Annotated in this window: 110 protein-coding genes and 1 tRNA gene (2 of these 111 only partly in view); 73 read left to right on the top strand and 38 right to left on the bottom strand. The window is 60.1% G+C overall.

The window, feature by feature from the left end; all coding sequences use genetic code 11:
- A protein-coding gene (locus AC07NR_RS18755; protein ID WP_495079137.1) for a tyrosine-type recombinase/integrase crosses the window boundary here: on the top strand, window positions 1–847 show its 3' portion. The gene continues 152 nt to the left of window position 1, outside the view; 847 of the gene's 999 nt are visible here — the last part of the coding sequence; its start codon lies off the left edge, out of view; its stop codon occupies window positions 845–847.
- 32 nt (window positions 848–879) lie between these two features.
- Here the strand turns inward: AC07NR_RS18755 and AC07NR_RS18750 are convergent, their stop codons facing one another.
- The 9 genes from AC07NR_RS18750 to AC07NR_RS18710 form a co-directional block, all read right to left on the bottom strand.
- A complete protein-coding gene (locus AC07NR_RS18750; RefSeq protein WP_495079210.1) occupies window positions 880–1,176 on the bottom strand; it encodes a hypothetical protein in 297 nt (98 codons plus the stop codon).
- Window positions 1,177–1,394: 218 nt separating this feature from the next.
- Window positions 1,395–1,700 (bottom strand): hypothetical protein, encoded by a 306-nt coding sequence (locus AC07NR_RS18745; protein ID WP_495079136.1) that lies wholly within the window; start codon window positions 1,698–1,700, stop codon window positions 1,395–1,397.
- 39 nt (window positions 1,701–1,739) lie between these two features.
- Window positions 1,740–2,150, bottom strand: a complete 411-nt coding sequence (locus tag AC07NR_RS18740) for a hypothetical protein (protein WP_495079135.1) — start codon at window positions 2,148–2,150, stop codon at window positions 1,740–1,742.
- A gap of 49 nt (window positions 2,151–2,199) precedes the next feature.
- Window positions 2,200–2,484 carry a hypothetical protein gene (locus AC07NR_RS18735; protein ID WP_495079134.1) on the bottom strand — a complete coding sequence of 95 codons (285 nt, stop codon included), beginning with the start codon at window positions 2,482–2,484 and terminating at the stop codon, window positions 2,200–2,202.
- 10 nt (window positions 2,485–2,494) lie between these two features.
- Window positions 2,495–5,197 carry a toprim domain-containing protein gene (locus tag AC07NR_RS18730; protein ID WP_495079209.1) on the bottom strand — a complete coding sequence of 901 codons (2,703 nt, stop codon included), beginning with the start codon at window positions 5,195–5,197 and terminating at the stop codon, window positions 2,495–2,497.
- Window positions 5,197–5,451: a hypothetical protein gene (locus AC07NR_RS18725; RefSeq protein ID WP_495079133.1), complete on the bottom strand. Its 255-nt coding sequence runs from the start codon at window positions 5,449–5,451 to the stop codon at window positions 5,197–5,199. The genes AC07NR_RS18730 and AC07NR_RS18725 overlap by 1 nt, the downstream gene beginning before the upstream one ends.
- A 74-nt stretch (window positions 5,452–5,525) precedes the next feature.
- Window positions 5,526–5,891, bottom strand: a complete 366-nt coding sequence (locus AC07NR_RS18720; protein WP_495079132.1) for a hypothetical protein — start codon at window positions 5,889–5,891, stop codon at window positions 5,526–5,528.
- Window positions 5,888–6,361 (bottom strand): YmfL family putative regulatory protein, encoded by a 474-nt coding sequence (locus AC07NR_RS18715; RefSeq protein WP_495079131.1) that lies wholly within the window; start codon window positions 6,359–6,361, stop codon window positions 5,888–5,890. The genes AC07NR_RS18720 and AC07NR_RS18715 overlap by 4 nt, the downstream gene beginning before the upstream one ends.
- A 29-nt stretch (window positions 6,362–6,390) precedes the next feature.
- On the bottom strand, window positions 6,391–6,591 hold the full coding sequence (locus AC07NR_RS18710) for a DNA-binding protein (protein ID WP_495079130.1): 201 nt from the start codon (window positions 6,589–6,591) through the stop codon (window positions 6,391–6,393).
- Between the two features lie 87 nt (window positions 6,592–6,678).
- Between AC07NR_RS18710 and AC07NR_RS18705 the strand changes: the two genes are divergently transcribed.
- Together AC07NR_RS18705 and AC07NR_RS18700 are read left to right on the top strand one after the other, a co-directional pair.
- Window positions 6,679–7,044 (top strand): helix-turn-helix domain-containing protein, encoded by a 366-nt coding sequence (locus AC07NR_RS18705; RefSeq protein ID WP_495079129.1) that lies wholly within the window; start codon window positions 6,679–6,681, stop codon window positions 7,042–7,044.
- A gap of 102 nt (window positions 7,045–7,146) precedes the next feature.
- Window positions 7,147–7,332, top strand: coding sequence for a hypothetical protein (locus AC07NR_RS18700; RefSeq protein ID WP_495079128.1), 186 nt, complete (start codon window positions 7,147–7,149; stop codon window positions 7,330–7,332).
- Window positions 7,333–7,391: 59 nt separating this feature from the next.
- Here AC07NR_RS18700 and AC07NR_RS18695 read toward each other — a convergent pair whose 3' ends face one another.
- From AC07NR_RS18695 to AC07NR_RS18685, 3 genes are all read right to left on the bottom strand, one after another.
- Window positions 7,392–7,649 carry an ogr/Delta-like zinc finger family protein gene (locus tag AC07NR_RS18695; protein WP_495079127.1) on the bottom strand — a complete coding sequence of 86 codons (258 nt, stop codon included), beginning with the start codon at window positions 7,647–7,649 and terminating at the stop codon, window positions 7,392–7,394.
- A gap of 75 nt (window positions 7,650–7,724) precedes the next feature.
- Window positions 7,725–8,594 carry a phage portal protein gene (locus AC07NR_RS18690; RefSeq protein WP_495079208.1) on the bottom strand — a complete coding sequence of 290 codons (870 nt, stop codon included), beginning with the start codon at window positions 8,592–8,594 and terminating at the stop codon, window positions 7,725–7,727.
- Window positions 8,506–10,548: a terminase large subunit domain-containing protein gene (locus AC07NR_RS18685; protein WP_495079126.1), complete on the bottom strand. Its 2,043-nt coding sequence runs from the start codon at window positions 10,546–10,548 to the stop codon at window positions 8,506–8,508. The genes AC07NR_RS18690 and AC07NR_RS18685 overlap by 89 nt, the downstream gene beginning before the upstream one ends.
- Before the next feature lie 162 nt (window positions 10,549–10,710).
- Here AC07NR_RS18685 and AC07NR_RS18680 point away from each other — a divergent pair, with 162 nt between their 5' ends.
- The 25 genes from AC07NR_RS18680 (at window position 10,711) to AC07NR_RS18560 (ending at window position 29,181) form a co-directional block, all read left to right on the top strand.
- Window positions 10,711–11,634 carry a GPO family capsid scaffolding protein gene (locus AC07NR_RS18680; RefSeq protein WP_495079125.1) on the top strand — a complete coding sequence of 308 codons (924 nt, stop codon included), beginning with the start codon at window positions 10,711–10,713 and terminating at the stop codon, window positions 11,632–11,634.
- Between the two features lies 1 nt (window position 11,635).
- Window positions 11,636–12,655 (top strand): phage major capsid protein, P2 family, encoded by a 1,020-nt coding sequence (locus AC07NR_RS18675; RefSeq protein WP_495079124.1) that lies wholly within the window; start codon window positions 11,636–11,638, stop codon window positions 12,653–12,655.
- The gene (gene gpM, locus AC07NR_RS18670; protein WP_495079123.1) at window positions 12,652–13,371 is read left to right on the top strand and encodes a phage terminase small subunit; all 720 of its coding nucleotides are present in this window, start codon (window positions 12,652–12,654) and stop codon (window positions 13,369–13,371) included. Before AC07NR_RS18675 ends, gpM begins: the two co-directional genes overlap by 4 nt.
- Window positions 13,372–13,469: 98 nt before the next feature.
- On the top strand, window positions 13,470–13,940 hold the full coding sequence (locus AC07NR_RS18665; RefSeq protein WP_401277162.1) for a head completion/stabilization protein: 471 nt from the start codon (window positions 13,470–13,472) through the stop codon (window positions 13,938–13,940).
- Window positions 13,937–14,389, top strand: coding sequence for a phage tail protein (locus tag AC07NR_RS18660; protein ID WP_495079122.1), 453 nt, complete (start codon window positions 13,937–13,939; stop codon window positions 14,387–14,389). Before AC07NR_RS18665 ends, AC07NR_RS18660 begins: the two co-directional genes overlap by 4 nt.
- Complete coding sequence (locus tag AC07NR_RS18655; protein ID WP_239777746.1) at window positions 14,376–15,059, top strand: phage virion morphogenesis protein; 684 nt, start codon at window positions 14,376–14,378, stop codon at window positions 15,057–15,059. The genes AC07NR_RS18660 and AC07NR_RS18655 overlap by 14 nt, the downstream gene beginning before the upstream one ends.
- 11 nt (window positions 15,060–15,070) lie before the next feature.
- Window positions 15,071–16,186 carry a DUF2586 domain-containing protein gene (locus AC07NR_RS18650; protein WP_495079121.1) on the top strand — a complete coding sequence of 372 codons (1,116 nt, stop codon included), beginning with the start codon at window positions 15,071–15,073 and terminating at the stop codon, window positions 16,184–16,186.
- A gap of 6 nt (window positions 16,187–16,192) precedes the next feature.
- Complete coding sequence (locus AC07NR_RS18645) at window positions 16,193–16,645, top strand: phage protein (protein WP_025111123.1); 453 nt, start codon at window positions 16,193–16,195, stop codon at window positions 16,643–16,645.
- Complete coding sequence (locus tag AC07NR_RS18640) at window positions 16,645–16,857, top strand: TraR/DksA C4-type zinc finger protein (RefSeq protein ID WP_463390435.1); 213 nt, start codon at window positions 16,645–16,647, stop codon at window positions 16,855–16,857. Before AC07NR_RS18645 ends, AC07NR_RS18640 begins: the two co-directional genes overlap by 1 nt.
- The gene (locus AC07NR_RS18635; protein ID WP_305838098.1) at window positions 16,854–17,150 is read left to right on the top strand and encodes a hypothetical protein; all 297 of its coding nucleotides are present in this window, start codon (window positions 16,854–16,856) and stop codon (window positions 17,148–17,150) included. The genes AC07NR_RS18640 and AC07NR_RS18635 overlap by 4 nt, the downstream gene beginning before the upstream one ends.
- Complete coding sequence (locus tag AC07NR_RS18630; RefSeq protein WP_463390433.1) at window positions 17,147–17,680, top strand: lysozyme; 534 nt, start codon at window positions 17,147–17,149, stop codon at window positions 17,678–17,680. The genes AC07NR_RS18635 and AC07NR_RS18630 overlap by 4 nt, the downstream gene beginning before the upstream one ends.
- Window positions 17,680–18,183 (top strand): lysis system i-spanin subunit Rz, encoded by a 504-nt coding sequence (locus tag AC07NR_RS18625; protein ID WP_463390432.1) that lies wholly within the window; start codon window positions 17,680–17,682, stop codon window positions 18,181–18,183. Before AC07NR_RS18630 ends, AC07NR_RS18625 begins: the two co-directional genes overlap by 1 nt.
- An 8-nt stretch (window positions 18,184–18,191) precedes the next feature.
- Complete coding sequence (locus tag AC07NR_RS18620) at window positions 18,192–18,482, top strand: putative phage tail assembly chaperone (protein ID WP_121186323.1); 291 nt, start codon at window positions 18,192–18,194, stop codon at window positions 18,480–18,482.
- Between the two features lie 23 nt (window positions 18,483–18,505).
- Entirely contained in the window at window positions 18,506–18,646 is a 141-nt protein-coding gene (locus AC07NR_RS18615) for a DUF6890 family protein (protein ID WP_039013052.1), read from the top strand.
- A 5-nt stretch (window positions 18,647–18,651) separates the two neighbouring features.
- The gene (locus AC07NR_RS18610; protein WP_495079120.1) at window positions 18,652–20,637 is read left to right on the top strand and encodes a phage tail tape measure protein; all 1,986 of its coding nucleotides are present in this window, start codon (window positions 18,652–18,654) and stop codon (window positions 20,635–20,637) included.
- On the top strand, window positions 20,634–20,951 hold the full coding sequence (locus tag AC07NR_RS18605) for a DUF2590 family protein (RefSeq protein ID WP_463390430.1): 318 nt from the start codon (window positions 20,634–20,636) through the stop codon (window positions 20,949–20,951). Before AC07NR_RS18610 ends, AC07NR_RS18605 begins: the two co-directional genes overlap by 4 nt.
- Entirely contained in the window at window positions 20,948–22,120 is a 1,173-nt protein-coding gene (locus AC07NR_RS18600) for a baseplate J/gp47 family protein (protein WP_247840826.1), read from the top strand. Before AC07NR_RS18605 ends, AC07NR_RS18600 begins: the two co-directional genes overlap by 4 nt.
- A complete protein-coding gene (locus AC07NR_RS18595; protein WP_226500337.1) occupies window positions 22,117–22,641 on the top strand; it encodes a phage tail protein in 525 nt (174 codons plus the stop codon). Before AC07NR_RS18600 ends, AC07NR_RS18595 begins: the two co-directional genes overlap by 4 nt.
- A 9-nt stretch (window positions 22,642–22,650) precedes the next feature.
- The gene (locus AC07NR_RS18590; protein ID WP_495079119.1) at window positions 22,651–24,309 is read left to right on the top strand and encodes a phage tail-collar fiber domain-containing protein; all 1,659 of its coding nucleotides are present in this window, start codon (window positions 22,651–22,653) and stop codon (window positions 24,307–24,309) included.
- Window positions 24,310–24,317: 8 nt separating this feature from the next.
- Window positions 24,318–25,025, top strand: a complete 708-nt coding sequence (locus AC07NR_RS18585) for a DUF4376 domain-containing protein (protein WP_495079118.1) — start codon at window positions 24,318–24,320, stop codon at window positions 25,023–25,025.
- Entirely contained in the window at window positions 25,022–25,945 is a 924-nt protein-coding gene (locus tag AC07NR_RS18580) for a hypothetical protein (protein WP_495079117.1), read from the top strand. The genes AC07NR_RS18585 and AC07NR_RS18580 overlap by 4 nt, the downstream gene beginning before the upstream one ends.
- Window positions 25,942–26,490: a baseplate complex protein gene (locus AC07NR_RS18575; RefSeq protein ID WP_495079116.1), complete on the top strand. Its 549-nt coding sequence runs from the start codon at window positions 25,942–25,944 to the stop codon at window positions 26,488–26,490. Before AC07NR_RS18580 ends, AC07NR_RS18575 begins: the two co-directional genes overlap by 4 nt.
- Entirely contained in the window at window positions 26,487–27,191 is a 705-nt protein-coding gene (locus AC07NR_RS18570; RefSeq protein ID WP_495079115.1) for a hypothetical protein, read from the top strand. Before AC07NR_RS18575 ends, AC07NR_RS18570 begins: the two co-directional genes overlap by 4 nt.
- The gene (locus AC07NR_RS18565) at window positions 27,164–28,141 is read left to right on the top strand and encodes a hypothetical protein (protein WP_495079114.1); all 978 of its coding nucleotides are present in this window, start codon (window positions 27,164–27,166) and stop codon (window positions 28,139–28,141) included. Before AC07NR_RS18570 ends, AC07NR_RS18565 begins: the two co-directional genes overlap by 28 nt.
- 56 nt (window positions 28,142–28,197) lie before the next feature.
- Complete coding sequence (locus tag AC07NR_RS18560; RefSeq protein ID WP_495079113.1) at window positions 28,198–29,181, top strand: DUF4238 domain-containing protein; 984 nt, start codon at window positions 28,198–28,200, stop codon at window positions 29,179–29,181.
- Window positions 29,182–29,539: 358 nt separating this feature from the next.
- Here AC07NR_RS18560 and AC07NR_RS18555 read toward each other — a convergent pair whose 3' ends face one another.
- From AC07NR_RS18555 to AC07NR_RS18545, 3 genes are all read right to left on the bottom strand, one after another.
- Entirely contained in the window at window positions 29,540–29,791 is a 252-nt protein-coding gene (locus tag AC07NR_RS18555) for a hypothetical protein (RefSeq protein ID WP_495079112.1), read from the bottom strand.
- 1,038 nt (window positions 29,792–30,829) lie between these two features.
- The gene (locus tag AC07NR_RS18550; protein ID WP_495079111.1) at window positions 30,830–31,357 is read right to left on the bottom strand and encodes a DUF2059 domain-containing protein; all 528 of its coding nucleotides are present in this window, start codon (window positions 31,355–31,357) and stop codon (window positions 30,830–30,832) included.
- Between the two features lie 137 nt (window positions 31,358–31,494).
- Window positions 31,495–31,579, bottom strand: a tRNA-Leu gene (locus AC07NR_RS18545).
- A 108-nt stretch (window positions 31,580–31,687) separates the two neighbouring features.
- Between AC07NR_RS18545 and queA the strand changes: the two genes are divergently transcribed.
- The 6 genes from queA to AC07NR_RS18515 all read left to right on the top strand — a co-directional run bounded on the left by queA (window position 31,688) and on the right by AC07NR_RS18515 (window position 37,787).
- Window positions 31,688–32,752, top strand: a complete 1,065-nt coding sequence (gene queA / locus AC07NR_RS18540; RefSeq protein WP_495079110.1) for a tRNA preQ1(34) S-adenosylmethionine ribosyltransferase-isomerase QueA — start codon at window positions 31,688–31,690, stop codon at window positions 32,750–32,752.
- Window positions 32,753–32,766: 14 nt separating this feature from the next.
- Window positions 32,767–33,882 (top strand): tRNA guanosine(34) transglycosylase Tgt, encoded by a 1,116-nt coding sequence (gene tgt / locus AC07NR_RS18535; RefSeq protein ID WP_162803510.1) that lies wholly within the window; start codon window positions 32,767–32,769, stop codon window positions 33,880–33,882.
- 43 nt (window positions 33,883–33,925) lie between these two features.
- Window positions 33,926–34,261 carry a preprotein translocase subunit YajC gene (gene yajC / locus AC07NR_RS18530; protein ID WP_065257675.1) on the top strand — a complete coding sequence of 112 codons (336 nt, stop codon included), beginning with the start codon at window positions 33,926–33,928 and terminating at the stop codon, window positions 34,259–34,261.
- 64 nt (window positions 34,262–34,325) lie between these two features.
- A complete protein-coding gene (secD, locus tag AC07NR_RS18525) occupies window positions 34,326–36,194 on the top strand; it encodes a protein translocase subunit SecD (RefSeq protein WP_305833558.1) in 1,869 nt (622 codons plus the stop codon).
- Window positions 36,195–36,203: 9 nt separating this feature from the next.
- Window positions 36,204–37,118, top strand: coding sequence for a protein translocase subunit SecF (secF, locus tag AC07NR_RS18520; protein WP_085709391.1), 915 nt, complete (start codon window positions 36,204–36,206; stop codon window positions 37,116–37,118).
- Window positions 37,119–37,238: 120 nt separating this feature from the next.
- On the top strand, window positions 37,239–37,787 hold the full coding sequence (locus tag AC07NR_RS18515) for a glycine zipper 2TM domain-containing protein (protein ID WP_085709392.1): 549 nt from the start codon (window positions 37,239–37,241) through the stop codon (window positions 37,785–37,787).
- Window positions 37,788–37,902: 115 nt separating this feature from the next.
- On the opposite strand, the gene suhB is transcribed toward AC07NR_RS18515, so the two are convergent.
- Window positions 37,903–38,721: a type III secretion system regulator SuhB gene (gene suhB, locus AC07NR_RS18510; protein WP_085709393.1), complete on the bottom strand. Its 819-nt coding sequence runs from the start codon at window positions 38,719–38,721 to the stop codon at window positions 37,903–37,905.
- Between the two features lie 145 nt (window positions 38,722–38,866).
- Here suhB and trmJ point away from each other — a divergent pair, with 145 nt between their 5' ends.
- From trmJ to AC07NR_RS18405, 21 genes are all read left to right on the top strand, one after another.
- A complete protein-coding gene (gene trmJ / locus AC07NR_RS18505) occupies window positions 38,867–39,637 on the top strand; it encodes a tRNA (cytosine(32)/uridine(32)-2'-O)-methyltransferase TrmJ (protein WP_007956692.1) in 771 nt (256 codons plus the stop codon).
- A 2-nt stretch (window positions 39,638–39,639) separates the two neighbouring features.
- The gene (cysE, locus tag AC07NR_RS18500) at window positions 39,640–40,416 is read left to right on the top strand and encodes a serine O-acetyltransferase (RefSeq protein WP_495079109.1); all 777 of its coding nucleotides are present in this window, start codon (window positions 39,640–39,642) and stop codon (window positions 40,414–40,416) included.
- Between the two features lie 168 nt (window positions 40,417–40,584).
- Entirely contained in the window at window positions 40,585–41,076 is a 492-nt protein-coding gene (gene iscR, locus AC07NR_RS18495; protein WP_007956690.1) for a Fe-S cluster assembly transcriptional regulator IscR, read from the top strand.
- A 50-nt stretch (window positions 41,077–41,126) separates the two neighbouring features.
- The gene (locus AC07NR_RS18490; RefSeq protein WP_305833556.1) at window positions 41,127–42,341 is read left to right on the top strand and encodes an IscS subfamily cysteine desulfurase; all 1,215 of its coding nucleotides are present in this window, start codon (window positions 41,127–41,129) and stop codon (window positions 42,339–42,341) included.
- A 101-nt stretch (window positions 42,342–42,442) separates the two neighbouring features.
- Window positions 42,443–42,829: a Fe-S cluster assembly scaffold IscU gene (gene iscU, locus AC07NR_RS18485; RefSeq protein WP_003227907.1), complete on the top strand. Its 387-nt coding sequence runs from the start codon at window positions 42,443–42,445 to the stop codon at window positions 42,827–42,829.
- Window positions 42,830–42,857: 28 nt separating this feature from the next.
- Entirely contained in the window at window positions 42,858–43,181 is a 324-nt protein-coding gene (gene iscA, locus AC07NR_RS18480) for an iron-sulfur cluster assembly protein IscA (RefSeq protein WP_003227904.1), read from the top strand.
- An 8-nt stretch (window positions 43,182–43,189) separates the two neighbouring features.
- Window positions 43,190–43,711, top strand: a complete 522-nt coding sequence (gene hscB, locus AC07NR_RS18475; RefSeq protein ID WP_085709397.1) for a co-chaperone HscB — start codon at window positions 43,190–43,192, stop codon at window positions 43,709–43,711.
- A 51-nt stretch (window positions 43,712–43,762) separates the two neighbouring features.
- A complete protein-coding gene (hscA, locus tag AC07NR_RS18470) occupies window positions 43,763–45,628 on the top strand; it encodes a Fe-S protein assembly chaperone HscA (RefSeq protein ID WP_495079108.1) in 1,866 nt (621 codons plus the stop codon).
- Complete coding sequence (fdx, locus tag AC07NR_RS18465; protein WP_041071821.1) at window positions 45,628–45,969, top strand: ISC system 2Fe-2S type ferredoxin; 342 nt, start codon at window positions 45,628–45,630, stop codon at window positions 45,967–45,969. Before hscA ends, fdx begins: the two co-directional genes overlap by 1 nt.
- A 14-nt stretch (window positions 45,970–45,983) precedes the next feature.
- Window positions 45,984–46,184, top strand: a complete 201-nt coding sequence (gene iscX, locus AC07NR_RS18460) for a Fe-S cluster assembly protein IscX (protein ID WP_085709399.1) — start codon at window positions 45,984–45,986, stop codon at window positions 46,182–46,184.
- A gap of 88 nt (window positions 46,185–46,272) precedes the next feature.
- Window positions 46,273–46,698: a nucleoside-diphosphate kinase gene (ndk, locus tag AC07NR_RS18455; protein ID WP_003227894.1), complete on the top strand. Its 426-nt coding sequence runs from the start codon at window positions 46,273–46,275 to the stop codon at window positions 46,696–46,698.
- A 28-nt stretch (window positions 46,699–46,726) separates the two neighbouring features.
- A complete protein-coding gene (rlmN, locus tag AC07NR_RS18450; protein ID WP_119427715.1) occupies window positions 46,727–47,875 on the top strand; it encodes a dual-specificity RNA methyltransferase RlmN in 1,149 nt (382 codons plus the stop codon).
- A 12-nt stretch (window positions 47,876–47,887) separates the two neighbouring features.
- The gene (gene pilW / locus AC07NR_RS18445; protein WP_432217652.1) at window positions 47,888–48,646 is read left to right on the top strand and encodes a type IV pilus biogenesis/stability protein PilW; all 759 of its coding nucleotides are present in this window, start codon (window positions 47,888–47,890) and stop codon (window positions 48,644–48,646) included.
- Window positions 48,646–49,689, top strand: a complete 1,044-nt coding sequence (locus AC07NR_RS18440) for a helix-turn-helix domain-containing protein (protein WP_305833553.1) — start codon at window positions 48,646–48,648, stop codon at window positions 49,687–49,689. The genes pilW and AC07NR_RS18440 overlap by 1 nt, the downstream gene beginning before the upstream one ends.
- Before the next feature lie 3 nt (window positions 49,690–49,692).
- Window positions 49,693–50,802: a flavodoxin-dependent (E)-4-hydroxy-3-methylbut-2-enyl-diphosphate synthase gene (gene ispG / locus AC07NR_RS18435; protein ID WP_007956680.1), complete on the top strand. Its 1,110-nt coding sequence runs from the start codon at window positions 49,693–49,695 to the stop codon at window positions 50,800–50,802.
- A gap of 22 nt (window positions 50,803–50,824) precedes the next feature.
- Window positions 50,825–52,114, top strand: coding sequence for a histidine--tRNA ligase (hisS, locus tag AC07NR_RS18430; RefSeq protein WP_305833552.1), 1,290 nt, complete (start codon window positions 50,825–50,827; stop codon window positions 52,112–52,114).
- A gap of 41 nt (window positions 52,115–52,155) precedes the next feature.
- Window positions 52,156–52,797 (top strand): tetratricopeptide repeat protein, encoded by a 642-nt coding sequence (locus tag AC07NR_RS18425; protein WP_085734102.1) that lies wholly within the window; start codon window positions 52,156–52,158, stop codon window positions 52,795–52,797.
- A complete protein-coding gene (bamB, locus tag AC07NR_RS18420) occupies window positions 52,790–53,941 on the top strand; it encodes an outer membrane protein assembly factor BamB (RefSeq protein ID WP_248739311.1) in 1,152 nt (383 codons plus the stop codon). The genes AC07NR_RS18425 and bamB overlap by 8 nt, the downstream gene beginning before the upstream one ends.
- Before the next feature lie 140 nt (window positions 53,942–54,081).
- Window positions 54,082–55,554 (top strand): ribosome biogenesis GTPase Der, encoded by a 1,473-nt coding sequence (gene der, locus AC07NR_RS18415; protein WP_085699823.1) that lies wholly within the window; start codon window positions 54,082–54,084, stop codon window positions 55,552–55,554.
- A gap of 117 nt (window positions 55,555–55,671) precedes the next feature.
- Window positions 55,672–56,820 (top strand): pyridoxal phosphate-dependent aminotransferase, encoded by a 1,149-nt coding sequence (locus AC07NR_RS18410; protein WP_423204239.1) that lies wholly within the window; start codon window positions 55,672–55,674, stop codon window positions 56,818–56,820.
- Complete coding sequence (locus tag AC07NR_RS18405) at window positions 56,808–57,599, top strand: amidohydrolase (RefSeq protein WP_495079107.1); 792 nt, start codon at window positions 56,808–56,810, stop codon at window positions 57,597–57,599. Before AC07NR_RS18410 ends, AC07NR_RS18405 begins: the two co-directional genes overlap by 13 nt.
- A gap of 133 nt (window positions 57,600–57,732) precedes the next feature.
- Here AC07NR_RS18405 and leuA read toward each other — a convergent pair whose 3' ends face one another.
- The 4 genes from leuA to AC07NR_RS18385 form a co-directional block, all read right to left on the bottom strand.
- Window positions 57,733–59,412 carry a 2-isopropylmalate synthase gene (gene leuA, locus AC07NR_RS18400; RefSeq protein ID WP_085709408.1) on the bottom strand — a complete coding sequence of 560 codons (1,680 nt, stop codon included), beginning with the start codon at window positions 59,410–59,412 and terminating at the stop codon, window positions 57,733–57,735.
- Between the two features lie 365 nt (window positions 59,413–59,777).
- Window positions 59,778–60,599 carry a peptidoglycan DD-metalloendopeptidase family protein gene (locus AC07NR_RS18395; RefSeq protein WP_495079106.1) on the bottom strand — a complete coding sequence of 274 codons (822 nt, stop codon included), beginning with the start codon at window positions 60,597–60,599 and terminating at the stop codon, window positions 59,778–59,780.
- A gap of 3 nt (window positions 60,600–60,602) precedes the next feature.
- Complete coding sequence (gene xseA, locus AC07NR_RS18390) at window positions 60,603–61,982, bottom strand: exodeoxyribonuclease VII large subunit (protein WP_248739306.1); 1,380 nt, start codon at window positions 61,980–61,982, stop codon at window positions 60,603–60,605.
- Window positions 61,983–61,992: 10 nt separating this feature from the next.
- The gene (locus AC07NR_RS18385; RefSeq protein ID WP_495079105.1) at window positions 61,993–62,880 is read right to left on the bottom strand and encodes a LysR family transcriptional regulator; all 888 of its coding nucleotides are present in this window, start codon (window positions 62,878–62,880) and stop codon (window positions 61,993–61,995) included.
- A gap of 101 nt (window positions 62,881–62,981) precedes the next feature.
- On the opposite strand from AC07NR_RS18385, the gene AC07NR_RS18380 reads away from it, so the two are divergent.
- The 4 genes from AC07NR_RS18380 (at window position 62,982) to guaA (ending at window position 67,723) form a co-directional block, all read left to right on the top strand.
- On the top strand, window positions 62,982–63,749 hold the full coding sequence (locus tag AC07NR_RS18380; RefSeq protein ID WP_495079104.1) for a sulfite exporter TauE/SafE family protein: 768 nt from the start codon (window positions 62,982–62,984) through the stop codon (window positions 63,747–63,749).
- 163 nt (window positions 63,750–63,912) lie between these two features.
- Window positions 63,913–64,461, top strand: a complete 549-nt coding sequence (locus AC07NR_RS18375) for a sugar ABC transporter ATPase (protein ID WP_192558923.1) — start codon at window positions 63,913–63,915, stop codon at window positions 64,459–64,461.
- Window positions 64,462–64,576: 115 nt separating this feature from the next.
- Window positions 64,577–66,046 (top strand): IMP dehydrogenase, encoded by a 1,470-nt coding sequence (gene guaB, locus AC07NR_RS18370; protein WP_085709413.1) that lies wholly within the window; start codon window positions 64,577–64,579, stop codon window positions 66,044–66,046.
- Between the two features lie 99 nt (window positions 66,047–66,145).
- Complete coding sequence (gene guaA / locus AC07NR_RS18365) at window positions 66,146–67,723, top strand: glutamine-hydrolyzing GMP synthase (protein WP_085709414.1); 1,578 nt, start codon at window positions 66,146–66,148, stop codon at window positions 67,721–67,723.
- Window positions 67,724–67,804: 81 nt separating this feature from the next.
- On the opposite strand, the gene AC07NR_RS18360 is transcribed toward guaA, so the two are convergent.
- Window positions 67,805–72,133, bottom strand: a complete 4,329-nt coding sequence (locus AC07NR_RS18360; RefSeq protein ID WP_495079103.1) for a membrane-targeted effector domain-containing toxin — start codon at window positions 72,131–72,133, stop codon at window positions 67,805–67,807.
- Window positions 72,134–72,397: 264 nt separating this feature from the next.
- On the opposite strand from AC07NR_RS18360, the gene AC07NR_RS18355 reads away from it, so the two are divergent.
- The gene (locus AC07NR_RS18355; RefSeq protein WP_305833546.1) at window positions 72,398–73,774 is read left to right on the top strand and encodes a multicopper oxidase family protein; all 1,377 of its coding nucleotides are present in this window, start codon (window positions 72,398–72,400) and stop codon (window positions 73,772–73,774) included.
- Window positions 73,774–74,271 (top strand): tRNA adenosine(34) deaminase TadA, encoded by a 498-nt coding sequence (gene tadA / locus AC07NR_RS18350; protein ID WP_495079102.1) that lies wholly within the window; start codon window positions 73,774–73,776, stop codon window positions 74,269–74,271. Before AC07NR_RS18355 ends, tadA begins: the two co-directional genes overlap by 1 nt.
- A 122-nt stretch (window positions 74,272–74,393) precedes the next feature.
- Here tadA and cmoB read toward each other — a convergent pair whose 3' ends face one another.
- From cmoB to AC07NR_RS18295, 11 genes are all read right to left on the bottom strand, one after another.
- Window positions 74,394–75,350, bottom strand: coding sequence for a tRNA 5-methoxyuridine(34)/uridine 5-oxyacetic acid(34) synthase CmoB (cmoB, locus tag AC07NR_RS18345; protein WP_248739299.1), 957 nt, complete (start codon window positions 75,348–75,350; stop codon window positions 74,394–74,396).
- Window positions 75,347–76,054: a carboxy-S-adenosyl-L-methionine synthase CmoA gene (gene cmoA, locus AC07NR_RS18340; protein WP_219737186.1), complete on the bottom strand. Its 708-nt coding sequence runs from the start codon at window positions 76,052–76,054 to the stop codon at window positions 75,347–75,349. The genes cmoB and cmoA overlap by 4 nt, the downstream gene beginning before the upstream one ends.
- Window positions 76,055–76,175: 121 nt before the next feature.
- Window positions 76,176–76,820: a lysoplasmalogenase gene (locus tag AC07NR_RS18335; RefSeq protein ID WP_248739298.1), complete on the bottom strand. Its 645-nt coding sequence runs from the start codon at window positions 76,818–76,820 to the stop codon at window positions 76,176–76,178.
- Window positions 76,821–76,822: 2 nt separating this feature from the next.
- The gene (locus AC07NR_RS18330; protein WP_085709420.1) at window positions 76,823–77,215 is read right to left on the bottom strand and encodes a protease inhibitor I42 family protein; all 393 of its coding nucleotides are present in this window, start codon (window positions 77,213–77,215) and stop codon (window positions 76,823–76,825) included.
- Window positions 77,216–77,344: 129 nt separating this feature from the next.
- Complete coding sequence (gene lon, locus AC07NR_RS18325; protein ID WP_114885325.1) at window positions 77,345–79,768, bottom strand: endopeptidase La; 2,424 nt, start codon at window positions 79,766–79,768, stop codon at window positions 77,345–77,347.
- A gap of 628 nt (window positions 79,769–80,396) precedes the next feature.
- Complete coding sequence (locus AC07NR_RS18320; protein WP_065258705.1) at window positions 80,397–80,771, bottom strand: DUF6124 family protein; 375 nt, start codon at window positions 80,769–80,771, stop codon at window positions 80,397–80,399.
- Window positions 80,772–81,085: 314 nt separating this feature from the next.
- Window positions 81,086–82,087, bottom strand: a complete 1,002-nt coding sequence (gene mvaD / locus AC07NR_RS18315; protein ID WP_495079101.1) for a diphosphomevalonate decarboxylase — start codon at window positions 82,085–82,087, stop codon at window positions 81,086–81,088.
- A complete protein-coding gene (locus AC07NR_RS18310) occupies window positions 82,084–83,139 on the bottom strand; it encodes a mevalonate kinase family protein (protein ID WP_305833540.1) in 1,056 nt (351 codons plus the stop codon). The genes mvaD and AC07NR_RS18310 overlap by 4 nt, the downstream gene beginning before the upstream one ends.
- 4 nt (window positions 83,140–83,143) lie before the next feature.
- Window positions 83,144–84,370, bottom strand: coding sequence for a hydroxymethylglutaryl-CoA reductase (locus tag AC07NR_RS18305; protein ID WP_495079100.1), 1,227 nt, complete (start codon window positions 84,368–84,370; stop codon window positions 83,144–83,146).
- Window positions 84,371–84,536: 166 nt separating this feature from the next.
- Window positions 84,537–86,948: a glucose/quinate/shikimate family membrane-bound PQQ-dependent dehydrogenase gene (locus tag AC07NR_RS18300; protein WP_495079099.1), complete on the bottom strand. Its 2,412-nt coding sequence runs from the start codon at window positions 86,946–86,948 to the stop codon at window positions 84,537–84,539.
- Between the two features lie 135 nt (window positions 86,949–87,083).
- Entirely contained in the window at window positions 87,084–88,445 is a 1,362-nt protein-coding gene (locus AC07NR_RS18295) for a carbohydrate porin (RefSeq protein WP_305833537.1), read from the bottom strand.
- A 300-nt stretch (window positions 88,446–88,745) separates the two neighbouring features.
- Here AC07NR_RS18295 and AC07NR_RS18290 point away from each other — a divergent pair, with 300 nt between their 5' ends.
- Together AC07NR_RS18290 and AC07NR_RS18285 are read left to right on the top strand one after the other, a co-directional pair.
- On the top strand, window positions 88,746–88,976 hold the full coding sequence (locus AC07NR_RS18290; RefSeq protein WP_007956650.1) for a VF530 family protein: 231 nt from the start codon (window positions 88,746–88,748) through the stop codon (window positions 88,974–88,976).
- Window position 88,977: 1 nt separating this feature from the next.
- Window positions 88,978–89,616, top strand: a complete 639-nt coding sequence (locus tag AC07NR_RS18285) for a Pr6Pr family membrane protein (RefSeq protein ID WP_495079098.1) — start codon at window positions 88,978–88,980, stop codon at window positions 89,614–89,616.
- A gap of 102 nt (window positions 89,617–89,718) precedes the next feature.
- On the opposite strand, the gene AC07NR_RS18280 is transcribed toward AC07NR_RS18285, so the two are convergent.
- Entirely contained in the window at window positions 89,719–90,504 is a 786-nt protein-coding gene (locus tag AC07NR_RS18280) for a siderophore-interacting protein (protein WP_305833535.1), read from the bottom strand.
- On the bottom strand, window positions 90,501–91,076 hold the full coding sequence (locus AC07NR_RS18275) for a PadR family transcriptional regulator (RefSeq protein ID WP_114885315.1): 576 nt from the start codon (window positions 91,074–91,076) through the stop codon (window positions 90,501–90,503). Before AC07NR_RS18275 ends, AC07NR_RS18280 begins: the two co-directional genes overlap by 4 nt.
- 495 nt (window positions 91,077–91,571) lie before the next feature.
- Here AC07NR_RS18275 and AC07NR_RS18270 point away from each other — a divergent pair, with 495 nt between their 5' ends.
- The 7 genes from AC07NR_RS18270 to AC07NR_RS18240 all read left to right on the top strand — a co-directional run bounded on the left by AC07NR_RS18270 (window position 91,572) and on the right by AC07NR_RS18240 (window position 99,093).
- A complete protein-coding gene (locus AC07NR_RS18270; protein ID WP_495079097.1) occupies window positions 91,572–92,063 on the top strand; it encodes a CS1 type fimbrial major subunit in 492 nt (163 codons plus the stop codon).
- Window positions 92,064–92,167: 104 nt separating this feature from the next.
- Complete coding sequence (locus AC07NR_RS18265) at window positions 92,168–94,690, top strand: TcfC E-set like domain-containing protein (RefSeq protein WP_495079096.1); 2,523 nt, start codon at window positions 92,168–92,170, stop codon at window positions 94,688–94,690.
- A 4-nt stretch (window positions 94,691–94,694) separates the two neighbouring features.
- Window positions 94,695–95,918 carry a hypothetical protein gene (locus AC07NR_RS18260; protein WP_305833532.1) on the top strand — a complete coding sequence of 408 codons (1,224 nt, stop codon included), beginning with the start codon at window positions 94,695–94,697 and terminating at the stop codon, window positions 95,916–95,918.
- 41 nt (window positions 95,919–95,959) lie between these two features.
- Window positions 95,960–96,703 (top strand): molecular chaperone, encoded by a 744-nt coding sequence (locus AC07NR_RS18255; protein ID WP_423204225.1) that lies wholly within the window; start codon window positions 95,960–95,962, stop codon window positions 96,701–96,703.
- Between the two features lie 5 nt (window positions 96,704–96,708).
- Window positions 96,709–97,203, top strand: coding sequence for a CS1 type fimbrial major subunit (locus AC07NR_RS18250; protein ID WP_305833530.1), 495 nt, complete (start codon window positions 96,709–96,711; stop codon window positions 97,201–97,203).
- Window positions 97,204–97,291: 88 nt separating this feature from the next.
- Window positions 97,292–97,795 carry a CS1 type fimbrial major subunit gene (locus AC07NR_RS18245; RefSeq protein ID WP_305833529.1) on the top strand — a complete coding sequence of 168 codons (504 nt, stop codon included), beginning with the start codon at window positions 97,292–97,294 and terminating at the stop codon, window positions 97,793–97,795.
- A 65-nt stretch (window positions 97,796–97,860) separates the two neighbouring features.
- Window positions 97,861–99,093 carry a hypothetical protein gene (locus AC07NR_RS18240; RefSeq protein ID WP_495079207.1) on the top strand — a complete coding sequence of 411 codons (1,233 nt, stop codon included), beginning with the start codon at window positions 97,861–97,863 and terminating at the stop codon, window positions 99,091–99,093.
- Window positions 99,094–99,147: 54 nt separating this feature from the next.
- Here AC07NR_RS18240 and AC07NR_RS18235 read toward each other — a convergent pair whose 3' ends face one another.
- Window positions 99,148–104,172 (bottom strand): NEL-type E3 ubiquitin ligase domain-containing protein, encoded by a 5,025-nt coding sequence (locus AC07NR_RS18235; protein ID WP_495079095.1) that lies wholly within the window; start codon window positions 104,170–104,172, stop codon window positions 99,148–99,150.
- Between the two features lie 150 nt (window positions 104,173–104,322).
- Complete coding sequence (locus AC07NR_RS18230) at window positions 104,323–107,466, bottom strand: transglycosylase domain-containing protein (protein ID WP_495079094.1); 3,144 nt, start codon at window positions 107,464–107,466, stop codon at window positions 104,323–104,325.
- A 496-nt stretch (window positions 107,467–107,962) separates the two neighbouring features.
- Here AC07NR_RS18230 and AC07NR_RS18225 point away from each other — a divergent pair, with 496 nt between their 5' ends.
- The 3 genes from AC07NR_RS18225 to AC07NR_RS18215 all read left to right on the top strand — a co-directional run bounded on the left by AC07NR_RS18225 (window position 107,963) and on the right by AC07NR_RS18215 (window position 111,563).
- Window positions 107,963–109,381, top strand: a complete 1,419-nt coding sequence (locus AC07NR_RS18225) for an amino acid permease (protein ID WP_495079093.1) — start codon at window positions 107,963–107,965, stop codon at window positions 109,379–109,381.
- A 193-nt stretch (window positions 109,382–109,574) separates the two neighbouring features.
- Window positions 109,575–111,080, top strand: a complete 1,506-nt coding sequence (locus AC07NR_RS18220; protein WP_495079092.1) for a glucosyltransferase domain-containing protein — start codon at window positions 109,575–109,577, stop codon at window positions 111,078–111,080.
- A 108-nt stretch (window positions 111,081–111,188) separates the two neighbouring features.
- Window positions 111,189–111,563 (top strand): GtrA family protein, encoded by a 375-nt coding sequence (locus AC07NR_RS18215; protein ID WP_305833525.1) that lies wholly within the window; start codon window positions 111,189–111,191, stop codon window positions 111,561–111,563.
- 37 nt (window positions 111,564–111,600) lie between these two features.
- On the opposite strand, the gene AC07NR_RS18210 is transcribed toward AC07NR_RS18215, so the two are convergent.
- On the bottom strand, window positions 111,601–113,220 hold the full coding sequence (locus tag AC07NR_RS18210; protein ID WP_248739278.1) for an FMN-binding glutamate synthase family protein: 1,620 nt from the start codon (window positions 113,218–113,220) through the stop codon (window positions 111,601–111,603).
- 37 nt (window positions 113,221–113,257) lie between these two features.
- Window positions 113,258–113,893, bottom strand: partial view of a helix-turn-helix transcriptional regulator gene (locus tag AC07NR_RS18205; RefSeq protein WP_085709445.1) — the 3' portion only. It continues 165 nt past the right edge of the window; only the last 636 of its 801 coding nucleotides appear in the window; its start codon lies beyond the right edge, outside the window; it ends in the stop codon at window positions 113,258–113,260.

Raw genomic sequence — 113,893 nt, 5'->3', positions numbered from 1 at the left:
CACAACCGTCGCTATGACGCTTTCGGAGGCACTGCGTAGGTACAAGCGGGATGTGTCACCAACGAAGGCAGGTCAGCGCTGGGAAGAGCTACGGCTTGATAAATTCGACAGGGAACTGGAGTGGGTCGGAGAGTTGATGGATAGCATAACGTCCGAGCAGGTCGCTCAATGGCGGGATGCACGGTTGAAGGTGGTGAAGACTGCGACGGTCAGGCGTGAAATGACGCTTCTGTCGTCCGTCTTTGAACTCGCCAGACGGGAATGGAAAACGTGCCTGGCCAACCCTGTCCGAGATGCGAAACGGCCGAGCAATGGTGCGCCCCGCGAACGTCGTGTTGCTCCCAGCGAGATCAGTGCGCTGCTGAATCGACTTGGCTACATCGAGGGTGAGTCACCGGTGACGCTGCTGCAGGAGTTGGCATATGCGTTTCTCATCGCGATTGAAACAGCGATGAGGCAAGGCGAGATCCTGGGTCTGACCGCGAAATGGGTGAACCTGCGAGAGCGCTTCGTCCATCTTCCAATGACAAAGAACGGCACCAGTCGGAATGTTCCGCTGAGCAAGCGTGCAGGTGAGTTGTTGGAGCCGCTCTACAGGGGCAAGGGCGCAGGCGATCGGCTATTCAGATTGGAGTCAGGATCTGCAGACGCGATGTTTCGGAGGATTCGCGACGAACTGGGAATTGATGGTCTGACGTTTCACGACACCCGGCATGAAGCCATCACGCGCCTGGCTCGTAAGGTCGATGTGCTGGATCTGGCGCGTATCACCGGCCACAAGGATTTAAAGTCGTTGATGATCTACTACAACGCCACTGCGTCGGAGCTGGCGCAGCGTCTGGGATAAAAAAAGCCTGCGGAGTACGCAGGCTTTTTTATTTACGCTGTTTGCCTGGCCCGTCTCGCAGCGGGCAACCGGGCACGATGTTGCCGCAACCAGGTAATCACCTCTACCGCGAACCATCGTTTCGCTGCCTTCAATCCAGTCGCGCAAGGTTGAACGCTCGTGGGAAAGCCAGGTTGAACCACAACCCGACGCTCGACCGTATAGGCGGATAGCTTTAGATACGCGGCGATATCCTGGGCTGTCCATAGTTCATGCTCCGCTGCAACGGCGGGGCGCTGCAGCTGCCGAATCAGTTCGTGTATCGAACTGAGAAGATCCGGCGATTCCATTGGTACATCAGCGGGCATACCGGCGCTCCTTCGCTAATCTCGCGGCCAATTTTTCCGCCATGGCGTTTTCCCATTCTTCTGTTTTGCGTTGCTGACGGAGCTTACTGCAGCGACTATGCCGGGGTATGGATCGAGCAAAACCACAGATGTCGCAGACGCTGGGCAGGTCGAGCCGCTTGCTGGCCAGCGCTGGCCGTATACGGGTAGGGTTTTTGGGTTCAGACATTCTTTCTGCCTTGCAAATGCTGAGTTGAGTTGTTGTCGGCCAGTACCTGGGCGACAACAAGCGTTTCAACGTCGGATAGGTCGCCCTGCGCTCTAGCCATGTCGGTCAATGACTCAAGGCGGATTCGCGCATCGGTGGTCTTGCGCACCTGGTAGTCGAAAAGCGCAGTGCCGACGATGCGAATAGCCATTAGGTGGCGTGCGTTTTCAGTGCCGTAGTCTGGTGATGTGGTAGCCTTCGGGTCGCTGCTGCTTTGGTGCTGTACTCGCATAGTGTTGCCCTCAGTTGCGGTGGGCATCGAGGAGCTGCAACTCCTCGGTGCTGTTGGTATTTCTCTTCAGCCGATAATGGCGGCTGTCCAAGCACTCTTTAAAATCGGTGAAAGCCGGTTTGCGTCTGTGGTTAGCGCCTCCACTTCTGTGTCGGTCAGATCCGGCGAGCTGGGGAAAGCAGCGCGCACGTCCTCGGGGTCGACGTATGCCTCGACGTAACACAGCAGCCACCCGCTCACGTCGTCCAGGCGACCAGAAAGCTCCAGCCGGCCATGCGAGAGTCCTTCATGAAAGCTACTCAGCTTGTCCTCGAACCCCTCCATATCAATGGAGTAGTCATTGCTGATTGACTGATTCACTTCTGCTGCTGAAAAGTCTCTGGCGAATAGTTGGCAGTAGGTCGCGCACAGCGGCTCGCTAACGGTGAACGTCGGCGCCTGGGGGGCGCTCAGCTGGTCGTGGTTGGTACTCATCATTTGCTGCTCCTTTCTTGGTCAAGCCAGGTATTGGTTTAGGTGGCAAGGCTTACGCCTTTCGAACCAGGTGGATTACTAAACCCTCAAACTCTCCCTCTTCGTCCCACGACTTCCATTCCAGAACGCCCCGGATCTGCGCGTCTGTGCAGTTCAAAACGAGAATTTCGCGCTCTCCACGGTTGGCCCGAACCTCCAACGCATCTACCAGCCCGCAAATCGCATACGCCTCGGCGAAGATGGTTCGATTTCCAGACCCGAACTCGGCCAATTTCAGCCGGCTTATCTCGGCGGTTGCGTGGTCTTGCTCTTGGTTATTAATCACTTGAATTTGCATGGCATTGCCCTCACGCCTTGAAGTGCCAGCAGCGAACCGTCTGCGGGATTGGGGTCAACGGAGTGCGCGCCTGCAGCGCTGCCCTGATACTGCTTTCGGTGGGCTTACTTGCCTCAAGCAACTTGTGGGTGCGACCGTCCTTGAGCATTCGTCTTAACGTGGCCAAGTCCGGAATGCGTTGACGGTGTTCGTGGGCGACTTCTGCGAACTGGTTGAGGTTGATCGCGATGACGCCGGCGTTCTTGCTGTGGTTGACCAGCGGGGCGCCAGGGAGGGATTCCAGGTAGTCATAGACCTGCCAGAAGTCGTTCAGCTCTTGCGGGTCGGTGGTGATCGCCGCCTGCCTATCGTTGGCCATGCCCTTGATGTATTGCTGGGTTTCTCGAACCATTTGTTCAGGCAGTTGGAGTACCAATTGAAGGCAGTCGACCAGGGCGAGCAGCATGCTGTGATTGCGGATGATCCGATCCGACGTCAGCTTTTTGCTGGCCCATAGTTCGGCCCGGTACTTCGGGTATGTTTCGGCGAAGCGCTTCATCACCTGCGACTCTGCTTTCATCGCTTTGACTATGAAGTGGCTGACGTCTTCGACTTGCGTCTGCACGAGCGAGTCTGCAGCTGCGCGACTGTCTTCGGTGATGTTGGGCTTTGGGAAATACAGCTTGGTGATCCGGCTCAGAATCGCTTCATGACCGGACACGCCTGCGTTCTGCGCAATTACGATCGACGCACGAAAGGGCGGTTCGTAGGTGTCGTTGCTGTTGTTCTTCACGCCCCGGGTGCGCAGCAGACCACCGCCGTAGTAGTCCTTGAATTCATCCCATTCAAACGATTTTGCGTTATCGGCATCGGTGTTGCGGTCGGCTTCGAGCAGTACCAGGGGAATGTTGGAAACCTGACCCATTGCACGGCTACGGCCGGAGGTGGAACCCTTCGCAGGGTCGAAGCCTTCATAGAGACGCCCGAACAGTTTCCATAGAAATTTGATCAAGGTCGTTTTGCCGGAGTCAGGCTCGCCCGACATTTCCAGGAACGGGAAGCTTTCATAGTCGGCACGGATCTGCTCGGCGAATAACGAGCCAAACCAGTAGGTGAGGGCAACGAGTCCCTTTTCGCCAAAGCACAGCCAGAGTTTCGGTAGCCAGTCATCGCGATAGGCCTTGGCAGTCGGCGCCATGGCGATCTTGATGGACTTCATCAGGCACTTGACCCGTGACTGACCGAATTCGAAATAGTCTTCTTCGTTGGCCTTGTAGACGTTCCCACCTTGGATGGCGATATCGTTGAAGATGTAGGCCTGATGCTCTTTGCTGTACCCGATGTAATCGATGGTTTCGACCGTTTGCAGCCCTTCCGTCTGGCGGATGACGATCTGGTCTAGGTATTTTTGTGTGCCAAGCCAAGTCGCGCCGGCGAACATCAAGCGCGCCTTGAATTCACTGCTCGACGAAATTTGTTTGGGGGTGAACGTAAATTTTTCAGGTGCGTTGTCACTCGGGGTATCAACCTGGAAATAGAACCAGGCGTCGCCGGTCACGTCGTTTACCTGCTTGTAAAGCGCCTCAAATTTGCAGTTGGCAATCTGTTTCAGCGCGCAGACAGACTCCAGAACCTTGTGACGTGCTTGGCGATCGTTCAGCAGTTGATCGTCGTGATCGTCACTGTTGATAAGAGCGCGTTGCTCGTCTTCCAGCTTAGACAGGTCAAACTTTGCCCAGTACATCCGGTCGGCGAAATCGAAATGGAATTCCGACGTTGCGTCTTCCCAGGTGTACATCAAAATCGCTTTCTCGCGGGGCGAAGCCGCCAGAAGCAAGTCGCCTTCGTGGCGCGCAATTTGGAGATCACGCTGACGGCGTTGTTCGCGCTTGTCGGAGTCTTCGAAACCCCAGCGTTGATGCAGATCGTTCCAGTCGAGCTTCTGCCGGCGGCGTTGTGGAATCAGCGCTGCACTGCAGCTGTAGCCCAGCTCACGAGACAACTTCGCCCAGCGCTGTAGGTAGCCACGCGCTGTCGGTTCGTTATCCAAAGCCCAGACCAGTCGCGGCAGTTTGCCTTTACGTTGCTCGGCCAGTTGCTCCAGCGCGTGAGCGGGGTAGCTGACGCTCGACATGGCAGATACTGCCGCGATGCCGTTCTGCAGGAGTGCGATGGCGTCGAAGATCCCTTCGACAATCCATAGTTCTTCTACGGTGGCCAGGTCGACGGAGGGCGGGCACCACCAGTAACCGAGGGCGCTATATTTGGGTTTGAACCGCGCCTTCATTTTGCCGAAGCGGGATGGGCGATCGATCAAACGTTCCCAGTAACCCCCGTTCGGGAGTGGAAAGCGGATTGTGGCGCTGGAGTGCCCCGTCTCGTGATTGACGTAGTTTTCTTGCGTGAACCACCCGGTCAGCATCCCAACGTCAAAGCCCCGGGCGAACTCAAGGTAAGCCCGAGCTGTAACCGTTGGATCGTTGTCTGTTGCAGGCGCGCGCTTGCTCCAGTCCTCGAAAAGGTCTTCGTATAGGTTTTTCACATGCTCGATGTGACCGCAGCGTTCAGGGCGACCACAGCGGATCTGCCAAGGGTTGTCGTATCGAGCGTAGAGTTCTTTCTTCTTGCACTTGGGGCAGGTGCCACCCCGCATGTATTTCGTGCCGGCGCGAAGTTTCAGGTCGAAATCGAACTGCAGTCGCTCGATGACCGTATCTCTGAGGTCTTCTTTCATCATGATGTTTTCTTCGCTGCTTTGAGGCTGAGGCTAAGGCTGTGAGTTAGGGCGCCGATCAGACTTTTCTGAGCGGCCATCACCGGGCAGTTGGCAAGGATCGATCCGTGGCGGAGGCCATCGGGAATCAAGCGGAACTGGTCTGCGTACCAGAGTTCGTTGAAGCTGAGACGGTACTGCTCGCGCAGGTTGGCCAAGAGCGCTTGAGCCTCTACAGGCGTCAGTTTTGCGTTGATGTTCAGGGCGTTTTCCATCGTCAAACCTCAATTTCGGGCGCAGCTCACCCAAACCCACGGCAATGGGGAATCGGGAATTTGTTGGTTGGGTGTTACGGCGTGGTGATGCGGAAACGCCCGTTGTCCGGCGCGTTCAGAATGCGTTCATAGATCAGGCTGACAGGGATGGCCCAAACCTCACCGGTGCCCGTGTCGGTGATGACCGTGTGGGTCGGCGTGCTGGTCAGAACGTCCAGACGCTGCCGGCTGTTGGCTGCTGATAGATCGCTGTGGGCCAGATGAACGATTTTCTCGGCAGTCGGTGTGAGTACGTCGAAGTCTGCGACCAGGTGCTGAACTGCCCGCTTCACCAGCTGCTGGTCGTCGCTCAGGTGTTCGCACTGATGCCGCTCAAGAAAAAGCAGCGCTGCAGCTTTGAGCATGTCCTGATATTCCTGTACTGCGTGCATGGTGTTCATTGGGCTTTCCCTTCGCGGTAGAGGGCGATCGCTGCCAATACTTCCGAGTGCCGCGCCGCCAGATGGAGGTCGTTCGCGTCCAGGATGTGTTCGGCTTCTTCTTCGCTCACAAATCCATCTTCAAGCGCTTCGGCGATAGCCTGGTCAACACAGCCGCGTTTGGCTGCGACCTGCAACGAGCGGGCGTAAAGCTCGACGTTATCGAGGTTTTCAGGACTGACGACCGGTACGAATCGACCGCCATACATTGACGCGATGTAGTTCGGCAGATGGTAGGAACCACACTCTTTTTCCAGCATGAAGATCTGCGCGTCACTGAGTGGGGAGCAGCCAGCGCTTTCGTATGCATGGTTATCAAACTTCTTGAGCTTGAGTCCCAAGCGAATCGCAGCAGCCTCGCGTCCGCCGGTATAGCTACGAATGATTTCGCTCGTCACTTCCTTGCGTGTATCTAGGATCAGGCTTTTCATCTTCTACTTTTCCCTGTTGAGCCGTGGCACTACTGTTCAATTTCGCCGTCTTTGATTCCAAGCAGTACGGCGGCGCGATGTGCCTCCCCACGGCGACCTTTTTTGCGACCGTTTAAAAGGTCGCTGACCAAATTCTTATTCAGTCCATGTTTGCGACTGAACTCGGCGATGCTGATCCCTCTACGATCAAGCGCCTCGCGGGCTTGCTCGGGTGTAACAGTGGCGGGCATAGTGTTCGCTCGTGTGCGTTCGTGTAGGTTCGTGTTTGTACGACGCAGATTATGACCAGTTTATTTGTCCTGTAAAGGGGCTAGAGTTTGAAAAATTTGTCAGCGGGAGAAATCTCGGAGGTGAGTGCAGGCGAATGCTTGCGCGAAGAAAGGGTTCGACTCGGCCTAAAACAAGAGGAAATGGCTCAGATCGGCGGCGTAACCCGCAATACTCAAGGAAGTTACGAGAGAGACGAGCGCCGGCCAGATACGGGCTATTTGAAAGCCTTGAATGCGGTAGGTCTGGACGTTCTCTACGTCATTACAGGCGAACGAACTCCCACGCCGGTGGGGGTGTTGAGCGAGGATGAGGAGGTATTGATTAAGCGCTATCGAAGCATGCCGGCTGAAGACCAAAAATCTGTGCGTCGCTTTCTCCAAGCGATCGCGGATGACGTAGCGAAACAAAAATAACTGTGGAAAAGGGTTGTAATGCATTCGCAACCGCTCCGTTTTACAGCATTTCCCCGCCTCGATAACGTCGATCCAGCAATGCACTTTTATGGAGTAGTGAGCATGTTGGATCGCGCAGTAATTGATAATGAACAGTTCCAATCTGGCGAGTTGGAATGGGATGCGCTTTCGAAAATCGAACGTCGTCTGGTAGCGCTTTATCGCCAGCTGACCGAGGAAGATCGAAAACAATTGAGACGCCTTACTGAGGCGTTGGCCACGATTCCGGAAGAATCGGAAGTCGCCTAATCTCTGATTGGTTTCAGCGATATAACCGATCGCCGGCAATTGGGTCGGCGGTTTGTGCCTTACGCCACCGCCTGTGTTCCCAACTGCTCGAACAGTTCTCGCTGCTTCGCCCTGGGCATCTCGCGTAGACGATCCATCAACATGCGTTCGAATGTCTGCGATGACGGGCTGAGCGTGTGTGAGAACGTCAGATTCGCCACCCAAGTGTGCCCGCACTTTGCGTCCAGGCACTGGCAGTAGAGTTTGACGAACTCCGTCGTAACCTCTTCCCGTGAAGCAATCCGGCCTTTGTGGCCGCACTTGCATACAACTCTCATAGTGTCCCTCCCCAGGGGCAGCTGATCGCCACCATATTGCCACATTTTGTAGTGGCATTTGCTCCGAAAAGTGTTTCATACAGTGGCTTCCACTGCGTCTGGTGCAGGTTTCCAGCTAAAGCGCCTGTCTTCTCGCAGTCGGTCATTCAATTGGTTGAACAGCTGACAGATCGGGCGAATCTCGTTGCTGGTGTACACTCGGTCGATCTTCTCGATGTCGCCGAACCCGCCGGTGTTTTCCGGGATGATGCCGGCCAGCGCGGGGTTCATTCGCCACGCTGCTATGACGTCGTTCCGGGTGATGTTTTTCACCTTCTCCAGTTCGTCTTTCGCCTGAAAGTCACCTACGGGAATGATCTGAATCGCGTTTTCCTTGCCGTTGGGGATGTTGACGAACATCGAGCGGAAGTTGCCCACGCCCTTGCTCGCGCTGATCTGTGCGCGCAGCTCGTCTTCGTCCTCTTCGGTCAGGTCGGGGTCGTTGGTGTAGAAGATGTAGCCGGCGTGCGCGCCGTTGCTGTAGTAGCGTCGGCGGAAGAGGGTGGCGGCCTCATTCAGCAGCAACGCCTGCAGGCCGCCCAGGTAGTCCGGAATCCCGTAGATGTTCTGTTCCACGTCGTAGTCCAGGACGTGGGAGATTTCGTGCGCCTCGAATTCCATTTCCTTGTTGTCTGGCAGCAGCATCACGAAACCTCCGTCGACCTTGACGCGCATGTTGATCGCCGGCAGGTGCTGCAGCTCCAGCACCTGGCCGAACGCATTGGTGTCGTTGTAGAAGTACGCTTCGCCGAACACCATGTAGTCCAGGCCGGCGCGCCCCATCGTCTCTGTACTGCAGCCAGCCGAGGCGATGAACTCACGCAGCAGCAGGTTGCGCTTGAACTTCGGAATGGCGCCGTGGTGCGCGTTGGCGCGCAGCAGCTTCGCCAGGCCTGCCCGCGACACTGGCGGCTTGTAGATCTTGCCGTCGTCGCTGGGAAACACGCCCACGTACTCGCCGATGTTGCCGGACAACACCTGCTCCGGCTCCCCGAACGTAAACGAGCGCATTGGCTGTTGCTGTGGTTGGGCTACGTGGTGTTTTCTGCGTTTGCGGTTGGCCATGGCTGCTCTGGTTACTCGTGAGGTAGCGGCTGCGGCGCCGCTTGTTGGTGTTCAAAGGTTCATTGAAAAGTGCGTGCATCACCGCCCAAGCAATGTCGGCGTGACCGGTCGCTTCGGTACGAGATGCGCTGTAGGTGATCTGGCCGCTGTTGGTAGCGCCGCGCTTGATGGTCAGGAACGCCTGGGCGATATCTGTCCATCCTGCGTCCCACTCGATGCGACTGCCTTGGATCGTGTCCTGGGCTTTCAGTACCAGGGCGTTTTTCGCTTCCAGGCTGTAGTGAATCGGCGTTGCCTTGGCGTAGAAGTCGCGCACCAGGTCGAACACGCCGTAGCCGATACCGGTGATATCGATGCCGATGTGCTGGACGTTGAAGCGCTTGGTCAGCTTTTCGATTTCGCTGGCCTGGTGCTTGAAGGACGTGCCTCGCCAGCTGTGCTTCTCCAGGATGCGGAACTTCGCCCCGGCTTCGAGCGGCGGCGCGATGACCACACAGGTCGCATCGTCGCGGGTGCGGCTCGGGTCATAGCCCAGCCACACCGGGCTGTTGCCGAATGGCCGATCCAGATCCGGTTTGTAGTCCTCCCACAACATCACATCCGAATAGCAGCGCTCCAGATCCTTGAGGCTGAACGCGCTTTGGCTGCTGTCGATGAACTTGCAGTAGAACAGCTGCTGGAATTTGTCTTCGTCGTACTCCAGCTGCAGCTGCTCCAGGTCGAACAGATCGCAGCCGCCGGCGATCGCATCGTCCAGGGTGATCGTCTTGCGCCACTGGCCGTCCGGACACAGCGCGCCCTGCGTGTAGGCCGCTTCACTGGGCCATTCGCCGCCGGCCTTCTTGCCGCGTTTGCTGTTGCGGAACTCGTCGCCCGACCAGAACGGGTACGCCTGGTGCGACACCGCGCTGGGGGTCGAGAAATAGGTTTTGCGCCATTTCTTGTGGGTGCCCATGGCGCTGGCCACGGTGCTGAGTTTTTCGAAGTCACGTATCCAGAAGTATTCATCCACGTAGACATGGCCGTGGTAGCCCTGGGCGGTGCTGCTGTTGGTACTGAGGAAGCGCAGTTCGGCGCCGTTGCTCAGGGTGATCGGGTTACCGGTCAGCTCGATGCCGAACCACTGCTGGGCAAACTGAATGATGTAGCTGCGGAAAATCTCCGACTGTGATCGGCTGGCCGACAGGAACACCTGATTGTCACCGCTCAGCACGGCGTCCATGAATGCTTCGCCGGCGAAGTAGTAGGTCAGGCCGACCTGACGGCTTTTGAGGATGTTCCGGACACGGCGGGTCAGTGGGTTCTGTTTCGCCTCGAACAGCTCTTTCTGGTAGCCGTACATTTTCGAGATGAACTTATCCAGGAAGTCCACTTCGGTCAGGCCGCTGATGTCGTTCTTCGCTTTCTTTTCGCGCTTCTTGCCGCCGCCCTCGCTGCGCTCACGGCGCTGACCAGGTGGGCGCTCGCGAGGCTCGTCCGGACGGTCTGACGGCGCTGTCGGCGCGGGTGTCGCAGCCAGCTTTTTCAGACGCTCCAGCAGGCCGGTCAGCCGCTCCAGTTCTTTCAGTTCGGCATCCGTCAGCGGATCGATCTTTTCCAGAATCAGGGTGATTCGCCGGTTGACAGCGCTCAACGGTTCTTCATCCGTCAGCATCTCGTCCCAGCCGCCTTGGCGAATCCAGTAGTAGACGATACGGATATTGGGCAGCTTCAAATGCGCCTGGATTTCCTTCACCGAACAGCGGCGCAGGTAGAGGCGTTTTGCGGCTTCTTTGACTTCGGTCGGGTAGTTCATGGGCCGCAGTCTATGCGGCGAAAACGCCGGAAACGCGGGGTGAAATCCCACCATTCGCCTATATCCGGGAAATAGGAGAACGCTGAAAACCAACCGTTTGTTTGAGGGGAATCGGCTCCCTATCGTGGCGGCTCATTCAACGATTGAGCGCAGTCACCCACTATGCCCCGTTCCCTTGTCTCCTACTGGAAACGTGTTGCCACCAGCGGCCCGACCGTCGATGGCCGCGAAATCCTGCCCCAGGAACTGCGCGACATCGCCGAGACCTATGCGTCGTCTTTGTACACCGCCGTTATCTGGTGTGAGCACGATCGCTGGTTCGGCTCGTTCGGCACCGTTGCCAACGTGCGCCTGGTTGAGGAAGGCGATGACCTGGAGCCGGGGCAAGTCGCCCTTGAGGCGCAACTGAAGCCCAATGACAAGTTGCTTCGCTTGAACGACGCCGGCGAAAAGCTGTTTACCAGCATCGAGATCAAGCCGAATTTCCGGGGCCGTGGCAAAGCCTACATGACCGGCATCGCGGTCACTGACGAACCGGCCAGCGTCGGCACTCAGGAACTCTACTTCTCCAGCCGAACCAGCCGCGATTCGTATTACGCCGCCTCCCACGAGCTTGGCTCATTCAGCGAAACCGAGCCGCAGGGCGAGATCGGGCGGCTCGCCACGATGTTCACCCGCATGTTCAAGCGCTTCGGCATCGAAGACACGCCCACCGAAACCACTCCGCAAACCCCAACCGAGAGCAAACCCCCAATGGATGAAGCTACCGCAACGGCCTTGAAAGCCCTGCTGGCCCAGCTGCTGGTCGTCGCTGCCGGCATTCAGGCCGTGATCGAGCCTGCAGCCGAAGAAGCACCAGAACCCGACCAGGCCCCGATCGATGACGTCAGCGCTGCAGTAGACGAAATCGTCACCACTGCCGAGGAAGAACGCGAGTTCAAGCGCAACGGCGCCGGCAACAAGGCCGTGCTGGCGGCGTTGGCTGGCCTGCAGAAGCAATTCACCGCACTGAAAAACACCCCTGCCGGTCGCCAATTGCCGCGCACCACCGGCGCCGCCGACAAATCCAAAGTGCGGGTGCTCTGATATGGCTCAGCCACTGAGCGCCAACGGCGCAAAGAAGTATTCCGAACTGCAGGCGGCGATCGCTGAAAGTTACGGTGTTGATCAATCCAGCCGTATGTTCAGCGTCGAGCCTTCGATCGCGCAAGAACTCAACGACGCCATCACCGCCAAAGCTGATTTCTTGGAGCGTATCAACGTCGTCCCGGTCAGCGAAATCAAGGGCGAAAAGGTGTTCATCGGTGTTAACGGCCCAGTCACCGGCCGCACCAACACCAAGACCACCGACCGCGAAGCGAAAGATGCCTCGGCGCTGGACAACACCACCTATGAGCTAGCCGATACTCAGTCTGACGTCGGTTTGCCTTACGCCAAGATCGACGCCTGGGCGAAGTTTTCCGACTTCCAAGAACGCTATTCAGCGGCCGTTCAAAAGCGAATCGCGCAGGATCGAATTGTTATTGGTTTCCACGGCACCCACGCGGCACCGCAAACAGACCTGGGCGCTAACCCGAAACTGCAGGACGTAAACAAAGGCTGGCTGCAGCAATTGCGCGAGCAAGCACCGCAACAGGTGCTCAAGGAAGGAAAAACCGCTGGCAAGGTCACCCTGGGCGCAGGTGGCGACTACGCGAACCTTGACGCGCTGGTCCATGACACCAAACAGATGGTGGACGAGATCCTGCGTGAGGACGGCGATTTGGTCGCCATTATCGGCACGGATCTGTTGGCCGCCGACAAGGCCAAGCTCTACACCAAACAAGGCGACACTCCAACCGAGAAAGAGCGGATCGAGGACGCCCAGGTGATCGCCACCTATGGCGGCATGCCGGCCTTCAGCGTGCCAAATTTCCCGGTCAACGCTGTGCTGGTCACCAGCTGGGACAACCTGTCGATCTACTTCCAAGACACCAGTTGGCGCAAGCAAACCGTGGACAACCCGAAACGCTCCCGTGTCGAGGATTACAACAGCCGCAATGAGGGCTACGTGATCGAGCAGCTGGAGAAAATCGCCCTGACCGAAAACGTCGAGCTGGTCGCATGAGCCTGGCCCTTGCCCACAAGCGCCGCACTTTGGCCCTGGGAAGCGCTGCAGTGATCGCCGCTGCAGCGGCACCGCTGGCGTATTCGCCGGCGGAAGCCCTGAGCAGTCCGGCCAATGCCAAAAAGCATCTGCAACTGCAGGAAGCGGCAATGGCTCAAGACCTGGAGCGCCTGAGCGCGATCAAGGGACTGGCTGGTCGCCAGGCACTCAAGCGTGAGGAACTGCTGCCCAAGTACCAGGATTTCATCCAGCGCTACATGGACTCGGGCCTGGTGATGCAGAACCCCGTCCTGGTGCAGGTGATGGTCTGGCTGTTCGACACCGAGCAGTTCGAAGACGGACTGGAACTGGCGGACTTCGCGATCGGGCAGGGGCAAGAAATGCCGGAGCGCTTCAAGCGCAACGTGCAGACGTTCGTCGCTGACGCGGTGATCGACTGGGCTTTCCGCGAGTACAACGCGGAGCGCAGTCCGGAACCCTACCTGTCCGACCTGCTGCCGCGCGTCGACGGTGAATGGGATCTGCCCGAACAGATCCCGAGCAAGTTCCACAAGTTGATCGGCATGCGCGCCATGGAGGCCGAGCAGTGGGAAACCGCGCTCAAGCACCTGGAGCGTTCCACCGAGCTGTACGCGAAGGCCGGCAACGAGACGCGCATTGCGAAATGCCGCAAAGCGATCGCCAAACAAACACCCGCCGTCACCGGCGCCCAATAACCGACTACCCCCCCAGCGGGGAACTGTGGACGTGTGTCTGCCATTCATGGACAGCCCCACGAGAAACAGTCTCCCCGCCCTAATTCGAGCGGTCAGCAATGAGCTTTTCCGGGAAACCCACCACCATCGTGGAACAGGCGATCGAGAACGACGGCTTCTGGCCGAACCTCTCCGTGGCCGAGTTCCAGAAGGGCTATCGCCTGCCGGCGGAGTTCCTGGGCGACCTGCTGACCGACGCCCTCGCCATTGCGATGTTCGAGGTCAATACCGATCTGGCTGCCGTGAAAGCCGTCCTGCAGGACAGCGGCGTATCAGACCTGGTTTCTGTGACAGACATTGCCACCCCTACGGGTTGGGCTTACGCGCACAAGGCCATGCTCTACAAGCGCGCCGTTTACTGCCGCGCCAAGGCCAGCGCCCTGCAGCAGTTCCCCACCGTGACCCGTCGCGAGAGCGCCGAGAACACCGGCAAGGAAGCGCCGGAGCGTGAAGACGCGTTCCTGGCATTCAGTCAGCAAGCCGTGCGCGCCCTGCAGGGCCGTGGCCGCATCACGGCGAAGTTGCTATGACCAAGCTGCAGGCGTTGACCGCCTACCTGCTGGAACGGCGCCTGGTCGAGCCTGAACAACTCGACAGTTTCACCGAGCAGGTAAGGCTGTCGCTGATCTGGAAACCCGACGTCGGCGGCATGCACTTCGCGGACATGCATTATCGCGCCGCAATCGTCATGGAGCGTTTCGCGGATCATCCGGCGCGCCTGATGGCCCTGGTCGGCAGTTGGCTGGAAAGCCACGACGCCGATCGCGACCGCCACGAACTGCCGGCGCCGGAATTCACCGTGGAGCCGGTCGACACCGACCTATTCGACGTGGAAGTCACGCTGGAATTCGTTGAACCGCAGTACCTCTCCGAAGATCCGGACGGCGAAGTCGAGGCCTTCGGCAAGACCTGGGCGTTCATCCCGTTTGACCTGTGGGTCGCTGAGCATGGCGAGGTGGCCACCAATGGCGGGGCGTAGCACGTTCGAACTCGACGTACTGGGTCGCCTGGGCGTGCGCGAGCAACTGGCGTTGCTGGCCATGCCGCCCCAATTGCGCCGCCGGTTGTTGAACCAGGTCACCAAGCGCGTGCGGACGATGAGCCGCAAACGTCAGCGTGCCCAGCAGAACCTTGACGGCTCGGCGTTCGCTCCGCGCCAGGGCGACGGCAAGGGCAAAAAGAAGATGGAAGCCGGTCTGGCCAAGCTGATGGTGGTCACTCGACTGACCGCTGATGAAGCGGAACTGGGCTGGAAAAACGCCCTGACCCGATGGGTCGCCGCCCAGCAACACAACGGCGTCAGTGAACGCCGCACCGCCGCGCAGATGCGCCGCTGGAACAAGACCCCGCCGGGACTTGCGGCCACCGAAAAGCAAGCCAAGCGCCTGCGTCGGCTGGGCTTTCGCGTGCGCCAGGCTGGCAAAAAGAGCCTGACCAGGCCGTCGGTGGCGTGGATTCAGGAGCATGTGAACTACGCCAAGGCGGGCTTGCTGATCCGCATCCTGGACGACCAGCGCAGCGAGTCTTCGGGCGCGCAGAGCTGGGAAATCACCCTGCCGAAGCGTCAGTTCATCGGCGTTAACTCCGATCGCGACACCAACCTGCTGATTAACCAGGTGTTGCAACAAATCCTTAATTCACCCCGCTAACGAGGCACTGCATGGCACTCGGTCAAGTCACCGTCGACAATCTCAATCTGGGCCAGGGGCCAGTGAGCGAGATTGAGCGTTACTTTCTTTTCATCGGCCCCGCCGGCAAGAACGTCGGGCAGATCCTGCCGCTGAACATGGACAGCGACCTGGACGTCCAACTGGGCGTCCCGGCAAGCGACCTGAAAACCCAAATCACCGCCGCCCAGCTCAATGGTGGCCAACGCTGGGCGTGCGTGGCGGCTCCGATCGGCGCCGAGGGCGATTGGGCCAGCGCATTGGAAAAGGCCCAGCAACAGGGCTACTCCGTCGAAGCCGTGGTGATTACCAACCCGGTCACCACTGCCGCTGAATTGTCGGCCATGCATGACGCGGCGATCGCCCTGAACAACACCTACGGGCGCCGCGTGTTCGTCATGGCGTCCGTGCCTGGCATCACCGCCGAACAGACCTGGGCGCAGTACGTCAGCGAGCGCAAAGGGCTGCTGGCCAATCTGGCGGCGCCGCGTGTGCTGGTCGTGCCGCAACTGCATGGCAATGACTTGGGCGTGCTGGCCGGTCGCTTGGCCAACGCTTCTGTGAGCATCGCTGACAGCCCCATGCGTGTGGCCACCGGTGCCGTGCTGGGCCTCGGCCCTGTCCCGATCGATGGCGACAAAGTCCCGCTGACCTCGGCTGTGCGCAGTGAACTGGATCGAGCGCGCTACTCGGTTTCGCAGACTTATCCCGATTACCCGGGCGTGTACTGGGGCGACGGCAACATGCTGGACACCGCCGGCAGTGACTTTCAGGTCGTGGAATACCTGCGCATCACCGACAAGGCCGCTCGCCAGATCCGCCCGCTGCTGATTCGCCGCGTGGCCGATCGCCGCCTGAACAACACCCCCAACAGCATGGCCGTCAACACCAACCAGTTGATGGCGCCGCTGCGCGCCATGGCCAAGTCCACCACGTTCGCGGGGCAGGTTTTCCCGGGCGACATCGAGCCGCCGAAGGACGGCGACCTGGTGCTGACCTGGGAGACGAAAACCAAGGTCGCGGCCTACATCAAGCTCAAGCCCCACAACTGCCCGAAAGACCTGACCGCGAACATCGCGTTGGATCTTTCCACCGACAAACAGGAGTAACGCCCCATGGCGAAGATTGGCGGCAAGAACTTTGACGTGAGCCTGGGCGATATCGCGCTGCACGTCGAAAGCTGCACTTTGGATATCACCGACAACTCTGCAGTGGCCCAAACCCGGGGCGTGCCAGACGGCACCGTGGACGGTGACGTGGCCGCTGCCGGCGAATTCGAGCTGGATACCACCAACTTCAATCTGCTGATCGACGCAGCGCGCTCGGCGGGCAGCTTCCGAGGCCTCAAACCCTTCGATGCAGTGTTCTTCGCCAAGGCCGGCGAAGACGAGGAACTGCGGGTGGAAGCCTTCGGCTGCAAGGTGAAGCTGTCCAGCCTGCTGGCGATCGATCCGAAGGGCGGCGAGAAATCCAAACACAAGGTTCCGTTCGACGTCACCAGCCCGGATTTCATCCACATCAACGGCGTGCCGTACCTGGCTGCGACCGAGATCGAGGGGCTGCGCTGATGGTGGACTGGTTCGATCGTGCCCAGGAGCTGGAGCAGCGCCAACGTGACCAGGCGATCAAGGCCCAGCTGAGCAAGCCTGCGCCGGTCGGGCCAAGCCTGACCCATTGCCAGGACTGCGACAAAGAAATCCCGCCGGCGCGTCAGGCGCTGGGCGGCATTAAGCGGTGTGTCCCGTGCCAGACGGGCTTTGAAAAGAGTAAACGCCGATGACCACTGAATCCGGGCGCCTTGCCGCGCTGGAACAGAGATTTGCCGTCTTCGAACACCGGCTGGGCGATCTGGAAGACCGCCACGAAACCGTGCCCACACGAGTTTCCAAGCTGGAACAGCAGTTCGAACATCTGGCCAGCCAGTTGGTAGAGCTGAACAAGGGCCAGCAAAAACTGACGGTCGCCGTGAACGTGATCGGTTCCAAGGTCGGGCGCTTGCTCACGATTCTGACGTTGGTCGGTGCAGTGCTGCAGATGGTCGTGCCGGCACTGCTGCGCGTGTGGTTCCCATGAGCCTACGCGGACGTATCACCGCCGGTTTGATCGCGCTGGCCAGCGCCCCCTTGGTGATCTTCCTGGGCACCTGGGAAGGCAACGGCCAGAACACCGTTTACGCGGACAAACTCGCCGGCGGACTGCCCACGGTTTGCAAAGGCATCACCCGGTTTACCAGCCCGTACCCGGTTGTCGTCGGAGACTACTGGTCGCCCGCCAAGTGCGCCGAGGTGGAGCAGCTGGTGATCCGCAAAACGCAGCTGCAGCTGGCCGAGTGCATCACAAACCCGAACGCGGGCCAGAACACGTTCGACGCACTGACCAGTCACGGCCACAACTTCGGCGTGACCAGCACCTGCGCCAGTCGAGCGGTCGCGCTCATCAACGCCGGTCGCATCGCCGAGGGCTGCAAAGCCCTGGCATGGGCGCCGGACGGCAAGACGCCGGTATGGGCCTTTGTGACCGACGCCAAGGGCCAGAAGCGCTTTGTGCCGGGGCTGCACAACCGCCGGCTGGCCGAATCCCAGCTGTGTGCGGAGGGCTATTGATGCTGCGCGAAGCCTTGTTCCTGGTCGTGCTGTGCCTGGTTGCCTGGATCGGTTTTGACGTACTGGAACGCCAGCGCGACGAAGCCAGGCGCGAGCGCGACAGCGCGAAATGGGAGGCCAGCGGCCTGCGCGAAGCGGCACGCATCAGCGGCGAAATGCTCGCCGAGCGGGACGCGATCGACCAACGAAACACCAAGGAATTGACCGATGCACGCACTGAAAACGAACGCCTGCGCCGCGCTATTGGCGATGGCACTGGTCGGCTGTACGTCAGCGCCACCTGTCCCGCCACCGGATCTGTGTCCGCTACCGCCGGCGCCGCCCGCGTGGCTGATGCAGGACGCGCCGAACTCGCAGCAGACGCTCGACAGGATTATTTCACCCTCCGAGATCAACTCGCCCAAAGCCGGCAAATGATCGTCGGACTGCAGCAATACGCCATGGGCGTTTGCCGGCGATCGCCGGCGCCCCTGGCCAACCCTTCACCCAACCTCAACAAGTGAGTCATCCAATGAACGAACAAAACGCAGAAATCACCCTGGAAGTCGGCGAAAACGAATTCACCTTCAGCCTGACCCCGGCTGACGTGACCAAATACTTCAACGCGCTGACCCAAACCAACAAGGTCGCCCCGGGCCACAACCTGCTGATGAACACCGTCAAGCAAGAGGAAAAGGCCACGCTGAAACCGCTGCTGGCCAACCCGGTGATGGTGATGCAGCTGGCCGGCGCGCTGCTGGAGGAATACGCACCCAACGTTGAGGTGATCGTAAAAAAGCGCTCGAGCACGCTGAGCGCCTGAGCGAAAACGGCCTGGGCCAGTTGATGGCCCTGACGAACCGCTGGCTACCTGGTGCCGAACCCACGCCCGAGGCAATGGGTACGGCCAAGTGGCTGGAGGACGAACACTGGAGACGCATGGAGTTTGCCGTGGCTAACGGCATCGCCCTTGCGCTGAACGGGTAACGACATTGGCAGACCGTAGCGCCAGCCTGGCTTTCATCCTGAGCCTGACCGATAAGGTCACCGCGCCCCTGGGCAAGGTGAAAATGGGCTTTTCCGAGCTTGCCGACCAGAGCGAAAAGCACATCAAGACGATCGGCCTGGGCTTGGGTGGGCTGACGGCGGGCGTGGTCGCCATTCGCGAATCCATGGAACCAGCGCTGGAAGTCAATCGCGCCCTGGGCGACGTGCGCTCGCTGGGCGTGGCTGAAGACGCGCTGTCGGCGCTCAACGCCAAGTCGCTGGAATTCGCCGTGAACTACGGGGAGAACGCCAAGGACTTCGTGGCGTCCGCGTACCTGATCGAGGGCGCTATCAAGGGGCTTGCCGGCAACCAGCTGGCTACGTTTACCAACACCAGCAACCTGTTGGCCAAGGCCACCAAATCCGACGCCGAAACGATGGGCGAGTACGTCGGCACGCTCTACAACCTGCAGAAGTCCCAAGCCGATGCGATGGGGAAGGGCGCGTGGGTGGAAAAGCTCGGCGGCCAAACGGCGCTTGCGGTGCAACTGTTCCGCACCAGCGGCGCGGCCATGAAAGACGCCTTCAAGGAAGCCGGGGCGATCGCCACGACGTCCGGCGTCGACCTGGCGGAGCAGATGGCGGTGATCGGCACCCTCAGCAGCACCATGGAGGGCGGCGACGCCGGCGGACGCTACAAGGCGTTTTTCGAAAACATCGGCGCCGCCTCGGAAAAGCTGGGCATGAAGTTCACCGACCAGCAGGGAAAAATGCTGCCGATGATGACCATCCTGGACAAGCTCCAGGGCAAGTTCGGCGACCTGACCAGCGCCTCCGCCGGCGCCAAGCTGATGGAGGCTTTCGGCGGCGAAGGCGCCCAGGTGATCGGTGCGCTGGCCAAGGACACTGATCGGCTGCGCAACGGCATCGAGCAGCTGGGCAAGGTGCGCGGATTGGAGAACGCCGAGCAAATGGCGCGGGCCATGGTCGATCCGTGGCAGCAGTGGGCGTCCCTGGTCGAAGTCATGCGCGTGGTGTTCGGCCAGGTGCTGATCCCGGTGCTGTCGCCGTTCATGGCCAAGATGGTCGACATTGGCAAGACGCTGGTGCGCTGGTCGCAGCTGTTCCCGAACATCACCCGCGTGATCGGCATCACTGCGCTGTCGATCATGGGCATCGTCGCCGCCATGTCCGCCTTGACCATGGTGGTGGGCATCGCGCGGATGACCTGGTTGGGCATGCTGACCGTCTGGAAACTCTTCCAATTGATGGGCCTGCGCACTGTCGCGATGTTCATCCTGCAGAAACTGGCAATCCTGGCTTACGTGGTGGTGATTCACACGCTGAGCGCCGTTCTGGCGGTCATTCGTGCCGCCATGTTGCTGTGGCAGGGCGCGATCTGGCTGGTGAACGCGGCGCTGTTGGCCAACCCGGTGGTGTGGATCGTGGTCGGCATCGCTGCCCTGGTCGCCGCGATCGCTGCAGCGGTCTATTACTGGGACGAATGGACGACGGCCCTGATGAACACCGCCGCGTTCCAAGCCGTTGCCGAAACGTTCCAGAAACTGTCCGACTGGTTCAACTCCATGGGCGGCTGGTCGGGCATGGCCAAGGCCGCTTGGGACAGCATCGTCGGTATTTTCACCAAGGCCGTAAACGGCGTGATCGAGCTGCTGAACAGCATCCCGGGCGTGAACATCGAGGCACGTTTCGGCGGTATGCCCGAAGTGCCAGGCGTCGACGCGGCCGCCAGCGCTTCCGACACCGCCAACGCCGCGCAGAAAGCCCAACAGACCATCAATGCGGCCATTCCAAGCCTTTCGCCGGCGCGTCCTTCAGCGGTGCCGCCTGGTGGCCTGCTGACCAGCATCCAGAACAACAACAGCAGCCAGAACAAGGGCACGCATGTGGAAAACGTGAACATCCACACCGGCAAGCAGATGACGCCGCTGGAGATGGAAAACATGGTCGCGATGGCGGTGGGCGGATGAGCGAATACGTGGATTTGCTGATCGCCGACAACGACCTGGCGCTTGATCCATCGAACCAGCCCAAGCTGGTCGATGACCGCGCCTGCATCGCCCAGGACATTGCCCACATGATCCGCGACAGCGGCCTGCTGGTGACGCTGGTGGCCGAGCGTGATCGCCTGCGTCAGCGTGATTGCATACAGCAGATGGAGCTGCTGGTGGAGGACGACGTGCGTCTGGTGCCGGGTACGGCACACATCACCGAGCAGGCGCCAGGCGTGTACCTGGTTACCGCCAAAACCATCAAATTCGGATCGATCGAGGTAAGTCTGTGAGCGTCGATTTCAAAAAGGTGATTGCCGATACTGGCATCCCGACCACCGAAGCAGGCTTGAAGGCTGCTTGGGAAAAAGAGGTGGAAGCCCAGGGCGCGAAAGTCGCCAACACCAGTAGTTATTCGCCGTTCTGGCGGGTGATGACCGCGCTAGTCACCAAGCCGGTGCTGTGGTTGTTGGACTTCCTGTGCTTGACCGTGCTGCCCAATTTCTTTGTGAAAACGGCGGTCGACGCCTGGCTGGACACGCTCGCATGGGCGGTCAACGTCGAGCGCAAGGGCGCGACCAAGGCGAAGGGCAAATTGCTGTTTACCCGGGCCATTCCGGACGGCGTGCTGGAGCTGGAAAAGGGCATCGTGGTGCAGTCTGCCGCGATCAACGGGAACGTCTACAAACTGGTCACGACGGCGCCGGCGACGTTCCAGCAGGGCCAGCTGCAGCTGGACGTCCCTGTCGAGGCGATCGAGGCCGGCAGTGGTTTTAACCTGGCGCCGGGTTATTACGCGATCCTGCCGGCGCCGATCCCTGGCATCGTGCAGGTGGTCAACAAAGACGGGTGGTTGGATTCACCAGGCGCAGATCCGGAACCCAACGAGCAGCTGCGCCTGCGCGTGCGTAACCAGTTTTCGGCAGTCAACCAGTGGCACACCGACGCGGTCTATCGCGCCATGATTTCCGCCTTCCCCGGCGTGCGCCCTGACGGCGTGTACTTCGAACACGGCGCCCCGCGTGGCCCCGGCAGCGCTAACGCCTACATCCTGTTTGATGCAGGTGTGCCGGCGGCGACGTACCTGGAGCAAATCAACGCGCATATCCGCGACCTGGGCAACCACGGCCATGGCGACGACTTGCTGGCCATGGTCATGCCTGAAACGCTGGTCAATATCCTGGTAAACGTCTGGCCTTTCGCCAATCAGACGCCGGCGCAGATCGCCGACCTCAAGCACGAAATTGAACTGTTTGTGCGCGCCGCGTTTCGCGAAAGCACGCCTCGCGACTACCAGCCGACGCTGACTTACCCGCAATCGAGATTTAGCACCAGTCGCCTGACCGAAGAACTGCACCGACAGTTTCCCGGCATCGAGGCGGTGAAATTCACGCCCGTGGTCGACATCGTCAGCGGCCTGTCGATTCCCCGGCTGGAAAATCTGACGGTGAACATCAAGTGATAAAGCTCAAATTGCCGTTCTGGCTCGCCGGCACCGAGCTGTCGAAATTGACCGCTGCCGCACAGTCCTGGTGGGAAACCGTCACCGGCTGGCTGCGCTGGCCTTACTCGCAGATCGATCCCGACACCTGCCACCTGAGCATCCTTGAACTGTGGGCCTGGCAGCGCGACGTGACGCGCTTCACCGGCGAGCCGGAATCGCTGTTCCGCTTGCGGGTGAAATTCGCCTTCATCAACTCGGTCGACGCCGGTAGCACCGCCGGCATGAAACGTATTTTCGAGCGCCTGGGCGTCGGCTACGTCGAGATCGAGGAACGCCAGCCCGACCGTGATTGGGACGTGGTGCTGCTGAAATTCAGCAACGCGCAGCTGTCGCTCAATCCCGAACTGCTGCGCGTGCTGATCCAGCAATACGGTCGGACGTGCCGGCGCTACGACTTCGTAACCATCACCCCCGTGGGCCTTCAAGTGGGCCTTGTCGATTTCAACGACGACCAGCAAACGCTGGTCGCCAGCCTGTAGGAGCGCACTGTGAGCGCCAGTATTACGTTGGCCGGTGAAGGCCAGATCGCCCTGAAACAAAGTCAGAAAAAGCCCCTGGTCATCACGAAATTCATTTTTGCCAACGTGCCCGGGCTGAACACCGAAGCCCCGGTGGATCGTGCCGCCGGCAAGCCCCCCGCAGGGCAGATCGTGCAGACCTATGACATACCCAAGGAAAACGCCGGATTCGTGAATCCCAACCAGGTCGTGTACAGCGCCCAGCTGGGTTCCGACATTGGCGATTGGGACTTCAACTGGGTCGGCCTGGAAGATGAAGACGGCCTGCTGTTCGCAGTGTCCTATGTGCCGCTGCAGCAGAAGCGCAAGAACATCCCGCCGCTGCAGATCGGCAACAACGTCACCCGTAATTTTCTGGTCGCGTTCGACGGCGCCCAGGCGCTGACAGGCGTGAAGATCGATGCCAGCACCTGGCAGCACGACTTTACCGTGCGCCTGGCCGGAATCGATGAGCGCGAGCGACTGAGCAATCGTGAAATGTACGGTCGGGCCTGTTTCTTCGGTAACTCGCTGGCATTCGCAAAGAGCGAAAACGGGTTCCAGTTGAATGCCGGTACGGCGTACATCGAAGGCATTCGGGTGTTCATGTCGAAGCCTTGGCCATTCACTGGTGTTATTCCCGTTGGAACTATCACCCTCGACGTGTGCCTGGAACGGCAGTTGAACGATCGGGTGGCGACGTGGAAGGTTGTCTATGGAGAAAAGGGCGATTACACCGACGCGGCAGGTGTCCGTCACTACTGCGTGCCGATCGTCTATTTCGCCTCTGCGACAGAAATCTACGATGCACGCCCAGCGGAGCCGATCGCCGGCGCGCTTATGCAGCATTTCGCGGCGCGCAATGGCGATTACGCGAATCTTCGTGCGCGTGGTACGACAAAAGAAGACGTCGAGCTGGAAAACGTGCCCAACGCCATCAGCGACGATCCCGCTACCAACAGCAGCAAGATCATTGCGTCTACAGCAGCGTTGAACAAGCTGCAGAAGCAGGTCGACGACTCGATGACCGGCATGGTGGCGGCGTTCGCAATGACTGCTGCCCCGCCGGGATGGCTGAAGTGCAACGGTGCGGCGGTGTCGCGCACGGCATATCCACGGCTGTTTGGATGGTTAGGCACGCACTACGGCGCCGGTGACGGAACAACCACGTTCAACTTGCCCGATATGCGCGGTCTGTTCCCTCGCGGCTGGGACGACGGGCGCGGCCTCGATCCTGGTCGGGCGTTCGGTGTCTATCAGGACATGATGATCCATTCCCACGCGCACACCGCCTCTGCTGCAGCGGTGGGTGACCACCTTCACGCTGCCTGGACGGATGCCCAGGGCAACCACGTTCACCGAACCTGGACTGACGCTCAGGGCGCACACAATCACTCGGCGCCCAGCTCGCCGGGTATTGGCCAAGGTGCTGGTGGTCTCAACTCGGTACAACAATCGGGTGGCGCACACGAAACGTCCTGGGCGGGCGCGCACGCACACAACATCGGAATGGATGCCGCCGGCCACCACGCGCACAACGTCGGCGTAGGCGGGGGCGGCGCGCACACCCACGGCGTCACCGTCGCCGCCGCCGGTGGCACTGAAACCCGGCCTAGGAACTTGGCCCTTTTCTACTGCATCAAGTATTGAGATCGAGCATGACCGAGAAAATCGTCTATCAGACCAACCATCTGGGCATCCTCGTCGGTGCTGTGAAGGCTGACGAATCGCCGCTGGAACCAGGCGTGTACATGATCCCCGGCGGCTGCGTGGAAACAGCGCCGCCGCTGATCCCCGAACACAAAGCCGCGTGGTGGAACGGTAGCGCCTGGCAGCTGGTGGACTATTTCGGCGGCGTGGTGGTGTACAACACCGCGACCGGCGAGCCGCGCACGCTCGAAGGCTTCGAGCCGGTGCCGGCGGGTTTCACCATGAAAAAGCCCGGGCCGAACCAGATCTGGAAGAACGGCGAATGGGTTGATGACATCGACGCCGTACTGACCGCACTTCGGGACAAAAAACTGCAGGCGATCGCCGCCGACTGTGCGGCATACATCGCTGGCGGATTCAACTCCAACGCCCTGGGCGAGGTATACCGCTACAGCAGTGCGATCGATGACCAGGTGAATCTGAATGGTCAGGTGTTGCTGGGGCTGGACGATACCTATCCATGCTACGACGCCGAACAGGTGCTGGCCTTCAGACCTCACACGATCGCCCAGCTGCAGAAAGTCAGCCATGACCTGGTGCGCTTTCGCCAGGCTGCCCAGCAGTGCGCGGAATCGTTGCGTCAGTCTGTGGATAAAGCGCTGAAAGACAAAAACCTCAAGGCCATGAAAGCCATCACCTGGACGCCGCCGGCATGAACTGGGCACCGGTGACGATGCAATGGCCGGAGCAGGCCACACAATGGATGGGCGGGCTGTCCGCCGCCAAGGATCTTGCCACCTGCGAGCTGGCCAGCACCGCGCAACGGCTGGCCGGTCTGGACGGGCTGGCCAACACCAACCCGGGGCCAGTCGCGGAGGCCGCGAAAGGCGCCATTGAAGCCGGTCGGGCGGCGCTGGCCGATCAACTGGGCCAGGTGCCGGCGTGCCTGGTGGTGACGCCGTTTCAAAGTGGCATCGGCCAGGGCCAAGGCTATCAGCGGTTCCTGTCGGCGCCGAACGTGCTGGAACACCTGGCCAGAAAGCTGGAGGACGCGACCGACAACGGGCGTCCGGCGGGGCCGCAATATGCCCTGTCGATTTTGTTCCTGGGCACGCGCCTGGAGCAGTTGGCCAGCGGCCTGTCGCGGTTCAATGCATTGCTGCCGATTCCCGACCTGGTGCGCACGGAACGGCGCGCCCAGCACCTGATGAAACTGGAGAACGACAAGTGGGAGATTCCCGGCGCCGGCCCGCTCCCGCGCTGGCAAGCGCTGCCGCTAGAACGCTGCACGTTGGTGAAGGCCGCGAAACAGTCCATGGCCGGCCAGTTGGCCGTGCTGGAGGGCTACGCCGCCGACAGTTCCCCGCTGGGCGATCTGGCAGCGCTGGCCGCTCGCAAAGTCGCCCAGCAAAAGGGCCGGGATCAACAACTGACCGACCTGAAAAACCTGCTGGCCGAGGGCAATCCGGATATCAGCATCCGCGCACGCCTGATCGGCCCGGGTAATTCCAGCGAGTTGCGCCAGGAGCTGCTGGCCGGTGACGCGCCAGGGCATGAATGGGTGCAGTGCGCCGGAATGCTGCTGGTCGGCACCAAGGAAGGGCTGAGTTTTGTACAGGAGTTGGTGGGCCTATGACGCTGTTACTCGACGGGCAAAAAGTCCAGGGGAAGAACCTTAAAGTCACGGCGAACCTGCGAATTGAAAGCGGCGACATGTCCGGGCAGACCAGCAACACCGACAAGGCGCACAAGGGGTTCAAGCCCAAAACGCTGGCCGTGTCGCTGATGATCCCCTTCGTTGATCGGGTGCAGTTGACTGACTTGATGCGCATGGCCGAAGCCACGGCAAGCGGTGGCCAGCTCCATCTGTACCGCGTGGTGAATGACACCGCCGAGGCCTTCGGCGTGCGTCAGGTGGAGTTCTCCGAAGGTGTCAGCGCCCGCGAGGCGGACACCCTGAAAGCCTGGCTGGTGCAATTCACCCTCAGCGAGCGCGAATCGAACCCGGAAAAGGTTGAGGGACGACGTGCCGGCAACAAGGTTGACGCCCAGGGCGCTCCGGGTAGCTCAGTTGGGGAGGGCGGTGGTTCCGGCACCGACTCCGGCGATAGTCCGGAGCTGAGCGGGTTTGAAAAGGTGCTGGGCCGTGTGGACAAGTGGCTGGGGAGTGAGCAGAAGTGAAGCTGCACAAGGTTCTGTCGATCAATGGCACGCCTGTTCCCCTGGTCAGGGAAGACGTCCGGCTGGACGCCACCAGTCCAGGGCGGGCGAACTTCACCGTTCAGTCTGCCGAGCCGCTGAAGGGCTTGGTCACGCTGGATATCGGCTATAACGATCGGACGCTGCAGCGCCATTTCATCGGCTACGTCGAGCGCTGCACTGCCGCCAACGCGGTGGAGCAGGTGCTGTTCTGCCGCGAGCTGGCCTCTGTGCTGGCCAACCCCTTGCCGCTGAATCTGCGTCACGTTGACCTGCGTGCCGTGCTGGCCGCTATCAGTGAGCAGACCGGCCTGCGTTTTCGTGTTCCGGATCAACCCTATGCTGGCATGAAAGCACCGTATTTCTACAGCCTCGCCGCCGGCTACCAGGCGATGGACAGTCTGGCCCGCGTGTTCAGCATTCCCGACTTCACTTGGCATCAACTGGGCAACGGCGAAGTGTTCGCCGGCAGTTGGGCCGACAGTTTTTTTGGCGCCCGGGCGCCGCTGCAAATCCCCACGGAGCTGTTCGACGGCTACCAGGGCAACCAGAGCGCAATGGTCGCGGCCCTTCCGGGGCTACGACCAGGTGCAACGATCAACGCCGGCGAGCGCGTCACCAGTGTGGCGCTCGCCAATGACCAGATGGCCATCCGATGGAAGACGCAATCCGCCGCGCTGTAGAGCGCCAATTCCCCGAACTCACCGGCGGTTATCACCTGCCTAGATTCGCCCAGGTCACTGCAGTGGCCGATGCGCCGGCGGACGCCGGACTTTGCGACGACTTCCGTCCGCGCTACGCGGTGGACATTGTTGTTCTCGGCCCTGACGACGCGCCAGATCCGGCCATGCCGCCGTTGACCGGCGTGCCGCTGCCACTGCCCACCGGCGGCGAGGAAATGGGCATTTACGCCTTTCCGGAGGAAGGGACGCGGGTTGTGGTGTGCTTCGCCTACGGCCTACCGAACAAGCCCTACATCCAATCGATTTTGCCTCACGGGCTGAGCATGCCGAAGGTGCCCAAAGGTGACCAGGTGTGGCAGCACAGCGGCACCGCCCAGCAGCGGGTCGACGCGGACGGCAACTGGTTACGCCAGACCGATGGCAAGATCCGGGATCAAGCGATCGAGCGCGAGGTTGAAGCCCTGGACAACCGCGAGCAGTTCCAGAGCCACACACGGGCGGTTGATGACCATTCGACCGAGACGGTGGGTGGTGTGAAAAAGATCGAGGCGCTGGGCGCGGTCAAATTGCTGTCGGGAGGGTCAGCCAGCCTGGCGGCGGTGGACGATCTGCACCAGGCGACGGGGCGAGATCTGAACCTGGTGGTGGGTCAGAAGCACAATGCCACGGTAGGCGGTGATATGCAGGAGCGAATTGAAGGCTTACGCCAGAGCGTGTCCGGAAAGAGCCAGCATCTGCAAGCGCCAAAAAACTGGGTTGGATCGGAGACGGTCAATATTTTCCAAGTGGTTTGCGAAACCCTCACCTTACTGCAAGAAATGAACACTCTATTGGCCGCCCATACACACCTACCCGGCCCAGCCCCCAACCCCAGCGACGCAACAGCCTTTACCTCCAATGCCGCGAAAGCTTTGAAACTATCTGTAGCGCTACAATCAGTTACCAGCTAAATAGGTTACGTCTAAATTTTATCCAACTCGCAAGAAAATTACGGAGCACAAGTCGCATGGATCTTAGGAGCGCCACCAAAAACCAACATTTTTTGTCGCAAACCGAACAGCGTTTGAATTCGACAAATCCTGATTCATGCAACCAGAAAAATCAGAGAATTTATGAGTTTGAGATTGTCGATAGAGAAGAGTACAAAATAAAGCTTCGATCAAAAAAAGGCATACTGATAGAAAATACACTCAGCCTTCATGATCTCTTTAGTTTTGACATACTTGACAGAAAGGGAGATCGACACAATTTTGAAGAGTTGTTTAATCAATACGAGCCAAGAATAAAATCAACTACATTGGAATTGCTGAGAAAAATTCAAATTGCTGGCGAAGACATTGGTTCAGAAGTGACAAATCTGTTTTCCATGAAGTTTTTAAATTTTATTAGAAATCCATATTCTATAAAAAAAATCCTGAATACGTTTCCCGTCTTAATGAATGTCCAGCCTACCGACCCTGTACACTTAGAGAACTTCAAGAAGGTATTGGCTGGGCGCAAGCCGCAGCAAGCTTATCTATGTCAAACACTCAACATTTCTGAAAAGGACTATATTGCTTGGTTGGCTGTAATATTTCTTCTGCTAACGCCAGTCTCGGAGGGAGGGCAGAATTTTTTAAACGACACAGTTCGCAACCTTTTCGAGTCTAAAGACCTCTTTATGATGGTCATTATTTATACTTATGATGACCATGCCTGCTTGCTTTCTGATAGAGGCTTCAGTGAGCCACTGATAAGCGGAAATGATCGAATGGCCTTCGATTTTAATCTGTACGCCAAAGGATTTATTAGATATACCTTTAGCACTATTGACCTAGTTGCGCCACCCGGCACACCTAAAAGAGTTATCGACTTATTTAAAGAGACAAAGCAAGTTGTAGCGCATCACCTACACAACGACCTAGAAGCCCTCCAGATATACAATCGCCATGTTATATATCAATGTCATAACAATGTATTTTCTTCACAGCCGATTTGCTTCGGTGTTTAGCTGAACAAGCGCCGAGATTGATTTATTTTATTTCATCGCTTTAAAAATAATTTAACCCTCTCGACACCACCATGATTGCGCATAAGCGCAGCCGTCGATTATCTCGATGCCGGAGATAACGAAACCCGTAACCGACATTCCTGCCAGCGAAGCGTCAACCAATGGTGGGAGTGGGTCGGGGTCTAGCGGCATGCCCACCTCGACGCGTGCATGGTTGGACGCTCTGCCCATTACATCACACATCGTTGAATTGACCATGACGTTGCACCTGATCGCGGGGTACTGACGGCGCTCTTTCGGTGTGAGCGGAACACCGCGCAAGCGCAACGGCGTGACCAGCATATGCATGTGGTGACCTCTATTCGTCTGTCTTGATGTCGTGCAGTGATTCGATAGCGAAGGCCAGCGCGGCGTCGGCCAGTTCCAGGAAGTCGCATAGCTCGCCATCGTCTATCACCTGTTCCTGGTGCAACTGGTGGGCATGCCTAAGCAACGCCTTGTGATGCGTGCCCGGTTTACTCAGCAGCGCTTCTTTATCCTGCAACAGTCCTCGCCAGTTGCCCATGAGCGATGCCCGATCGGCAATGTTGCCCGCAAAATCTCGATCCATTGCATCACCTGCGCTTTTCTAAACACTGTATGTACAAACAGTATATCGACCGGGATTCACTGCTGCACCGGCTCGCGACTGGCGGTAAACAGTTCAGCCCCACGGCCCCCGGCTGGTGGTTTTTTTGGTGTCGGTTCATCCCCCGCAAAACTTCTGGCACGAAGAAAAAATCTGACGAGAAATCACTTATCCCCCTCCCGCCGACGGGCTTTACGTCCTTTTTTTGTGCAAATCGGGATGTAGTGCAAATGATCCTGCAGCCCAGGCGGGCCGTGGGGCTTCGCAGCAAGGCGGGCGTTTCACAATGTGCAAAGTTTTGAAGAGAAATGCAGCGCGCTTGCACAGAGGTGCAGGGTGCGCCAACGGGGGGAGGGTCGCTGAAGTGCCCGGTTTGATTGGCCGAAGACTTTGAAAACTCGGGTTTCAGCAGGTTTTAACGGCGGGCGTAGGTCTTTTACGCCTGAAACCTGGCTGACTTCTCGGGATGCAGAATTTCGCTGTAGCCCTCACGGATCAAGGGTTGCGGGCTATTCGATGCGTTTCAAAGTCTCACACGCAGCGCGGGAGTTCAGGTGCGGGCCACTGCCAGGCCTGGTCGATCACCAAAAACACTTTCTTGGGTAGTCCCTTCCAGACGTGTAAGTGGTGTTGGGTGTGTCAGAAAACGGCTCAACACCCCGGATTCATTGAGGATCGCTGCTTACAGTGTGAGTGTAGGAAACTGTATGGGGAATTTTGACTGCGCTGAAAGCCTTGTAAATCAAGGGCTTGGGAGAATTCCAACTTACAGGTGCCGACTGTTAGGTAAAAACAGCCTTCCGACAGTTAACTTACAGTAATAGAGAAACCTCTATCCCTCTATCTATAAGGGATACAGAGAATCTACATCTCTCACTTACACTTCTTACGTGCTTTTGAGCATAGGGCAGGGAAAAAATTTTCCGTCGCGTAGGGTGTGTGCCGCACGCAGATTCACGCGCTGCACATTTGAGAGTTGCGGCCTATGCGCAGCCACACATTCAGAGTCTTGCCGTGGCCCTACTGCGCCGGGCATGCGGTACTCTGCTGAGCGACCTTCCTTTCCCCGCCTGCGATCGCTAAATTCCGTCGACGCGCTCTTTCGGCCGCTTCCTCAATGCCTTTGAAGAGATCCAACCCGATCGCGGGTTGCTTTTCAGTCACTCTCCGCATGAGAGGAAGTGAAGCAATGCGGTTCATCTCTTTTAGCTCTTCGAGCGTGTAATGCGCCTTCAGAACGTTCGTAGCGATACTGACCAGTTGAGCAGCGGGGATGCCCATATCGATCATGCAATCCGCCACTTCGGCGGAGACCTTGTATTCACGTCGATAGCGTTCAACTCTCGCTTTCTCGAATGCCTCGAGGGTCGCTCGGAATCCTGTTGTCTCTATGTAGTACTGAGCCTGGACGTTGATATCGTCGCTGGCGACCGGATAATTTGCCGTGGACGGAGAGATCTTGTCCCAGTTCGAAATAACGGCGGTGAAGATGACTCCGACCAAGCCAATGATGGCGATTACGATCTCGTTTCTTCTCGATCCAGCCATAGCCCCGCTCCCGATATTTTCTTAGAGGTGATCGTCCACGCTGGCTCTCTCACACGGTGAGAAGTGGCGGCCACTACGCCACATTTACGCCAGACGAAAAAAAAGGCCTTGATAATCAAGGCCTTTCTTCATTGTGCTGGTGCCCCGAGGGAGACTCGAACTCCCACTCCTTTCGAAAACGGATTTTGAATCCGCCGCGTCTACCAATTCCGCCATCAGGGCTCAATGGCGGCGAAGTATAGAGAGGTGCCTACCGTTGGTCAATCACGTTTCATGGTCAATTTTCGATATTTCCGCTAGACTTTCCGGCCCTGCTAGACGAACCCCATCATGCGCGTTGCTGACTTTACCTTCGAGCTTCCTGATTCGCTGATCGCCCGCCACCCTTTGGCCGAGCGTCGCGGTAGTCGCCTGTTGACCCTGGATGGGGTCAGCGGCGCCCTGGCACACCGTCAATTCACTGATCTGCTTGAGCATTTGCGCCCGGGCGATCTGATGGTGTTCAACAATACCCGGGTGATTCCGGCGCGCCTGTTCGGGCAGAAGGAGTCCGGCGGCAAGCTGGAAATCCTCATCGAGCGGGTGCTCGATACGCACCGCGTGCTGGCCCATGTGCGTTCCAGCAAGTCGCCGAAACCGGGCTCGAAGATCCTCATCGACGGTGGTGGCGAAGCCGAGATGCTGGCGCGCCACGATGCGCTGTTCGAGCTGGGTTTCTCTGAGGAAGTGCTGCCGCTGCTCGACCGCGTCGGGCACATGCCGCTGCCTCCTTATATAGATCGCCCGGACGAAGGTTCGGATCGCGAGCGTTATCAGACCGTTTACGCCGAGAAGCTGGGCGCGGTGGCTGCACCGACCGCCGGGCTGCATTTCGACCAGACGCTGATGGAAGCGATCGCCGCCAAGGGCGTCGAGACAGCTTTCGTTACGCTGCACGTTGGCGCCGGTACCTTCCAGCCAGTGCGCGTCGAGAAGATCGAAGATCACCACATGCACACCGAGTGGCTGGAAGTCGGCCAGGACGTGGTCGACGCAGTCGCCGCTTGCCGCGCACGCGGTGGTCGGGTGATTGCCGTGGGTACCACCAGCGTGCGTTCGCTGGAAAGCGCCGCCCGCGATGGCGTGCTCAAGCCGTTCAGTGGCGATACCGACATCTTTATCTACCCGGGCCGGCCGTTCCATGTGGTCGATGCCCTGGTGACCAATTTCCATTTGCCCGAATCCACGCTGTTGATGCTGGTTTCGGCGTTTGCCGGTTACCCGGAAACCATGGCCGCCTATAAGGCCGCCGTGGACAACGGTTACCGCTTTTTCAGCTACGGTGATGCGATGTTCATCACCCGTAATCCCGCACCGACTGCCCCTGAACAGACAGGCCCAGAGGAAACAGAATGAGTCGCGAATGTCGCATGTCCTTTGAACTCCTGGCCACCGATGGCAAGGCTCGTCGTGGTCGCCTGACCTTCCCCCGTGGCACCGTCGAGACCCCGGCCTTCATGCCGGTGGGTACTTACGGCACGGTCAAGGGCATGTTGCCGCGGGATATCGAGGCGATTGGCGCGGAAATCATTCTGGGCAACACCTTCCACCTGTGGCTGCGCCCGGGCACTGAAGTGATCAAGGCCCACGGCGACCTGCACGATTTCATGCAGTGGAAAGGCCCGATCCTGACCGACTCCGGCGGTTTTCAGGTGTTCAGCCTCGGCGCCATGCGCAAGATCAAGGAAGAGGGCGTGACCTTCGCCTCCCCGGTCGACGGTTCGAAAGTGTTCATGGGCCCGGAAGAGTCGATGCAGGTCCAGCGCGACCTGGGCTCGGACATCGTGATGATTTTCGACGAATGCACCCCGTATCCGGCAGACGAAGACGTCGCCCGCGTGTCCATGGAGCTGTCGCTGCGCTGGGCCCAGCGTTCGAAGAATGCCCATGGCGACAACACGGCGGCGCTGTTCGGTATCGTTCAGGGTGGCATGCACCAGGACCTGCGCATGCGCTCGCTGGAAGGCCTGGACAAGATCGGTTTCGATGGCCTGGCCATCGGCGGTCTGTCGGTGGGCGAACCGAAGCACGAAATGATCAAGGTGCTCGATTACCTGCCGGGCATGATGCCGGCTGACAAACCTCGTTACCTTATGGGCGTTGGCAAACCGGAAGATCTGGTTGAGGGTGTGCGCCGCGGTGTGGACATGTTCGATTGCGTGATGCCAACCCGTAATGCCCGCAACGGGCATCTGTTCATTGATACAGGCGTGCTGAAGATCCGTAACGCGTTCCATCGCCATGATGATTCGCCGCTGGATCCGACCTGCGATTGCTATACCTGCCAGAACTTCTCCCGCGCTTATCTGCATCACCTGGACAAGTGCGGCGAAATGCTGGGAAGCATGCTCAATACCATCCATAACTTGCGCCATTATCAGGTGCTGATGGCTGGTTTGCGCGAGGCTATTCAACAGGGTACATTGGCCGCCTTTGTCGATGCCTTCTACGCCAAACGCGGGCTCCCCGTTCCGCCTTTGGACTGAGTTTTCTGACCCCAAGATTCAACATTTGCAACTGGAGTGCTAAATGAGCTTTTTTATCTCTAACGCCATGGCTGACGCGGCTGCACCGGCTGCAGCGCCTATGGGCGGCGGCTTCGAGTGGATTTTCCTGGTCGGCTTCCTGGTCATCTTCTACCTGATGATCTGGCGTCCACAGGCCAAGCGCGCCAAAGAGCAGAAGAACCTGCTGAACAGCCTGCAGAAGGGCGACGAAGTGGTCACCACCGGCGGCATCGCCGGCAAGATCACCAAAGTGGCCGATGACTTCGTGGTTCTGGAAGTTTCCGACACCGTGGAAATGAAGTTCCAGAAGGGCGCCATCGCCGCCACGCTGCCAAAAGGCACGCTGAAAGCGATCTAAGGGCAACAACTTCTACTCAATCGACGGGGCGCGCAAGGCGCCCCGCGTCATAACGGGCGGCGTGATGCTGAACAAATATCCTCTGTGGAAATACATTCTGATCCTGGCGGTGCTGGCGATCGGTCTGATTTATTCCGCTCCGAATCTATACCCCGATGACCCGGCCATCCAGATCAGCGGCGCCAGCACGGCCCTGCAGGTCAACCAGGCCGACCTGGACCGCGTGAGCACCGCGCTCAAGGAATCCGGGATCAACGTCAAGGCTTCGAGCCTGGCAGCGAACGGCAAGGGCGGCCTGATCCGTCTGACCAAGGCTGAAGACCAGTTGCCGGCCAAAGACGTTGTGCGCAAGGCATTGGGTGATGACTACGTCGTCGCGCTGAACCTGGCACAGACCACTCCGCAATGGCTGCGCAGCCTGGCCGCGCACCCGATGAAGCTGGGTCTGGACTTGTCCGGTGGTGTGCACTTCCTGCTGGAAGTGGACATGGACAAAGCCCTCGACGCACGCCTGAAAGTCTACGAAGGCGACGTCAAGAGCCTGCTGCGCAAAGAGAAGTTGCGCTATCGCAGCCTGCCGCAGCTCAATGGTGCCATTCAGCTGGGCTTCAGCGATGCTGACTCCCGCGAACAGGCCCGTGCGCTGATCCGCAAGAACTTCAACGATTTCGACATTGTTCCGGCCGACCTCAACGGTCAACCGGTGCTGCGTCTGGCGATGACCCCGGCCAAGCTGGCGGAAATCCGTGAATACTCCATCAAGCAGAACCTGACCACGGTACGTAACCGCGTCAACGAGCTGGGTGTTGCCGAACCGATCGTCCAGCGTCAGGGCGCCAACCGCATCGTGGTTGAGCTGCCGGGCGTGCAGGACACTGCCGAAGCCAAGCGAATCCTCGGCAAGACCGCCAACCTGGAATTCCGTCTGGCCGCCGAGCCGGGTGCTTCGAAAGCCACTTCCGAGACTTTCGAGTTCCGCGAAGGCAAGCGTCCTCCGGCACAGATCGAGCGTAGCCTGATCATCACCGGTGACCAGGTGACCGATGCCAAGGCCGGTTTCGGCGAGCACGGCACGCCTGAAGTGAACATCCGTCTGGATGGCCACGGTGGTGAGCTGATGAGCCGCGCGACCCGCAGCAATGTCGGTCGCAGCATGGCGGTGATCTTCATCGAACAGCGTCCGGTGACCACCTACGTCAAGCAGATGGTCGACGGCGTCGAGAAAGACGTTGCCGTGCAGACATTCAAGGAAGAGAAGAAGATCATCAGCCTGGCGACCATCCAGTCGCCGCTGGGTGCGCAATTCCGTATCACCGGCCTGAACGGCCAGGGCGAATCGTCCGAACTGGCGCTGCTGCTGCGTGCCGGTGGTCTGGCGGCTCCGATGTACTTCGCTGAAGAACGTACCATCGGCCCGAGCCTGGGTGCGGACAACATCACCAAGGGTATCGATGCATCGCTGTGGGGCATGCTGTTCGTCTCGCTGTTCATCATCGCCATCTACCGCTTCTTCGGCCTGATCGCCACCGTCGCTCTGGCGGTGAACATGGTGCTGCTGCTGGCATTGATGTCGCTGTTGGGTGCGACCCTGACCCTGCCGGGTATCGCCGGTATCGTGTTGACCATGGGTATGGCGGTCGACGCCAACGTGCTGATCTTCTCGCGGATCCGTGAAGAGATCGCCGCCGGCATGACTGTGCAGCGTGCAATCAACGAAGGCTTCGGCCGGGCATTCACCGCGATTCTCGACGCCAACCTGACCACCTTGCTGGTCGGCGGCATCCTCTTCGCCATGGGCACCGGCCCGGTGAAGGGTTTCGCAGTGACCATGTCCCTCGGGATCTTTACCTCGATGTTCACGGCCATCATGGTGACCCGCGCGATGGTCAACCTGATCTTCGGCGGTCGTGACTTCAAGAAGTTGTGGATTTAAGGGGCTGCCATGTTACGTACAATCAACTTCATGGGCGTTCGCAACTTCGCGTTCGGCGTCACATTGTTCCTTACCGTGCTGGCCTTGTTCAGCGTGTTCCACAAGGGCATGAACTGGGGCCTGGACTTCACCGGCGGTACGCTCATCGAGCTGACCTACGAGCGTCCGGCCGACGTCACCAAGGTGCGTGAGCAACTGGTTACCGCCGGTTATCACGAAGCGGTCGTGCAGAACTTCGGTGCGACCACCGACCTGCTGGTGCGCATGCCGGGCGAAGACCCGCAGCTGGGCCATCAGGTGGCGGAAGCGCTGCAGAAGGTCGGCGGTGAAAACCCGGCCACGGTCAAGCGCGTCGAGTTCGTCGGCCCGCAGGTCGGTGAAGAGCTGCGCGACCAGGGCGGCCTCGGCATGCTGCTGGCGCTCGGCGGCATCCTGATCTACCTGGCTTTCCGCTTTCAGTGGAAATTCGCGGTCGGTGCCATCGTTTCGCTGATTCACGACGTGATCGTGACCGTGGGTATCCTGTCGTTCTTCCAGATCACCTTCGACCTGACGGTGCTGGCGGCGGTGCTCGCGATCATCGGTTACTCGCTGAACGACACCATCGTCGTGTTCGACCGGGTGCGTGAGAACTTCCGCGTGCTGCGCAAGGCTTCGCTGATCGAGAACATCAACATCTCGACCACTCAGACCCTGCTGCGCACCATGGCGACTTCGATCTCCACCTTGCTGGCGATCGCGGCACTGCTGTTCTTCGGTGGCGACAACCTGTTCGGCTTCTCGATCGCCCTGTTCATCGGTGTTCTGGCGGGTACCTACTCGTCGATCTACATCGCCAACGTGGTGCTGATCTGGCTGAACCTGTCTTCGGAAGACCTGATTCCGCCGGCCAATACCGAGAAGGAAGTCGACGACCGTCCATAACGGCCATCGTTTCCCCGGTTGTCAGTCAAAAAAGGCGCGAGTTGAACTCGCGCCTTTTTTATTGCTCCAAGGCTGGGAGAAGCGCGGGCGCGTCCCGCATGTGATGGTCAGGAGGTTCATGTGAACAAGTCGTTGCTGGTTGGTGCGGTACTGGGTGCTGTCGGTGTGACTGCCGGGGGCGCTGTCGCCACCTACAGCCTGGTTAAAAGCGGCCCTGAGTATGCGCAGGTTCTGGCCGTTGAACCGGTCAAGACACAGATCAAGACGCCACGTGAAGTATGCAAGGATGTCGCTGTGACCCGGCAGGCGCCGGTCAAGGATCAACACCAGATTCTCGGTACCGCCATCGGTGCCGTGGCGGGTGGTTTGCTGGGTAACCAGATCGGCGGCGGCACCGGCAAGAAGATTGCCACGGTAGCTGGCGCGGTCGGTGGCGGTTACGCCGGCAACAAGGTGCAGGAAGGCATGCAGAATCGCGATACCTACACCACCACTCAGACTCGCTGTAATACGGTGAATGACATCAGCGACAAGGTCGTAGGTTATGACGTTCGCTACTCGCTGGACGGCAAGGAAGGCAAAGTGCGTATGGATCGTGATCCGGGCAACCAGATTCCGGTCGACAAGGAAGGCAAGCTGATCCTGTCGCAGGCGCAGCCTGGGCAATAAGCGGTTGCAGTAAAAAAGAAGCACCCTTCGGGGTGCTTTTTTGTGCCCGGGATTAACGTGATGACAGGCATAAAAAAAGCACCCCGAAGGGTGCTTTTCTGGTTTCGCGAGAAGCTTAGCGCTTCAACGAGGCCGGCAGGTGCGGCTGGATCGCCGTCAGAACTGCCTTGAAGCATTTGGTGTTGCCGGCAACGACGTGGCCTTTTTCAAGGAAGTCGTGACCGCCGGTGAAGTCGCTCACCAGACCGCCGGCTTCCTGAATCAGCAGGGCGCCTGCAGCCATGTCCCACTCGGACAGGCCCGATTCCCAGAACGCATCGAAACGGCCGGCAGCAACGTAGGCCAGGTCCAGGCTCGCCGAACCGGCGCGGCGGATGCCGGCAGTCTGGCCAACCAGGGCGCGGAACATGCCCAGGTAGTTGTCGAGGTTGTCCATCTGGTCGTCACGGAACGGGAAGCCGGTACCGAGCAGAGCGCCGTCCAGGCTGGTACGGCCGCTGACACGCAGACGACGGCCGTTCAGTTGAGCGCCGCGACCACGGCTGGCGGTGAATTCTTCCTGGCGAACCGGGTCCAGAACAACAGCGTGTTCCAGGCGACCACGGTACTTGCAGGCAATGCTGACAGCGAAGTGAGGAATGCCGCGCAGGAAGTTGGTGGTGCCGTCCAGTGGATCGATGATCCACAGGTATTCTTCGCCTTCGATGCCGCTGCCGGCGTGCATGCCGGTCTCTTCACCCATGATCGAGTGATTCGGGTAAGCCTTGCGCAGGGCGTCGATGATTTTCTGTTCGGCGGCGCGATCGACCTCGGATACATAATCCTTGGCGTCTTTTTCGTCGACCTTGATGGTATCCAGGCGCTCGATGGAGCGGAAGATCAGTTCACTGGCGCTGCGGGCGGCGCGCAGCGCGATATTCAGCATGGGCTGCATGGATGTGTCACCTAAGGTTGTTAAAGAAAGCCGCGCATTCTATCAGAACTTTTCTTCAGGTGAAGGTCGCTGTTCGCTTTCATAGCTTAACGGTAGGCTGTTCTGTAAGATTTGCACCCCTTTCCCCAGTCCGAGAGCGCCCGCCGTGCTGCAAAACATTCGTGTCGTCCTGGTCAATACCAGCCACCCGGGAAACATCGGCGGGACCGCGCGCGCCATGAAAAACATGGGTTTGTCGCGGCTGGTGCTGGTCGATCCGCGAGTCTTTCCGCATCACGAAGCCGATGCCCGCGCCTCGGGTGCCGGTGACATCCTTGAAAATGCGCAAGTCGTCGCCACCTTGGAAGACGCTCTGGTCGGCTGCAATCTGGTGCTTGGCACCAGTGCCCGTGACCGCCGCATTCCCTGGCCGCTGCTGGATCCGCGCGAGTGCGGGACCAAAGTGGTCGAGGAGGCCGGGCAGGGCGCGGAAATCGCGCTGGTGTTCGGGCGTGAAGACTCCGGCCTGACCAACGACGAGCTGCAACGATGTCACTATCACGTGCATATCCCCTCCGATCCTGAATTCAGCTCGCTGAATCTCGGGGCGGCGGTGCAGGTGTTGAGTTATGAAGTGCGCATGGCCTGGCTGGCCGCTCAAGGGCAGCCGACCAAGATCGAGAAAGAAGAAGTGGCCTCCGTGAAAAGCGCCGAGCTGGCGACCATGGATGAGCTGGAGCGATTCTATGAGCACCTGGAGCAGACCCTGGTGGCCATCGAATTTCTCGATCCGGAAAAGCCCCGGCATTTGATGGCGCGCCTGCGCCGGTTGTACGGACGCAGCTCGGTCAGCCGGGCGGAAATGAATATTTTGCGTGGCATCCTCACGGAAACCCAGAAAGCGGCCCGTGGCGAGCTCCTTAAGCGGAAGGATTAATGATGTTCGAGCGTTTGCGTGAAGATATCCAGAGCGTATTCCACCGAGACCCGGCGGCGCGTAACGCTTTTGAAGTCCTGACCTGCTACCCCGGCATGCATGCGATCTGGATTCATCGACTGGCCGGCATGCTCTGGCGCAACGATCTGAAATGGCTGGCGCGGCTGGTGTCGAACTTCGGTCGCTGGCTGACCGGTATCGAGATTCATCCGGGCGCCAAGGTGGGTCGACGCTTCTTTATCGACCATGGCATGGGCATCGTCATTGGCGAAACCGCAGAAATCGGCGATGACGTCACCATCTATCAAGGCGTGACCCTTGGCGGTACCAGCTGGAACAAGGGCAAGCGTCACCCGACGCTGGGTGATGGGGTTGTAGTGGGGGCCGGCGCGAAGGTGCTAGGTCCGTTCACGGTCGGCGCTGGCGCCAAGGTCGGTTCCAATGCGGTGGTGACCAAAGAGGTGCCGCCGGGCGCCACGGTGGTAGGCATTCCGGGGCGGGTCATCGTCAAATCCGATGATGAAGCCGATGCCAAGCGCAAGGCCATGGCCGAGAAAATCGGTTTCGATGCCTATGGCGTGAGCGGTGACATGCCGGACCCGGTGGCGCGTGCCATTGGTCAGCTGCTCGATCACCTGCAGGCGGTGGATGGCCGTCTGGAAGGGATGTGCGGGGCGTTGAAGGATCTGGGCAGCAATTATTGTGCGAAAGATCTGCCTGAACTGCGCGAAGAAGATTTCGCCTGCGTCAAGGGCAAGGACGAATCCACGACGCATTGATGCGCTTGCAGGGCTGCTGCCGGCCGGTGTGCCATTAAGCCGCAGACCCTGCTATCATTCGCGCGCTCTTTTGCGGGTAAACCCGACTAAAGCACTAGGTCTTATAGTTGACTTAAATGCTCGGGAATTGCATACTCCCGCCCATTCCGAACTCCGTGGTAATTGTCCATGCGACTGACTACAAAAGGCCGATACGCCGTGACCGCCATGCTTGACCTGGCGTTGCACGCGCAGCACGGGCCCGTGTCCCTGGCCGATATCTCCGAGCGCCAAGGCATCTCCCTGTCCTATCTCGAACAGCTTTTCGCCAAGCTGCGCCGCAGCAACCTGGTTTCCAGTGTTCGCGGTCCGGGCGGTGGCTACCAGTTGTCCCGCGACATGCAGGGCATCCAGGTCGCCCAGGTGATCGATGCGGTGAACGAATCGGTCGATGCAACAAAATGCCAGGGCCAGGGCGATTGCCATTCCGGCGACACCTGCCTGACCCATCACCTGTGGTGCGACCTGAGCCTGCAGATTCACGAATTTCTCAGCGGTATCAGCTTGGCCGACCTCGTAACTCGCCGTGAGGTGCAGGAAGTGGCCCAGCGTCAGGATCAGCGTCGTTGCAATGGCAAGGCGCCGCGCCTGGACAAGATTGAAGCGTCCGCCGTCGAATGACAGCCAGAGAGCTAGCGGCACGCCAGCCAGCCTGATTTAGGAGATAGTCCATGAAATTGCCGATTTACCTTGATTACTCTGCGACCACCCCGGTCGATCCGCGCGTTGCGCAAAAGATGAGTGAATGCCTGCTGGTCGACGGAAACTTCGGTAACCCGGCGTCCCGTTCCCACGTGTTCGGCTGGAAGGCCGAAGAGTCCGTCGAAAACGCCCGTCGTCAGGTGGCCGATCTGGTCAACGCCGACCCGCGCGAAATCGTCTGGACCTCCGGTGCCACCGAGTCCGATAACCTGGCAATCAAGGGTGCGGCACATTTCTACGCCTCCAAGGGCAAACACCTGATCACCTCCAAGATCGAGCACAAGGCTGTCCTCGACACCATGCGCCAACTGGAGCGCGAAGGTTTCGAAGTGACCTACCTCGAGCCGACCGAAGATGGCCTGATCACCCCGGCCATGATCGAAGCCGCGCTGCGCGAAGACACCATCCTCGTGTCGGTGATGCACGTGAACAACGAAATCGGCACCGTCAACGACATCGCCGCCATCGGCGAGCTGCTTCGTTCGAAAGGTATCCTGTTCCACGTCGACGCCGCTCAGTCCACCGGCAAGGTCGAGATCGACCTGCAGAAGCTGAAAGTCGACATGATGTCGTTCTCTGCCCACAAGACCTACGGTCCTAAAGGCATTGGCGCGCTGTACGTCAGCCGCAAGCCGCGTGTGCGCATCGAAGCGACCATGCACGGCGGCGGTCACGAGCGTGGCATGCGTTCCGGCACCCTGGCGACCCACCAGATCGTCGGCATGGGCGAAGCGTTCCGTGTAGCCAAGGAAGACATGGCTGCCGAAAACGTGCGCATCAAGGCCCTGAGCGATCGCTTCTACAAGCAGGTCGAGCACCTGGAAGAGCTGTACGTCAACGGCAGCCTGACCGCCCGCGTTCCGCACAACCTGAACCTGAGCTTCAACTACGTTGAAGGCGAGTCGCTGATCATGGCGCTCAAGGATCTGGCGGTTTCGTCCGGTTCGGCGTGCACCTCGGCGTCGCTTGAGCCTTCGTACGTGCTGCGCGCCCTGGGCCGCAACGACGAACTGGCACACAGCTCGATCCGCTTCACCTTCGGCCGTTTCACCACCGAAGAAGAAATCGATTACGCCGCGCAGAAAGTCTGCGAGGCCGTTACCAAGCTGCGCGCTCTGTCGCCGCTGTGGGACATGTACAAAGACGGCGTCGATATCTCGAAGATCGAGTGGGCGGCACACTAAACATAGAAGCCGCCGGATACGGATCCTGTAGCGACGCGGCGGTTTGCGCAGCGCAGTTGCAGGGTCTCAAGAGCGGCCCTGATGAGTGAGGATTGAGAATCATGGCTTACAGCGAAAAGGTCATCGACCACTACGAAAACCCGCGTAACGTCGGCAAGATGAACGCGGAAGATCCAGATGTCGGCACCGGCATGGTCGGCGCTCCGGCGTGCGGCGACGTGATGCGTCTGCAGATCAAGGTCAACGACCAAGGCGTTATCGAAGACGCCAAGTTCAAGACCTATGGCTGCGGTTCGGCTATCGCTTCCAGCTCCCTCGCCACCGAGTGGATGAAGGGCAAGACCCTGGACGAAGCGGAAACCATCAAGAACACCCAGCTGGCCGAAGAACTGGCCCTGCCGCCAGTGAAAATCCACTGCTCGGTACTCGCTGAAGACGCCATCAAGGCGGCTGTTCGCGACTACAAGCAGAAGAAAGGCTTGATCTAAGCATTGGGCGACGAGTAAGGAGTCAACGATGGCTATCAGCATGACAGAAGCGGCTGCTCGACACGTGCGACGCTCCCTCGACGGGCGCGGCAAGGGTGAAGGGATTCGTCTGGGTGTTCGCACCACGGGCTGTTCCGGCCTTGCCTACGTGCTGGAGTTTGTCGACGAGGTGGTTGCAGAAGATCAGGTGTTCGAGAGTCACGGCGAAAAAGTGATCATCGACCCCAAGAGCCTGGCTTACCTCGACGGCACCGAGCTCGATTTCGTCAAGGAAGGGTTGAACGAAGGCTTCAAGTTCAACAATCCCAACGTGCGCGGTGAGTGTGGCTGCGGCGAAAGCTTCAACATCTGAGGCTGGTCGTGGGAACTCCTTGTCATTTCGCTTTATTCGAGCTGCAACCGGGCTTTCGTCTGGATCTCGAGCAACTGGCCACGCGCTATCGCGAGCTGGCGCGCGGCGTTCATCCCGATCGTTTTGCCGACGCTTCCGAGCGTGAGCAGCGTTCGGCGCTCGAGCAGTCTGCACGGCTCAACGATGCCTATCAGACGCTCAAGAGCCCGGCCCAGCGTGCACGTTACCTGCTGACCATCAGCGGTCATGAAGTGCCGATGGAAGTCACGGTCCACGATCCCGAGTTTCTTTTGCAGCAGATGCAATGGCGCGAAGAGCTCGAAGATCTGCAGGACAGTGCCGACCTGGCGGGTGTCGCGACCTTCAAGCGTCGCCTGAAGACCGCCCAGGAGCAGCTGAACGAAAGCTTCGCAGCCTGTTGGGATGATGCAGCGCAACGTGAACAGGCCGAACGCCTGATGCGGCGCATGCAGTTCCTCGACAAGCTCACCTACGAAGTGCGCCAATTAGAAGAGCGCCTCGACGATTAACCCAGTGCCGCTCCGGTCGCACGCCTGATATACAGATAAGTCCTGATCACGATGGCCCTACTGCAGATCGCCGAACCCGGCCAAAGTCCTCAACCGCACCAGCGTCGTCTGGCTGTGGGGATCGACTTGGGCACTACCAATTCGCTGGTCGCTGCGTTGCGCAGTGGTCTTTCCGAGCCGCTGGCCGATGCCGAAGGGCGGGTCATTCTGCCTTCCGCCGTGCGTTATCACGCCGATCGCGTCGAAGTCGGCGAGTCGGCCAAACTGGCCGCGTCCTCCGATCCCCTGAATACCGTGCTGTCGGTCAAGCGCCTGATGGGCCGTGGTCTGTCCGACGTCAAGCAATTGGGCGATCAACTGCCGTACCGTTTTGTCGGCGGCGAATCGCACATGCCGTTCATCGACACCGTGCAGGGTCCGAAAAGCCCGGTCGAAGTCTCCGCCGATATCCTCAAAGTGCTGCGTCAGCGCGCTGAAGCGACCTTGGGCGGTGAACTGGTCGGCGCGGTGATTACCGTTCCTGCCTATTTCGACGACGCTCAGCGCCAGGCTACGAAGGATGCGGCAAAACTCGCCGGTCTGAACGTACTGCGCCTGCTCAACGAGCCGACCGCCGCTGCGGTGGCTTATGGGCTGGATCAGCATGCCGAAGGCCTGGTCGCCATTTATGACCTGGGCGGCGGTACTTTCGATATTTCGATTCTGCGCCTGACCGGCGGTGTCTTCGAGGTTCTGGCCACCGGCGGCGATAGCGCGCTGGGCGGTGACGATTTCGATCACGCAATTGCCGGCTGGATCATTGAGAGCGCGGGCCTGTCCGCCGATCTCGATCCGGGTGCGCAGCGCAATCTGCTGCAAACCGCTTGTGCGGCCAAAGAAGCCCTGACGAATGCCGACAGTGTTGAAGTTGCTTATGGTGACTGGAAAGCACAGCTGACCCGCGACGCCTTCGACGCACTGATCGAGCCGATGGTTGCCCGTAGCCTGAAAGCCTGCCGCCGTGCCGTTCGCGACTCCGGTATCGAGCTGGAAGACGTGCATGCCGTGGTCATGGTCGGTGGTTCGACCCGCGTTCCACGTGTTCGTGAAGCTGTCGCCGAAGCCTTCGGTCGTCAACCGCTGACCGAAATCGACCCGGATCAAGTGGTGGCCATCGGTGCCGCGATCCAGGCCGATACACTGGCCGGCAACAAACGCGATGGCGGCGAGCTGCTGCTGCTCGACGTGATTCCACTGTCCCTGGGGCTGGAAACCATGGGCGGCCTGATGGAGAAGGTGATTCCGCGCAACACCACCATCCCCGTCGCTCGCGCTCAGGATTTCACGACTTACAAAGACGGCCAGTCGGCCATGGCGATCCACGTGTTGCAGGGCGAGCGCGAGCTGATCAGTGACTGCCGCTCCCTGGCACGTTTCGAATTGCGCGGCATTCCGGCAATGGTCGCTGGTGCAGCCAAGATTCGCGTGACCTTCCAGGTCGATGCCGACGGTCTGCTCAGCGTCTCTGCCCGTGAACTGGGTTCGGGCGTTGAAGCCAGCATTCAGGTCAAGCCGTCCTACGGTCTGACCGACGGCGAAATCGCCAAGATGCTCAAGGATTCGTTCCAGCACGCCAATGACGACAAAGTCGCTCGCGTCCTGCGTGAGCAGCAAGTCGATGCCCAGCGCCTGATCGAAGCGGTGCAGGGCGCTCTGGAGGCGGATGGTGAGCGTTTGCTCGACGCCGAAGAGCGCATGGTCATCGACCTGCAGGTGCAGGAACTGACCGAACTGATGAAAGGTACCGATGGTTACGCCATCGAGCAGCAGACCAAGCGTCTGTCGCAAGTGACCGATGCCTTTGCTGCCCGTCGTATGGATCAGACGGTGAAAGCCGCTCTGTCGGGGCGCAACCTGAATGAAATCGAGGATATCTGATGCCGCAGGTCATTTTTCTGCCCCACGAGAAGTTCTGCCCTGAAGGCATGGTGGTCGAGGCTGAGCCCGGCACTTCGATTCTCGAGCTGGCCCACGAACACCACATCGAGATGGAAAGCGCCTGCGGCGGCGTCTGCGCCTGCACCACTTGTCACTGCATCATCCGCGAGGGTTTCGACTCGCTGGAAGAAGCTGACGAGTTGGAGGAAGATTTCCTAGATCGTGCCTGGGGTCTGGAGGCGCAGTCGCGCCTGGCCTGTCAGGCGATCGTCGGCGAGGAAGACCTCACCGTCGAAATTCCGAAATATTCGCTTAACCATGCGGCCGAAGCGCCGCACTGACTGGTAAGACTGTCATGAGCTACGGTTGGAATGATGTTCAACGTATTGCAGAAGAGTTGGCTGAGGCCAAGCCGGGTGTAGATCCGTATTCTGTCAATTTCGTCGAGTTGCAGCAGTGGATCAAGGAGCTGCCTGACTTCGACGCTAACTCTGGCCGGGTCGGCGAGAAGGTGTTGGAAGCGGTTCAGCAGCTCTGGAATGATGAAATAGACTGATCATCCTTGCAGGTTAGGCAATACCCAAGAACCCGCGTATAATTCGCGGGTTTAATTTTTCGCAAATTACCGTTTCTGGAGTTACACCATGGCTGTTCAACGTACTTTCTCCATCATCAAGCCTGACGCCGTTGCAAAAGGCGCTGCCGGCGAAATCGTTACCCGTTTCGAAAAGGCTGGTCTGAAAGTGGTTGCTTCGAAAATGAAGCAACTGTCCAAAGCCGAAGCTGAAGGCTTCTACGCTGAGCACAAAGAGCGCGGTTTCTTCGGTGACCTGGTTGCTTTCATGATCTCCGGTCCGGTTGTCGTTCAGGTTCTGGAAGGCGAAAACGCCATCGCTCGCAACCGTGAGCTGATGGGCGCTACCAACCCTAAAGAAGCTGCTGCCGGCACCATCCGTGCTGACTTCGCTGAGTCGATCGACGCCAACGCCGTTCACGGTTCGGACTCCGAAGCCGCTGCCGCTCGCGAAATCTCGTACTTCTTCGCAGCTACTGAAGTAACCACTCGCTAAGCATTGGCTTAAGAGTGAAGGTGAATCCATGACTACATCGACTGTTAAAACCAACCTGCTGGGTCTGACCCAGCCGGAAATGGAAAAATTCTTCGACTCAATCGGGGAGAAGCGTTTCCGTGCCGGTCAGGTAATGAAATGGATTCACCACTTTGGCGTCGATGATTTCGACGCCATGACGAACGTCAGCAAGGCCTTGCGCGAAAAGCTCAAGGCTGTTGCTGAAGTTCGCGGTCCCGAAGTGGTCAGCGAGGACATTTCCAGCGACGGCACCCGCAAGTGGGTGGTGCGCGTGGCGTCCGGCAGTTGTGTCGAGACTGTTTACATTCCCCAGGGCAAACGCGGCACTCTGTGCGTTTCGTCCCAGGCAGGCTGTGCCCTGGACTGCAGTTTCTGCTCCACCGGCAAGCAAGGCTTCAACAGCAACCTCACCGCCGCCGAAGTCATCGGCCAGGTGTGGATTGCCAACAAATCCTTCGGCAGTGTTCCGGCTACCATCGACCGCGCCATCACCAACGTGGTGATGATGGGCATGGGCGAACCGCTGCTGAACTTCGACAACGTCGTGGCCGCCATGCATCTGATGATGGATGACCTGGGCTACGGGATCTCCAAGCGCCGCGTGACCCTGTCCACGTCGGGTGTGGTGCCGATGATCGATGAGCTGGCCAAGCACATCGACGTATCCCTGGCGTTGTCCCTGCACGCACCGAATGACGCATTGCGTAACCAATTGGTGCCGATCAACAAGAAATATCCGCTTAAGATGCTCCTCGATTCGTGTGTGCGCTACATGTCCGCCCTGGGCGAGAAACGTGTGCTGACCATCGAGTACACCTTGCTCAAGGACATCAACGACAAGCTTGAGCACGCTGTGGAAATGATCGAGCTGCTCAAGGATATTCCCTGCAAGATCAACCTGATTCCGTTCAACCCGTTCCCGCATTCCGGTTACGAGCGGCCGAGCAACAACGCGATTCGCCGGTTCCAGGATCAGCTGCATCAGGCAGGCTATAACGTGACCGTGCGCACCACCCGTGGTGAAGACATCGACGCGGCTTGCGGTCAATTGGTAGGGCAGGTGCTGGATCGCACCCGTCGCAGCGAACGTTACATCGCCGTACGCGAATTGAGCGCCGACAGCGATCTGGCACAGAACGCCGCGAACACTAACTAAGAGAGGATCTCTATGTCCCTGCGCTTTGCGCTGCTGTTGCTGTTGGCCAGCCTGTGTGCTGGCTGTGTCCTGTCGGGCGATTACAACCCGATGAAGACCAGCAAGGGCCGCGACGAAGCGCGGGCTGCCTACGTGCAGCTGGGGCTGGGGTACTTGCAGCAAGGCATGACCGAGCGGGCCAAGGTGCCGTTGAAAAAGGCCCTCGAGCTGGACGGTTCCGATCCCGACGCCAACGCCGCTCTTGGGCTGGTCTTTCAGTCCGAGATGGAGCCGAAGCTGGCCGACGAACACTTTCGCAAGGCACTGTCCTCCCGTCCCGCCGATGCCCGCATCCTCAACAATTACGGCAGTTTTCTCTACGAAGAACAGCGTTACAAGGAAGCCTACGAGCGTTTTGAACAGGCCGCCGCCGATACCCTGTATCCTGAGCGTTCCCGTGTGTTCGAGAACCTCGGCATGACGGCGTCCAAGCTTGGCCAGCGTGAGCTGGCACAGCAGCAACTGGAAAAAGCATTGCGTTTGAACCGTCAGCAACCCCGGGCGTTGCTGGAAATGGCTGAGTTGTCATTCGAAGACAGGCATTATGTGCCCGCGCGTGACTATTACGACCGTTTCAGCCAGCTGTCCGAGCAAAATGCACGTAGTCTGTTGCTCGCGGTTCGGTTGGCAAAAGTGTTTGAAGATCGCGACAAGGCCGCCAGTGCGGGCCTGCAATTAAAACGACTCTATCCCGGTACGCCGGAATATCAGCAATACCTGTCGGAGCAATGATGAAAGCGGCGCATCCCGAAGTTGTAGCAGCGAATCGCGTTAACCCCGGTGAGACCTTGCGCCAGGCCCGCGAAAGCAATGGCTGGTCGCTGGCCGAAGTGGCCCTCAAGCTCAACCTCACCGTGACTTCCCTGACCAACCTCGAAGCCGGTGCGTTCGACAAGTTGCCGGGGCATACCTTCGCTCGCGGCTATATTCGCGCCTATGCCAAATTGCTCGGCATGGATCAGGCGGTCCTGGTCCAGCAGTTCGACCAGTCCACCGGCACCGATTCCCAGGGCAGCAATGTCCACGCCCTGGGCCGGATCGAAGAGCCGGTTCGTGTTTCCCATACCATTTTGCGGATCGTCAGCCTGTTGCTGCTGATCGCGGTCATCGGCGGCGGTTTTGTCTGGTGGCAGGATCAGACCTCGCTGCGTACCAAGGACCTGACCAGTCTGGCCCCGGAGCACGTTGAAGTTGAAGGCGCCGATGGCACCACGCAGATTCATCCGATCGACGAGCCGGAAGACCAGGCCGTTACCGAAGGTCAGACCGAGGGCGCGACGGCGCTGGCACTGCCCCAATCGGAAACCGCTGCCGAATCGACCGGCGCCGAGCCCATCGTTCCGGCAACCGCACCGGCCGTACCTGCTGCCCCGGCGGCGGCGCCAGCTGCTCCGGCCCATGTCCCGGCACCGGTTGTCGCCACTCCGGCTGCACCTGCCCCTAACGTTCCGGCGACTCCGGCCCCGACCGTCACCGCACCCGTTGTCCCGGCCACCCCGGCACCCACCGCAGAAACCACTGCTCCGGCAGCAGGCGAAGGTCAGGTGCAACTGCAGTTCACCGCTGATTGCTGGGCACAGGTCACCGATGGTCGCGGCAAGGTTCTGTTCAGCGGTCTGAAACATAAAGGCGACAGCGTCTCCGTGGCAGGCAAGCCACCGCTGGCCGTGCGTCTGGGTGTTGCCCGGGCAGCGCAGGTCAGCTACAACGGCCAGCCGGTCGATGTCGCTCCGTTCACCAGTGGCGAGACTGCTCGCCTGAAGTTGGGTCAATAAGTCATGCACGGCGAATCTCCAATCAAACGTCGCGAATCGCGCAAGATCTGGGTCGGTAACGTGCCTGTGGGCGGCGATGCACCTATCGCGGTGCAGAGCATGACCAACAGCGACACCAACGATGTCGCGGCCACCGTGGCGCAGATCAACCGTCTGGAAGCCGCTGGCGTCGACATCGTTCGCGTATCGGTGCCGGACATGGACGCCGCCGAGGCGTTCGGCAAGATCAAGCAGCTGGTCAAGGTGCCGCTGGTTGCCGACATCCACTTCGACTACAAGATCGCTTTGCGCGTGGCCGAGCTGGGTGTGGACTGCCTGCGCATCAACCCGGGCAACATCGGTCGCGAAGACCGCGTGCGTGCAGTGGTCGATGCCGCCCGTGACCGCGGGATTCCGATCCGCATCGGCGTCAACGCCGGTTCCCTGGAAAAAGACCTGCAGAAGAAATACGGTGAGCCTACCCCGGCCGCGCTGGTCGAGTCCGCACTGCGTCATGTCGAACACCTCGAACGCCTGAATTTCCAGGACTTCAAGGTCAGCGTGAAGGCTTCCGACGTGTTCATGGCCGTCGAAGCCTACCGCCTGCTGGCGAAGGAAATCGTCCAGCCGCTGCACCTGGGCATCACCGAAGCCGGTGGATTGCGCTCCGGCACAGTGAAATCCGCCGTGGGCCTAGGTATGCTGCTCGCCGAGGGGATTGGCGATACCATCCGCATCTCGCTGGCGGCCGATCCGGTCGAGGAAGTGAAGGTCGGTTACGACATCCTCAAGTCTTTGCATCTGCGTTCCCGTGGCATCAACTTCATTGCCTGCCCGAGCTGCTCGCGGCAGAACTTCGATGTGGTCAAGACCATGAATGAACTGGAAGGGCGCCTTGAAGACCTGCTGGTGCCGCTGGATGTTGCGGTGATCGGTTGCGTGGTCAACGGCCCCGGCGAAGCCAAGGAAGCCCATATCGGCTTGACCGGCGGTACGCCGAACCTGATTTACATCGACGGCAAGCCGTCGCAGAAACTGACGAATGACAATCTGGTGGACGAGCTGGAAAAGCTGATCCGCGAGAAAGCGGCCGAGAAGGTCGAAGCCGACGCAGCGGTCATCGCGCGCGGCTGATCGAACGAATTAAGGAATTTCTGTGAGCAAGTCCCTGCAAGCCATTCGTGGCATGAACGACATCCTGCCGGAACAGACCCCGGTATGGCGCTACTTCGAAGGCACCGTTTCGCGTTTGCTGGATAACTACGGTTACAAGCAGATCCGCATGCCGATCGTCGAATTCACCGAGCTGTTCAAGCGCTCGATCGGCGAAGTGACCGACATCGTCGAAAAAGAGATGTACACCTTCGACGACCGCAACGGCGACTCCCTGACCCTGCGTCCGGAAGGCACTGCTGCGTGCGTGCGTGCCGTGCTCGAGCATGGCATCACCGGCGGTGGCCAGGTGCAGAAACTCTGGTACATCGGTCCGATGTTCCGTCACGAGCGTCCGCAGAAAGGCCGTTATCGCCAGTTCCACCAGATCGGTCTGGAAGTCTTCAACCTCGACGGTCCGGACATCGACGCCGAGCTGATCATCATGACCTGGCGCCTGTGGGGCGAGCTGGGCATCCGTGATGCGGTCAAGCTCGAACTCAACAGCCTGGGTACCAGCGAGTCCCGTGGCCGTTATCGTGAAGCGCTGGTCGATTACCTCTCGGCGCACCACGACAAGCTGGACGAAGACAGCCAGCGTCGCCTGAAGACGAACCCGCTGCGCGTGCTCGACACCAAGAACGCCGACACGCAAGCCGTGCTGGTCGATGCGCCGAAAATGGCGGATTACCTGGATGAAGAGTCCCGTGCCCACTTCGAAGGTCTGAAGTCGCGTCTGGATGCCGTCGGCATTCCTTACGTGCTCAACCCGAAACTGGTGCGCGGTCTCGATTACTACAGCAAAACCGTATTCGAATGGGTCACCGACAAGCTCGGCGCCCAGGGCACTGTGTGCGCGGGCGGCCGTTACGACGGTCTGGTCGAGCAGATGGGCGGCAAGCCGACCCCGGGCGTCGGTTTCGCCATGGGCATCGAGCGTCTGGTGCTGATGCTGGAAACCCTGGAGCAGATCCCGCAAGAACTCGCCCGTCAGGTCGACGTCTACCTCTGCGCCTTCGGCGAAGAGGCGGAACTCGCCGGTCTGGCCCTGGCCGAGCGTGTACGCGACCAGTTGCCGAACCTGCGCCTGCAGGTCAATGCCGGTGCCGGCAGCTTCAAGAGCCAGTTCAAGAAAGCCGACAAGAGCGGTGCGCTGTACGCGCTGATCCTCGGTGACGACGAAATGGCCCAGCAAGTGGTAGGTTTCAAACCCCTGCGTGGCCAGGGCGAACAACAAAGCATTGCCTGGGATGCGCTTGCCGCTCACCTGGCCACCTGCGTCGTGCAGGGTTGAAGCTGTTTAAACAGCCGATTTAGCGATTAAGGAGTATTGGGGTGTCGAGTACCGAAGACGAACAGTTGGCGGATTTGAAGGACTGGTGGACACGCAACGGCAAACCTCTGGTCACTGGCGGCCTGTTGGCGCTGGTCATCGTGTTCGGCTGGCAGGCATTTCACAAGTATCAGAGCAACCAGTCGCAAGGCGCCTCGGTGCTCTATCAGCAATTGCTGGAAACCACGCTGACCCCGGACGGCAAGCCTGACGCTGCGCGCGTCGCGGATCTGGCCGGCAAGCTCAACAGCGAATTCGGTGGTACGGCCTACGCGCAGTACGGCAGCCTGTTCGTGGCCAAGGTTGCGGTCGACAGCGGCAAGCTGGATGACGCAGCGACCGAACTCAAGGCAATCGTTGCCAAACCGGCCAACGCGGCGCTGGGCGAAATCGCCCGTCAGCGTCTGGCGCAGGTGCTGGGTGCACAGAACAAGGCGGATGAAGCCCTGAAACTGCTTGAAGGCGATGCCGACAAGTCGTTCCTGGCCACTCGCGAAGAACTCAAGGGCGACCTGCTGGTACAGCTGGGCCGCACTGACGAAGCGAACGCGGCGTATCAAAAAGCCAAGGCGGCACTGTCGGATGAAGCGGCAGTCGGCGGCCTTCAAATCAAGCTGGACGACCTGGCCAAAGGGGATGCGTGACGTGATCGGTTGGAAGCATGCAGCATTGCTGGCTCTGGCCATTCTGGCCACGGGTTGCAGCAGCAACAGCACAAAAGAACTGCCACCAGCCGAACTGACTTCCTTCAAGGAAGAAGTGGTTCTGCAAAAAGTCTGGAGCCGTTCGATCGGTGACGGTCAGGGCGAAACCTACAATATGCTGGTACCGGCGATCGATGGTGACACCATCTACGCCGCCGACGTGACCGGCATCGTGATGGCCATGGATCGCAGCAACGGCGACGTGAAGTGGAAGAAAGAACTGGATGTGCCAGTCTCCGGCGCCGTCGGCGTGGGTTACGGTCTGGTTCTGGTCGGCACGCTGCGTGGCGACGTCATCGCACTCGACACCATCAATGGTGAAGAGAAGTGGCGCGCTCGCGTGACCAGTGAAGTATTGGCGCCACCAGCCAGCAACGGCGACATCGTGGTCGTGCAGACCCAGGACGATCGTCTGATCGGTCTGGATGCATCCACCGGTCACCAGCGCTGGGTGTATGACAGCACTCCGGCCGTACTGACCCTGCGTGGCACCAGTGCACCGCTCGCGACCAACCGCCTCGCAGTGGCTGGCCTGTCGACCGGTAAAGTGGTCGCTCTGGACATTTCCAACGGCGTGCCGGTCTGGGAACAACGGATCGCGATTCCACAAGGTCGTTCGGAACTGGAGCGCGTGGTCGACATCGACGGCGGTCTGCTGCTGTCCGGTGGCACGCTGTACGTTGCCAGCTATCAGGGTCGCGTTGCGGCACTGGACCTGGAAAGCGGCCGTCAACTGTGGCAGCGCGATGCGTCGAGCTACGCCGGTATCGCCCAGGGCTTCGGCAACGTCTACGTGAGCCTGTCTTCGGGCACCGTTGAAGGCGTCGACGAGCGTTCGACCACTGCACTGTGGACCAACGATTCGCTGGCCCGCCGTCAACTGTCGGCTCCGGAAGTGTTCTCCAGCTACGTTGCAGTCGGTGACCTGGAAGGTTACCTGCATCTGCTGAGTCAGGTGGACGGTCGTTTCGTCGGCCGCGAGCGCATCGACAGCGACGGCCTGCGTGCCCGTCCGCTGGTGGTGGGTGACACGATTTACGTGTATGGCAACAGCGGCAAACTGGAAGCCCTGACCATCAAGTAATGGTTTGACTATGCTTGGGGTTGAACCCCAAGCGGCCCTGCTCCGGCAGGGTTTGCAACACCCATGGGTGTTGCCCCGAGCACCAGCCGCTGCCTCGCAGCGGCTTTTGTATTTTCTGAAATAACGAAGTGGAGAGCCGCATGGTTCCCGTAATCGCCCTGGTGGGCCGACCGAACGTCGGCAAGTCCACCTTGTTCAACCGCCTGACCAGGACTCGCGACGCTATCGTCGGCGACTTGTCCGGTCTGACCCGTGATCGCCAGTACGGTGAGGCCAAGTGGCAAGGGCGTTCCTACATTCTGATCGACACCGGCGGTATCTCCGGTGACGAACATGGTATGGACGAAAAAATGGCCGAGCAGTCGCTGCTGGCCATCGAAGAAGCGGATGTCGTTCTGTTCCTGGTAGATGCCAAGGCCGGTTTCACCGCCGCCGACCAGATGATCGGCGAACACCTGCGCAAGCGTAACAAGCGTTCCTACGTGGTCGCCAACAAGGTCGACAACATCGATCCGGAAATGGCTCGCGCCGAATTCGCTCCGATGGGCATGGGCGATGCGATCCCGATTGCCGGCGCCCATGGTCGTGGCATCACTCAATTGCTGGAAATCGCCCTGAGCGAATTCCCGAAAGATGAGGATGAGCCGCAGGAAGGCGAAGAGCAGGAAGAAGTTGCCGAAGGCGAGGAAGCCAAGCGCATTCCAGGTCCGAGCGAAAAGGACGGCATCAAGATCGCCATCATCGGCCGGCCGAACGTCGGCAAGTCGACTCTGGTCAACCGCATGCTGGGTGAAGAGCGGGTGATCGTCTACGACCAGCCGGGCACCACTCGCGACAGTATTTACATCCCGTTCGAGCGTAACGACGAGAAGTACACGCTGATCGATACTGCCGGTGTGCGCAAGCGCGGCAAGATCCACGAAGAAGTCGAAAAGTTCTCCGTGGTCAAAACCCTGCAGGCGATCAAAGACGCCAACGTGGTGATCTTCGTGATGGACGCCCGCGAAGGTGTGGTCGATCACGACCTCAACCTGCTGGGCTTTGCCCTCGAGTCCGGCCGTGCGCTGGTCATCGCGCTGAACAAGTGGGATGGCATGACGCCGGGCGAGCGCGACTACGTGAAGACCGAGCTTGAACGCCGGTTGTTCTTCGTCGACTTCGCCGACATCCACTTCATCTCGGCCCTGCACGGTACCGGCGTGGGCAACCTCTACGCTTCGGTGCAGAACTCGTTCAAGTCGGCGGTCACCCGCTGGCCGACCAGCCGCCTGACCCAGATCCTCGAAGACGCGGTCAGCGAGCACCAGCCACCGATGGTCAACGGCCGCCGGATCAAGCTGCGTTATGCCCACCTCGGTGGCGCCAACCCGCCGCTGATCGTGATCCACGGCAACCAGATCGAGAAAGTGCCGAACTCGTACGTGCGCTATCTGGAAAACACTTACCGTCGTGTGCTCAAGCTGGTCGGTACGCCGATCCGTATCGAGTTCAAGGGCGGCGAGAACCCGTACGAAGGCAACAAGAACACGCTGACCGACCGCCAGGTCAACAAGAAGCGTCGTTTGATGTCGCACAACAAGAAGGCCAGCAAGAAGCGCCGCGACAAGCGCTGATCCCGGTCATCAAGAGAGAAGGGCGCCGTCTGGCGCCCTTTTTTTATGGGCGCCGGATGGGCTATCCTCGGGCTCTCCCGCGCCGTCGTCAGTGCCGGGGCAGAGCAGGGAACCCCGATGATCAACAGCAAGCTGCCGAATGTCGGCATCACTATTTTCACGCAGATGTCTCAGCTCGCGGCACAGACCGGAGCCATCAACCTGTCCCAGGGTTTTCCCGATTTCGACGGCCCGCAGTCGCTGCGCGATGCGGTCGGTCGGCACATTGCCAGCGGCCATAACCAGTATTCGCCCATGACCGGTCTGCCGGCCCTGCGCCAACAGATTGCAGCGAAGATCGCCCGCAGCTATGGCGTGAATGTCGATGCCGATCACGAGGTGACCGTCACCCCCGGCGCGACCCAGGCGATCTTCTGTGCAATCCAGGCGGTTATCCACAGCGGCGATGAAGTCATCGTGTTCGACCCGGCCTATGACAGCTACGAGCCGTCGGTGGAGCTGGCCGGTGGGCGCTGCGTGCATGTGCAACTCGGTCTGGATGATTTCTCCATCGACTTCGACAAGCTCGGTGCAGCGCTGAGCCCGCGCACGCGGATGATTATCCTCAACACTCCGCACAACCCGAGCGGCGCCCTGATCAGTCGCGCAGAGCTGGACCAGTTGGCGGCGCTGATCCGCGACCGCGACATCTATGTGATCAGCGACGAAGTCTATGAACACCTGGTGTACGACGGCGTTCCCCATGTGAGCGTGCTGGCCCATGAAGAGTTGTATCAGCGCGCATTCGTGGTCAGCTCGTTCGGCAAGACCTATCACGTCACGGGCTGGAAAACCGGCTACGTCGTGGCGCCGCCGGCGCTGACCGTCGAGCTGCGCAAGGTGCACCAGTACGTCAGCTTCTGCGGCGTGACGCCGCTGCAATATGCGCTGGCTGATTACATGGCCGAGCATCCGGAGCACGTCGAAGAACTGCCGGGTTTCTATCAGGCCAAGCGTGATCTGTTCTGTGATCTGCTGGAGCCGTCGCGATTCAGCTTCACCCGGGTCACCGGCACTTATTTCCAACTGGTCGATTACTCGCAGATCCGTCCCGACCTGAACGACGTCGAGATGGCGATGTGGATGACTCGCGAACATGGTGTGGCGAGCATCCCGGTGTCGGTGTTCTACCAGAATCCACCTGAAGGCCAGCGCCTGGTGCGCCTGTGCTTCGCCAAACGCGAGGAGACGCTGCGGGAAGCGGCGGCAAAACTATGCGTGATTTGAGTGCTTTACCCGATCTCAACCTGGCGCTGATCCAGACCAGCCTGGCCTGGCATGATCGTCAGGCCAATCTCGAGCATTTCGACGCTTTGCTGGAGCAGGCGCGTGGTGCGGATCTGATTATCCTGCCGGAGATGTTCACCACCGGATTCTCCATGGAATCCGAAACCCTCGCCGAAGCCGAGCATGGCCCGACCAGCAAATGGATGAAGGCACAGGCGGCGAAGCTCAATGCGGTGATCACCGGCAGCGTGATCATCCAGGCCGCCGACGGCAGCCATCGCAATCGCCTGCTATGGGCACGCCCGGACGGCGAAGTGTGGCATTACGACAAGCGCCACCTGTTCCGCATGGCCGGCGAGCACAATCACTACACGCCCGGCGAACGCCAGGTGCAGTTCGAGCTCAAGGGCTGGCGCATCCGGCCGTTGATTTGCTACGACTTGCGTTTCCCGGTGTGGAGCCGCGATGCACAAGATACCGACCTGCTGCTGTACACCGCCAACTGGCCGGGGGCGCGGCGTCTGCACTGGAACCGTTTGCTGCCGGCGCGGGCGATTGAAAACCTGTGCTATGTGGCAGCCGTGAATCGTGTCGGCACTGACGGCAAGGGGTTTGCCTACACCGGCGATAGTCAGGTGCTGGACTTCCAGGGCGAGACCTTGCTGGCGGCGGGGGAGGCGGACGGGGTGTTCAAGGCGATATTGGAAGCGGCACCGCTGGCGGCTTACCGCGAGCGGTTTCCGGCGAATCTGGATGCGGACACGTTCGAGTTCACCTGAGTTTTTGCGTAGTCACTGCGGCCCCCATCGCGGGCTTGCCCGCGAAGAGGCCAGTTCAGGCAACATAAAGCCAGCAGGCATAAAAAAGGCCCCGGAGTTCGCACTCCGGGGCCTTTTGCATTTCAGCGGCAATTTACGCCGCTTTCGCTTCCGGCTGGCTCAGCGAGCGGTTGAGCGCGCTGAACAGTGCCTTGAAACTGGCGGTGGTGATGTTTTCATCGATACCCACGCCGTGCACTGCACGTTCGCCATTCACACGCAGCTCGATATAAGCCGCTGCCTTGGCGTTGGTGCCCGCGCCGATGGCGTGTTCGTTGTAATCCATGATCTCCACCGGAATCGGCAGGCCGGCCACCAGTGCTTCCAGCGCACCGTTGCCCTTGCCGCGCCAGTGCAGGTTGGTTTCGCCCTGGCCCTTGCTCGCCACTTCCACTTCGACGGCGCTGTGGCCGTTTTCTTCCTGCAGGCGATGGCTGACCAGCGCATACGGGGTGTTGGCTTGCAGGTACTCGGTGTGCAGCAGCGAGTGGATCTGCTGGGCAGTCATTTCCAGGCCCAGGCGATCGGTTTCACGCTGCACGACCTGGCTGAACTCGATCTGCATGCGGCGCGGCAGGCTGATGCCGTATTCCTGCTCCAGCAGGTAAGCGATACCGCCCTTGCCCGACTGGCTGTTGACGCGGATCACCGCCTCGTAGCTGCGGCCGATGTCGGCCGGGTCGATCGGCAGGTACGGCACTTCCCACAGGGTGTCCGGTTTCTGCTGGGCGAAGCCCTTGCGGATCGCGTCCTGGTGGGAGCCGGAGAACGCGGTGTGCACCAGATCGCCGACGTACGGGTGACGCGGGTGTACCTGAATCTGGTTGCATTCTTCGACGACTTTGCGCACGCCGTCGATGTCGGAGAAGTCCAGTTGCGGGTCGAGGCCCTGGGTGTACATGTTCAGTGCCACGGTCACGAGGTCGACGTTACCGGTACGCTCGCCGTTGCCGAACAGGCAGCCTTCGACGCGGTCGGCGCCGGCCATCAGGCCCAGCTCGGTGGCGGCCACGCCGGTACCACGGTCGTTGTGGGTGTGCAGGCTGATGATCACGCTGTCACGACGGTTGATGTTGCGGTGGAACCACTCGATCTGGTCGGCGTAGACGTTCGGGGTCGCGCACTCAACGGTGGCCGGCAGGTTGAGGATGATCTTGTGCTCGGGCGTCGGGTTCCAGACCTCGATCACCGCGTCGCAGACTTCCTTGGCGAATTCCAGCTCGGTGGCACTGAAGGTTTCCGGCGAGTATTCGAAGGTCCACTCGGTGTCCGGCTGCATGGCGGCGTATTTGACGAACAGCTTGGCGGCGTTCACGGCGATGGCCTTGATCCCGTCCTTGTCCTGGTTGAACACGATGCGACGGAAAGAAGGGGAAGTGGCGTTGTACAGGTGAACGATCGCCTTCTTCGCCCCGCGCAGGGATTCGAAAGTACGCTCGATCAGGTCTTCACGGCCCTGGGTCAGCACCTGAATGGTGGTGTCGTCCGGGATGTGGCCGTCTTCGATCAGGGTACGCACGAAGTCGAAGTCGGTTTGCGAAGCGGCCGGGAACGACGCTTCGATTTCTTTCACACCGACCTGCACCAGGGTTTTCCAGAAGCGCAGCTTTTTCACCGCGTCCATCGGCTCGATCAACGACTGGTTGCCGTCACGCAGGTCGGAGCTGCACCAGATCGGCGCGGCATCGATGGTTTTCGACGGCCAGGTGCGATCCGGCAGGTTGATCACAGGAAACGCGCGGTATTTCGAAGACGGGTCTTTGAGCATGCTCATCGGGAAATTCCTTATTGTCTGGGCCGAAAAGAGGCGGCCTGCCGGTGGAACGAATGTTCGGAGAAGCTTGGGACGAGGCGCAGCGATTCAGCCCGGCAGTCGTGCGCTGACAAGGCACAGGCTGCGGTGCTGGCGAAGCTGAATAAGGGTGTGAGAGGTTTTCATGCCTTCAACCCTAACCGCGGGGGATGAGGATGGCAAGCAGTCGAAAAAAATTGAGAGGAATACTCGGAAAGCGCTTTTTTCCGAGATTTTATTCTTGATATGGCGGTTATTGTTGGCGGGGATTGCGCGGACCATTCGTCGCGCGCAATCCCTGTGGGAGCGAGCCTGCTCGCGATGAGGCCAGTCGCCTCACCCGCAAATCAAGGCTGGAAAGCCCCAATGAAAATCGCCGGATCGACCCGCGCATCGTTCAGACTGACGTTCCAGTGCATGTGCGGCCCGGTCGCCCGACCTGTGGCACCTACCTTGCCAACCACCGAGCCGCGAGCCAGTTGCTGGCCGTTTTGCACATCGATCTTCGACATGTGGCAGAACATGCTGATGAAGCCTTGGCCGTGGTCGACGAACACGGTGTTGCCATTGAAGAAGTAGTTGCCGATCAGGATCACCTTGCCCGCCGCCGGGGTCTTGATCGGTGTGCCGGCCGGCACCGCGAAGTCGAGGCCGGCGTGGGGATTGCGCTCTTCACCGTTGAAGAAGCGGCGCACGCCAAACTTGCTCGACAGCGGCCCGTTGACCGGTTTGTCCAGCAACAGGTTGCTCGGTGTGTTCGGGCTGAAGCTGCGGTAGGCCTTGATCTGCTCGGCCAGTTCACCCTCGATGCGCTTCAGGTTCGCCGGGTTCGGATTGACCTGTTGCGTGTTCTTCAGGGTGATGTGCTGTTCCGGGTACTTCTTGTTGCCGACAGTGAAATTCAGGTTTCGACCGCCGCTGCTGATCTGCTGGGTGCCGGGTTTGACGGTCAACGGAACGCCGACAATCGCCAGCCAGTTGTTCTGTTCCTTGACCACCAACACCGGTTTGCCTTGGTACGTGGCCTTCGGCGCTTGCGCGGAGGCACCCAGATCGACGACGGCTACGCCGCCCGGCACCGGTTTGTTCAGCAGCCGGGTGATGTAGCTGTCGGCGTGGGCGTTGAAGGTCAGGCACAGTAACAACAGCGGAGCGAGAAAGCGCGGCATGGATCAGTCCAGTAAAGAGAGAGTGACGGGCGTCAGGTGGTTGTCCTCGACGCGCACTTGCAGTTCGCCTTCGCCCAGTCTGGCTTTCAGACGCTGGCCGGTGTGGGTTTGCGCCGCGTCGCGGATCGCGTTGCCACGCTCGTCGAGCAGAATGCTGTAGCCACGGCCGAGGGTTGCCAGCGGGCTGACCACGTGCAGGGTCTGCATCTGGCTTTGCAACTGCAGGCGTCGGCGTTTCAGGCCTTCGTTCATGGCGCGTGGCAGGCGCTCGGCGAGGCTGTCGAGACGCTGGCGCAACAGGGCCAGTTGCCGACCGGGGTGTTGCCCGGCGAGGCGGGTTTCCAGACGAATCAGGCGTTCGCGGCGGGTATTGAGCTGGCGCTCGAACGCCCGGCGCAGGCGCATGTCCAGATCATCCAGACGCTGGGCCTGCTGGCGCAGACGTTCGCCGGGATGGCGCAGACGGCGAGCCATTCCTTCAAGCCGCAGACGATCACGCATCAAACGGTCACGCATGCGCATCACCAGTCGGCGATGCAGGCTTTCGACCTGGCGGATCAGGTGGCTGGAATCAGGGGCGAGCAATTCGGCTGCTGCAGAAGGTGTCGGCGCACGGACGTCGGCCACAAAGTCGCTGATCGACACGTCGGTTTCGTGGCCGACGGCGCTGACGATCGGCGTCACGCAGGCATCCACCGCCCGGGCCACGGCTTCTTCGTTGAAGCACCAGAGGTCTTCCAGCGAACCGCCGCCGCGCGCCAGGATCAGCGCGTCGAAGCCCCGGGCGTCCGCGAGTTTCAGGGCGCGGACGATCTGCGCTGTGGCTTCGCGGCCCTGAACAGCGGTGGGAATTAGCGTCAGTTGTACCTGCGGCGCACGGCGTCGGAACACACTGATAATGTCGCGAATGACCGCTCCGGTCGGCGAACTGATGATGCCGATGCGCTGCGGGTGCGCCGGCAGCGGCACTTTGCGCTCGGCACTGAACAGGCCTTCGGCGCTGAGCTTTTCCTTCAAGGCATCGAAGGCCAGGCGCAGGGCGCCGTCACCGGCAGGCTCCACGGTGTCGAGAATCAACTGATAGTCGCCACGGCCCTCGAACAGCGAGACCTTGCCGCGCACCTTGACCGCCAGACCATCCTTCAGCGCCTGACGCACCCGCGCAGCATTCTGGCGGAACAGCGCACAACGCACCTGCGCGCCGCTGTCCTTGAGGGTGAAATACACGTGGCCGGACGCCGGGCGGGCGAGGTTGGAGATTTCGCCTTCGACCCAGATGTTGCTGAACACGTCTTCGAGCAACACCCGCGCGCGGCCGTTGAGCTGGCTGACGGTCAGGACTTCGCGGTCGAGGCCGAGTCTTGCAAAGGGATCTTTAATCATGGGGCGCAGTTTAAAGGCTTTCGCCGGTGAATGTCTGGAGGAAGTGTTGCACCAAGGGTGTGGGATTTTGCCGAAACGCGAGGGCGACAGGGCTCTGGCAATCGCCGGCCAGTGGCACAAATCTCACACCGGCGGGCGCGATGTCCTGCATCGACTCCGGCAGCAGAGCGATGCCGAATCCGGCCTGGATCAATTGCAGCTGCGTGGTCTTGCGCGACATCACTCGCGCAGCCTGGGGGAAGAAACCGTGGCGCATGCACAGGTCTGCGCACAAATAGCTCAGCCCGCCGCGCTGCGGGTGCGGAATGGATATGAACGCTTCGTCCTTCAATTGCGCCAGATCGACTGCCTCCGCGAAAGCCAGTCGATGCTCCGCCGGCAGGGCAAGCAGCAAGCGCTCGGTGTAGAGCGGAACAACCTGAACACCCTCGCGCTGGCGCAGCACCGGCAGACGCAGCAAGCCGATGTCGAGCCGCCCCTCGGCCAACTCCTCAAGTTGGGCCTCCGAAGACAACGTGCCGATGTCCAGCGAAACCCCGGGTTGCTGCTCCAGGTAAGCGCTCATGTCGCGCAACAGTTGGCCGCTGATCGGCACGGTGCTGGAGTGACACACGCGCAAAGTACCGCGCTGGCCCTGGCCGATTTCCGTGGCCAGGGTGCTGGCCTTGTTCAGTTCGTTGAGCAGGTTTCTGGCTCGAGGCAAAAACGCTTCGCCGGCGGCAGTGAGCCGGGGCTGACGTGCGGTGCGTTCGAACAGCGGCGTTTGCAGGCGGGTTTCCATGTCCTTGATCTGCCGGCTCAGTGCCGACTGGGCGATGAACAACCGTTCGGCTGCGGCACTAAAGCTGCCGCTCTCGGCGATTTCCACGAAATAACGTAATTGACGGGTTGAAAGCACGAGGCATGCCTTTTCGAGATGGCTTGGCGGTTTCGATGATATTAGTCGCAACCCTTGGCGCTGGCTAAAGTCATCGCAGGCTTATTAAAGGACGCGAGCAGATGAGTGTGGCGGGGTTGTTGGGCGAATGGTCGTGGGGCTTCGGGGGCTGGGCAGTTATCGGAGTGGGGGTCGCGCTGGCCTACATCGTGTTCGGCATTGCCGGTTTCGGCACGGCGCTGGTGGCGGGGCCGATCCTGATCCTGTTCATGCCGCTGTCGAAAATCGTGCCATTGCTGGTGCTGCTGGATTTCGTTGCCGCGTTCGGCAATCTGCTGCCGTCGCGGCGTGATGTAGCGAAGCCGGAGTTGCTGCGGCTGCTGCCGTGCATGGCGGTGGGGTGCACGCTGGGGGTGATTTTTCTGCTCAACCTCAAGTCCGATCTGCTGTTGTTGCTGATGGGACTGTTCATCAGTGCCTATGCGGTTTACAGCTTGTGGATCAAGGCGCGGCCGGCGCAATTGTCCGCCGGGTGGGCGTTGCCGATGGGCACGGTGGGCGGGTTGTTCGGGGCGTTGTTCGGCAGCGGCGGCTTTCTTTATGCGATCTACCTCAACAGCCGGCTGCCCAAGGACGCGGCGCGGGCCACGCAAAGTGCGCTGATCAGTTGCAGCACAGTGGTGCGTTTGAGTCTGTTCGCCATCGCAGGGGTGTATGCCGAGCTACCCTTGTTGATGCTCGCGCTGTGCCTGCTGCCGGCCATGGCGCTGGGCTTGTGGATCGGGCGGCGGCTGACGATGCGTTTGTCCCGCGAGGCCTTCGTGCGGCTGGTGACCTGGCTGGTGCTGGCGAGTGGTCTGGCGCTGATCGGCCGCTATTTAAGCACTTGACCGGATTGTCTCAGGGATTAAGCTGCCGGCCGCAGTTTCTGTGGGAGCGAGCCTGCTCGCGATAGTGCCGTATCAGCCAGCATTGAAGTGACTGACTCACCGCCATCGCGAGCAGGCTCGCTCCCACAGGGGTAACCTTCGGTTTTTGCAGCAGGCTTGCACCATGAATTCCCAAAGCATCATCGTCCCGAAAATCTCCAACCTGCCGGTGCACGAACCCCGGGCCCGGGCGATCCTGCGCTGGCTGGTGCGCAAGAACATCGTCAAGGAAGAGCTGAGCACCTGCGGGCGCACCGGCAATCGCATGGCCTACGCCATCGCCGATGGCGCCCGCGCGGTGGTGCTGCACCCCGAGGCGCTGCCGTTCGGTGAGCCGATCAATGGTCTGGAGGTCGTGACCAAACGCTGCATCTACACCCCGGCCAAGGGCTTTCTCGAAGAAGCCGGTTGTGCCGAGTGTCGCCAGGAAATCGGCGAAGCGCTGTTCGAAAGCCTGGAAGACTGGATGCCGGGTCGTACCGACAATTTCACCTGCCCCGAGTGTGGGCATGAAGACGACATCAACGGTTTTCTGTATTTGCAGGAGTGCGGGTTTTCCAACCTTGGTTTCATCTTCAACAACTGGCTGGAGGCAGGGTTCAAGCAGAGTTTCATCGACGAATTCGCCGACTGGCTGGATCAACCGGTGAGCTGGGTCAAGGTCGAGTTGTAGGGGCGGCTTTTCCCGTACATCAGCAACATTGATATAAGACAAGTTTTACATTGAACCCGAAGGGGTGTCTGACTATAATGGCGCGCTTCCATTTTCCCGCTCGGGAGCCCCCGCGATGCTGCGTATCAGCCAAGAAGCTCTGACCTTCGACGACATTCTTTTAGTGCCTGGTTATTCCGAGGTGCTTCCTAACGAAGTCAGTCTCAAGACCCGCCTCACCCGTGGCATCGAACTGAATATTCCTCTGGTTTCTGCCGCCATGGACACTGTCACCGAAGCCCGTCTGGCAATCGCCATGGCTCAGGAAGGTGGCATCGGCATTATCCACAAGAACATGACCATCGAGCAGCAAGCTGCCGAAGTCCGCAAGGTCAAGAAGTTCGAAGCCGGTGTGGTCAAGGATCCAATCACCATCGAGGCTGACGCCACGGTTCGTGATCTGTTCGAACTGACCCGCATGCACAACATTTCCGGCGTTCCGGTGCTGCACGATGGCGACCTGGTCGGCATCGTCACTTCCCGTGACGTGCGTTTCGAAACCCGTCTGGAAGCCACCGTTCGTGAAGTGATGACGCCGAAAGAGCGTCTGGTCACTGTTCGCGAAGGCGCCAACAAGAACGAAGTTCGCGAGTTGCTGCACAAGCACCGCCTGGAAAAAGTCCTGATCGTCGACGACAAGTTTGCCCTCAAAGGCATGATGACCGTCAAAGACATCGAAAAAGCCAAGGCCTACCCGCTGGCCAGCAAGGACGACCAAGGTCGTCTGCGCGTTGGCGCTGCAGTCGGTACCGGTAAAGACACCGGCGACCGCGTTGCCGCGCTGGTCAATGCCGGTGTGGACGTGGTGGTGGTCGACACCGCTCACGGTCACTCCAAAGGCGTGATCGACCGCGTTCGCTGGGTGAAAGAGAACTTCCCTGAAGTGCAGGTGATCGGCGGCAACATCGCCACCGGCGCAGCCGCCAAGGCTCTGGCCGAAGCCGGCGCCGATGCGGTCAAGGTCGGTATCGGCCCTGGCTCGATCTGCACCACCCGTATCGTCGCCGGTGTCGGCGTTCCGCAAATCAGTGCCATCGCCAACGTTGCCGCTGCCCTCGAAGGCACCGGCGTTCCGTTGATCGCCGACGGCGGCATCCGTTTCTCCGGTGACCTGTCCAAGGCCATCGTGGCCGGTGCGTCCTGCGTGATGATGGGCTCGATGTTCGCCGGTACCGAAGAAGCGCCGGGTGAGATCGAGCTGTTCCAGGGGCGTTCGTACAAGGCTTATCGCGGCATGGGTTCGCTGGGCGCCATGTCCCAGGCTCAAGGTTCTTCCGACCGTTACTTCCAGGACTCCTCGGCAGGCGCCGAGAAACTGGTTCCGGAAGGCATCGAAGGCCGTGTTCCTTACAAGGGCACCCTGAGCGCGATCATTCACCAGTTGATGGGCGGTCTGCGTTCCTCGATGGGTTACACCGGCAGCGCCAACATCGAAGAAATGCGCACCAAGCCTGAGTTCGTGCGGATCACCGGTGCCGGCATGGCCGAATCCCACGTCCACGACGTGCAGATCACCAAGGAAGCGCCAAACTACCGCGTAGGTTGAGGCTTCAAGCAAAACGTCAAATGACCGGGGCTGTTTTATTCAGCCCCGAGTCGTTTCTGAATCAAGACTGTTTCTGAATTACTTAGACGAGACTGAATCATGGCCCTCGACATTCACGCTCACCGCATCCTGATCCTCGACTTCGGTTCGCAATACACCCAACTGATCGCCCGCCGCGTGCGCGAGATCGGTGTGTACTGCGAACTGCACCCGTTCGACATGGACGAGGATGCGATCCGCGAATTCGCTCCAAAAGGCGTGATCCTCGCCGGCGGTCCCGAGTCCGTGCACGAAGCCAACAGCCCACGCTGCCCGCAAGCGGTGTTCGACCTGGGCGTTCCGGTCTTCGGTATCTGCTACGGCATGCAGACCATGGCCGAGCAACTGGGCGGCAAGGTTGAAGGTTCCGAGCTGCGTGAGTTCGGTTATGCCCGCGTTGACGTGGTCGGCAAGAGCCGTCTGCTCGACGGCATCGAAGACCACATCGACGCCGACGGCCTGTTCGGCCTCGACGTATGGATGAGCCACGGTGACAAGGTCACCAAGATGCCAAGCGATTTCCACATCCTGGCCAGCACCCCGAGCTGCCCGATCGCCGGCATGTTCAACGACGAGCGCGCTTACTACGGCGTGCAGTTCCACCCGGAAGTGACTCACACCAAGCAGGGCGGTCGCATCCTGTCGCGTTTCGTTCTCGACATCTGCGGCTGTGAAGCCCTGTGGACCCCGTCGAAGATTGCCGAAGACGCGATCGCCAACATCCGCGCACAGGTCGGTACCGACAACGTGCTGCTGGGCCTGTCCGGCGGTGTGGATTCCTCGGTGGTTGCGGCACTGCTGCACAAGGCCATCGGCGACCAGCTGACCTGCGTCTTCGTCGACAATGGCCTGCTGCGTCTGCACGAAGGCGAGCAAGTGATGGCCATGTTCGCCGAGAACATGGGCGTCAAGGTGATCCGCGCCAACGCTGAAGACCAGTTCCTGAACAACCTGGCCGGCGAAGCCGACCCGGAGAAGAAGCGCAAGATCATCGGCCGTACCTTCATCGACGTGTTCGATGCCGAATCCTGCAAGCTGGACAACATCAAGTACCTGGCCCAGGGTACCATCTACCCGGACGTGATCGAGTCGGCTGGCGCGAAAAGCGGCAAGGCGCACGTGATCAAGTCGCACCACAACGTGGGCGGCCTGCCGGACGAGATGAACCTGAAACTGGTCGAGCCACTGCGCGAACTGTTCAAGGACGAAGTCCGTCGTCTGGGTCTGGAACTGGGCCTGCCGTACGACATGGTCTACCGTCACCCGTTCCCGGGCCCGGGCCTGGGCGTGCGGATCCTCGGTGAAGTGAAGAAGGAATACGCCGACCTGCTGCGTCGCGCCGACCACATCTTCATCGAAGAACTGCGCAAGGCCGACTGGTACCACAAGGTCAGCCAGGCCTTCGTCGTGTTCCAGCCGGTGAAGTCGGTTGGCGTGGTAGGCGATGGCCGTCGTTACGCCTGGGTCGTGGCCCTGCGTGCCGTGGAAACCATCGACTTCATGACCGCGCGTTGGGCACACCTGCCTTACGAACTGCTGGAAACCGTTTCCGGCCGCATCATCAATGAAATCGAAGGCATCTCCCGCGTCACTTACGACGTGTCGAGCAAGCCGCCGGCGACCATTGAGTGGGAGTGATCCCGCACACGCCCTGAGGGCGTGAGAGCAGGCAACCCCGAGGCCGCGTGAACACTGTTCACGCGGCCTTTTTATTGCCGCTTACAAGGGACCGGACCAGCCGGCCAGGGTCATGCCCCGGTCGTCCAGTGCCTTGAACAGGTCTTCGACACTGTTGAAGCGTTTCCCATCGAGGGCGGGCCAGGCGGGGCGCTCGATGAACCAGCGACCGGACTCCCAATGGATTTCCGTACGCACGAGTGCATGGTCGCGGCTGCGGTGAACCAGCAAGGTGGAGCGGGGTTCCTGTTTCAAGGTGTACATGCCCGGACGATTCAGCAATTGATCGATCTCCTTTTGCGTCTGGGCGTTCCACGGTGTCTGCACCTGCAGGCGCAAATCACCTTTTACCTGCCCGGCTGGCTTGCCCTTTTCATCGAAAAAAGTCCTGCCGGGATCCGGTTCGAATCCGCGGGACTTGCCATAGCCAACGTCTTCGATACGCAGGCCCATGGCATCTTCCAGTTCACTGACGCCAGCGACACCCTCGTAGGTGTTGGAGTGTGAATTGCCCATGAGCGAGACCCATTTGTGTGGTCCGCGCGCGGCCTGATCGGTCTCGATGATCGTGTGGGCATAGAAATTCATCATTTTCTGTCGACTCGTTGGCTCCAGGCCTCGCATACCTTCCAGCCGATAACTGGCCATGCAGTCGATGGCTTGAATGCGCACTCCTTGACGGTTGGCTTCTTTTACCAGGTTGAGGAAGGTGTAGCGTCTTGTGGGATCGGTGATGTGACCCTGGTCGAGGCCCTCCAGATACAGCTCAAGATCCCGAGGCATGACCGAGGTTCTGGCAAAGTTGTCCAACGCCGTCTGGTGGAAGTCCGTGAGCAGATGTTCCATGTACAGGGTCTTCACGCCTTTTCGAGCGAGCACTGGCATCTGTTCGATAAGCCATTGTTTGCTGCCGATGCCTGCATGGCTTTCGCCGATGACCAGACCGTTGAACTGCTCCAGGGATTTCTCGATGAACGATTCGGCGCTCGCGACCGGATCGATGGGCGCCAGCGTCGTACGCGGCGCAGGATTGGCTCGGGCATAAAAGCCGTTGGCGGCTTCACGTAATTGTTTGCGCAGCGCCCTGAACGTGTCGAGGGGCCGATTACCTTCCAGGCTCTCGAAAGCGTCACCCAGTGTTCGCTGGTTGCCGAAGACAGCTACATTTTTCAGTTCACTGCGAAGCGACACGGGAATTTCATAAGGCGAACTGATCAATGGAGTATCAGGCAGCGACACTTCAGGATTGACCGTGGCACCGGAAGCAGATGCTGACGGCTCGATGCCCGGCGATTGTCCCTCGCTTGCCAGTGGATCAATGCGCACGCGCCGAAGACTCAAGCCCTCATCGTTCAGAGCTGTGGCCAGTTCCTGAACACTGTCAAAGTGCCGATCGCTGACTGAAATCCATTTGGGGCGGACGATGAAAAAGCCTCCGGAGTCTCGCTGGATCGCGGTTTGCACCAGCGTGCCGTCGCCGCTGCGATGGATCAGTGTTGAGGGTTCCTGGATCATGAACATGCCCCTTCTGGGCAAGGCTTCTTCGACCGTTCGGGCGGTGATTGTCGGGGGCGGTCCATTCAATTGCAGACGCAGGTCGCTTTTGAGCAGGTCGATGGGGTTACCGACGAGATCACGTACCTTTTTACCCGGATCAGTTGTCAGGCCTTCCGCCTGACCTACGGTGATCTCCTCGACCCGCAGCGTTGGCGCGCCTTCCAGTTCACCCAGGCCGGCGACCTTGTCGAAGGTGCTGGCGCGCCCTTCATCCAGCAGTGCCACCCAGCGATGAGCGCCCCGTGCTGCCTGATCGGCCTTGATCACGGTGTCGGAGTAATAATTCTGCATCTTGCGGCTGCTGACTTCAGACGTGTGTTCCAGGTTCGGGAAACGCCGGCTGGCCATGCAGTCGATAGCCTGCACACGGATATGGTTTTTCTGTGCGTTCCTGACCAGTTCCGTATACGAGTGGGGTCCTGTCGGATCGGTGCCGAAGCGGGTATCCAGTGATTTCAGATAATCTTCCAGCGCGGGCGGCATCTTGCCGGACTTGTGGAACGCATCCAGGTCCGCCTGGTGGAAATCGCTCAGCAGATGGTCCAGGTACAAGGTTCGAACCTTCTGTTTGTTCAAGGCCTTGAAGTTGTCGATCAGCATGCCTCTGGCACCCGCGCCGGTGCTGTCCTGTCCGATCACCAGCCCCGGTGTCTCCTTGAGCAGGCGCTTGGCCATGTCGGCGAACGGTGTTGCGGGTTTGAGGGGCGATATCGCCGGATGTGGCGGTGAGTTCGGAGCGCTGTAAAAATCGATGGCGTCGTCATACAGGCTGCGTCGAAGCGTCTTGAAGTCCTGATAAAGGCTGTCACTCCCGGTCTGGCTGTTCAACGGAAAGTCATCGACACGACTTTCCGCCACTGGGCGCAGAGTCGATCTGGACCCCGGTGACGTGTCATAGGGCATCGTTTGTGTTGCCATCTCGGGCAACGGATCAGCCGTATGGCCCCAAGGCCACTCGCCGAACAATTTCATCCCGCCTCTGAGGCCGGGGCGGGCCACCGGCTGCCATTTCAACGCTTCATTCAGGCGTACCGGCACGTTGCGATAAAACGAATAGGGACTGGCCGGATCGACGATGACCCAACCGCGCATCTGCTCAACATAACGTACCTGGTAGAAACCCTGGTTACCCCAAGCCCGGCGCATGTAGATGTAGTGCTTGCCGGACGCGGTCTGAATGATTTCCTGGAATTTGGGGTCACCGGTTTCCATCCGCGTACCTTCACCGATCTCGGTCTTGAAGGACGCCAGAAAATCCTCCGGCGCTGCCGGCAGGACTTGCTTCGGTGCGATCTCTGCCAGTGTCGGCAGTGGTGAACGCGCCAGTGCGGCTTCGGCCAGTTTTTCTTCAGGTTTTACGGACAGTCCGGTTTGAGCGAGGTCCTCCTCCGGCGCGATGAAGGTCTCGGTCTCGGCAATCTCGGGCAGTCGTCCGCCGCCTTTGATGAACGTGGCGTTGAACAACGTATCGATGGCCGCGAATATCGCTCCGGTCACGCCGGCCTTGCGTGCCTGAGGCGTCTTGCCGTTGACCGCCTGATCGATCTGCAACCCGACATTGGCGATGCCCGCACCGACCACGGCCAGCGCTACCGGCCAGCCCACTGCCGCCATCGGCCCGAATACGCGGTTGAAGGCGTTGAGGTAACCGATCCAGAGTTTTTTGCGCAGATCACCATTGGAATGCAGCATGAATTCCGCATCGCTGATCATACGGGCGTGGGTGGCGGTCGCCAGAAAACTGAAGATATCGCCATCGAGCGCAACACCGGTGTGAGCCACCAGCGTGTGATCGTCGCTGTCCCAGGTGCTGACGAGCAGGTCCAGCACGTGGTTCAGCCCGACGTTCTCGATATGCGGTGCGCGCCATAGCTCCGAGATGCCCCCCGCCAGCGGACCGAAAGCCCAGAGCCAGCGCCGTTTCGCGACTGCTCGCCAGGAGGTGTCTTCCGTGATGTCGTGATCAGCGACCTGAAAGTGCGACATGAAGCGTTTTCGATCGGACGGATTTCTGATCTGCGACAGCACCCACCAATGCAGGTCGCGGGCGTTCTGCAGGGCGTGCACGCCCCAGATTTCTCCCGGAACGTAGAGAATTGCGCCGCCCTTGCCATCGGTGATGCACAGGATGTCGGTGGCGACGAAATCGCCGATTTTCAGCAAGCCGATACGCAGGCCATCGGCTTGCGCAGCTTCCTCTTCGAGCATTTCGCGGGTCACCGGCCAGCTGACATTGCCGGCGATGGCTTTGACGGCGGTGCGGAAATTGTCGTCCGACAGCCGACCACCTTCCCGGTCTTCCATGGCCTTGGCCAGAAAGGTGCACTTGGCCAGGGTTCGGAAGGTCTTGCCATGCTTGGTCCAGAACGAATCGACCTTTTTCCGGTAGCGGTCGGCGAAGTTGATCTTCCAGAACGCTTTGAGTACGTCGCTGCTGTGCAGCTTCACTTCGTTGGTTTCGTTATAGGTGCCGGCGTCCGGGCCGGCGGTGTAGAAACCGGCATCGGAATCGAGCAGGTCGGCGTTGTCCTGGTCGTGAACGCTGAAGCGCTGGATCACCAGTTGCGGCAGGGTCATCGATTCGCGCGGGGTTTCAAACAGGTGCTCCCAGCCGGTGAAGGTTCGCGGGCTGCTTTGGGTTGCGTGGAACCGATGCCAGTAAACCTGTTCGGGTTCCAGGTGAGCGAGGTCATGGCTGGCGAGGATCTCTCTGGTAATCGCACAGGCCATTTCATACATGTCGGGGCAGGCCTGGACCAGGGCGGGAACCAGTGCCTTGAGGGCGTTTCTGTCGGCGGTGTTGGGCAGTGTCATGTCGTGTGTCGTGTCCACAATCTTTCCTTGAGCGTGGTGGATAAAAAACGACCGCGATCATTTCAGGAGACGCAGGACACGTCTGTCAGACGCAGCGCAGCCGGCCTGTCATCTGAAGTTAAAAGATGCATCGGAAGCAGGCTTTCTGCCTGTAGTCTGCGGCCATCCGCCGCGCTGCCCTTACTGTTTCACAAGCGCAGGTGTATCGTATTCGCCTTTTGCGGGCGCCCTGGCCCGCGGCTGATACGTGAGGTAGTTGTGTCCATGTCCTTTACCCGTCGACAAATTCTCGGTGGCCTGGCCGGTCTTGCAGTGGTGGGCGCGGGAGCCGGTGGTGCGACGCGTTACTGGCTGGGCAAGGTGGCCGATGCCAATGCGGGCCACGACTACGAGTTGATCGCTGCACCGCTGGACGTCGAGCTGGTGCCGGGGCACAAGACCGAAGCCTGGGCGTTCGGTCCGTCGGCACCGGGCACCGAGTTGCGCGTGCGTCAGGGTGAGTGGCTGCGGGTACGGTTCATCAACCACTTGCCGGTGGCGACCACCATCCACTGGCATGGCATCCGCCTGCCGCTGGAAATGGACGGCGTGCCTTACGTTTCGCAATTGCCGGTGCTGCCGGGTGAATACTTCGATTACAAATTCCGCGTGCCGGACGCCGGCAGCTACTGGTATCACCCGCACGTGAGCAGCAGCGAAGAACTCGGTCGCGGGCTGGTCGGGCCGTTGATCGTCGAGGAGCGCGAGCCGACCGGGTTCAAGTACGAAAAGACCTTGAGCCTGAAGAGCTGGCACGTCGATGACGAGGGCAACTTCGTCGAGTTCAGCATTCCGCGCGAAGCGGCCCGTGGCGGCACGGCGGGGCGGCTGTCGACCATCAACGGTGTGCCTGCGCCGGTGATCGAGTTGCCGGCCGGGCAGATCACCCGGGTGCGCCTGCTCAACCTCGACAACACCCTGACCTATCGCATCAATATTCCTGGCGTCGAAGCGCAGATCTATGCGCTGGACGGCAACCCGGTCGAGCCGCGGCCGCTGGGCAAGGAATACTGGCTTGGCCCGGGCATGCGCATTTGTCTGGCGATCAAGGCACCGCCGGCCGGTGAGGAACTGTCGCTGCGCAATGGCCCGGTACGCCTGGGCACCCTGCGTTCGGTGGCCAATAGTGACGCGCCGACCGAGTGGCCGAAGGCACTGCCCGCCAACCCGGTGGCCGAACCGGATCTGGCCAATGCCGAGAAACTCAACTTCAATTTCGAATGGGTCGGTTCGGTGTCGGTGAATGTCGACAACGGCAAGCCGCCGAGCCTGTGGCAGATCAACGGCAAGGCCTGGGACATCACCGACAAGACCTGCGCCGACCGGCCGATTGCCAGCCTGAAACTGGGCCAGAGTTATATCTTCGAACTGAAGAACATGACCCAGTACCAGCACCCGATCCACTTGCACGGCATGAGCTTCAAGGTGATTGCGTCGAACCGGCACAAGATCGTGCCGTATTTCACCGACACTTATCTGCTGGGCAAGAACGAGCGCGCGCAAGTGGCGCTGGTGGCGGATAACCCGGGTGTCTGGATGTTCCACTGCCACGTGATCGATCACATGGAAACCGGCCTGATGGCCGCTATCGAGGTGAAGTGATGCGCCAGATTCGCCCCGCGGCGATCATCGACCGCAGCCGTGACCGCGACTTCATGCGCGAGGCGCTGGAGCTGGCGGCTCAAGGTGCAGCGCTCGGCGAAGTGCCGGTGGGCGCGGTGCTGGTGCAGAACGGCGAGATCATTGGCCGTGGATTCAATTGCCCGATCAGCACCAGCGACCCCAGCGCACACGCAGAAATGGTCGCGATCCGCGCCGCCGCGCAAGCGGTGGATAACTATCGTCTGCCGGGCAGCACGCTCTATGTGACGCTTGAACCGTGCAGCATGTGCGCCGGGCTGATCGTGCATTCGCGGGTTGCTCGCGTGGTGTACGGCGCGCTGGAGCCCAAGGCCGGAATTGTGCAGAGTCAGGGGCAGTTCTTCACCCAGGGCTTTCTCAACCATCGAGTGCTGTATGAAGGCGGGATGCTGGCGGAGGAGTGCGGAGCAGTGTTGACCGAGTTTTTCAGGGCGCGGCGGGCAAAACCCTCAGACTGAATACAAAACCAATGTGGGAGCGAGCCTGCTCGCGATCGCGGTCTGACATTCAATACTTCGGTGTCTGTCAGATCCAATCGCGAGCAGGCTCGCTCCCACAGTTTTTTGGGTGTTCGGAGGAATTATTTCTTCGCGACAATTACGGCCCGCATCGGCGCCGGCAGCCCTTCGATCGTCTTGCTGTGATCTTCCGGATCGAGGAAATCACTCAGCGACTGATACTTCATCCACTCGGTCCCGCGCTGCTCATCGACGGTTGTCATGCTGACATCCACGCAACGAATGTCGGTGAATCCCGCACGTCGCAACCACAATTCCAGCGCCGGCACCGACGGCAAAAACCACACATTACGCATCTGCGCATAACGGTCTTCCGGCACCAGTACCTGATGCTTGTCGCCCTCGACCACCAGCGTCTCCAGCACCAGTTCGCCACCCTTCACCAGGCAATCCTTCAACGCCAGCAAATGTTCGATCGGCGAACGGCGGTGATAGAACACGCCCATGGAAAAAACCGTGTCGAAGCCTTCCAGATTCGGCGGCAAGTCTTCGAACGGGAACGGCAGGTGCCAGGCATTCGGCTCTGACAGATAACGCTGCACTGCCTGGAACTGGCAGAAGAACAGCCAGTTCGGATCGACGCCGATCACGCTGTCGGCACCGGCACCGAGCATGCGCCACATGTAATAGCCGTTGCCGCAACCGACATCGAGGATACGCTTGCCCTTCAGGTCCAGGTGCGGAGCGACCCGAGACCACTTCCAGTCCGAACGCCACTCGGTGTCGACATGTACGCCAAACAGATCGAACGGCCCCTTGCGCCACGGCGACAATCCCATCAGCGCGGTACGCATCTGTGCGCGGGTTTCGTCGTCGCAATCGGTGTCCAGTTTCAGGCCATCGAGCAGGTCGACTTCGGTCGGCTGGATCTTCGGCAAGGCGTCCAGCGCACTTTGCCAGCGCTCCAGATCGCCGTGGCCTTTCTCCATTTTCTTGTCGAGTTGCGCTTGCAGGGTGTTGGCCCAGTCGGCCAGCGGCGTGCCAGCCAGACGGCGGGCGAGGGGGGACAGATCAATCATGGCAAGGCAATCAACGAGGCAAAGTTAAGACACTGGAACCACGGCACGACTTTCGAGAACCCGGCGGCCAGCAGGCGTTCGCGGTGTTCTTCGAGGCTGTCGGGCTTCATGACGTTTTCGATGGCGCTGCGCTTCTGGGCGATTTCCAGTTCGCTGTAGCCGTTGGCGCGTTTGAACGCGACGTGCAGGTCGGTCAGCAGCGCGTGTTCCTCGGCGTCATTGAAGCGCAGCTTCTCCGACAGAATCAACGCGCCGCCGGGCAGCAACGATTGGCGAATGCGCGACAGCAACGCCGTGCGCTGCTCGGGGGCGATGAATTGCAGGGTGAAGTTCAGCGCCACCACCGAGGCCGGTTTGAAATCGAGGGCGAGGATGTCGCCTTCGATCACTTCGACCGGCAGCAACTCCTGGAACATCGAGTCCTGACCGTTGAGGTACTCGCGGCAGCGCTCGACCATCGCCGCCGAGTTATCCACCGCGATCACCCGGCAACCGTCGGTGCGCACGTGGCGGCGCAGGGCCTGGGTCACGGCACCCAGCGAGGCACCGAGATCGTAGAGCACGCTGTTCGGCTGGGCGAATTGCGCCGCAAGTACGCCGAGGTTCTCGACGATGGTCGGGTAACCCGGCACCGAACGCTTGATCATGTCCGGAAACACCCGCACCACGTCCTCGTTGAAGGCGAAGTCAGGCACCTGGGCCATCGGCTGGGCGAAAATGCGATCGGGTTCTTTGCTCACGGCGGTTCCGGCGGTGTCGATGAAAAGGCCGGCATTTTAGCCAAACTGGCGCGCAGATGCGCGGGTTGTCTGATAAACCGCCCGATCAAAGGACCGGGCGTTTGCTCTGGGAAAATGCCGAGGCGGCGATGCCCCACTGCCCAAGCCAGTAGCTAATGATGATGACGTACGGCGCGGCGTGGAACGGTGCGACAAACCGATCGATGCCGATCACGCTGTCGGAGAACACGAACGCCACTGCGCCGCCCGCTGCCAGCAGTGCCGAGCGTTGCGGTACGCCGCTGCCGAGGCGGGCGAGGGCACGCCAGAGCATGGCGCTGATGGCGGTGCCGTAGACGATCACCGGCACGGTCAACGGTCCGAGTCCGCTGCTGATCAATATGCCCAACAGCACAGCGCCAACGCCAAGGGCAAGCACCAGCGGCAACAAAGCCAGACGACGGCAATCGCTCAGGTAAGCCTTGAGATACGCCAGATGCGCCACCAGAAACGCACCCAGGCCAAACACGAACAGATCCCCCGGCCACGCCAGCAGCACATCGCCCAGCAAAGAGAAAATCAGGCCCAGGCTGATCCAGCGGCGATAGTCACTCGGCGGCGCATCGTGCAGCCAGCCCAGCAGCGCCAGCACCGGCAATGGTTTGACCAGCAGACACAGCAACGCCGCATGGGTGCTGACGCCATAGAGAAATGTCACTGCGCCCATCAGTGCGAGGATCAGCCAGCCCACGGTCAGTTCACCGAGATCGCGCAGTCAAAGGTTTCCACCGGCTCGACTTCAGGCTCCCAGGGTTGTTGCGACGTCAGGCGCAGACGCCCGGTGCCGGTGGCAAAGGCCTGGAAACGCCAGGTGGAGAAACCGCCCGCGCCGACCATGCCGGAATCTTTCGGGCTGCTGTAGACCTCGGGGCTCAGCGCATGCAACACGCCGCCGGCCGAGTCTTGAATGGCCCAGCGGTAACCGGTGGTGGGGTTGCTTGGCAGTATGACGGTCAGGTTCTGGCCGTTGGTCAGCCGCACCGGGCATTCGCTCTGTTTTTCCACGGTCACGTTGGTTTTCGGTTGCGTGGCGCAGGCGGCCAGCAGGGCGAGGGACAGGGGGACAAACAGGCGAGTGGGGGACATAGGCTCAGCAGCTCCGGCGTTGGCGACGAACGGCGAGCATAACTGAAGATGAGACAAAGTGTGACAGTCGGGGGAAGGTGTGATCATTCCCACGCTCTGCGTGGGAATGATCTTTAACTCAAGTCGTAATCAGAAAAGCACCTTCGCCACATCCGAAAACTTCTTGGCAAAGTGCACGGTGATCCCTTCCTTCAGGTAATCCGGCAGTTCCTCAAAGTTGCCGCGATTCGGCTCCGGCAAAATCAACTCGAAAATCTTCTGCCGCCGCGCCGCAATCACCTTCTCGCGCACCCCGCCAATCGGCAGTACATGCCCGGTCAGCGTCAGCTCACCGGTCATCGCCACGCCTTTTTTCGGCGGCTGATTGCGGGCGAGGGAGAGCAGGGCGCTGGCCATGGTCACGCCGGCGCTCGGGCCGTCCTTCGGCGTTGCGCCTTCCGGCACATGCAGGTGGACGAAAGCCTCGTCGAAGAATTTCGGATCGCCACCGAATGACTTCAGATGCGAGCTGACGTAGCTGTAGGCGATCTCCGCCGACTCCTTCATCACATCGCCCAGTTGCCCGGTGAGTTTGAAACCGCGATTCAGGGTATGAATCCGCGTGGCTTCGATCGGCAAGGTCGCGCCGCCCATGCTGGTCCACGCCAGACCGGTGATCACGCCGGTGCCGGACAGCACTTGTTCGTTGCGGAACACCGGATGACCTAAGGACGCTTCCAGATCTTTCGGCCCGAGCTTGATCACCGCTTTCGGATCATCGATGAGTTTCATCACCGCTTTGCGCACCAGTTTGCCCATCTGTTTTTCCAGCTGGCGCACGCCGGCTTCACGGGCGTAGCCGTCGATCAGGGCTTTCAGGGCGCTGTCGCTGATGCTCAGGCTGCCCTTGGACACGCCGGCCTTTTCCAGCAGTTTCGGCCACAGGTGACGCTTGGCGATGGCGACCTTTTCTTCAGTGATGTAGCCCGACAGGCGAATCACTTCCATCCGGTCCAGCAACGGGCCGGGGATCGAATCCAGGGTGTTGGCGGTGCAGACGAACAGGACTTTCGACAGGTCCATCCGCAGGTCCAGATAGTGGTCGAGGAATTCGACGTTCTGTTCCGGGTCGAGGGTTTCCAGCAGCGCCGAGGCCGGATCGCCCTGGTAGCTCTGGCCCATCTTGTCGATCTCGTCGAGCATGATCACCGGGTTCATCACTTCGACGTCTTTCAACGCCTGCACGAGTTTGCCCGGTTGCGCGCCGATGTAGGTGCGGCGGTGGCCCTTGATCTCGGCTTCGTCGCGCATGCCGCCGAGGCTGAAGCGGTAGAACGGCCGGCCGAGGGATTCGGCGATGGATTTGCCGACGCTGGTTTTACCCACGCCCGGCGGGCCGACCAGCAGCACGATGGAGCCGCTGATCTCGCCTTTATAGGCACCGACTGCGAGGAATTCGAGGATGCGGTCCTTGATGTCGTCGAGGCCGGCGTGATGTTTGTCCAGCACCTTGCGCGCGTGCTTGAGATCGAGTTTGTCCTCGCCGTACACGCCCCACGGCACCGAGGTCGCCCAGTCGAGGTAGTTGCGGGTGACCGCGTATTCCGGCGATCCGGTTTCGAGGATCGACAGTTTGTTCATTTCTTCTTCGAGGCGCTTCTGCACCTGAGTCGGCAGGACTTTGCCCTCCAGACGCTGCTCGAACTGTTCGAGGTCGGCGCTGCGGTCGTCCTTGGTCAGGCCGAGTTCCTGCTGGATGACCTTGAGCTGTTCCTTAAGGAAGAACTCGCGCTGATGCTCGCCGATCTTGCGGTTCACTTCGGCGGAGATTTCTTTTTGCAGGCGCGCGACTTCGACTTCCTTGCGCAGCATCGGCAGGACTTTTTCCATGCGCTTGAGCATCGGCACGCAGTCGAGCACTTCCTGCAGCTCGGGGCCGGTGGCGGAGGTCAGGGCGGCGGCGAAGTCGGTCAGCGGCGATGGATCGTTGGGGCTGAAGCGGTTGAGGTAGTTCTTCAGCTCTTCGCTGTACAGCGGGTTGAGCGGCAGCAGTTCCTTGATCGCGTTGATCAGCGCCATGCCGTAGGCCTTGACCTCGTCGGTCGGCTCGGTGGGCTGGTGCGGGTATTCGACTTCAACCAGATACGGCGGGCGGTGGTGCTTGAGCCAGGTCTTGATGCGCACACGGCTCAGGCCCTGGGCGACGAATTGCAGCTTGCCGTTTTCGCGGCTGGCGTGGTGCACCTTGACCAGGGTGCCATATTGCGGCAGTGCCTTGGTGTCGAAGTGGCGCGGGTCTTCCTGGGGCGTGTCCATGAAGAACAGGGCCAGGGAGTGGTGTTCGGATTTGCTGACCAGTTCGAGGGTTTCGGCCCAGGGTTCTTCGTTGACGATGACCGGCAGCACTTGTGCCGGGAAGAACGGGCGGTTGTGGATCGGGATGATGTAGACCTTGTCCGGCAGGTTCTGGCCGGGCAGGGCGAGGCCTTTGCCGGGGACGTGGTGCTCGATGTGTTCGGCGTCGGTTTCGGTGATGTCGTCGGGGTTCTCGGGGAATTCTTGCTGGTCGCTCATGGGGCACCTGCGCAATGGGGTATGGGTCTTAGATGGGGCAGGGTTTTGGTGGTTTCAATGGGTCTGGATGTTTCTGGTTGTGTGTTCAGGGTTTTGACAGGGTTTTGGGCTTGGCGGCCTCTGGGCCGACCAAGCTCCCCGGAAGGTGGGTGAATATCCGTTTCTGCGGGTGCGCCCGCTGGCGGTTTCGCTTTTACAGCGAGTCCCTTTTGGCAAACGCCCCAAAAGGAACCAAAAGGTCTCGCCCCGGCGTTCGGCCCTCGCAAGCTCGGGTCCCTTCGTTCCGGTGTCCCTCCGGGGGCATCGACTTCGTCGATGAGTTCGGCTTCGCCAAACGGCGCTGCGCGCCAATCCCCGGATGAACACCTCCACTCAGCCTTCCGAAGGGGCGGGTGGATCAAGATCAAAAGCGTTGTCGAGCTAACGCTCATCCGGTTTGTTTAGGGCGCCATGCGCGGGTTGGTCGACCGGGGAATGGAACCTGGCAGGGCGTAGGCCCTCCCGCGCATGGCTGTAACTTGATCGCTCCCACGCTCTGCGTGGGAATGCAGCCCGGGACGCTCTGCGTCCCAATCGATCTGCCAGCGAATGCAGCCGTTCGCTGGCAGGTCGGTTTCGTCAGGGCGGCTCAGCTGTGTGTTGGGTAACGCTGCACTTCGACGTTATCCAGCACCCGATTCACCGCCAGCTCGGCCAGCATGATGATTTGCTGAATGGCCAGAATCGTCCGCCGCTGCGGGAGGTCGATGTGTGCGGCGATGTCGCTGGTCATGAGGTTGGCCTGTGCCAATGATTCGCAGGCGTGGACCAGCAGGCTTTCGCTGTCCTGATCGGGTGCGACCTGGAACATGGTGCTGGGTTTGTGGAAGCGCAGGGTGGTGGCGTTGGGTTTCAGGTAGTGGTCGAGCGCGCGCTCGGCGGCTTCGTGGAGTTTTTTGGAATCTGGCGATTCGTAGGGCGACGCGTCGTTTGATTCGGGGGGATTCGGTGTTGGTTTTTTCATTTTTTACTCCTCAGGAATGGGTCCAATCCTCTAATTGCCGCGACGCAAAAAGAGGGGTGGCAGCTGTACGCGGGTTCGCGGACCGACCTGAGGCATTCGGCATACCCGAAGGTATCCCGCGCACAGCCACCATAAACAAGCACTTGAGGTGCTGCTATTTAGCGGCGGCAATTATGCCTCAGAAGTCGGGCCGCGACGCCCCATCGCTGAATTTGCAGCGACCCCCAAAGCCTATCCACCCCGTTTCCTAGGGACAACCGACGCGACTTGTCGGAATCGTCCCCGAAAAACACCTCGTCTGTAGGACGCAAGATTCAAAACAGATGCTGTTCCAGCCGCCGGGGCCCGTCGCCCGCTCTGTCGAGTATCCAGCGCTGGATGTCAGGCAGTTTGCGCAGCGCGGCAAACACTCTGGGGGAATGTTGCGGCGTGCACAGCACGTGCACGTTGGGGCCGGCGTCGAGGGTGGCGCAGACGTCCAGGCCTTCGCGACGCAACTGGCGGACCTGTTCCAGCACGGCCAGTGTTGCCGGTTGCCAATAGAAGATCGGTGGCTGTGAAGTCATGGCGATCAGGTGCAGTTCGATGGCTTCGCGTTCCACGGCGTCGGCCAGTCGGGTGAAGTCGCGTTCGAGAATGGCGCGGCGCACTTGTTCCAGACGTTCCGGCAGCAGAGTCAGGCGGGTCGGATAAAATTCGCTGCTGTCGGCGAGCAGGTGACCCTGGCGAGAGCTGATGGTTTTGTGTCGGGCGTCGACCACGGCGATCAGGTCGTGCAGCGGCCAGTGGCGTGCGGGGGCGATTTGCAGGGCCGGCCCCGAAAGTAGCTGCGCATTGCCGGGCCACTGCACAAAACCACCGGTTACCGAGCGTGTCGCCGAGCCGGAGCCGGACAGGCGCGCCAGATCGCTGAGGGCGGGATGCGTCAGCGAGTGTCCGCGATACACGGCAAATGCCGCCGCGAGGGCGCTGAAACCGGCTGCCGACGAGGCGATTCCGGCGCCGGTCGGAAAACTGTTGGTGGTGGCGATGCGCAGCGGTTGCCAGTGATCGAAATGTTCGCGCAAGGCTTGCAGGTGATGTTCGATCCCGGCTCGCAGGGTGGGATCGGCCGGCACCAGTGCACCGCGCGCGGTTTTCCACAGGATTTCGTCGGTCGTGCCCTTGGCTAGCGGGGCCAGTGTGCAGAGGCTGACGCAGCGGCTCAGGGTCATTGAAAGCGAGGCGTTGTTGGGCAGTGTGTTCAGTGCGTCGCGCATGCCCCAGTACTTGATAAGCGCGATGTTGGCGGGGGAGGAGACGCTGGTGCGGTTCATGACCGGGTGATCTCGAGACCTGCCACCGCGAGAGGGGCGTCGATCTGCCGATAGCACGCCAGCTCCGGCAGATTCGCAGCCCCTATCACCAGCAGCGCACCGGCCTGATCTCCGGACAATGCGCCGGCGCCGCATATCTTCGCTGCACCGCCTGCTTTTTCTACCGCGCGAATCACTTGGGCAACGGTGGCGGGGACGACACCCAGGGATTCCAGATCCGCCTGGTAATCGCGTATCACCGCACGAAGTGTTTCAGGCATCGGACGTGTTTGACGCAGTAACCAACCGAAGCGCTCGGTGTTGTGCCGCATGCTGGCCAGCAGGGGATTGTCAGCGCCCGTCAGTCGATGTCGGGTGGCGGCAATGACCTGGCCGGTGCTCTCGTTGGCGGTGCCGGTGTTGAACAGGCGCAAGGCATCTGGCAGCAGGTTCGGGGCGATGGCGGGCAACGTGTGCAGAGTGAATTCGCCTTTCGCGTTGCGTCGGCCTTCGATGACCGAGCCCAGAAGGCTGGTGTTGTGATCGATGCCCGATGGCTCGCCGTGCTGATAGCGTTCTATCGTCATCGCCAGCGGTTCGAGCGGGCAGTCGGTTTCTGTCAGCCCGAACAATTGTGTCAGCGCAGCCGTGAGTGTGATCGCCAGGGCGCCGGAGCTGCCGAAGCCGGCACCGGGCGGAATCTGCGATTGCACTCGCAAGGTGAAGCCGCGCCAGTTTGGCGGAGGCAGTCGGTGGAGGATTTCACCGATGGCGCACTTGACCAGATGATCGGGACCGCCGGTACCCAGTGGCGCGAAGCTTTTTGCGCTGGGGGCGGCGCGATAGTGCTCTGATGCCAGGCGCATGCGGCCGACGTAGTCGGTCAATTGGTACGGTGAGTAGGTCCGCTGGAAAGGCAGGTCAGGCAGTTGTAACTGAAGCTCGCGATCCTGGCGCCGCTGGACCCACACGTTGCAGTAAAGGCCCACGGAGCAGGCGATCACCGGGCATCCGTGCAGCGCCGCATGTTCACCCATCAGGATGATTTTGCCGGGCGCTCTGGCATGGATCACGGGGTCAGCGCCCCAGCCGTTGATGGGCCGAGACCAGTTGATGCGAGGCCTGAGCAGCCATGATCGACAGTTCTCCGGCGAGTACCAGGGCACCGAGAATTTCCGCCAGCCGCCGGGTATCGATGCCCGGTTTTTTGCTGCCGGGGATGATCCCCATCAGGGCCAGGGCTTCGCGTTGGGTACAAAGGGACGTACCGCCGCCGACGGTGCCCAGCGGCACGTCCGGCATCGTGATCGAGGCGTAGATGGCGTCGTGTTCACAGGCTTCCAGGCAGGTGATGCCGATGGCACTTTCCGCCACTTGAGCGACGTCCTGGCCGGTGGCGATGAAGAACGCAGCGAGTATGTTGGCATGATGGGCATTGCAGCCGATGGTGCCGGCCATGGCCGAACCCAGCAGGTTCTTCCGGTACTGCAGCTCCCGAAGTGCCTTGGCGTCGGTCTTGAGAATGTCGCGCAGTATGTCTTGGCTCAGCCGGACTTCGGCGTGGATCCGCTGGCCGCGGCCGTTGATGAAGTTGACCATCGCCGGTTTCTTGTCCGTGCAGTAGTTGCCCGAAATGCTGAGGCACGGGACGCCGGTTGCGGGGGTGATCAATTCACGGATGACCCGGTCGCAGGCAATGCTTGCCATGTTCATGCCCATCGCGTCGTGGGTACGGAAACGAAAGCGCAGATAGATCGTGGTTCCGACCACTGCAGACTTGATGTCTCGCAGATGCAGATGAACGCTGCCCTGTTCGCAGACTTGTCTGATTCGCTGGAAGTTGTCGCGGATCCAGGCCAGAAAGGTCTCGGTCTGCAGGATGCCACTGGAGCGAAATACCGGCGCACGGGTAATGCCCACCTCTTCGACCCGAACCACCGCGCCGCCGGCGGCGTGTAATGCCCGGCAGCCACGGGAGGTGCTGGCGACCAGCGCGCCTTCGGTGGTGGCCATGGGAACGTAGACGGGTTCCTGGGCCGTAATGGCCTGGCCTTTGACCAGCAATGGGCCGGCGACGCCCAGCGGAATCTGGATGGAGCCGATCCGGTTCTCGCAATGGGCTGGCTGCGGTTCGCGGGTGTAATCGCCAATGCTGCGCAGCGAAGCTCCACTGATGTGTTGCAGGGCTTCACGGCGAATCAGGGCGGCTTCGTTGTGATCAAGATCGGCGGGCAACTGGTGAAAGCGTGTCTGCCCTTTGGTCAGTGCTTCGATCCAGTGGTTGCCAAAGCGCGTATCTGACATGGAAGGCTCCGAGATTCAACCGCTGCGTGAGGTTGATGATCGGAGCAAACGGGCAGGGCAGCGCCTGTCAAAGTTGACAGTCTTTTATATCGATTGGCGATTGGCGCCCACAAAAAAGGCGACACCCCTTACAGGGCATCGCCTTTCTCTTTAGCGCCGCTAAAACTTATTCCGGCAGTTTGTACGCAATCACATAGTCACCCATCTTGGTGCCCAGCGAACCGTGACCACCCACTACGAGCAGGACGTATTGCTTGCCGTCCTTGCCGGTGTAGGTCATCGGGGTTGCCTGGCCGCCCGCAGGCAGACGGGATTTCCACAGCTCTTTACCAGTGTTCACGTCGTAGGCGCGCAGGTACTGGTCGAGGGTGCCGCTGAGGAAGCCGACGCCGCCAGCGGTGACGATCGAGCCGCCCATGCTTGGCACGCCCAGGGTGAAGCCGATCGGGATTGGCGAGCTGTCACGGCTGGTGCCGTTCTTGCGTTTCCACACGACTTTGCCGGTGGTCAGGTCGATACCGGCGACGTAGCCCCAGGCCGGGGCCTGGCACGGTACGCCCAGTGGCGACATGAACGGATGCATGGTCACGGCATATGGCGCACCGGTGTTTGGCTGGATACCGGCAGTTTCGCTTTCGCGCTTGCTGTCGGCGGCCACTTCGGCACGCGGGATCATCTTCGAGACGAAGGCCATGTAGTTCGGGCTGGTGAACAGCATCTGGCGAACCGGGTCGACAGAAACACCGCCCCAGTTGAACACGCCGACGTTACCCGGATAGATCAGGCTGCCCTGTTCCGACGGAGGCGTGTACTGGCCTTCGTAGCGCAGTTCCTTGAACTGGATGCGGCACAGCATCTGGTCGAACGGGCTGGCGCCCCACATGGCTTTTTCGGTCAGTTCCGGGGCCAGCAGGTTCAGGTCCGAACGGGCCTGGGTCGGTGCGGTGTGGTCGCCTTTCACGGCGCCTTGCGGAACCGGGATCTCACGGATCGGGATGATCGGCGTGCCGTCACGACGGTCGAGGACGTACAGGCTGCCCTGCTTGGTCGGGGCGATCAGCGCAGGCTTGATGCCGTCGGCGGTTTTCATATCCAGCAGGGTTGGCTGGCTGCCGACGTCCATGTCCCACAGGTCGTGGTGGGTGAACTGATAGTTCCAGCGCACTTTACCGGTGGCCAGGTCCAGGGCGACTACACCGGCGCTGAATTTCTCGGCGCCCGGGGTGCGGTCGGCGCCCCACTGGTCCGGAGTCTGGTTGCCCAGTGGCAGGTAAACCATGCCGAGTTTTTCATCGACGCTGGCCAGCGACCACATGTTGGCCGAGTTGCGGCTGTAGATCTGGCCCGGAGCCAAAGGCTCGGTGGCGTCCGGCTTGTCGCTGTCCCAGTTCCATACCAGGTGACCGTCGCGCACGTCGAAGGCGCGGATCACGCCCGATGGCTCGTTGGTCGATTCGTTGTCGGTGACGTGACCGCCCATGATCACCAGATCACGGGTGATCGCGGCTGGCGAGGTGGAGTAGTAACCACCGGCGGTGAACGGGCCGATGCCTTGAGTCAGGTCGACCACGCCTTTGTTGCCGAAGCCTTCGCAGATCTTGCCGGTGTCGGCGTTCAGTGCGATCAGGCGGGCATCGGCGGTTGGCAGGTACAGGCGACGCGGGCAGGCCTGAGCGACGGCTTTGCCGGCCTCGGAGATGACGGCGGAGGCTGCGTTTTCAGACTTGGCGTACGCGGCTTCGTCGTAGTACGACACGCCACGGCAGGTCATGTGGGCGAAGCCCTTGAAGCCGACCGGACTCTTGATCTGCGGGTCGAAGCGCCACAGTTCCTTGCCGGTGTCCGGATCCAGCGCCAGCACTTTGCTGTGGGCGGTGCAGGCGTAGAGCATGCCGTTGGCTTTCAGCGGGGTGTTTTCGTTGGTCAGCTCCACCGGGTCATCGGCGGTCGGCAGGTCGCCGGTCTGGATGCGCCAGGCTTCCTGCAGCTTGCCGACGTTGGCCGGAGTGATCTGCTTCAGTGGCGAGTAGCGGTCACCGAACTCGGTGCGGCCGTAGGCCTGCCAGTCGCCATCGGGCATGGCTGGCGCGGTGCTGGTGGTGTCGGCAGTGTCGCGACCCAGCTCACCGAAGGTTTCGCCCGGGTGAGTGAACAGGCTGGCCAGAGCGGTGAGGCCGGCCAGCACCACGGCCACGGTCAGGCCGCCGGTGCCCATCGGTGCAGGACCGTTGAGCAGCAGTGGACGACGGAACCATGGCAGCAGCATCACGAAACCGAGGACGAACCACAGCGCCAGACGCGGCACCAGTTGCCACCAGTCCAGACCGACTTCCCACAGCGCCCAGACGGTGCTGGCAAACAGCACGATGGCGTACAGGCCCAGTGCTGCGCGACGACGCATCAGCAACAGAATGCCGGTCAGCGTGATGCCGATACCGGCCAGCAGGTAGTACAGCGAGCCGCCGAGCGTGCTCAGCTTGATTCCCCCGGCCAGCATGGCCAGGCCCATCAGTAGAAGCAGAATGCCGAGCAGGCTCGGAAGCAGACGGCCTCGACTCGAAGCACTTTCGGTGCTCATAGTGTGGTTCTCCGTGACGTTTCAAGTAGTCCCGCGCTGTAGTCACTGTAGATGACGATTGGGCGCGGGCATGGTTCAGATAAAAACTTGTCTGGCTATCGAATTTCATCTGCAGGCCTGGCGGCCTGCATCAGGTCAGAACGACGACTGAATCTTGATCCCGCCAATCAGCGCGTCATCGACGTCGTTCACACCACCCGGATGGCGGATGTATTGCAGGTTCGGGCGCACGGTCAGCCAGTTGGTGACGTGCACGCCGTAATAGAGTTCGGCGCTGTATTCGGTGTCCTGCGGTGGCAGGTAGGACGGATCGTCGTAGTCGTAGACGGCGCGGGCCTGGTTGGTCGCCTCGGCGTTCTTGCGGTAGGCCGGGTTGACGTGGACGCGGGCCAGGGCGAAACCGATGTCGTCTTTGGCGCGGGCGTCGAACAGGCCTTTGTAGACCACGCCGGCCTGCACGTAGTTGTCGACGGCGTTGGTCTTCTTGTCGTGCATCGTGCCGTTGGCGAACACGCTCAGGCCACGGGAGTTGTCGCTGGCAACGCTGGTGATCTGTTGCTGCACGCCGAGCCACACGCCGTGTTTGCTCGAAGCGCTGCGATAGGCCTCGCCGCTCAGGGCCGCCGGCTGGCCGTTGCTGTCTTTATAGGCGTCGGTGGCCTTGGCGTTGCTGTAGTAGTAACCGGCGCGGTATTCGCCCGGCAGGCCGTTGAGCTTCGGTGTCCACACCAGTTCGATTGGCAGGATCGCGCCCTGGGTGCCGCTGCCGCTGAGTTTGAAGCCGTTGCCGCGATCGAGGTTCGACGGGTTCTGCTCGTAGGCGCCGACTTGCGCGTACAGCTCCGGCGTCAGGTGATATTTGACGCGCAGCGCCCATTGGCTGACCGGCCAGTTGTACCAGATGCCGCCGACCCAGTTGCCGACCTGCGAGCCGCAGAACGCCAGGTTCTGGAAGTCGCACGGGAAGCTGTTGAAGTCTTCGCCTTCACCGAAGCGGCCGACCTTGATGTCGAGCTTCTGATCGAAGAATTTCTGCTGGTACCACATCTGCGTCAGGCGGGTGGTCTGGCCACGGCCCCAGACTTCCTGGGCCGAAGTGAAGCCGCCAACGCGCGGGTCGTTGATGCGGTCGTTGCTGATGTTGTTGCCGCTGCGCTTGGTCACGGTCAACTGGAATTCGGCGTCGTTCCAGCCCAGCAGTTTTTGCAGGTCCAGATGAGTGCCGAGGCCCCATTGATCGCTGTAGCGCGCGGTGCGGTCGTGGTCGTAGCCGCCGTGCAGGTTGCTGCCCATTTCGCCGGTGTAATCGAGCTTGAAGTCGATGCCTTTCGCCGAGAGTTCGCTGCGGGTGCCGTTCCAGTCACCGAGCATGTACGGTGATTCACTGTCGAAGGCCGGAGCGGCCTGGGTGCAGGTGGCGAGGCCAAGGGCGGTGCAGCCGCCGATCAGGCGCAGGGTTGAGATAGCGCTGTCTCGGGAGAACGGAAAATCGGGCATGAAATGGTCTTTCTTGATCTTTTTTAGGGGACGGGCTGACCGCTACGATTTGACGCAGGCAGTGAAGCGATTCAGCAGAAGGGCGGCAGGATAATGTCCTGTTACAAAAACACAAAGTGCTTTTGCAGACATGAACCCTTTCGGATTCGGTAACAGTGCGGCAATCGATCACATTGCCGGTGTCGATGGAGCCTGCGATCTTGCACGGTTCACCTACATTTGAAGGAAGGCCTTCCACCGGCACAGCCCCTCGGCTAAGGTGCGCGGCTTCTGCATTTTCACTTCGCCCAAAGGCCCGGCATGAACGACCACAACCCCGATCCGCTGCACGGCGTGACCCTCGAACAGATCCTCAATGCACTGGTGACCCATTACGAATGGTCGGGCCTGGCCGAGCGCATCGACATCCGTTGCTTCAAGAGCGATCCGACCATCAAGTCGAGCCTGACCTTTTTGCGCAAGACGCCCTGGGCGCGGGAAAAGGTCGAGCGGCTGTACGTGAAGCTGATGCGCACCAAGCGTCCGCTCTGAGATGAACGCCGTGCTGCGGCGACGCCTCATCACTTCAGTTGCGGTGCTGGGCTGGGCCGGGCTGGGGATTCAGCTGTACCTGATTTTCTTCGCACGCCTGAGTGTCGGCGCCAGTCTGCTGGGCGGGCTGGTGAGTTTCTTCAGTTACTTCACCGTGATCACCAACACCCTGGTGGCGGTGGTGCTGACCTGCGCGGTGACGGATCGCGAATCCTCTGCACGGCGCTGGTTTCTGCAACCCTGTGTCAGCAGCGGGATTGCCGTGAGCATTGCCGTGGTCGGTCTGGCCTACAGCATTTTGCTGCGGCATTTGTGGCATCCGCAGGGCTGGCAGTTTATCGCCGACGAATTGCTGCACGACGTGATGCCGCTGCTGTTTCTGGCCTATTGGTGGGTGTGCGTGCCGAAGGGCACCTTGCGTTTGAAACATCTGCCGCTGTGGCTGATCTATCCGCTGGTGTACTTTGCCTATGCGCTGCTGCGCGGGCATCTGCTGGGGGCTTACGCGTATCCGTTCATTGACGTGGCACTGCTGGGTTATCCACAGGTGTTCGTCAATGCCGGGGGGATTCTGGCGGGGTTTGTGCTGATTGCGTTGCTGGTGATCGGGATTGATCGCTGGCAATCCGCACGAAGTTAAGACCTCTGTGGGAGCGAGCCTGCTCGCGAATGCGGAGTGTCAGGCAACATCAATGTGACTGACGAATTGCTTTCGCGAGCAGGCTCGCTCCCACAGGGGATATCACTCTTCTTCGGAGCCTTCGGCACGCCAGTAACCGACGGCCTTGACGAACTGCTCGTCCAGCCCGTGCTCATCGAGCAGCACCCGGCGGATCTGCCGCGAGACTTTCGTTTCCGTCGCCACCCACGCATACAGATTGCCCTTGGGCACCTGCAACTGCTTCACGGTGGTCAGCAGGCTGTCCTTGTTCGCGCCGCGCAATACCCAGATCACGTTGACCTGCGCCGCGCTTTCCAGCGCTTGCTGTTCCTTGCCGTTTTCCACTTCGATCACCACCAGCGCCTTGCGATTGGCCGCCAGGCCTTCGAGGCGGCGGGCGATGGCGGGCAGGGCGGTTTCGTCACCGATCAGCAGGTAGCTGTCGAAGATGTCCGGCACGATCATCGAACCGCGCGGGCCGCCGATGTGCAGGAACTGCCCGGGTTTGGCCTGTTCGGCCCAGGTCGAGGCAGGGCCGTCGCCGTGCAGGACGAAGTCGATGTCCAGCTCAAGCTTGTCGAGGTCGTAGCGGCGCGGGGTGTAGTCGCGCATTTCGGGCATCGGCACGTCGCTTTTGCCGGCACCGAGCACCAGGGTTTCCAGCGCGGCGGCCTGTTCGGCGTTCTGCGGGAACAGCAATTTGACGTGGTCGTCGGTGCCCAGGCTGATGAACCCGGCCAGTTCCGGTCCGCCGAGGGTGATGCGGCGCATGCGCGGGGTCAGGTCGACCACCCGCAACACTTCCAGTCGGCGACGTTTGATTTCATGCATCACACGGTGGATGCCTTGGGTCGGGACTTCAGTCATTCGGCTTTCTCCGGAGCAGGTTGAACGGCGGGGCCGTCGACGATGGCTTTGGCGGTGTCGTTGAGCAGGTCGCGTACGCGCAGGATTTCTTCCGGGCTCCAGCGCCCGTGGTGCATCTGCAAGGCGTGGCGCAGGTTGTGCACCGCTTCATGGATTTCCGGCGGCCGGTCGTGGCCGCGCAATGAGCGCTTGCTGACGTCGATACGCATACGCACGCCGTCGAGGGCCACGGCCTGTTCGCTCAGCGATTGGCGACCGGCATCGGTAATCGCGTAGCGCTTTTTGCCGCCCTCGGCATCACCAGTGATCATTTCGCTTTCTTCAAGGAAAGTCAGAGTTGGGTAGATTACGCCGGGGCTTGGGCTGTAGGCGCCGTCGAACATGGTTTCGATCTGGCGGATCAGGTCATAGCCGTGGCATGGCTGCTCGGCGATCAGCGCCAGCAAGAGCAATTTCAGATCGCCAGGGGCGAATACCCGCGGGCCGCGTCCGCCGCGCTCGCGGCCGTGACGTTTTTCGAAGCCGTCCCGGCTGTCGCCGTGATCGCGGTGGGGAGAATGATGGTCTCTCATTTCAGTCTTCTCTCGTCGTGTTTAGATACAACTTAAGATATATCTTTGCGACGAGGCAAGGTCTTTTGGCCTGAGAGCTGACGAGCGGTCAGTGGCTGAGCAGGGCACGCTGCCGGACGAACAGGGGTTACTTGTTCATCCAGACAACAATGACCATAAAGTTAAAGCTATCACTCTATTGATAATCGAGCTTATATTCTAAAAGCAGAAGAAAGTGCCGTTGTATATTGGCGGAAGTGCTGTATTGTTTTTTCTTTTTAACTGTGGGTAGGGTGTTCCTTACAGTCACTTTTTCATATATTCGATTTTCGATGTTTTTTCTTTCAAGTTGCGAGGTTGTTGAACTACGCGTTCGTGGGAAGTTGCCTGCTTACATTCTCGATTCAAGAGTCGATCATGCCCCGGCGTTGAACTTCCATGTTTCAGGTCTTATCGGCCGGTGTGACATGAACTTCAACGTTTCGATTCCTTAAAAAAGAAAACAGGTACTGACCGATGTTCAAGAAAATCGCAATCACTGCTTCCCTCGCCGCCCTGGCCCTGAGCTCTTCCGTGACCTTCGCCGCCGGTGAAGCGCGTCACTCCATCAGCCTCATCGCTCACGTGCCGACCAACGGTTTCTACGTGGTGCCGACCGATTCGGATCTGGTCAACAAGGACCAGGACATGAGCTTTCAGCCAAGCACCGGCAAGATGCGTGACATCAATGGTTTCTTCGATGTGCGCAACAACAACGGTTCGGTTCACGCCAGCCTGGAAAGTGTTCCGCAATTGATCTACGGAAGCGACACCATCCCGCTGGAAGTTTCCTTCAATAACAAGGTCCTGACCCAGACTCCACAAATGGTCGTGGGTGAGTCCGAGTCCGACGTGAACTACCGCGCACCGCTGAAAATCACGGCCAAGGGCACGACATACAACCCGGGTGATTACACCGGCACTGTCGCTATGACATTCGACGCTGTACCGCCAGTGATCACGCCTTGATCGGGCGATCTGCGCTGACTGCCCGATAGCGTTTCCCGGCGGGGCAATCACTCCCCGATTGTCCCCGCCGGATTTCAACTTGTTCGAAATCAGAGTAAGCGTTCATGTTCCCGATGACACCCATCGCGGTCGCCCTTGCGCTGCTGTTTTGTGCCGGTGCGATGGCGGCCCCTGCTCCTGCGGGTACGACACCTCGTAGTCTGCTGGCGCAAGCCAAAGGTTTGCCGGCGGATTTCGAGGAGCATTTCTTCGACGTCCCCCTGGCGGTGCGGGTCGAGCTTGATCAACAACCGCTGGGCGAGGCTTTGGTGGTGCTCTCGCGCGATGATCGCATCACCCTGCTCGAATTCACCGATACCAGCGAGAACCGCTACGGCCCCGCCGAGCGGGAGAAATGGGCGGCTTATCTCAAGCCGGGTGTGCCATTGGGCGATTGCACCGGTGCGTGCCCGAATGACGTGCTGGCGGTGCACTACAACCTGGAAAGCTCCCTGGTCTCGATCCTTACCCGCAATGCCGAGCGCGATCTCGAGGCCAAGCGTTATCACGACCAGCCTCAGGAAGGCAGCAGTGGTCTGATGGTGCGTAACCAGCTCAATCTCAATGGTGGCCAGGATCAGGACCTGGGCGGGCGCTATGGCCTGGAGGCCAGCGGCAGTCTGGGCAACTGGAGCCAGACGTTCAACATGCAACTGGCGCGCATGGGCGGTCCCGACGACAAGCTGTACCACGCCGTGCACGAGCTTTACACCCAGCGCGAGCTGCAAGGCAGCTTCTTTCGCCTGGGCTATTTCACCCCCAATTCCGAAGGCCTGACCCGTCAGCCGCGTACGTTCGGCACCAGCCCCGATACGGCGGTCGGTGTGATGTACGGCAGCTCCGACAGTCTGGCCATCAACAATGCGATGCCCAGCGTCTACCCGATTTATGTCACCGCCAACCGTCAGGGGTCGGTGGAGATCTACCGCGACGGCCTGCTGATCAATACCCAGTCGGTGCCTGCCGGATTGCAGACCCTGGACACCAGGCCATTACCCGGTGGCATCTATGAAGTGGAAGTGCGACTGATCGAAGACGGCCAGATCACCTCCACCACTCAAGAGCTGGTCTACAAACCGAACAACTGGCGCAACCTCGACGAGCGCTGGCGCTACAACCTGTTCGCCGGCGAAGAGAGCAAGCTGCTCAGCAACTGGGATCAACAGGCCAGTGGCAGTCCCACGGCCGGCGCGTCGATCAACTACCTGGCGCATCCACGGGTGATTCTCGGGTTATCGGCAAGACAGATCCGGGAAAAACTGCAATATGGCACGTCTATCGACTGGACCCTGGCCAATCACCTCAGTCTGTATGCCAACGTCTACCAGACCCGGGATTACGGCACCGGTCTGGATCTGCAAAGCCTCTACAACTACGGTGCCGGCAGCCTGATCCTCAGCCATAACCGTAGCTGGCTGGACACCACCAACCTCTACGAAACCCTGCCTGATGGTACCCGCATCCGGCAGCGCAACGTGTTTGTCGGCCAGACCAGCAACTCGTCACTGGCGATCAACCATCGGGTCGATCAGCGCAACTCCCTCAACGCCCGGGTTTCTCACAGCGAAGGCAACGTCGAAGGCGTCGGTGTGGATCTGGGCTGGAACCGGCGCGCGGTGCTGTTCGGCAACGATGCCAACTGGCGCCTGTCGCTGTTCGACCGGCCGGGCAGTTTCAGCAGTGGTGATGACCGCAGCCGGGGCGTTGACCTGAGCCTGAACCTGGCCATCGGCGCACCGGGCCAGCAGTTGACCGGCAGCATTGGCTCTCGCACCGATCGCGACGGCGGCCGTGACAACAATGCCTCGCTCGGCTGGCGCAAGGACTTCAAGGATCACGTGCTGCAAAACGTCTCGGTCACCGCGCTGAGCGACACCTACGGCATGGGCCTGTCGAGCCTGGCCAATTTCCGCACCGACACGGTCAACGGCGACGGTTTCGTTCAGCGCTCGTCCTACAACAACAAGTTCACCGGTGGTCTGAACCTTGACAGCACGCTGGTGATGGGCGGAGACAAGATGTTGATGACCAGCGAATACGAGATGCGCGGGGCCGGCATGATCGTCGACGTGGAGTCGGACATCGACGGGATCGTCCTGCGGGCCGACGATCTCAGCGGTGGCGGTGCGGCGTTGAAGCCGGGGCGCAATTTCATTCCGCTGACCGCTTACCAGAACAGCTCCGTAAGCTTCGACTTCGAAGGCAATCATGTGCCCGCCGCGACCATCGCGCCGGCCCGCACCCGCTATCACCTGAACAAGGGCGGCGTGGATTACCGACATATCCGGGTGATGAAAACCCTCACCGTTCTTGGCCGTCTGCTCGATGAGCAGGGGCGGCCTCTCAAGGGACATCATGTGATCAACCACGCCAGTCGTGGGGTGACGGAAGTCGACGGGTTCTTCTCGATGGAAATGAACGCCGGCTCACCGACCCTCGAAGTACGCCGCGATAACAACCTGCTTTGCCAGTTCCGCCTCAACGAGAAGGAGCATCGCAGCGAAAACAATGTGCTGATGATCGGCGACCTGCGCTGCACGCCGGACACTCTGGCCGATCTCTCCTCTACGGAACAGAAGGCGGGATGAGACCATGAAAAAGACTTCGTATTGGTCAGGGCTGCTGGCGATGCTCATCGCGTCTTCGCCAGAGGCGGCCAACCATGAGATCAGGGCTTTGTTCCAGCCTGACCCCTCCCAGCCGAACAAGAACGTATTCGTCAACAAAACGCCGAACAGCGGTTATTGCGCGACTTATCCCGATCAGTGCTCCGTGAACAATATGTTCAGCATTCAGATGCCGGTGCGGTTCTCGTCCACGCATGCCGTGAATCCCGGCGATGGGCTGGGGGTGAAGGCCCCTGCCAATTGGCGGCGGTTGACGATCACGAACCGGGACACACAGGAAACCGAAACCGTCGAAGTGCGAATCATCGGTATCGGGTCCAACTTTACCCTGAGCGATTCGGCCGCCAATCTGGTGGGGGTGACAGACATCCTTGAAGGACATCAGAAACTCTGGACCAGCAGCAGTTGGGTCTACGCTCCGTCTCCGTGTGGATACAGTGGCGTAGGTGTCTATAGTCCCGCGACCTACCGGTTTTTCTGGAAGGCGCCGGTAGCGGCCGCCTGTACCAAAGTGGCCGCGTACCAGATTCCTTCGATATCGTTCAACACCCTCGATTTCGCCTATGAGTTGCGTACACCCAATCCGCTGGGCATGTCCTCCGGGCTGTACACCGGATCGCTGTCCTACACCCTCGGTCCCACCGGCGATTTCCAGATGGGGTCGATGATGGTGCCGGACGACGGCAACCTGACTCTGGACTTCGTACTGGATGTGCAACACACCCTGAAGGTCGACCTGCCACCGCACGGCGACAAAGTCTCTCTGGAGCCCGAGGGCGGATGGCAGCGCTGGATCGATGGAGGTCACAAACCATCGCGGATCTATCGCGACCAGACATTCTTCATCTCGGCCTCATCGCGCTTCAAGGTGATGCTCGAGTGCGCCGAATCGTTTGCTCCCAGCCAATGCAATTTGCGTAGCCCTACCTCGGGTGACCGTACTTATGTCGAGGTGAAGTTGAGTTTGCCCCCGGGCATCGAGGGGCCCAGTGGCGGCGGGACCGTCACTCATCTCGGCTTGCGGCACAAGGAATGGGCAGGCCCGTTCCAGCCGGGGCATTACGTTGACCGAAAACAGGGCTCACTGCGGTTCGAGATGCCCAAGGGCTCCATCGAGAATCTGCTCAAGCCAGGGATGAACGACACGTTCCTCGGTTACATCACCGTCGTCTGGGACTCGGAGGCTTGATCGCCCGAGCCGGCCGTTATTTTTTTCATGGAGTGAAAGCGATGAAACGTCTGTTTTTGTCGAGTGTGCTGGGACTGCTCTGCGGAGCAGCGAATGCCGGGCCGCAGATCAATGTCGGCACCGTATACGACTATCTGGATGGCAGTAAAAGTACCTATCTGAAGCGCGTGTTCAACAGCGGCGACAGCACGGCCTTCGTCAAGGTCAACGTACTGGAAATCGTCTACGACCCTGATGGCAAGCCCCGGGAAATTCCGGTTGAAGCTTCCGTCGACGGCGCTTCGCGCAATGGTCTGATGGCCAGTCCGGCGCGGTTGATCATTCCGGCGAAGGGGATGCAGGGCACGCGCCTGCTGTATATGGGCGAGCGTGACCGCGAACGTTACTTCCGGGTGCGTTTCGTGCCGGTGGTACCGGAGAAGGAGGACAACTTCGTGGTGTCCAGCGAGGAGCGCGAGGACTACAGGAAAGCCTTGTCGGCGGGTGTCAACGTGATGACCGGTTTTGGCATTGTGTTTTTTGTGCGCCCCAAGGACAGCCGTTATGACACGGTGGTCAATGAAACCCCGAAACGTTTTGAGTTGCGTAACAACGGCAATACGGTTTTGGTCGTCGATGAGTTCAAGAACTGCTCGCAAGCACGGGAAAGCGAATGTGGCGCGACCACCAAGCATCATGTGCTGGCCGGCAAAACGTTTGCTTTCGACAAGGAGGCGGGCCGTGAGTACCGCTTCAAACTGATCGAGGGTGAGCACCGCAAGGACCTGAAAGTGGCGGGCGGGTAATGGCCATGAACAAGCTGTGGATGGGGATTGCATTGATGGCGCTCTGGGGCAGCGAGGAGAGCCAGGCTGCCCGTGAAGAGCATACTTTCCAGGTGGCATTGTCGGTCCCGAGCCGGCCCTTTTACGTTATTCCGTCGGAGTCGGACTGGATTCACCGCCCCCAGCGGCTCGACTGGGATCCTGTGAGCTCGACACTGGGCAGTTTGCGCAAGCATTTCGATGTACGTAACGACACCAGTGCCATCGAAGCGCGTCTTGAGGGGTCGCCTTACCTGTCAACCGGCAAGGTGGATGAACTGATTCAGTTGCATGTCTTTTTCAACGGTGTGCAATTGCCCGCGAGTACTCCTTCCCGTGAAGTGGTATCCCGTGAAATGGCCGCCGGGGGGGCCCGGGTGTTGCTGGAAATCAAACCCGTCAAGATAGGAGGGGTATACAAACCCGGCGACTACTCTGGCACGGTCAATCTGGTGTTCAACGCCAAATCTCCAGGGGAATGAAAGGTATCGGCGATCCTGCGTGACGGGGTCACCGTCCGGAAACGAAGCCGCCAGGGAGGCGGTTTTTATCCACGCAAAAGGAAGTGACATGATCAAGCAAGCGGTCATTGCCGTGACCCTCGGCGCTTCGACGCCAATGGTGGGAGGCGTATTTGCGGCCCAGGAGAAACACATCTTCGAAGTCTCCGTGGATATTCCGACCCTGGAGTTCTACGTGATCCCCACTGAAGCGGACTGGATTCACCTTCAGCAGACATTGCCCTGGAATCTGACGACTTCAACGCTGGGTGGCTTGCGCAAGAACTTCGATGTGCGTACCGACAGCAGTGCCATCGAAGCCCGTCTCGAAAGCTTCGCCATTCTCTCCAGCGGCCAGGACTCACGGAACGACATCAGCCTGCGCGTTACTTTCAACGGCACGGAACTGAGCAATCATCCGGTGCCGCGTCAGGTCGTGTCCCGCGAGGAGGCGGTGGCGGGTAAACGGGTGCAACTGGAAATCGAACCACGGGCCCTCCCGGACGGATACAAGCCCGGCGATTACTACGGCAGCGTCAACATCATTTTCAACGTGGCGGCCCCGGCGGGCTGATCGTTTGGAGTACAACAGACCGATTGCTGAGCAAGGAGCTGGTAATGGTTTCAGGGTTGCGCAAGATCAACAGGTTCAATCAGGCAAAAGGGTGGTTCGGTGTGTGCGCAGGACTGCTGTCGTCAGCGGCATTGGCTGTGACGCAGGAAATTCGTGCGGTCTACATCCCCGATCCGGCCAATCCACAGACCAACACCTTCATCAACCAGACGCCCCAGAGTGGTTATTGCGGTAATTACCCCAATGATTGCAAACCTTTGTCCGGTGTCAGGCTGCCGTTGCGTTTCGCCTCGGTTCAGGCGGTCGAACCGGGGGCGTCCGAGCGCAACGGTGCGATGTTCAGCATGCCCGCGCAATGGCGCAGTTTGGTGGTCACCAATGTGTTCACGGGTGAGTCGGCGACGGTGGAAATGCGCATCGGCGGTTTCGGCTCTCAGTACGTTCTGAGCGACACGGCGGTCAACCTGACGGGTGAAGCCAACGATCAGCAGGCGCACCACAGACTGTGGGGAACCAGTTGGGGATTTGCGCCGTTACCTTGCCGCGCAGCGGCGATGTCATCTCACGGACCGGACTTCTACCGTTTCTTCTGGAAAATGCCCGTCGAAGGCACATGCGCCAAACAGACGGCGTTCATGATTCCGTGGATGTCTTACGGCTATCTGGATGTGGCCTATGAGCTGCGTACGCCGAACCCGCTGCAGATGTCGGCCGGCCTGTACACCGGCGCATTGAACTATGGCGTCGGTCCCGGCATGGACATCGATACCGGCGACAATCTGTTGCCGGACAATTCGGCCGTGACCTTCAGGTTCGTACTGGATGTGCAGCATGTGCTCAAGGTCGACATTCCCCCCGGCGGCAACAAGGTCGTACTGGTGCCACAAGGCGGCTGGCAGACCTGGCTGCAGCAGGGGCGCAAACCGGTTCGGTTGTTCCGCGATCAGACCTTCAATATTTCGTCGTCGTCGCGGTTCAAGATGTTTATCGAATGCCAGCATGGCGGCGCGCAGTCCTGCGGGTTACGGGACACGGAGGGCGGCGGAGCCGATGCACAGGTGTTCGTGAGTGTCAGCCTGCCCGACAGTATCACCGACCATGCAGGCCAGCCGGTGCGCCGTCGGCCGCTGACCTCCAGCCCTGATGCTGCGGGATTTCAACCGGACCGGTTTCTGGACCGGACCGCGGGCACGTTGCATTTCGAAATACCCAGGGAGTATGTCGAACAGATGTTGCAGCCCGGCCAGGCCAGGCGATACGCCGGTAATGTCACGGTGATCTGGGATTCGGAGGTGTAGCGCAGGTCCTGAAGACAACCAGCAAGGGTTGTCTTCAGGATGCCGTTCAAGGGCTCAGATACCTGCGCGTGCCATCGCTTCGCGTGTCAGCCTTCTGTCCAACGCTTTCTCCTGCTTGCCCAAGTCCTCCAGTAGCCGGTCGAAGGCCTGCTGGCTCATCTTTTCAGGTGTGAAGACGACGGCGTCCGGTATGGACAATCGGCGCGCCAGTTCGGCGAGCGCCTGCCTGAGTGGCGGTGAACGGTCGTCCGACTCGACCCAGCGCTCCTGGGCTGCCTGCAGATCGATCAGCAGATCGGCTTTTTCCTGAAACCGGCGGGTATTGGCCGCAAGCTCCCCGGTCCAGGTTTCACGCAGATACCGATCCCAGAATGGCTGGTCGAGCATCTGCGCTACCAGTCCGTCACCGGCTTCATCGTCGATGATCCGGTCGTAGGCGGCATCGATGGTTTCATCGCTTACCCCGGCGACCCGACGAAATTTCATGGCTTCGGATTGCCAGGGCAGTTCAAGGCGTCTGGCCAGACCGGTTTCATAGGCCAGATGGACTTCCACCTCATCCGGTTCGCCCTGCCTGGCGGCGATATCGGCCCGGGCGATCTCATTGACCTGCCTGAGTCGCGCAGCACCTTTGGCCAGTCTCACCAGTCGGCGTTCAAGCTCCTCGGGAGAGCTGGAAAAAGTGCGAGCCTCCGACTCCAGTACGCGTATTCCCATGCTGTTGAACAACTGGGCTCCGGCATCTTCGCAACCTTCGGGATCGGTCGACATCAGGAACAGCTCCTCGCGCAGCCGGGTGTCGATGTCCATCGCGTCGATCATGCGCCAGACGCGGTCGGTCAACTGATCCAGCGCCTCGCCACCCTGCTCGTAATCGGCAGAACGGGTCAGATCCTGCAGCACCTGAAAAAATCCATCGGAGCCGGGCTCGCTTGCCAGTTCGTGCCACGCCTCGGGGCGAAGAGCGCCGATGCCGGGTGTTTCATCGGCCAGTTCGGTGTCCACGGAGACCGGCCACTGCTCCAGCAAGTCTTCGGCAACGGTCGCGTAGCTTTGCGAAGGGCGCATACCCACTGACCTTCGATATTGCTCGTAGGTGGTGCGGGCTCGTCTGTTGAGTTGATCCAGATGGACGCGAGTACGGGCGATCAATCGTGCCTCATCGGAACCGGGCCGTACTTCGGGGATGTATCTGAGCGGATTGTTGCCCAGATCGAGAAAAAATCCTCGGGGGCGTGGAACATCGAACAGGCCCAACGGCCAGGCGTCGATCTGCGTATTGATCAGGCTCAGGATTCGCAACCTCGGCATACGCCCGACCGACAGGGGGATGCTGATGGGATTGTTGTCCAGTCTCAGGGTTTCCAGGCGTGTCAGCGTATTCAGATGCTGCGTGTTGGTGGGTGTCAGTTGCAGCTGGTTGTCGCTCAGACGCAGGGTTTCCAGACGCTGCATCTGGCTGATGCCGGCCGGCAGTGTCTTTAGTCCGCAGTGTCTGGCGCTCAATTGACGCAACTGAGGGAAATGCTTCAACAACCCGTTGGAGGCCGAAGAAAACCCCTGACCATCCAGGTTCAGTGTCGTGATCTGATCGAGCCAGGGTTTGAGGTCGTCGGGCAACTGTCCCCACCAATGTTGAAGGTCATGGGGCAGCATCTCTTTCGACAAATCCAGCGCATACCCGCTCTCAAGACTGGTACTGCGTTCCTGGAAGACCTCGGATCTGCGTTCGAAACATTCCAGCAAACGGTCGGCGATAAAGCGCCCGCCCTTGCGTCGATATTCCCAGTAGGTTTGCGGCACCCCCATGCTTTCGAAGTCAACCGGCGCACCTTCTGCCCGGAATTTATGCTCCCAGGATTCGAGTATTTTCTTCAGTTTTTTGAGTTCATGCTCCAACTGTTCGACTTTCCAGTGGGCATCCCCGGTGCCGTGCAATGACCGGGTGAACGTCGCCACCTCTGTTTCGCTGAAATGCGGGTAGAGGTTTCTGACTTTCTCTTCCACGGTCAGCGGCGCCTTGGAAAGCCTCGGGCCGCGCAACAACAATTCGGTTTCCAGCGCTACGAACGGGCGGATGGGAGGGCGCGCCAGCACGATCCGGCGCTCGGCTGGCGCCTCCGTCAATTCCATCACCCATCGCTTGAGCATTCTCCCTTGACCTGTGCGGTAGCCCAGCGCCGTGCGCCTGGTTTCGGGAATGGCCGACAGAACGGCTTCATAGAAATCGCTGGCGTCCTGGAGCCTGTTGTCAGCGCGGTCATGCACTTCATAACGGCCGTGTTCATTCCTGATCAGCCTGTGCACCGTGGCGGCATCCTCTCGGCCGGCGCTGCACCGCAACGGGCCGTCATCAGAGCCATCTCGCACCTCAATGCGCAGGTTTTCGAAGACGTTGGTGTAAATTTTCAGGGCATTGAGGGCGAGCCGTTCGTTGTCGGGTGTCAACAACGCCGGATCGTGCATCACCTCGTTTGCCCGGGTCGCCAGAACCTCGAATTCGATTTCGCGAGCCTGACTCTTCAGTCGCAACGGGATGCGTTGCTGGTCGGTCATGATGCTGTGTTCGGCAGCTGTCGCCTCGCTGGCCACCGATTCGGCAAGCCGTGCGGACAAGCGCGGGAACCGGCGCTGGACTATCTGGGCCAGCGTATCGACAGTGCGATTCTTGAAGCGGTAGTGATAATCGAAGATTTCGCCTTCCCGGGTTCGCACGATATCGGCCAGGCGGATGCGCAGGATTTGCGCTCGTCGGGCTTTCGGGTAGTTCCCGCCGAGCAGGGATTGCATGTCGGCGTCGCCGAGAAAGTCCACCAGCCGTTCAGGGAGTTTGTTGTCCATTACATCGGCAATGCCGATGGACAGTGTATGACCCTCAGAAGCCCGGGGATTGCCGTATAGCCTGTAAGCACCGGTCAGATCGTTGTTTTGCCAGACCTTCAGGGCCTTGTCGGCAGGCCAGCCCGGCATGTCAGGGACTATCCGGTCGAACCAGTGCGACTCCGGATAAAGCGGCTGCCCGGTACGAATGAGTTCGCCGATGTTTCTGGCTTCCTGCCAGGTCTTGAAGCGGGTGAGCGTATCGTCCAGCAACGGCGGTGGCGGGGTGTTTTCCACATGCATCCGGCGCAGCGAGTCGAACGGCGTGCCACTGATGTGGCGTATTTGTTCCAGCTCGGCGTCACTCAGACCGTCGACCGAATGCCCGATCCGGCGCATCAGGCGCGCGCCTTCCCACTCATGGGGTGACTCGGCCTCGTGAGTCCAGGCCCCCCGACCGTTGTGCTGCAGTCGTGGTGAATAAGCCTGCGGTCGGGAAGGGTGCTCGACACGATAGTGACCGCTGTGGCGATCGAACCTGACCGCATAGTGCTTGCCCTCCAGCGGCAGAACGGTCTTGCCCGCATGTTGATGCAGGCCCAGAGCATCAGGTTTTGAGCCACCCGGCAGCGTCAGTCGCGACTGCTCGTACGGTTTGAGATCCGGGTGCCACAAGCGTGTGCTGCCATCGAACGAACGTATCGTTTTCATGTTTTCAATCAAGGGAGACAGCTTCAGCAGCAACGGCTTGGCGATGACGCCGCCAATGGCGAAAGCCGTTAGTTGCAATACATCGTTGACCACCCCCACCACATGCTCCGCGGCTTCCTCCCAATGGCCCAGTGTCAGATCCACCACACCTTCGATGACCTCGTTGGTCAATTGCCAGGCGGTGTAGCCGAGCATTGCAAGGCCGACGACAGGCACGAAGGGCGCAGCCACCATCACCGCCACGTTCAGGATGTCCTGGGCAATCTTGAAGATGTTCGCCCACCAGTCTGCGCGAGCATTTTTGTCTGCATCGGCGGTAGGCACGGCGATGTTGCGTGCATCGTTGAGGATCTTGTCGAGCTGCCGCTGATAGAGGGACTCCCACAGTGCCCCGGTGATGGCTGTTGCGCCGTATTGCAGGTTCGGGTTGCTGATCGGTGTTTCGCGCCAGGACGGACGCGAGTCTCCGCGTTCGTGTGGATACCAATTCACATGCGTCAGACGCTGTTTGAGATCGGCAAAAAAGTGCCCGCGCTCATGGTGATCGACGAACTGACTGAAGAACTGCCAGTAATTGCCACCGGTGGAGGCCAGGGTTTCGTTCCTCTGCAACTGAGCAGACAGTTCCTTGAGAAAGGCGAGGTGGGAGTCGTATTCCTTCAACGGATGTTCGGGGTCGTGGGGGACGTAGACGATGACCCGCGAGGAATGCAGCGGCTGAGCGGGATCGGGACGCAGGATCAGGATGCCGGTCAGCTTCAGATCCATGATGTTCAGTTCGCAGGCGTGCATCGGCTGCTGGCCGAGCTTGAGCGCCACGCGACCATCGAGCAGGGCGCGGATCAGTTGAAAACCTTCGCGGCTGATCTCCTTTCGCGCCAGCGCCATGTGCGCGGCTGCCTGCAGCGTGGCCTTGTGACTCTGCACAATCAGTGACTGCATATAGCTGCGCGCCACCGGCTCGTCGTTCAACAGCATGTCCTGCAGGTGCGCTTGATAGAGCCTGCCGATATCCAGTTCCCGACACAGCGTCTGGAACTGGGCAACGGTCATCAGCCGATCAAGTGGCGAAATATCGTACTGATCGTTCACATGTTCTCTTTTGACGAGAAACGCGGAGTTCGAGGCGTAAGTTTCGTTATGGGAAAAGTTGTTCAATGCGGCTTCGAGCAATGACACTTTTCTTGTGGTTGAGCCACTCAATGTTTCTATCACGTACCAGGGCGATCTGGCTTCGCGGTACAGCATCAGAACCGTGTTCTCGATATCGACGTCGATGCCGGTTCTTTCCCGCAAACGGGTTTTCAGCAGCGGTTTGGCAAACGAGTGAATGTCTTTCAGTCGGTTCAGTGCCTTGTCGGCATTGTTACGGGCTGCCCAGGCGTTTTTATTGACCCGGGCCAGTGGCGGCGTCATCCACGATTCACGACGAAGTTTGATCTTTCTCAACGCTTCACCGTGGTACGGCTTCATATCGATAAATACCGGATCGATCCGCGATTTGATTAATTCGTAATGTTGCCCTTTGTATTCAGTTGTTGCAGTCATGGGTACAGCCTTGAATAAGTCAGGAAGATTCAGCCTAACGTTCAAGAGTGCGGAGTATTAGTTCAAAAGCCTGTTGTTCGAGTGCGAACCTGGCAGGTGAAACATTGAATATTGGAATGCATAAAATAATTAGTTATTGCCTCCACCGCTTCAATCAGCGTTATGCGATGGCAGGTTCATCAGAGCGACCTGGGGAACCTGCGGTGGTCGGCATTGCGAATCGCTGCCCGGCTGCAGATATGGCATCAGGATCGGCGCCATGCCCTTGAGTACCTGCACCGGCAGGGCCGAGGTGAACTTGAAGTTCTCCGCCGAGCGTCCCGGAACGAATGCGGTGAGCGTGCCGAAATGGTGGTCGCCGATGTAGAACACGAAGGTCGCCGTGCGGTTGATCGACTTGGAACTCAAAATGCGCCCGCCGGAACCGATGGCCTCGATGCGGTTGTCGCCGGTGCCGGTTTTTCCGCCCATGGTCAGCGGTGTTCCGTCGTTCAGTTTGAAACTGCCTGATACACGTTTGGCCGTGCCTGAGTCCACCACTTGCGAAAGCGCTTCACGCATCGCCGTGGCGACTTCCGACGGCATCACCCGTTTGCCCACATGCGGGTCGTTGACCACTTTGGTCTCGTAAGGCGTGCCGGCTGCAAAGTGCAGGCTGTCGATGCGCAGGGTCGGCATGCGCACGCCGTCATTGAGAATGGTGCCGATCAACTCGGCCAGCGCGGCGGGGCGGTCGCCGGAGCTGCCGATGGCGGTGGCCAGCGACGGCACCAGGTGATCGAACGGATAGCCGACTTTCTGCCAGCGCTGATGGATATCGAGGAAGGCTTCGATCTCCAGCATGGTGCGGATCCGGCTGTCCCGGGCGCCCTTGTGCTTGCTCTTGAACAGCCAGCTGTAGACTTCCTGACGCTCGAACTGGCTGGCCTTGACGATCTGGCCCCAGGTCGCGTCCGGGTGGTTGAGCAGGTAGCCGATCAGCCACAGGTCCAGCGGGTGGACCTTGGCGATGAAGCCTTGGTCGGGCAAATCGTAGGTGCCGGGGCCGTAGGCCAGATAAAGCCGCTCGAGGCGCTCGTCGGTGAGTTTTTCAGTGATTTTCACGCCTTTCAGATGCGAGCGGACAAAGCTGTTGAAGTCTTCCTGGCTGGCGTTGGGCAGCAGGTAACGGTGTACCGCGGCCATGCGGATCGGCGTCGGGCGCATGCTGTCGAGGAAGGTGTCGAGGCGGGCCTGGGTGTCCTTGTTCTTGTACTTCTTCCAGAACTTGAGCAGGAACGAAGTGCCTTCGCGGTCGGCGAACGAAGCGAGGTATTCCTGACGCCGCGGGTCGCGATCATCCTTGAGCAGCTCGGCGCTGTTGTTGGGGCCGGAGTAGGTGGTGTAGCGCACCAGATCGCGCATCAGGCGAATGAACGGCAGGTTGATCGACTCGCGCAGGGCATCGCGCAAGGTCGGCATGCGGCCGTTGTCTTCCTTGCGAAAGTTATGGAACACGTGCAGCCCGCCACCGGTGAAAAACGCCTCGCCGGGGCTGGCGGAATATTTGCGGTCGAGGGCGGCGCCGAGCATCTTCGACAGATCGTGATCCTTGTTCTGGATCAGGTAATCGATCACCCACTGGGTCAGGCGGTCCTGATCCGGCACGTCGACTTTCTTCAGTTCCGGCACGCTCATGGCGCCGTACTTGTCATGCAGCTCGGAGATGATTTGCAGGTAGGTGGTCAGCACCCGCATCTTCGCCGTGGAGCCCAGTTCCAGTTTGCTGCCCTCGTTGATGTCGAACGGCTGGTCGGTGCTGTCGGTCTGTACCCGCACCCGCGAGCCGTCCGGGGTCAGTTCGAACAGGGTGAAGCTGTAGCGCACTTGAGTGGTGCTGGTGGGCGTCAGCAGACGTTCGCCGAGCAGACCGATTTCGGCGGCGTAGGCCGGGTCGGCGAGTTTTTTCAGGTAGGCGGTGGCCTGGGTTTGCAGCTCGCCTTGCAGGGTGCTGGTGGCCGAGAGGTCGAGGCGGTCGAGGTCGTACAGCGGACGATTGAGCATCGAGGCCAGACGGCTGCGGGCGACGCTGATGCCTTTGTTGGTTTCGATCGGCTGAATGGTCGGCTGGGTCTGCCAGTCGCGATAGGTGACCTTGCTCGCGAGGGCGGCATCGGCCAGTGCGTTGTCGATCACCCCGTTCTGCTTGAGCAGCCGCAGGTGACTGTCGGTGAGATCGGCCAGCTCTTCCCGGCCCTTGGTCAGGTAATGCGAAGGACGGCGCTGGGCGATCATCAGCGAGAGCATTTCGCGCAGGGCCAGGCCCTTGTCGGCCAGGGTCTGTGGATCGGTCGCGGTACTGGCGAGTTTTTTGTTGGCTTCGTTGAAATCGGCGCCGTACCAGACCCGCAAGCCTTCGGCCATGCCATGGACTTCACCGTGCCCCGGCACCGCCGACAACGGTACGCTGTTGAGGTAGTCACGAATGATGTTGCGCCGCGCCGGCAAGGTGTCCGGGCCGGCCTGATAGGCGCGCACGCTGGCGGAAATCATCTGGCGGATTTTCTCGGCACCGTTCACCGTCAGTCCGTCGGGCGAGTGGCGATACTTTTCCAGCTGCGTGGCCAGCGTGCTGCCGCCCGCCGACTGACCCGGCAGGTGCAGCAACTTGGCAACCTGCGACCACGCGGCCATGCCGAAGCGCGGCCAGTCCACCGCCGGGTTGGCCAGCGGTTGTTTCGGGTCGAGCAGAAAGCGGTTTTCGATGAACAGCAGGCTGTTGACCACCACCGGCGGGATCGACTCGAAACTCGAATACAGCTGCTGTGGATAGTTGTACTGATACAGCGGCGCGGCGCGGCAATCGGTGATCGACAGCCCGGCCTGGATTTTCTCGGAGTAGGGCACGAACAGGCCCTTGTCGGTATAGCCGAGCAGCGCTGGCGAGAAGCGCGTCTGTTCGGTGATCACGTAATTGCGCTTGAGCAGTCGTGGCAGGAATTCGTCCAGTGAGCTGTAGCCCAGACGCAGATCGAACGGCCCGTTGCCCGGATAACGAATGGCTTCGCTGGGGCCCGGTTGCAGTTCATAGGTCAATCTGGCGGCGTACTGGCTGACCTCGCGGGATTGAAAACGCGAAGTGCGCATTTCCTTCATCGCGGCCAGACCCACCACAATCGCAATGATCACCAGCAACAGCCAGAAAGCCTTCCACCCATGCCGGTTACGACGGGGTTTCTCAGGGACAGGCGCTTCATCCACACGTTCAGTCGGAACCACTTTTTCACTCGAATCGGTTTGCCACAAAGCGCCCATAGTCGATTGATCCATTCACGCAGATTGATCGGACTTGACTGAAGCTTAGTCGGTGGTTGGCGCGGGTGAAAAAATTGTGAAGCTTCGACCCTGAACAAATCTGCGCAGAGGGCAATCCGGCAGCAATGTGTGTGCCGATCTCGAAAAAGCGCGGATCAGAGCGGTTCGCGGGTAAATACGACTTGGGTAGGGGCATGACGCTGCACCATTGCTGTGCAATACTCGGCGCCCATTTCGGCAGTGAATAATCCGGTTTTTTCAGGAGTGTTTGTCTCGAAATCCGGATTTATAACGATGATTGTCGCTGAATAAGTCGGTTTTTAGAGTGAAATATCCTGCCGGAAGCTTTTTATACTGCCAGCCCCTCTGATCCTCAGGCCCGGACCTGAAGGACGCGTCCGCCCACGAGGCCGGCGCGGTGTCGGGAAGCCAGGGCTTATCGGCCGACGCTTCGACACTCGGTGGTCTATCCAATAACAAGACGAGGAAGTCCCCCATGCCAGTCGGCAATCACCCGCCCCATGGCGAGACCGCGAACGGCGGTCCACTCAAACGCGAACTCGGCGAACGGCATATCCGTCTGATGGCGCTCGGCGCCTGTATCGGTGTCGGTCTGTTCCTCGGTTCGGCCAAGGCCATCGAAATGGCCGGCCCGGCAATCATGCTGTCCTACATCATCGGTGGTCTGGCGATCCTGGTGATCATGCGTGCCCTCGGCGAGATGGCCGTGCACAACCCGGTGGCGGGTTCCTTCAGCCGTTACGCACAGGATTATCTCGGCCCGCTGGCAGGCTTTCTCACCGGCTGGAACTACTGGTTCCTGTGGCTGGTGACCTGCGTCGCGGAAATCACGGCGGTGGCGGTGTACATGGGCATCTGGTTCCCCGATGTGCCGCGCTGGATCTGGGCGCTGGCGGCGCTGGTCAGCATGGGCTCGATCAACCTGATCGCGGTGAAGGCCTTCGGTGAATTCGAGTTCTGGTTCGCCCTGATCAAGATCGTCACCATCATCGCCATGGTGCTCGGCGGCATCGGCATCATCGCCTTCGGTTTCGGCAACGACGGTGTGGCGCTGGGGATTTCCAACCTGTGGACCCATGGCGGCTTCATGCCCAACGGCGTGACGGGCGTGCTGATGTCGCTGCAGATGGTGATGTTCGCTTATCTGGGCGTTGAGATGATCGGCCTGACCGCCGGTGAAGCGAAGAACCCGCAGAAGACCATTCCCGGTGCCATCGGCTCGGTGTTCTGGCGGATTCTGCTGTTCTACGTCGGCGCACTGTTCGTGATTCTGTCGATCTACCCGTGGAATGAAATCGGCACGCAGGGCAGCCCGTTCGTGATGACCTTCGAGCGTCTGGGCATCAAGACCGCCGCCGGCATTATCAACTTCGTGGTAATCACCGCCGCGCTGTCGTCGTGTAACGGCGGCATCTTCAGCACCGGGCGCATGCTCTACAGCCTGGCGCAGAACGGACAGGCACCTGCCGCCTTTGCCAAGACCTCCAACGGCGTACCGCGTCGGGCATTGCTGCTGTCGATTTTCGCGTTGCTGATCGGCGTACTGCTCAACTATCTGGTGCCGGAAAAAGTCTTCGTCTGGGTGACTTCGATTGCCACCTTCGGCGCGATCTGGACCTGGGTGATGATCCTCCTGGCCCAGCTGAAATTCCGCAAAGGCTTGAGTGCCAGCGAACGCGCCGGCCTGAAGTACAAGATGTGGCTGTTCCCGGTCAGCTCCTATCTGGCGCTGGCGTTCCTGGTGCTGGTGGTGGGCCTGATGGCGTACTTCCCGGATACCCGCGTGGCGCTGTATGTCGGCCCGGCGTTCCTGGTGCTGCTGACCGTTCTGTTCTACGTGTTCAAGCTGCAACCGGCCGATGCGTCGCAAGGCGCGGTGCGTTCGGCTTCGTAAGGCGTAATGCCTGTTGTGCCAAAAGCCCTGATTATCATGATCGGGGCTTTTGTTTTTCCGGGATGAGGATTTTCAATGGCTCGGACATGCCCATCCGCTCGTCTGAAAGGGCGGCTAACCTGTAATTCCTGACAGTAGCGGCTTTCCAACGTTTAGTGATCGAATCGGTGGCAACGATTTCAGAGGCACGGACATGAGGATGAGTGATTTTGTCGACCGCGAACTCGGCCGCCGTCAGGTCGTGCTGTTTTTCCTGCTCGCCACGACGCTGTACATCCTGCCGCTGCTCCTCGCCGACTTCCCCTATATCGACGACAACTGGCGCACCCTGGCTGCCGGCAATGTCTGGGCCGGGCAGGGGCGCTTGTTCATGGACTGGCTGTATAAAGCGCTGACGCTCACTGGCGCTGCGCCGAACATCTTTCCGTTGCCGCTGCTGCTCGCCACGCTGGCGATGTCATTGGCCCTGACCCGACTGACCTTTCACTATTTCCCCGAACCGACGCTCGCCTGTTGTCTGGTGCCGTTGCCGCTCTGGTACAACCCGTTCCTGTTGCAGAACCTGTCCTATCAATACGACGGGGCCGGCATGGCCCTGAGTCTGGTCGCGGTGATATACGCGATCACGTTTGGCGGCACTTCGCGGATACAGCGATGGCTGGTGCCTTCGGTATTGCTGGCGCTGGCGATCGGGCTGTATCAGATCAGCCTCAACGTGCTTCTCGGACTGTGCTGTGTGGAATTGCTCAGGGCTGTTCATCGGCACATGCCCTGGGCAGACCTCTGGCAACTGGCGGGCTGGAAGCTGGCGCAACTGGTGCTGGGCGTGTCGATCTACGCGATCACGGCCTATCCGTTCACGGATTCCACACGCACCGAATTGCTCGACTTCAGTGCTGATCCACTGTTGCAGATCGGCATCAATTCTGGCCGGGTTCTGGAGAAGGTGGCGCTGCTGTTTCACGGTGGCTACACGGCAGTGTTCGTCGTGTTGCTGGTGTGTGCCTTATTCGGTGGTGTGCGAATAGGACGGCAGATTCACCTGCGCCGGGAACCACCCGCAAAGGGCATGCTCCTGAGCGTTGGCTGCCTGCTGACTTTGCCGCTGATTGTGCTGCTGGTGCCGGGCATGACGCTGTTGTTTCGCGACTTCAATGAAGGTGCACGAACCTTGATGGGGTTCGGCGTGCTGCTGATGCTGCTGTTCTATCTTGCCTGTATCGGATTGACGTCGCTGCACTCGCGGCTGCCCCTGTTGTTGGCGATTCCGCTTCTGGCGACGCTGTCGCTGTCCTTCGCTTACGGGCGGGTGCTGACGATGGAGAAAACCTTCGCCAGCAGCGCCTTGTACAGCCTCAGTCACGACATTTCCTCCCATCGCGAACTGCGCGACGCCAAGCGGATTTATCTGTCGGTCACTTACTCCGACCGCTGGCTAGCGAGTGCGACGGGCACGTTCAAACAGCTGCCGGTGCTGCGCTATCTGCTGAACATCGACTACTTCATGCTCGCGGAAAATCTGCCCTCGGCCGGCATCACCAACGTGGTCGCCGAACGCGAACGGCGCAACGCCACCCGCGTCGGCTATCAAGGTTTTCCAGCTCTTGTGGACAGCCTCTATTACCGCATCTACCTGATCGGCGATTACGGTTTCATCGTCATGAAAGAGCCGCCTCATGGCCGATTGCTGCAATGGTGACCGTTGGTCAGAAACCACCGCCGACCTGTAATTTCTGACAGTAGACCCCGCCCACGCGCTGCTCTAGCTTGAAACGCTCGACGGTTGTCGCGACAGCAAGGATTGGTGATGAGAATCTTGTGGAAAGGGTTTTCCGCACAAACGGCAATCGGCCTTGCCGGCACGTTGATTCACTGGCAGATCTTTTTCGTATTGACCAGCGCCGTTCAGGCGACTCAGTCGGCGAGTAACTTCGCCGCGTTTTGCATCGCCGCCGCTTTCTCGTTTTACATGAACGCGCTCTACACCTTCGAGACCGGAACGTCTGTGTTGGAGTACCTGGGGTTCATGGGCGTGATGGGCGTTTTGAGTTATGGCACGGGTGTGTTTGGTGATACGCGCAATTTGCCGGGGCTGGCGACGGTGTCTGTGTTTTCGCTGTTGAATCTGTTGCTGGGGTACTGTTTTTTCCGGTTTGTATTGTTTCGCCGCTCTCGGACCTGAAAGCGCCAGCCTGATTCGGCTAGCGCTTTGACATCGACTAGGCCGCCGCGATGTCCTGCGGCTCAAAACTGTCCGCCCGCGCCATCTGCCACATCCGCGAATAGAACTCGCCGTTCACTTCCCCGGTGAGCAACTCCCCCGGTTTCAGGAACACGTGCAGCTGCGAGAACAGTTTGATCTCGGTGGCCGACATGCGCCGTACCAAATGTTTGGCCGAGAGCTGCGACGGATGATCGAGGCCGGCGGCGGCGAGCATTTCCGCCAGCGCCTTCAACGTGTTGCGATGGAAGTTATAGACCCGCTGAGCCTTGTCCGGCACCACCAGCGCACGCTGGCGCAGGTTGTCCTGGGTGGCGACGCCGGTCGGGCATTTGTTGGTGTGGCAGCTTTGCGACTGGATGCAGCCGATGGCGAACATGAAGCCCCGCGCCGAGTTGGCCCAGTCGGCGCCGATGGCCAGCACGCTGGCGATGTCGAAGGCGCTGACGATCTTGCCGCTGGCGCCGAGCTTGATCTTGTCCCGCAGATTCAGGCCCACCAGGGTGTTGTGCACGAACAACAGACCTTCGCGCATCGGCACGCCGATGTGGTCGGTGAACTCCACCGGCGCCGCGCCGGTGCCGCCTTCCTTGCCGTCGACCACGATGAAGTCCGGGAGGATGCCGGTTTCCAGCATGGCCTTGGCGATGCCCATGAACTCCCACGGATGGCCGAGGCAGAACTTGAAGCCCACCGGTTTGCCGCCCGACAGCTCACGCAGTTGCTGGATGAAATGCATCATCTCGATCGGTGTGGAAAACGCGCTGTGGCGGGACGGCGAGATGCAGTCTTCACCCATGGAAATGCCACGGGTATCGGCGATTTCCTGGGTCACCTTGTGCTTGGGCAGAATCCCGCCGTGGCCGGGTTTGGCACCCTGGCTCATCTTGATTTCGATCATCCGTACTTGCGGCGTCTGCGCCTGGGCAGCAAAGCGTTCCGGGTCGAAACGGCCGTCGCTGGTGCGGCAGCCGAAGTAACCGCTGCCCAGCTCCCAGGTCAGGTCGCCGCCGTGTTCGCGGTGATAGGGGCTGATGCTGCCTTCGCCGGTGTCGTGGGCGAAATTGCCGAGCTTCGCACCCTGGTTCAGCGCGCGGATTGCATTGGCGCTGAGGGAGCCAAAACTCATAGCCGAGATGTTGAACACCGACGCCGAGTACGGCTGGGTGCATTGTGGCCCGCCGACGGTCACGCGAAAGCTGTTTGGATCGCTCAGCGGCGCCGGGCGCATCGAGTGGCCGATGAACTCGAAACCGGACTGATACACGTCGATCAGGGTGCCGAACGGTTTGTCGGCGCTTTCATTCTTGGCCCGCGAATACACCAGCGAGCGCTGGGCGCGGGAGAAGGGCAGGGCGTCGCTGTCGGATTCCAGCAGGTACTGGCGGATTTCCGGGCGGATTCCTTCGACCAGATAACGGATGTTGCCCAGGATCGGGTAATTGCGGCGCACCGCGTGGGGGCTCTGCATCAGATCGAACAGGCCGAGCAGGCTCAGCACCCCGGTGACGGCGGTGATCGGCCACAGCCAGTCATGGTCGAGAAAGGGCAGGCTGGCGAGGGTGAAAATCACGCAGACGGCAAAGAAGGCGTAGCGGCTCAGGAGTGACAGGCTCATACGGTTTCCTTGGTTCGGACAGATTTTTTTGCGGCAGTCAGGCGTTCTGCGCCTGCAGGAAGATCGAAAACAGCTCCGACTGGGATTTGATCCCCAGCTTGCTGTACATGTGTTTCTTATGGACTTTCACGGTTTCAACAGAGATTTCCAGCTTACGGGCGATTTCTTTACTGGAGCAACCGCTGAGCATCAAACGCCCGACATCCAGTTCCCGGGCGGTCAGTTGCGCGCCCTTGAGTTGCTGCACCGACGCTTCGAGCTGCACCCGCCAGTCCGGTTGCGCCGGTGACGGGGCGAGGGCGACGATTTCATTGATTTCGTAGGGCAGGCGCTGGCGCAGCAGGCCGAGCACCCACGGCTGGATCAGCGACAGCAGGGCAATCTGCTCGCCACTGAAACGCTGCTTGCTGCCCAGTGACAGGCACAGCGTGCGGTCGCCCTCAAGCTGGCAATTGAACTGGATTTCGTCGGCCACCACATTCAGACGAAAGTATCGCTGGTAATACTCGGTCAGCTCGAAATGCTCCGGCGCGACCTCCGACAGGCGGTACAACCCGGTGCGCGATTGCTCGCGGCAGGCGATGTAGAACGGGTCGAGCAGATACAACCCGCGCAGGTAATCCTGGAACAACTGGTCGGGACTGCCGTCTTCCCCCGGGCATTCGGCGAACAC

The sequence above is a fragment of the Pseudomonas sp. GW821-FHT09C09 genome (assembly GCF_059418105.1).
Note: the sequence above shows the minus strand (reverse complement) of the source record. Positions and strands in the feature narration are given on the sequence as shown.

Bases quoted from the DNA above. Each gene is read 5' to 3' on its own strand.
- gpM (WP_495079123.1), top strand. From the start codon at position 12,652: ATGAGCCTGGCCCTTGCCCACAAGCGCCGCACTTTGGCCCTGGGAAGC.
- ispG (WP_007956680.1), top strand. From the start codon at position 49,693: ATGCACGGCGAATCTCCAATCAAACGTCGCGAATCGCGCAAGATCTGG.
- AC07NR_RS18750 (WP_495079210.1), bottom strand. From the start codon at position 1,176: ATGGAATCGCCGGATCTTCTCAGTTCGATACACGAACTGATTCGGCAG.
- AC07NR_RS18305 (WP_495079100.1), bottom strand. From the start codon at position 84,370: ATGTCAGATACGCGCTTTGGCAACCACTGGATCGAAGCACTGACCAAA.
- AC07NR_RS18735 (WP_495079134.1), bottom strand. From the start codon at position 2,484: ATGCAAATTCAAGTGATTAATAACCAAGAGCAAGACCACGCAACCGCC.
- AC07NR_RS18710 (WP_495079130.1), bottom strand. From the start codon at position 6,591: ATGCCCGCCACTGTTACACCCGAGCAAGCCCGCGAGGCGCTTGATCGT.
- AC07NR_RS18330 (WP_085709420.1), bottom strand. From the start codon at position 77,215: ATGTCCCCCACTCGCCTGTTTGTCCCCCTGTCCCTCGCCCTGCTGGCC.
- AC07NR_RS18745 (WP_495079136.1), bottom strand. From the start codon at position 1,700: ATGCCCACCGCAACTGAGGGCAACACTATGCGAGTACAGCACCAAAGC.
- cysE (WP_495079109.1), top strand. From the start codon at position 39,640: ATGTTCGAGCGTTTGCGTGAAGATATCCAGAGCGTATTCCACCGAGAC.
- AC07NR_RS18715 (WP_495079131.1), bottom strand. From the start codon at position 6,361: ATGAAAAGCCTGATCCTAGATACACGCAAGGAAGTGACGAGCGAAATC.
- AC07NR_RS18320 (WP_065258705.1), bottom strand. From the start codon at position 80,771: ATGAAAAAACCAACACCGAATCCCCCCGAATCAAACGACGCGTCGCCC.
- AC07NR_RS18215 (WP_305833525.1), top strand. From the start codon at position 111,189: ATGAGAATCTTGTGGAAAGGGTTTTCCGCACAAACGGCAATCGGCCTT.
- AC07NR_RS18720 (WP_495079132.1), bottom strand. From the start codon at position 5,891: ATGAACACCATGCACGCAGTACAGGAATATCAGGACATGCTCAAAGCT.
- AC07NR_RS18575 (WP_495079116.1), top strand. From the start codon at position 25,942: ATGACGCTGTTACTCGACGGGCAAAAAGTCCAGGGGAAGAACCTTAAA.
- AC07NR_RS18220 (WP_495079092.1), top strand. From the start codon at position 109,575: ATGAGGATGAGTGATTTTGTCGACCGCGAACTCGGCCGCCGTCAGGTC.
- iscU (WP_003227907.1), top strand. From the start codon at position 42,443: ATGGCTTACAGCGAAAAGGTCATCGACCACTACGAAAACCCGCGTAAC.
- AC07NR_RS18210 (WP_248739278.1), bottom strand. From the start codon at position 113,220: ATGAGCCTGTCACTCCTGAGCCGCTACGCCTTCTTTGCCGTCTGCGTG.
- der (WP_085699823.1), top strand. From the start codon at position 54,082: ATGGTTCCCGTAATCGCCCTGGTGGGCCGACCGAACGTCGGCAAGTCC.
- iscX (WP_085709399.1), top strand. From the start codon at position 45,984: ATGAGCTACGGTTGGAATGATGTTCAACGTATTGCAGAAGAGTTGGCT.
- queA (WP_495079110.1), top strand. From the start codon at position 31,688: ATGCGCGTTGCTGACTTTACCTTCGAGCTTCCTGATTCGCTGATCGCC.
- bamB (WP_248739311.1), top strand. From the start codon at position 52,790: ATGCGTGACGTGATCGGTTGGAAGCATGCAGCATTGCTGGCTCTGGCC.
- xseA (WP_248739306.1), bottom strand. From the start codon at position 61,982: ATGATTAAAGATCCCTTTGCAAGACTCGGCCTCGACCGCGAAGTCCTG.
- AC07NR_RS18375 (WP_192558923.1), top strand. From the start codon at position 63,913: ATGAATTCCCAAAGCATCATCGTCCCGAAAATCTCCAACCTGCCGGTG.
- AC07NR_RS18260 (WP_305833532.1), top strand. From the start codon at position 94,695: ATGAAAAAGACTTCGTATTGGTCAGGGCTGCTGGCGATGCTCATCGCG.
- AC07NR_RS18270 (WP_495079097.1), top strand. From the start codon at position 91,572: ATGTTCAAGAAAATCGCAATCACTGCTTCCCTCGCCGCCCTGGCCCTG.
- suhB (WP_085709393.1), bottom strand. From the start codon at position 38,721: ATGCAGCCCATGCTGAATATCGCGCTGCGCGCCGCCCGCAGCGCCAGT.
- AC07NR_RS18255 (WP_423204225.1), top strand. From the start codon at position 95,960: ATGAAACGTCTGTTTTTGTCGAGTGTGCTGGGACTGCTCTGCGGAGCA.
- AC07NR_RS18660 (WP_495079122.1), top strand. From the start codon at position 13,937: ATGACCAAGCTGCAGGCGTTGACCGCCTACCTGCTGGAACGGCGCCTG.
- AC07NR_RS18675 (WP_495079124.1), top strand. From the start codon at position 11,636: ATGGCTCAGCCACTGAGCGCCAACGGCGCAAAGAAGTATTCCGAACTG.
- AC07NR_RS18615 (WP_039013052.1), top strand. From the start codon at position 18,506: ATGGCCCTGACGAACCGCTGGCTACCTGGTGCCGAACCCACGCCCGAG.
- AC07NR_RS18680 (WP_495079125.1), top strand. From the start codon at position 10,711: ATGCCCCGTTCCCTTGTCTCCTACTGGAAACGTGTTGCCACCAGCGGC.
- lon (WP_114885325.1), bottom strand. From the start codon at position 79,768: ATGAGCGACCAGCAAGAATTCCCCGAGAACCCCGACGACATCACCGAA.
- yajC (WP_065257675.1), top strand. From the start codon at position 33,926: ATGAGCTTTTTTATCTCTAACGCCATGGCTGACGCGGCTGCACCGGCT.
- AC07NR_RS18405 (WP_495079107.1), top strand. From the start codon at position 56,808: ATGCGTGATTTGAGTGCTTTACCCGATCTCAACCTGGCGCTGATCCAG.
- AC07NR_RS18650 (WP_495079121.1), top strand. From the start codon at position 15,071: ATGGCACTCGGTCAAGTCACCGTCGACAATCTCAATCTGGGCCAGGGG.
- mvaD (WP_495079101.1), bottom strand. From the start codon at position 82,087: ATGAACCGCACCAGCGTCTCCTCCCCCGCCAACATCGCGCTTATCAAG.
- secF (WP_085709391.1), top strand. From the start codon at position 36,204: ATGTTACGTACAATCAACTTCATGGGCGTTCGCAACTTCGCGTTCGGC.
- AC07NR_RS18300 (WP_495079099.1), bottom strand. From the start codon at position 86,948: ATGAGCACCGAAAGTGCTTCGAGTCGAGGCCGTCTGCTTCCGAGCCTG.
- AC07NR_RS18620 (WP_121186323.1), top strand. From the start codon at position 18,192: ATGAACGAACAAAACGCAGAAATCACCCTGGAAGTCGGCGAAAACGAA.
- ndk (WP_003227894.1), top strand. From the start codon at position 46,273: ATGGCTGTTCAACGTACTTTCTCCATCATCAAGCCTGACGCCGTTGCA.
- AC07NR_RS18265 (WP_495079096.1), top strand. From the start codon at position 92,168: ATGTTCCCGATGACACCCATCGCGGTCGCCCTTGCGCTGCTGTTTTGT.
- AC07NR_RS18630 (WP_463390433.1), top strand. From the start codon at position 17,147: ATGAGCCTACGCGGACGTATCACCGCCGGTTTGATCGCGCTGGCCAGC.
- AC07NR_RS18740 (WP_495079135.1), bottom strand. From the start codon at position 2,150: ATGATGAGTACCAACCACGACCAGCTGAGCGCCCCCCAGGCGCCGACG.
- cmoA (WP_219737186.1), bottom strand. From the start codon at position 76,054: ATGGCCCAGGTGCCTGACTTCGCCTTCAACGAGGACGTGGTGCGGGTG.
- secD (WP_305833558.1), top strand. From the start codon at position 34,326: ATGCTGAACAAATATCCTCTGTGGAAATACATTCTGATCCTGGCGGTG.
- AC07NR_RS18410 (WP_423204239.1), top strand. From the start codon at position 55,672: ATGATCAACAGCAAGCTGCCGAATGTCGGCATCACTATTTTCACGCAG.
- AC07NR_RS18685 (WP_495079126.1), bottom strand. From the start codon at position 10,548: ATGAACTACCCGACCGAAGTCAAAGAAGCCGCAAAACGCCTCTACCTG.
- AC07NR_RS18605 (WP_463390430.1), top strand. From the start codon at position 20,634: ATGAGCGAATACGTGGATTTGCTGATCGCCGACAACGACCTGGCGCTT.
- AC07NR_RS18235 (WP_495079095.1), bottom strand. From the start codon at position 104,172: ATGACTGCAACAACTGAATACAAAGGGCAACATTACGAATTAATCAAA.
- hscA (WP_495079108.1), top strand. From the start codon at position 43,763: ATGGCCCTACTGCAGATCGCCGAACCCGGCCAAAGTCCTCAACCGCAC.
- tadA (WP_495079102.1), top strand. From the start codon at position 73,774: ATGCGCCAGATTCGCCCCGCGGCGATCATCGACCGCAGCCGTGACCGC.
- AC07NR_RS18695 (WP_495079127.1), bottom strand. From the start codon at position 7,649: ATGAGAGTTGTATGCAAGTGCGGCCACAAAGGCCGGATTGCTTCACGG.
- AC07NR_RS18295 (WP_305833537.1), bottom strand. From the start codon at position 88,445: ATGCCCGATTTTCCGTTCTCCCGAGACAGCGCTATCTCAACCCTGCGC.
- AC07NR_RS18725 (WP_495079133.1), bottom strand. From the start codon at position 5,451: ATGGAAAACGCCCTGAACATCAACGCAAAACTGACGCCTGTAGAGGCT.
- AC07NR_RS18565 (WP_495079114.1), top strand. From the start codon at position 27,164: ATGGAAGACGCAATCCGCCGCGCTGTAGAGCGCCAATTCCCCGAACTC.
- AC07NR_RS18560 (WP_495079113.1), top strand. From the start codon at position 28,198: ATGGATCTTAGGAGCGCCACCAAAAACCAACATTTTTTGTCGCAAACC.
- guaB (WP_085709413.1), top strand. From the start codon at position 64,577: ATGCTGCGTATCAGCCAAGAAGCTCTGACCTTCGACGACATTCTTTTA.
- AC07NR_RS18380 (WP_495079104.1), top strand. From the start codon at position 62,982: ATGAGTGTGGCGGGGTTGTTGGGCGAATGGTCGTGGGGCTTCGGGGGC.
- AC07NR_RS18625 (WP_463390432.1), top strand. From the start codon at position 17,680: ATGCTGCGCGAAGCCTTGTTCCTGGTCGTGCTGTGCCTGGTTGCCTGG.
- guaA (WP_085709414.1), top strand. From the start codon at position 66,146: ATGGCCCTCGACATTCACGCTCACCGCATCCTGATCCTCGACTTCGGT.
- AC07NR_RS18285 (WP_495079098.1), top strand. From the start codon at position 88,978: ATGAACGCCGTGCTGCGGCGACGCCTCATCACTTCAGTTGCGGTGCTG.
- tgt (WP_162803510.1), top strand. From the start codon at position 32,767: ATGTCCTTTGAACTCCTGGCCACCGATGGCAAGGCTCGTCGTGGTCGC.
- AC07NR_RS18440 (WP_305833553.1), top strand. From the start codon at position 48,646: ATGAAAGCGGCGCATCCCGAAGTTGTAGCAGCGAATCGCGTTAACCCC.
- AC07NR_RS18395 (WP_495079106.1), bottom strand. From the start codon at position 60,599: ATGCCGCGCTTTCTCGCTCCGCTGTTGTTACTGTGCCTGACCTTCAAC.
- AC07NR_RS18550 (WP_495079111.1), bottom strand. From the start codon at position 31,357: ATGGCTGGATCGAGAAGAAACGAGATCGTAATCGCCATCATTGGCTTG.
- leuA (WP_085709408.1), bottom strand. From the start codon at position 59,412: ATGAGCATGCTCAAAGACCCGTCTTCGAAATACCGCGCGTTTCCTGTG.
- AC07NR_RS18580 (WP_495079117.1), top strand. From the start codon at position 25,022: ATGAACTGGGCACCGGTGACGATGCAATGGCCGGAGCAGGCCACACAA.
- AC07NR_RS18360 (WP_495079103.1), bottom strand. From the start codon at position 72,133: ATGACACTGCCCAACACCGCCGACAGAAACGCCCTCAAGGCACTGGTT.
- AC07NR_RS18665 (WP_401277162.1), top strand. From the start codon at position 13,470: ATGAGCTTTTCCGGGAAACCCACCACCATCGTGGAACAGGCGATCGAG.
- AC07NR_RS18700 (WP_495079128.1), top strand. From the start codon at position 7,147: ATGTTGGATCGCGCAGTAATTGATAATGAACAGTTCCAATCTGGCGAG.
- iscR (WP_007956690.1), top strand. From the start codon at position 40,585: ATGCGACTGACTACAAAAGGCCGATACGCCGTGACCGCCATGCTTGAC.
- rlmN (WP_119427715.1), top strand. From the start codon at position 46,727: ATGACTACATCGACTGTTAAAACCAACCTGCTGGGTCTGACCCAGCCG.
- AC07NR_RS18645 (WP_025111123.1), top strand. From the start codon at position 16,193: ATGGCGAAGATTGGCGGCAAGAACTTTGACGTGAGCCTGGGCGATATC.
- AC07NR_RS18555 (WP_495079112.1), bottom strand. From the start codon at position 29,791: ATGGATCGAGATTTTGCGGGCAACATTGCCGATCGGGCATCGCTCATG.
- AC07NR_RS18275 (WP_114885315.1), bottom strand. From the start codon at position 91,076: ATGAGAGACCATCATTCTCCCCACCGCGATCACGGCGACAGCCGGGAC.
- iscA (WP_003227904.1), top strand. From the start codon at position 42,858: ATGGCTATCAGCATGACAGAAGCGGCTGCTCGACACGTGCGACGCTCC.
- AC07NR_RS18490 (WP_305833556.1), top strand. From the start codon at position 41,127: ATGAAATTGCCGATTTACCTTGATTACTCTGCGACCACCCCGGTCGAT.
- AC07NR_RS18635 (WP_305838098.1), top strand. From the start codon at position 16,854: ATGACCACTGAATCCGGGCGCCTTGCCGCGCTGGAACAGAGATTTGCC.
- AC07NR_RS18655 (WP_239777746.1), top strand. From the start codon at position 14,376: ATGGCGGGGCGTAGCACGTTCGAACTCGACGTACTGGGTCGCCTGGGC.
- AC07NR_RS18280 (WP_305833535.1), bottom strand. From the start codon at position 90,504: ATGACTGAAGTCCCGACCCAAGGCATCCACCGTGTGATGCATGAAATC.
- AC07NR_RS18225 (WP_495079093.1), top strand. From the start codon at position 107,963: ATGCCAGTCGGCAATCACCCGCCCCATGGCGAGACCGCGAACGGCGGT.
- AC07NR_RS18585 (WP_495079118.1), top strand. From the start codon at position 24,318: ATGACCGAGAAAATCGTCTATCAGACCAACCATCTGGGCATCCTCGTC.
- AC07NR_RS18355 (WP_305833546.1), top strand. From the start codon at position 72,398: ATGTCCTTTACCCGTCGACAAATTCTCGGTGGCCTGGCCGGTCTTGCA.
- pilW (WP_432217652.1), top strand. From the start codon at position 47,888: ATGTCCCTGCGCTTTGCGCTGCTGTTGCTGTTGGCCAGCCTGTGTGCT.
- AC07NR_RS18290 (WP_007956650.1), top strand. From the start codon at position 88,746: ATGAACGACCACAACCCCGATCCGCTGCACGGCGTGACCCTCGAACAG.
- AC07NR_RS18730 (WP_495079209.1), bottom strand. From the start codon at position 5,197: ATGAAAGAAGACCTCAGAGATACGGTCATCGAGCGACTGCAGTTCGAT.
- fdx (WP_041071821.1), top strand. From the start codon at position 45,628: ATGCCGCAGGTCATTTTTCTGCCCCACGAGAAGTTCTGCCCTGAAGGC.
- AC07NR_RS18250 (WP_305833530.1), top strand. From the start codon at position 96,709: ATGAACAAGCTGTGGATGGGGATTGCATTGATGGCGCTCTGGGGCAGC.
- AC07NR_RS18230 (WP_495079094.1), bottom strand. From the start codon at position 107,466: ATGGGCGCTTTGTGGCAAACCGATTCGAGTGAAAAAGTGGTTCCGACT.
- AC07NR_RS18640 (WP_463390435.1), top strand. From the start codon at position 16,645: ATGGTGGACTGGTTCGATCGTGCCCAGGAGCTGGAGCAGCGCCAACGT.
- AC07NR_RS18245 (WP_305833529.1), top strand. From the start codon at position 97,292: ATGATCAAGCAAGCGGTCATTGCCGTGACCCTCGGCGCTTCGACGCCA.
- cmoB (WP_248739299.1), bottom strand. From the start codon at position 75,350: ATGATTGATCTGTCCCCCCTCGCCCGCCGTCTGGCTGGCACGCCGCTG.